The organism is Pseudoalteromonas sp. MT33b, from assembly GCF_014117385.1.
GTDB lineage: Bacteria > Pseudomonadota > Gammaproteobacteria > Enterobacterales > Alteromonadaceae > Pseudoalteromonas > Pseudoalteromonas lipolytica.
This window is the reverse complement of record NZ_CP059831.1, coordinates 173,014-288,356: the sequence shown is the minus strand read 5'-3', so window position 1 is coordinate 288,356 and position 115,343 is coordinate 173,014. Positions and strand designations below refer to the sequence as shown.

Annotated in this window: 117 protein-coding genes and 1 riboswitch (2 of these 118 only partly in view); of the genes, 42 read left to right on the top strand and 75 right to left on the bottom strand. The window is 42.6% G+C overall.

What is annotated here, in order from left to right:
• From rplQ to H3302_RS01325, 18 genes are all read right to left on the bottom strand, one after another.
• On the bottom strand, positions 1–108 hold the start of the coding sequence (rplQ, locus tag H3302_RS01410; RefSeq protein WP_004589197.1) for a 50S ribosomal protein L17. Its footprint begins 294 nt before the window's first position; only the first 108 of its 402 coding nucleotides appear in the window; the start codon lies at positions 106–108; its stop codon lies off the left edge, out of view.
• Positions 109–147: 39 nt separating this feature from the next.
• The gene (locus tag H3302_RS01405; protein ID WP_004589198.1) at positions 148–1,134 is read right to left on the bottom strand and encodes a DNA-directed RNA polymerase subunit alpha; all 987 of its coding nucleotides are present in this window, start codon (positions 1,132–1,134) and stop codon (positions 148–150) included.
• A 24-nt stretch (positions 1,135–1,158) separates the two neighbouring features.
• On the bottom strand, positions 1,159–1,779 hold the full coding sequence (rpsD, locus tag H3302_RS01400; RefSeq protein ID WP_036974007.1) for a 30S ribosomal protein S4: 621 nt from the start codon (positions 1,777–1,779) through the stop codon (positions 1,159–1,161).
• A gap of 21 nt (positions 1,780–1,800) precedes the next feature.
• Complete coding sequence (gene rpsK, locus H3302_RS01395) at positions 1,801–2,187, bottom strand: 30S ribosomal protein S11 (protein ID WP_036974009.1); 387 nt, start codon at positions 2,185–2,187, stop codon at positions 1,801–1,803.
• A 13-nt stretch (positions 2,188–2,200) separates the two neighbouring features.
• Positions 2,201–2,557, bottom strand: a complete 357-nt coding sequence (gene rpsM / locus H3302_RS01390) for a 30S ribosomal protein S13 (protein ID WP_036974011.1) — start codon at positions 2,555–2,557, stop codon at positions 2,201–2,203.
• Positions 2,558–2,685: 128 nt separating this feature from the next.
• A complete protein-coding gene (rpmJ, locus tag H3302_RS01385; RefSeq protein WP_002959476.1) occupies positions 2,686–2,799 on the bottom strand; it encodes a 50S ribosomal protein L36 in 114 nt (37 codons plus the stop codon).
• Positions 2,800–2,821: 22 nt separating this feature from the next.
• Positions 2,822–4,150, bottom strand: coding sequence for a preprotein translocase subunit SecY (gene secY, locus H3302_RS01380; RefSeq protein WP_036974013.1), 1,329 nt, complete (start codon positions 4,148–4,150; stop codon positions 2,822–2,824).
• 10 nt (positions 4,151–4,160) lie between these two features.
• On the bottom strand, positions 4,161–4,595 hold the full coding sequence (gene rplO / locus H3302_RS01375; RefSeq protein ID WP_036974015.1) for a 50S ribosomal protein L15: 435 nt from the start codon (positions 4,593–4,595) through the stop codon (positions 4,161–4,163).
• A gap of 4 nt (positions 4,596–4,599) precedes the next feature.
• Entirely contained in the window at positions 4,600–4,782 is a 183-nt protein-coding gene (gene rpmD, locus H3302_RS01370) for a 50S ribosomal protein L30 (RefSeq protein ID WP_016710201.1), read from the bottom strand.
• Between the two features lie 3 nt (positions 4,783–4,785).
• The gene (gene rpsE / locus H3302_RS01365; protein WP_036974018.1) at positions 4,786–5,292 is read right to left on the bottom strand and encodes a 30S ribosomal protein S5; all 507 of its coding nucleotides are present in this window, start codon (positions 5,290–5,292) and stop codon (positions 4,786–4,788) included.
• 9 nt (positions 5,293–5,301) lie between these two features.
• Entirely contained in the window at positions 5,302–5,652 is a 351-nt protein-coding gene (gene rplR, locus H3302_RS01360) for a 50S ribosomal protein L18 (RefSeq protein WP_036974021.1), read from the bottom strand.
• Positions 5,653–5,661: 9 nt separating this feature from the next.
• Entirely contained in the window at positions 5,662–6,195 is a 534-nt protein-coding gene (gene rplF / locus H3302_RS01355) for a 50S ribosomal protein L6 (protein WP_036974024.1), read from the bottom strand.
• Between the two features lie 13 nt (positions 6,196–6,208).
• On the bottom strand, positions 6,209–6,601 hold the full coding sequence (gene rpsH, locus H3302_RS01350; protein WP_036974026.1) for a 30S ribosomal protein S8: 393 nt from the start codon (positions 6,599–6,601) through the stop codon (positions 6,209–6,211).
• Between the two features lie 21 nt (positions 6,602–6,622).
• The gene (gene rpsN / locus H3302_RS01345; RefSeq protein ID WP_036974028.1) at positions 6,623–6,928 is read right to left on the bottom strand and encodes a 30S ribosomal protein S14; all 306 of its coding nucleotides are present in this window, start codon (positions 6,926–6,928) and stop codon (positions 6,623–6,625) included.
• Between the two features lie 10 nt (positions 6,929–6,938).
• On the bottom strand, positions 6,939–7,478 hold the full coding sequence (rplE, locus tag H3302_RS01340) for a 50S ribosomal protein L5 (RefSeq protein WP_036974030.1): 540 nt from the start codon (positions 7,476–7,478) through the stop codon (positions 6,939–6,941).
• Positions 7,479–7,494: 16 nt separating this feature from the next.
• On the bottom strand, positions 7,495–7,809 hold the full coding sequence (gene rplX, locus H3302_RS01335; protein ID WP_036974032.1) for a 50S ribosomal protein L24: 315 nt from the start codon (positions 7,807–7,809) through the stop codon (positions 7,495–7,497).
• 10 nt (positions 7,810–7,819) lie between these two features.
• The gene (gene rplN, locus H3302_RS01330; RefSeq protein ID WP_010378257.1) at positions 7,820–8,188 is read right to left on the bottom strand and encodes a 50S ribosomal protein L14; all 369 of its coding nucleotides are present in this window, start codon (positions 8,186–8,188) and stop codon (positions 7,820–7,822) included.
• A gap of 276 nt (positions 8,189–8,464) precedes the next feature.
• On the bottom strand, positions 8,465–10,408 hold the full coding sequence (locus tag H3302_RS01325; RefSeq protein WP_182396058.1) for an AsmA family protein: 1,944 nt from the start codon (positions 10,406–10,408) through the stop codon (positions 8,465–8,467).
• A 223-nt stretch (positions 10,409–10,631) separates the two neighbouring features.
• Between H3302_RS01325 and H3302_RS01320 the strand changes: the two genes are divergently transcribed.
• From H3302_RS01320 to H3302_RS01305, 4 genes are all read left to right on the top strand, one after another.
• The gene (locus tag H3302_RS01320) at positions 10,632–11,051 is read left to right on the top strand and encodes a hypothetical protein (RefSeq protein ID WP_036974036.1); all 420 of its coding nucleotides are present in this window, start codon (positions 10,632–10,634) and stop codon (positions 11,049–11,051) included.
• An 8-nt stretch (positions 11,052–11,059) separates the two neighbouring features.
• Positions 11,060–11,260, top strand: a complete 201-nt coding sequence (locus tag H3302_RS01315) for a helix-turn-helix transcriptional regulator (RefSeq protein WP_036974038.1) — start codon at positions 11,060–11,062, stop codon at positions 11,258–11,260.
• A 149-nt stretch (positions 11,261–11,409) separates the two neighbouring features.
• Complete coding sequence (locus H3302_RS01310; protein WP_074989829.1) at positions 11,410–12,576, top strand: hypothetical protein; 1,167 nt, start codon at positions 11,410–11,412, stop codon at positions 12,574–12,576.
• A 287-nt stretch (positions 12,577–12,863) separates the two neighbouring features.
• Positions 12,864–13,541: a TorF family putative porin gene (locus tag H3302_RS01305; RefSeq protein ID WP_036974042.1), complete on the top strand. Its 678-nt coding sequence runs from the start codon at positions 12,864–12,866 to the stop codon at positions 13,539–13,541.
• 70 nt (positions 13,542–13,611) lie between these two features.
• On the opposite strand, the gene H3302_RS01300 is transcribed toward H3302_RS01305, so the two are convergent.
• Positions 13,612–14,505: an aldo/keto reductase family oxidoreductase gene (locus tag H3302_RS01300; RefSeq protein WP_182396056.1), complete on the bottom strand. Its 894-nt coding sequence runs from the start codon at positions 14,503–14,505 to the stop codon at positions 13,612–13,614.
• Between the two features lie 169 nt (positions 14,506–14,674).
• On the opposite strand from H3302_RS01300, the gene H3302_RS01295 reads away from it, so the two are divergent.
• The 8 genes from H3302_RS01295 to H3302_RS01260 all read left to right on the top strand — a co-directional run bounded on the left by H3302_RS01295 (position 14,675) and on the right by H3302_RS01260 (position 21,744).
• Positions 14,675–15,385 carry a YIP1 family protein gene (locus tag H3302_RS01295; protein ID WP_074989828.1) on the top strand — a complete coding sequence of 237 codons (711 nt, stop codon included), beginning with the start codon at positions 14,675–14,677 and terminating at the stop codon, positions 15,383–15,385.
• 47 nt (positions 15,386–15,432) lie between these two features.
• Complete coding sequence (locus H3302_RS01290) at positions 15,433–16,599, top strand: efflux RND transporter periplasmic adaptor subunit (RefSeq protein WP_182396054.1); 1,167 nt, start codon at positions 15,433–15,435, stop codon at positions 16,597–16,599.
• Positions 16,599–17,306 carry an ABC transporter ATP-binding protein gene (locus H3302_RS01285; protein ID WP_036974050.1) on the top strand — a complete coding sequence of 236 codons (708 nt, stop codon included), beginning with the start codon at positions 16,599–16,601 and terminating at the stop codon, positions 17,304–17,306. Before H3302_RS01290 ends, H3302_RS01285 begins: the two co-directional genes overlap by 1 nt.
• The gene (locus H3302_RS01280) at positions 17,299–18,537 is read left to right on the top strand and encodes an ABC transporter permease (RefSeq protein ID WP_036974052.1); all 1,239 of its coding nucleotides are present in this window, start codon (positions 17,299–17,301) and stop codon (positions 18,535–18,537) included. Before H3302_RS01285 ends, H3302_RS01280 begins: the two co-directional genes overlap by 8 nt.
• A 120-nt stretch (positions 18,538–18,657) precedes the next feature.
• Positions 18,658–19,500 carry an endonuclease/exonuclease/phosphatase family protein gene (locus tag H3302_RS01275; RefSeq protein ID WP_182396051.1) on the top strand — a complete coding sequence of 281 codons (843 nt, stop codon included), beginning with the start codon at positions 18,658–18,660 and terminating at the stop codon, positions 19,498–19,500.
• On the top strand, positions 19,497–19,871 hold the full coding sequence (locus H3302_RS01270) for a DUF5329 domain-containing protein (protein WP_036974056.1): 375 nt from the start codon (positions 19,497–19,499) through the stop codon (positions 19,869–19,871). The genes H3302_RS01275 and H3302_RS01270 overlap by 4 nt, the downstream gene beginning before the upstream one ends.
• A 37-nt stretch (positions 19,872–19,908) precedes the next feature.
• Positions 19,909–20,586: a nitroreductase family protein gene (locus H3302_RS01265; RefSeq protein ID WP_182396049.1), complete on the top strand. Its 678-nt coding sequence runs from the start codon at positions 19,909–19,911 to the stop codon at positions 20,584–20,586.
• A 90-nt stretch (positions 20,587–20,676) separates the two neighbouring features.
• Positions 20,677–21,744, top strand: coding sequence for a hypothetical protein (locus tag H3302_RS01260; RefSeq protein WP_182396047.1), 1,068 nt, complete (start codon positions 20,677–20,679; stop codon positions 21,742–21,744).
• Positions 21,745–21,760: 16 nt separating this feature from the next.
• Here H3302_RS01260 and H3302_RS01255 read toward each other — a convergent pair whose 3' ends face one another.
• Genes H3302_RS01255 through H3302_RS01245 form a run of 3 tightly spaced genes read right to left on the bottom strand, consistent with a single transcriptional unit; the run spans position 21,761 to position 26,399 of the window.
• The gene (locus H3302_RS01255) at positions 21,761–22,813 is read right to left on the bottom strand and encodes an efflux RND transporter periplasmic adaptor subunit (RefSeq protein ID WP_182396044.1); all 1,053 of its coding nucleotides are present in this window, start codon (positions 22,811–22,813) and stop codon (positions 21,761–21,763) included.
• Positions 22,803–26,090: an efflux RND transporter permease subunit gene (locus tag H3302_RS01250; RefSeq protein WP_182396042.1), complete on the bottom strand. Its 3,288-nt coding sequence runs from the start codon at positions 26,088–26,090 to the stop codon at positions 22,803–22,805. Before H3302_RS01250 ends, H3302_RS01255 begins: the two co-directional genes overlap by 11 nt.
• A 3-nt stretch (positions 26,091–26,093) precedes the next feature.
• Positions 26,094–26,399 carry a metalloregulator ArsR/SmtB family transcription factor gene (locus tag H3302_RS01245; protein ID WP_036974065.1) on the bottom strand — a complete coding sequence of 102 codons (306 nt, stop codon included), beginning with the start codon at positions 26,397–26,399 and terminating at the stop codon, positions 26,094–26,096.
• Positions 26,400–26,533: 134 nt separating this feature from the next.
• On the opposite strand from H3302_RS01245, the gene H3302_RS01240 reads away from it, so the two are divergent.
• From H3302_RS01240 to H3302_RS01230, 3 genes are all read left to right on the top strand, one after another.
• Positions 26,534–26,722, top strand: a complete 189-nt coding sequence (locus H3302_RS01240; RefSeq protein WP_036974067.1) for a DUF2892 domain-containing protein — start codon at positions 26,534–26,536, stop codon at positions 26,720–26,722.
• Between the two features lies 1 nt (position 26,723).
• Complete coding sequence (locus H3302_RS01235) at positions 26,724–27,068, top strand: rhodanese-like domain-containing protein (RefSeq protein ID WP_036974070.1); 345 nt, start codon at positions 26,724–26,726, stop codon at positions 27,066–27,068.
• A 62-nt stretch (positions 27,069–27,130) separates the two neighbouring features.
• Entirely contained in the window at positions 27,131–28,915 is a 1,785-nt protein-coding gene (locus tag H3302_RS01230; RefSeq protein ID WP_182396040.1) for an alkaline phosphatase, read from the top strand.
• Here the strand turns inward: H3302_RS01230 and H3302_RS01225 are convergent.
• The 6 genes from H3302_RS01225 to H3302_RS01200 form a co-directional block, all read right to left on the bottom strand.
• Complete coding sequence (locus H3302_RS01225; RefSeq protein WP_036974075.1) at positions 28,912–29,451, bottom strand: PH domain-containing protein; 540 nt, start codon at positions 29,449–29,451, stop codon at positions 28,912–28,914. The genes H3302_RS01230 and H3302_RS01225 overlap by 4 nt on opposite strands.
• Before the next feature lie 108 nt (positions 29,452–29,559).
• Entirely contained in the window at positions 29,560–33,876 is a 4,317-nt protein-coding gene (locus H3302_RS01220; RefSeq protein WP_182396038.1) for an alpha-1,6-glucosidase domain-containing protein, read from the bottom strand.
• A 22-nt stretch (positions 33,877–33,898) separates the two neighbouring features.
• Positions 33,899–36,793, bottom strand: a complete 2,895-nt coding sequence (locus H3302_RS01215) for a TonB-dependent receptor (RefSeq protein WP_182396035.1) — start codon at positions 36,791–36,793, stop codon at positions 33,899–33,901.
• Between the two features lie 180 nt (positions 36,794–36,973).
• On the bottom strand, positions 36,974–37,591 hold the full coding sequence (locus H3302_RS01210) for a LysE family translocator (RefSeq protein WP_036974083.1): 618 nt from the start codon (positions 37,589–37,591) through the stop codon (positions 36,974–36,976).
• Positions 37,588–37,770 carry a hypothetical protein gene (locus H3302_RS01205; RefSeq protein ID WP_036974085.1) on the bottom strand — a complete coding sequence of 61 codons (183 nt, stop codon included), beginning with the start codon at positions 37,768–37,770 and terminating at the stop codon, positions 37,588–37,590. The genes H3302_RS01210 and H3302_RS01205 overlap by 4 nt, the downstream gene beginning before the upstream one ends.
• A 1-nt stretch (position 37,771) precedes the next feature.
• Positions 37,772–38,176: a DUF3224 domain-containing protein gene (locus H3302_RS01200; RefSeq protein ID WP_036974086.1), complete on the bottom strand. Its 405-nt coding sequence runs from the start codon at positions 38,174–38,176 to the stop codon at positions 37,772–37,774.
• A gap of 78 nt (positions 38,177–38,254) precedes the next feature.
• On the opposite strand from H3302_RS01200, the gene H3302_RS01195 reads away from it, so the two are divergent.
• On the top strand, positions 38,255–40,027 hold the full coding sequence (locus H3302_RS01195; RefSeq protein WP_182396033.1) for an ABC transporter transmembrane domain-containing protein: 1,773 nt from the start codon (positions 38,255–38,257) through the stop codon (positions 40,025–40,027).
• 69 nt (positions 40,028–40,096) lie between these two features.
• Here the strand turns inward: H3302_RS01195 and H3302_RS01190 are convergent, their stop codons facing one another.
• On the bottom strand, positions 40,097–40,729 hold the full coding sequence (locus tag H3302_RS01190; RefSeq protein WP_036974089.1) for an OmpA family protein: 633 nt from the start codon (positions 40,727–40,729) through the stop codon (positions 40,097–40,099).
• Between the two features lie 69 nt (positions 40,730–40,798).
• Positions 40,799–41,602 carry an ABC transporter substrate-binding protein gene (locus H3302_RS01185; protein ID WP_051501976.1) on the bottom strand — a complete coding sequence of 268 codons (804 nt, stop codon included), beginning with the start codon at positions 41,600–41,602 and terminating at the stop codon, positions 40,799–40,801.
• A gap of 98 nt (positions 41,603–41,700) precedes the next feature.
• On the opposite strand from H3302_RS01185, the gene chrA reads away from it, so the two are divergent.
• The gene (gene chrA / locus H3302_RS01180; RefSeq protein ID WP_036974289.1) at positions 41,701–42,840 is read left to right on the top strand and encodes a chromate efflux transporter; all 1,140 of its coding nucleotides are present in this window, start codon (positions 41,701–41,703) and stop codon (positions 42,838–42,840) included.
• On the opposite strand, the gene H3302_RS01175 is transcribed toward chrA, so the two are convergent.
• Genes H3302_RS01175 through speA form a run of 4 tightly spaced genes read right to left on the bottom strand, consistent with a single transcriptional unit; the run spans position 42,837 to position 47,820 of the window.
• Positions 42,837–44,090, bottom strand: a complete 1,254-nt coding sequence (locus H3302_RS01175) for a mechanosensitive ion channel family protein (protein WP_036974091.1) — start codon at positions 44,088–44,090, stop codon at positions 42,837–42,839. The genes chrA and H3302_RS01175 overlap by 4 nt on opposite strands.
• Entirely contained in the window at positions 44,087–45,010 is a 924-nt protein-coding gene (locus tag H3302_RS01170; protein WP_182396023.1) for an acyltransferase, read from the bottom strand. Before H3302_RS01170 ends, H3302_RS01175 begins: the two co-directional genes overlap by 4 nt.
• A gap of 29 nt (positions 45,011–45,039) precedes the next feature.
• The gene (locus H3302_RS01165; RefSeq protein WP_036974093.1) at positions 45,040–45,918 is read right to left on the bottom strand and encodes an acyltransferase; all 879 of its coding nucleotides are present in this window, start codon (positions 45,916–45,918) and stop codon (positions 45,040–45,042) included.
• 21 nt (positions 45,919–45,939) lie between these two features.
• Complete coding sequence (gene speA / locus H3302_RS01160) at positions 45,940–47,820, bottom strand: biosynthetic arginine decarboxylase (RefSeq protein WP_036974291.1); 1,881 nt, start codon at positions 47,818–47,820, stop codon at positions 45,940–45,942.
• A gap of 197 nt (positions 47,821–48,017) precedes the next feature.
• On the opposite strand from speA, the gene speE reads away from it, so the two are divergent.
• Positions 48,018–48,881, top strand: coding sequence for a polyamine aminopropyltransferase (gene speE / locus H3302_RS01155; RefSeq protein ID WP_065978382.1), 864 nt, complete (start codon positions 48,018–48,020; stop codon positions 48,879–48,881).
• Positions 48,882–48,959: 78 nt separating this feature from the next.
• Here speE and H3302_RS01150 read toward each other — a convergent pair whose 3' ends face one another.
• On the bottom strand, positions 48,960–50,561 hold the full coding sequence (locus H3302_RS01150) for a methyl-accepting chemotaxis protein (protein WP_182396021.1): 1,602 nt from the start codon (positions 50,559–50,561) through the stop codon (positions 48,960–48,962).
• Between the two features lie 237 nt (positions 50,562–50,798).
• On the opposite strand from H3302_RS01150, the gene H3302_RS01145 reads away from it, so the two are divergent.
• On the top strand, positions 50,799–52,841 hold the full coding sequence (locus tag H3302_RS01145) for a glycoside hydrolase family 97 protein (protein WP_182396019.1): 2,043 nt from the start codon (positions 50,799–50,801) through the stop codon (positions 52,839–52,841).
• A 57-nt stretch (positions 52,842–52,898) separates the two neighbouring features.
• Here the strand turns inward: H3302_RS01145 and H3302_RS01140 are convergent, their stop codons facing one another.
• From H3302_RS01140 to H3302_RS01110, 7 genes are all read right to left on the bottom strand, one after another.
• Positions 52,899–54,140, bottom strand: a complete 1,242-nt coding sequence (locus H3302_RS01140; protein ID WP_182396017.1) for a cysteine desulfurase-like protein — start codon at positions 54,138–54,140, stop codon at positions 52,899–52,901.
• Between the two features lie 10 nt (positions 54,141–54,150).
• Positions 54,151–54,783 (bottom strand): 2OG-Fe dioxygenase family protein, encoded by a 633-nt coding sequence (locus H3302_RS01135; RefSeq protein WP_180311307.1) that lies wholly within the window; start codon positions 54,781–54,783, stop codon positions 54,151–54,153.
• Positions 54,784–55,146: 363 nt separating this feature from the next.
• Positions 55,147–56,088 carry a hypothetical protein gene (locus H3302_RS01130; RefSeq protein ID WP_075594170.1) on the bottom strand — a complete coding sequence of 314 codons (942 nt, stop codon included), beginning with the start codon at positions 56,086–56,088 and terminating at the stop codon, positions 55,147–55,149.
• 217 nt (positions 56,089–56,305) lie between these two features.
• A complete protein-coding gene (gene acnB / locus H3302_RS01125) occupies positions 56,306–58,903 on the bottom strand; it encodes a bifunctional aconitate hydratase 2/2-methylisocitrate dehydratase (RefSeq protein ID WP_065978931.1) in 2,598 nt (865 codons plus the stop codon).
• 613 nt (positions 58,904–59,516) lie between these two features.
• A complete protein-coding gene (locus tag H3302_RS01120; RefSeq protein ID WP_075594171.1) occupies positions 59,517–60,587 on the bottom strand; it encodes an OmpA family protein in 1,071 nt (356 codons plus the stop codon).
• A 470-nt stretch (positions 60,588–61,057) separates the two neighbouring features.
• On the bottom strand, positions 61,058–62,470 hold the full coding sequence (locus H3302_RS01115) for a YdiU family protein (protein WP_182396015.1): 1,413 nt from the start codon (positions 62,468–62,470) through the stop codon (positions 61,058–61,060).
• A gap of 8 nt (positions 62,471–62,478) precedes the next feature.
• Positions 62,479–63,174 carry a DNA-3-methyladenine glycosylase I gene (locus H3302_RS01110; RefSeq protein WP_074989659.1) on the bottom strand — a complete coding sequence of 232 codons (696 nt, stop codon included), beginning with the start codon at positions 63,172–63,174 and terminating at the stop codon, positions 62,479–62,481.
• Between the two features lie 182 nt (positions 63,175–63,356).
• Positions 63,357–63,552: riboswitch (Lysine riboswitch) on the top strand.
• A 137-nt stretch (positions 63,553–63,689) separates the two neighbouring features.
• Here H3302_RS01110 and dapA point away from each other — a divergent pair.
• The 5 genes from dapA to H3302_RS01085 all read left to right on the top strand — a co-directional run bounded on the left by dapA (position 63,690) and on the right by H3302_RS01085 (position 68,981).
• On the top strand, positions 63,690–64,574 hold the full coding sequence (gene dapA, locus H3302_RS01105) for a 4-hydroxy-tetrahydrodipicolinate synthase (RefSeq protein ID WP_182396012.1): 885 nt from the start codon (positions 63,690–63,692) through the stop codon (positions 64,572–64,574).
• A gap of 14 nt (positions 64,575–64,588) precedes the next feature.
• Positions 64,589–65,329, top strand: coding sequence for a 2,3,4,5-tetrahydropyridine-2,6-dicarboxylate N-succinyltransferase (locus H3302_RS01100; protein ID WP_036974123.1), 741 nt, complete (start codon positions 64,589–64,591; stop codon positions 65,327–65,329).
• Entirely contained in the window at positions 65,329–66,534 is a 1,206-nt protein-coding gene (locus H3302_RS01095; RefSeq protein WP_075594173.1) for a PLP-dependent decarboxylase, read from the top strand. The genes H3302_RS01100 and H3302_RS01095 overlap by 1 nt, the downstream gene beginning before the upstream one ends.
• Before the next feature lie 5 nt (positions 66,535–66,539).
• Complete coding sequence (locus H3302_RS01090; protein ID WP_180311305.1) at positions 66,540–67,658, top strand: succinylglutamate desuccinylase/aspartoacylase family protein; 1,119 nt, start codon at positions 66,540–66,542, stop codon at positions 67,656–67,658.
• Between the two features lie 285 nt (positions 67,659–67,943).
• Positions 67,944–68,981, top strand: coding sequence for a phospholipase A (locus H3302_RS01085; protein ID WP_074989655.1), 1,038 nt, complete (start codon positions 67,944–67,946; stop codon positions 68,979–68,981).
• 64 nt (positions 68,982–69,045) lie between these two features.
• Here the strand turns inward: H3302_RS01085 and H3302_RS01080 are convergent, their stop codons facing one another.
• Complete coding sequence (locus tag H3302_RS01080) at positions 69,046–69,939, bottom strand: bifunctional GNAT family N-acetyltransferase/hotdog fold thioesterase (protein ID WP_036974132.1); 894 nt, start codon at positions 69,937–69,939, stop codon at positions 69,046–69,048.
• A gap of 229 nt (positions 69,940–70,168) precedes the next feature.
• On the opposite strand from H3302_RS01080, the gene H3302_RS01075 reads away from it, so the two are divergent.
• Complete coding sequence (locus H3302_RS01075) at positions 70,169–70,858, top strand: spermidine synthase (RefSeq protein WP_075594175.1); 690 nt, start codon at positions 70,169–70,171, stop codon at positions 70,856–70,858.
• Here the strand turns inward: H3302_RS01075 and dtd are convergent, their stop codons facing one another.
• The 3 genes from dtd to H3302_RS01060 are packed head-to-tail and all read right to left on the bottom strand — an operon-like array spanning position 70,859 to position 73,135.
• Positions 70,859–71,296, bottom strand: a complete 438-nt coding sequence (gene dtd, locus H3302_RS01070; protein ID WP_036974137.1) for a D-aminoacyl-tRNA deacylase — start codon at positions 71,294–71,296, stop codon at positions 70,859–70,861.
• Entirely contained in the window at positions 71,284–72,237 is a 954-nt protein-coding gene (locus tag H3302_RS01065) for an alpha/beta fold hydrolase (protein ID WP_036974139.1), read from the bottom strand. The genes dtd and H3302_RS01065 overlap by 13 nt, the downstream gene beginning before the upstream one ends.
• A 25-nt stretch (positions 72,238–72,262) precedes the next feature.
• Positions 72,263–73,135, bottom strand: coding sequence for a virulence factor BrkB family protein (locus tag H3302_RS01060; protein ID WP_036974141.1), 873 nt, complete (start codon positions 73,133–73,135; stop codon positions 72,263–72,265).
• 86 nt (positions 73,136–73,221) lie between these two features.
• Between H3302_RS01060 and H3302_RS01055 the strand changes: the two genes are divergently transcribed.
• Complete coding sequence (locus H3302_RS01055) at positions 73,222–73,878, top strand: DUF2959 domain-containing protein (protein ID WP_036974143.1); 657 nt, start codon at positions 73,222–73,224, stop codon at positions 73,876–73,878.
• A gap of 181 nt (positions 73,879–74,059) precedes the next feature.
• A complete protein-coding gene (locus tag H3302_RS01050) occupies positions 74,060–75,148 on the top strand; it encodes an MBL fold metallo-hydrolase (protein ID WP_182396010.1) in 1,089 nt (362 codons plus the stop codon).
• Between the two features lie 46 nt (positions 75,149–75,194).
• Here H3302_RS01050 and H3302_RS01045 read toward each other — a convergent pair whose 3' ends face one another.
• Both H3302_RS01045 and H3302_RS01040 read right to left on the bottom strand, forming a co-directional pair.
• The gene (locus H3302_RS01045) at positions 75,195–77,477 is read right to left on the bottom strand and encodes a nitric-oxide reductase large subunit (RefSeq protein ID WP_182396008.1); all 2,283 of its coding nucleotides are present in this window, start codon (positions 77,475–77,477) and stop codon (positions 75,195–75,197) included.
• A 2-nt stretch (positions 77,478–77,479) separates the two neighbouring features.
• Positions 77,480–78,142: a DUF542 domain-containing protein gene (locus H3302_RS01040; RefSeq protein ID WP_182396006.1), complete on the bottom strand. Its 663-nt coding sequence runs from the start codon at positions 78,140–78,142 to the stop codon at positions 77,480–77,482.
• Positions 78,143–78,248: 106 nt separating this feature from the next.
• On the opposite strand from H3302_RS01040, the gene H3302_RS01035 reads away from it, so the two are divergent.
• The gene (locus H3302_RS01035; protein WP_036974153.1) at positions 78,249–78,689 is read left to right on the top strand and encodes an Rrf2 family transcriptional regulator; all 441 of its coding nucleotides are present in this window, start codon (positions 78,249–78,251) and stop codon (positions 78,687–78,689) included.
• A gap of 69 nt (positions 78,690–78,758) precedes the next feature.
• Here the strand turns inward: H3302_RS01035 and H3302_RS01030 are convergent, their stop codons facing one another.
• Both H3302_RS01030 and typA read right to left on the bottom strand, forming a co-directional pair.
• On the bottom strand, positions 78,759–79,178 hold the full coding sequence (locus tag H3302_RS01030; protein ID WP_065978929.1) for a BLUF domain-containing protein: 420 nt from the start codon (positions 79,176–79,178) through the stop codon (positions 78,759–78,761).
• A gap of 279 nt (positions 79,179–79,457) precedes the next feature.
• On the bottom strand, positions 79,458–81,281 hold the full coding sequence (gene typA, locus H3302_RS01025) for a translational GTPase TypA (RefSeq protein ID WP_036974157.1): 1,824 nt from the start codon (positions 81,279–81,281) through the stop codon (positions 79,458–79,460).
• Between the two features lie 506 nt (positions 81,282–81,787).
• On the opposite strand from typA, the gene glnA reads away from it, so the two are divergent.
• From glnA to H3302_RS01000, 5 genes are all read left to right on the top strand, one after another.
• Complete coding sequence (gene glnA, locus H3302_RS01020; RefSeq protein ID WP_036974159.1) at positions 81,788–83,194, top strand: glutamate--ammonia ligase; 1,407 nt, start codon at positions 81,788–81,790, stop codon at positions 83,192–83,194.
• Between the two features lie 123 nt (positions 83,195–83,317).
• Positions 83,318–83,839, top strand: a complete 522-nt coding sequence (locus H3302_RS01015) for a DUF4124 domain-containing protein (RefSeq protein WP_371915645.1) — start codon at positions 83,318–83,320, stop codon at positions 83,837–83,839.
• 78 nt (positions 83,840–83,917) lie between these two features.
• Positions 83,918–84,988: a nitrogen regulation protein NR(II) gene (gene glnL / locus H3302_RS01010; protein WP_036974163.1), complete on the top strand. Its 1,071-nt coding sequence runs from the start codon at positions 83,918–83,920 to the stop codon at positions 84,986–84,988.
• 20 nt (positions 84,989–85,008) lie between these two features.
• Positions 85,009–86,394 (top strand): nitrogen regulation protein NR(I), encoded by a 1,386-nt coding sequence (gene ntrC, locus H3302_RS01005; protein WP_036974166.1) that lies wholly within the window; start codon positions 85,009–85,011, stop codon positions 86,392–86,394.
• Positions 86,395–86,419: 25 nt separating this feature from the next.
• A complete protein-coding gene (locus H3302_RS01000; protein ID WP_036974168.1) occupies positions 86,420–86,878 on the top strand; it encodes a cyclic nucleotide-binding domain-containing protein in 459 nt (152 codons plus the stop codon).
• On the opposite strand, the gene H3302_RS00995 is transcribed toward H3302_RS01000, so the two are convergent.
• The 3 genes from H3302_RS00995 to H3302_RS00985 all read right to left on the bottom strand — a co-directional run bounded on the left by H3302_RS00995 (position 86,867) and on the right by H3302_RS00985 (position 88,751).
• Positions 86,867–87,676, bottom strand: a complete 810-nt coding sequence (locus tag H3302_RS00995) for an arylamine N-acetyltransferase (RefSeq protein WP_065978928.1) — start codon at positions 87,674–87,676, stop codon at positions 86,867–86,869. The genes H3302_RS01000 and H3302_RS00995 overlap by 12 nt on opposite strands.
• Positions 87,677–87,743: 67 nt before the next feature.
• Positions 87,744–88,406 (bottom strand): hypothetical protein, encoded by a 663-nt coding sequence (locus H3302_RS00990; RefSeq protein ID WP_036974172.1) that lies wholly within the window; start codon positions 88,404–88,406, stop codon positions 87,744–87,746.
• Positions 88,407–88,463: 57 nt separating this feature from the next.
• Positions 88,464–88,751 carry a hypothetical protein gene (locus tag H3302_RS00985; RefSeq protein WP_036974174.1) on the bottom strand — a complete coding sequence of 96 codons (288 nt, stop codon included), beginning with the start codon at positions 88,749–88,751 and terminating at the stop codon, positions 88,464–88,466.
• A 236-nt stretch (positions 88,752–88,987) separates the two neighbouring features.
• On the opposite strand from H3302_RS00985, the gene H3302_RS00980 reads away from it, so the two are divergent.
• The 5 genes from H3302_RS00980 to H3302_RS00960 all read left to right on the top strand — a co-directional run bounded on the left by H3302_RS00980 (position 88,988) and on the right by H3302_RS00960 (position 94,215).
• A complete protein-coding gene (locus H3302_RS00980; protein WP_036974175.1) occupies positions 88,988–89,368 on the top strand; it encodes an RNA-binding S4 domain-containing protein in 381 nt (126 codons plus the stop codon).
• Positions 89,369–89,431: 63 nt separating this feature from the next.
• Entirely contained in the window at positions 89,432–89,851 is a 420-nt protein-coding gene (locus tag H3302_RS00975; RefSeq protein ID WP_036974178.1) for a hypothetical protein, read from the top strand.
• A gap of 208 nt (positions 89,852–90,059) precedes the next feature.
• Entirely contained in the window at positions 90,060–92,810 is a 2,751-nt protein-coding gene (acnA, locus tag H3302_RS00970; protein WP_036974180.1) for an aconitate hydratase AcnA, read from the top strand.
• 187 nt (positions 92,811–92,997) lie between these two features.
• Positions 92,998–93,885, top strand: a complete 888-nt coding sequence (locus tag H3302_RS00965; RefSeq protein ID WP_182396004.1) for a DUF4097 family beta strand repeat-containing protein — start codon at positions 92,998–93,000, stop codon at positions 93,883–93,885.
• A gap of 84 nt (positions 93,886–93,969) precedes the next feature.
• Positions 93,970–94,215, top strand: a complete 246-nt coding sequence (locus H3302_RS00960; protein ID WP_036974184.1) for a hypothetical protein — start codon at positions 93,970–93,972, stop codon at positions 94,213–94,215.
• Here the strand turns inward: H3302_RS00960 and H3302_RS00955 are convergent.
• The 5 genes from H3302_RS00955 to H3302_RS00935 form a co-directional block, all read right to left on the bottom strand.
• The gene (locus H3302_RS00955; protein ID WP_182396001.1) at positions 94,212–94,727 is read right to left on the bottom strand and encodes a DUF4124 domain-containing protein; all 516 of its coding nucleotides are present in this window, start codon (positions 94,725–94,727) and stop codon (positions 94,212–94,214) included. The two genes, H3302_RS00960 and H3302_RS00955, sit on opposite strands and share 4 nt — an antisense overlap.
• Before the next feature lie 15 nt (positions 94,728–94,742).
• Positions 94,743–95,465 (bottom strand): ABC transporter substrate-binding protein, encoded by a 723-nt coding sequence (locus H3302_RS00950; RefSeq protein WP_182395999.1) that lies wholly within the window; start codon positions 95,463–95,465, stop codon positions 94,743–94,745.
• 100 nt (positions 95,466–95,565) lie between these two features.
• Complete coding sequence (locus tag H3302_RS00945; RefSeq protein ID WP_341868784.1) at positions 95,566–96,255, bottom strand: phosphoadenylyl-sulfate reductase; 690 nt, start codon at positions 96,253–96,255, stop codon at positions 95,566–95,568.
• Positions 96,256–96,344: 89 nt separating this feature from the next.
• Positions 96,345–98,042, bottom strand: a complete 1,698-nt coding sequence (gene cysI, locus H3302_RS00940; protein WP_182395997.1) for an assimilatory sulfite reductase (NADPH) hemoprotein subunit — start codon at positions 98,040–98,042, stop codon at positions 96,345–96,347.
• A 48-nt stretch (positions 98,043–98,090) separates the two neighbouring features.
• Entirely contained in the window at positions 98,091–99,905 is a 1,815-nt protein-coding gene (locus H3302_RS00935; protein ID WP_036974194.1) for an assimilatory sulfite reductase (NADPH) flavoprotein subunit, read from the bottom strand.
• Positions 99,906–100,245: 340 nt separating this feature from the next.
• On the opposite strand from H3302_RS00935, the gene H3302_RS00930 reads away from it, so the two are divergent.
• Positions 100,246–101,886, top strand: coding sequence for an endonuclease (locus tag H3302_RS00930; RefSeq protein ID WP_182395987.1), 1,641 nt, complete (start codon positions 100,246–100,248; stop codon positions 101,884–101,886).
• Between the two features lie 42 nt (positions 101,887–101,928).
• On the opposite strand, the gene H3302_RS00925 is transcribed toward H3302_RS00930, so the two are convergent.
• The 14 genes from H3302_RS00925 to rpsJ all read right to left on the bottom strand — a co-directional run bounded on the left by H3302_RS00925 (position 101,929) and on the right by rpsJ (position 109,205).
• Positions 101,929–102,516: a hypothetical protein gene (locus H3302_RS00925; RefSeq protein WP_036974200.1), complete on the bottom strand. Its 588-nt coding sequence runs from the start codon at positions 102,514–102,516 to the stop codon at positions 101,929–101,931.
• 73 nt (positions 102,517–102,589) lie between these two features.
• Positions 102,590–102,886 (bottom strand): hypothetical protein, encoded by a 297-nt coding sequence (locus H3302_RS00920; RefSeq protein WP_036974202.1) that lies wholly within the window; start codon positions 102,884–102,886, stop codon positions 102,590–102,592.
• 64 nt (positions 102,887–102,950) lie between these two features.
• On the bottom strand, positions 102,951–103,706 hold the full coding sequence (locus H3302_RS00915) for a hypothetical protein (RefSeq protein WP_036974204.1): 756 nt from the start codon (positions 103,704–103,706) through the stop codon (positions 102,951–102,953).
• Positions 103,707–104,237: 531 nt separating this feature from the next.
• Positions 104,238–104,495, bottom strand: a complete 258-nt coding sequence (rpsQ, locus tag H3302_RS00910; protein ID WP_036974206.1) for a 30S ribosomal protein S17 — start codon at positions 104,493–104,495, stop codon at positions 104,238–104,240.
• Positions 104,495–104,686, bottom strand: a complete 192-nt coding sequence (rpmC, locus tag H3302_RS00905; protein WP_004588692.1) for a 50S ribosomal protein L29 — start codon at positions 104,684–104,686, stop codon at positions 104,495–104,497. Before rpmC ends, rpsQ begins: the two co-directional genes overlap by 1 nt.
• Positions 104,686–105,099, bottom strand: coding sequence for a 50S ribosomal protein L16 (rplP, locus tag H3302_RS00900; protein WP_036974208.1), 414 nt, complete (start codon positions 105,097–105,099; stop codon positions 104,686–104,688). Before rplP ends, rpmC begins: the two co-directional genes overlap by 1 nt.
• A 12-nt stretch (positions 105,100–105,111) precedes the next feature.
• Positions 105,112–105,813, bottom strand: coding sequence for a 30S ribosomal protein S3 (gene rpsC / locus H3302_RS00895; protein ID WP_036974210.1), 702 nt, complete (start codon positions 105,811–105,813; stop codon positions 105,112–105,114).
• Between the two features lie 11 nt (positions 105,814–105,824).
• Entirely contained in the window at positions 105,825–106,157 is a 333-nt protein-coding gene (gene rplV / locus H3302_RS00890) for a 50S ribosomal protein L22 (protein WP_004588690.1), read from the bottom strand.
• A 14-nt stretch (positions 106,158–106,171) separates the two neighbouring features.
• A complete protein-coding gene (rpsS, locus tag H3302_RS00885) occupies positions 106,172–106,450 on the bottom strand; it encodes a 30S ribosomal protein S19 (protein ID WP_010376377.1) in 279 nt (92 codons plus the stop codon).
• 16 nt (positions 106,451–106,466) lie between these two features.
• Entirely contained in the window at positions 106,467–107,291 is an 825-nt protein-coding gene (gene rplB, locus H3302_RS00880; RefSeq protein WP_036974212.1) for a 50S ribosomal protein L2, read from the bottom strand.
• 17 nt (positions 107,292–107,308) lie between these two features.
• The gene (gene rplW, locus H3302_RS00875; protein WP_036974214.1) at positions 107,309–107,611 is read right to left on the bottom strand and encodes a 50S ribosomal protein L23; all 303 of its coding nucleotides are present in this window, start codon (positions 107,609–107,611) and stop codon (positions 107,309–107,311) included.
• On the bottom strand, positions 107,608–108,213 hold the full coding sequence (gene rplD, locus H3302_RS00870; protein ID WP_036974217.1) for a 50S ribosomal protein L4: 606 nt from the start codon (positions 108,211–108,213) through the stop codon (positions 107,608–107,610). The genes rplW and rplD overlap by 4 nt, the downstream gene beginning before the upstream one ends.
• 17 nt (positions 108,214–108,230) lie before the next feature.
• Positions 108,231–108,866, bottom strand: a complete 636-nt coding sequence (gene rplC / locus H3302_RS00865; protein ID WP_036974218.1) for a 50S ribosomal protein L3 — start codon at positions 108,864–108,866, stop codon at positions 108,231–108,233.
• Between the two features lie 27 nt (positions 108,867–108,893).
• Entirely contained in the window at positions 108,894–109,205 is a 312-nt protein-coding gene (gene rpsJ / locus H3302_RS00860; RefSeq protein ID WP_002957900.1) for a 30S ribosomal protein S10, read from the bottom strand.
• A gap of 419 nt (positions 109,206–109,624) precedes the next feature.
• Here rpsJ and plsB point away from each other — a divergent pair, with 419 nt between their 5' ends.
• Complete coding sequence (gene plsB, locus H3302_RS00855) at positions 109,625–112,075, top strand: glycerol-3-phosphate 1-O-acyltransferase PlsB (protein ID WP_182395985.1); 2,451 nt, start codon at positions 109,625–109,627, stop codon at positions 112,073–112,075.
• Here the strand turns inward: plsB and tesB are convergent.
• Positions 112,072–112,929, bottom strand: a complete 858-nt coding sequence (tesB, locus tag H3302_RS00850; protein WP_036974222.1) for an acyl-CoA thioesterase II — start codon at positions 112,927–112,929, stop codon at positions 112,072–112,074. The two genes, plsB and tesB, sit on opposite strands and share 4 nt — an antisense overlap.
• Before the next feature lie 79 nt (positions 112,930–113,008).
• Here tesB and H3302_RS00845 point away from each other — a divergent pair, with 79 nt between their 5' ends.
• The gene (locus H3302_RS00845) at positions 113,009–113,470 is read left to right on the top strand and encodes an EVE domain-containing protein (protein WP_036974223.1); all 462 of its coding nucleotides are present in this window, start codon (positions 113,009–113,011) and stop codon (positions 113,468–113,470) included.
• Between the two features lie 85 nt (positions 113,471–113,555).
• Positions 113,556–114,587, top strand: coding sequence for a hypothetical protein (locus H3302_RS00840; RefSeq protein WP_036974225.1), 1,032 nt, complete (start codon positions 113,556–113,558; stop codon positions 114,585–114,587).
• Position 114,588: 1 nt separating this feature from the next.
• On the opposite strand, the gene H3302_RS00835 is transcribed toward H3302_RS00840, so the two are convergent.
• Positions 114,589–114,795, bottom strand: coding sequence for a PLDc N-terminal domain-containing protein (locus tag H3302_RS00835; protein WP_036974228.1), 207 nt, complete (start codon positions 114,793–114,795; stop codon positions 114,589–114,591).
• Positions 114,795–115,343, bottom strand: the 3' portion of a protein-coding gene (locus H3302_RS00830) for a potassium channel family protein (RefSeq protein ID WP_036974230.1). Its footprint extends 519 nt past the window's final position; only the last 549 of its 1,068 coding nucleotides appear in the window; the start codon falls outside the window, past its right edge; the stop codon is at positions 114,795–114,797. Before H3302_RS00830 ends, H3302_RS00835 begins: the two co-directional genes overlap by 1 nt.

Sequence of the window (115,343 nt, the reverse complement as noted above, 5' to 3'; positions counted from 1 at the left end):
TGTTTTGATGATTTCATGTTTCACCAAAGAACCAGCCATGTTGCTGAACATCGCTTTGCGATGGCTGCTGTTACGGTTTAATTGACGACCACTCTTACGATGGCGCATGACCCTATCCTTCTAACTAAACTAATATAGTGATTTAGATTATTCAGCTAGGCTTGCAGGCGGCCAATTTTCTAGGCGCATACCTAGAGATAGACCACGTGAAGCTAGCACGTCTTTAATTTCAGTTAGAGACTTCTTACCTAAGTTAGGCGTTTTAAGAAGCTCAACTTCAGTGCGCTGAACTAAATCACCGATATATTGAATTTGCTCGGCTTTCAAACAGTTTGCTGAACGTACTGTTAGTTCAAGATCATCAACTGGACGAAGTAGAATAGGATCGAATTCTGGCTTCTCTTCTTTCTCTTCTGGCTCAGTTACATCACGTAAATCTACGAATGCATCTAATTGCTCAGCTAAGATAGTAGACGCACGGCGGATCGCTTCTTCAGGATCTAAAGTGCCGTTCGTTTCCATATCAATGATTAACTTGTCTAAGTCTGTACGTTGCTCAACACGGGCTGATTCAACCGAGTACGCAATACGTTCAACTGGGCTGAATGATGCATCAAGCAGCAATCGACCAATTGGACGCTCATCGTCATCAGAGGATAAACGACTAGATGCCGGCACATAACCGCGACCGCGCTCAACACGAATACGCATGCTGATCTCGCTGCTATCTGTCGTTAGGTGACAGATAACGTGATCTGGGTTGGCGATAGTTACATCACCATCGTGCTGAATATCAGCCGCAGTCACAGGGCCTACACCAGATTTAGTCAGGGTCAGAAAAACTTCATCTTTGCCTTCTAAAGTTACTGCTAGACCTTTAAGGTTTAACAGAATTTCAATGATGTCTTCTTGTACGCCCTCTTTCGCGCTGTACTCATGCAATACACCGTCGATTTCTACTTCAGTTACTGCACATCCAGGCATAGATGATAACAGTATACGGCGTAAGGCATTACCCAGAGTATGACCGAAGCCACGCTCTAATGGTTCTAAAACTACTTTAGAACGCGTTGGGTTGATAGCGTCGATATCGACTAACCTTGGTTTTAGGAATTCGGTAACAGAACCCTGCATTTTATCCTCTCTTAACTCTTAACTTTACTTAGAGTAAAGTTCGACGATTAGTTGTTCGTTAATGTCCGCAGACAGATCTGAACGCTCAGGTAGGCGCTTGAAGCTACCTTCCATTTTCTTACCGTCAACTTCAACCCAAGTCGGCTTTTCACGTTGCTCAGCCAACTCTAGAGCAGCGATGATACGTGCTTGTGTTTTAGACTTCTCACGAATTACAACAGTATCTTCTGGTGTAATTACGTATGAAGGAATATTCACAACACGACCATTAACTAAGATCGCTTTGTGGCTAACTAACTGACGTGCTTCTGCACGTGTGCTAGCAAAACCCATGCGATATACAACATTGTCTAAACGTTGCTCTAAAAGCTGTAACAAGTTTTCACCTGTATTACCTTTAAGGCGAGCAGCTTCTTTGTAGTAGTTACGGAATTGCTTTTCTAATACACCGTAGATACGACGTACTTTTTGCTTTTCACGTAACTGTAAACCGTAATCAGATAAGCGACCTTTACGAGCGCCGTGCTGACCAGGTGCAGTCTCAAGTTTACACTTAGAGTCGATAGCTCTTACGCCGCTCTTAAGGAACAGGTCAGTACCTTCACGACGACTCAGCTTGAGCTTAGGGCCCAAATATCTTGCCATGTTATTTCTCCTAACCTATTGTTAAACGCGACGTTTCTTCGGTGGACGACAACCATTATGAGGGATTGGCGTCACGTCAGTGATGTTGGTGATACGGTAACCAGCAGCATTCAAAGCACGTACAGCAGATTCACGACCTGGACCTGGACCTTTAATGAAAACTTCTAGATTTTTTAAACCGTATTCTTGAGCAGCAGTACCTGCACGCTCTGCAGCAACCTGAGCAGCAAATGGAGTAGATTTACGTGAACCACGGAAACCTGAACCACCGGCAGTAGCCCATGATAGTGCATTACCTTGACGGTCGGTAATTGTTACAATAGTGTTGTTGAAAGAAGCATGAACATGAGCCATACCATCAGCAACTTGCTTTTTAACCTTCTTACGACGAATTGGTGCTTTAGCCATAATCTACCCCACCTTATTTCTTGATAGGCTTGCGAGGACCCTTACGAGTACGCGCGTTAGTCTTAGTACGTTGACCACGTAGTGGTAACGAACGACGGTGACGTAGGCCACGGAAACAACCAAGGTCCATAAGGCGCTTGATATTTAATGTAACTTCACGACGAAGGTCACCTTCTACAGTGTACTTGCCAACTGCTTCACGCAATACGTCAAGTGTTTCGTCTGAAAGCTCACCGATTTTTGTGGTCTCGGCGATACCAGTCGCTGCTAAGATAGCCTTAGAGCGAGTCTTACCTATGCCATAAATAGCAGTTAAACCGATAACTGCATGTTTATGATCAGGGACGTTAATGCCAGCGATACGGGCCACTAACACATCTCCTATATTTGAATTTGGTTATCATCTGTTTGAAAAGCCCGTAAGGATACTCAAACGAAGACCAAATCACAACTAAAAACACAGGCCGAGTAAATAACTCAGCCTGCACGACTGTTTAATTAGCCTTGCCTTTGCTTATGCTTAGGCTCACTGCAAATTACGCGTACTACACCAGCACGTTTAATAACTTTACAGTTACGGCATATTTTCTTAACGGAAGCACGTACTTTCATTGCTCAACTCCGTAAACTGACCTTATCGGCCGTAGCCTTTAAGGTTTGCTTTTTTCAGCACAGAATCATACTGATGTGACATCAGATGCGTCTGTACTTGTGCCATAAAGTCCATGATTACAACAACGATAATCAAAATTGATGTACCGCCGAAATAGAATGGCGTTTGCCATGCCATAGTCATGAATTCGGGCACCAGACAGATAAAGGTTATATACAAAGCACCTGCCAATGTCAGGCGTGTCATCACTTTATCAATGTATTTAGATGTCTGCTCACCTGGACGAATACCTGGGATAAATGCGCCAGATTTTTTCAGGTTATCTGCTGTTTCACGCGGGTTAAATACCAACGCGGTGTAGAAAAAGCAGAAGAAGATAATAGCCGCAGCTAAAACCATCGCATATAACGGTTGACCTGGAGTCAATGTTGTAGCGATTGCTTGTAGCACATCAGCGACCGGACCTTCACCCTGGCCGAACCAGCTTGCAATTGTACCAGGGAACAGAATTATACTGCTAGCAAAGATTGGTGGAATAACACCCGCCATGTTTACTTTCAGCGGTAAGTGCGTGCTTTGAGCAGCAAATACCTGACGACCTTGTTGACGCTTAGCATAGTTAACGACGATACGACGTTGACCACGCTCGAAGAATACAACGAGGTAAGTAACAGCGAATACGATTACAGCAATCAATAACAGTACAAGTACATTCAGATCACCTTGGCGCGCCATTTCGGCTGTCGAACCAATAGCAGACGGCAGGTTTGCTACGATACCAACAAAAATCAGAACTGAAATACCGTTACCGATACCGCGTTCTGTAATTTGCTCGCCCAACCACATAAGGAACATAGTACCGGTAACTAAACTCACTACAGCAGTGAAGTAGAAACCGATACCAGGGTTAACAACTAACCCGTCCATCATACCCGGTAAGCTTGTGGCAATACCGATTGATTGGATAGTAGCAAGCACAAGCGTGCCATAGCGTGTATACTGGCTGATTTTCTTACGCCCTTGCTCGCCTTCTTTCTTAAGCTCTATAAACGGCGGATACATATGCGTTAATAGTTGCGTAATAATCGAAGCCGAGATATACGGCATAATACCCAGTGCCAACACTGAAGCGCGCTCAAGCGCACCACCGCTGAACATGTTAAACATTTCAACAATGGTGCCCTTTTGTTGCTCGAAGAAATCGGCAAGTACAGCGGCGTCAATCCCAGGGATCGGCACGAATGAACCTAGACGGTAAATAATGATAGCACCCAATACAAATAGTAATCGACGCTTCAATTCCGAAAGCCCACTTTGTGCACTTTTCATATCTTGACCTGGTTTAGCCATTAGTACTTCCTTAGTCTTCTACCTTGCCTCCGGCAGCTTCGATAGCTTCGCGAGCACCTTTGGTCACTTTAAGACCTTTAACGGTAACTGCGCGTGAAACTTCGCCAGATTTTACTACTTTAACGAACTGGATGTTCTTTTTAACTAGACCAGCTGCTTGTAACGCGTTTACGTCTACTACATCGCCTTCAACTTTAGCGATTTCAAAAAGGTTTACTTCAGTAGATACTAATGATTTACGTGAAGTGAAACCAAATTTAGGTAGACGACGTTGCATAGGCATTTGACCGCCTTCGAAACCAACGCGTACTTTACCGCCAGAACGTGATTTTTGGCCTTTATGACCACGGCCACCAGTCTTACCAAGACCAGAACCAATACCACGACCTAGACGTTTCTTTTCAGTTTTTGCACCAGCAGCAGGTGAAAGTGTATTCAAACGCATCGAATTAACCCTCAACCTTTACCATGTAAGAAACTTGGTTAATCATACCACGCACACATGCTGTGTCTTCTAACTCAACAGTGTGATTGATACGACGTAAACCAAGACCGCGTAATGTAGCTTTATGCTTCGGTAAACGACCGATAGAGCTCTTTACTTGTGTTACTTTAACAGTTTTATTAGCCATGGTTTACCCCGTGATTTCGTCTACGCTAAGACCACGTTTAGCAGCGATTGACTCTGGAGAGTTCATGTTCTCTAGAGCTGCAATCGTTGCACGAACGATATTGATCGGGTTAGTTGAACCGTATGCTTTTGACAATACGTTCTGTACACCAGTTACTTCTAGTACTGCACGCATCGCACCACCGGCGATGATACCTGTACCTTCTGAAGCAGGCTGCATGTATACTTTAGAACCCGCGTGGCGACCCTTGATTGGGTGCTGTAGCGTGTTACCGTTTAGGTCTACACTGATCATGTTACGACGTGCTTTTTCCATTGCTTTTTGAATAGCAGCTGGAACTTCACGTGCTTTACCATAACCGAAACCTACTTTACCTGCGCCGTCACCAACTACAGTTAGTGCAGTGAAGCTAAAGATACGACCACCTTTAACCACTTTAGACACACGGTTTACCGCGATTAGCTTTTCAGCCAAATCAGGCTGTTGTTGCTTTGCTTCTACGTTAGCCATTGTCTACTCCTAGAATTGCAAACCGGCTTCACGCGCTGCATCAGCAAGCGCCTTCACACGGCCGTGATATTTAAAGCCACTGCGATCAAAAGCAATCTTTTCGATGCCTTTGTCAGCTGCACGTTCAGCAACCGCTTTACCAACTGCTTGAGCAGCTGCTACGTTACCTGTGCCTTTAACTGTTTCGCTAATTGCTTTTTCAACAGTAGAAGCAGCAGCCAGTACAGTACCCTCAGCAGTAACTACTTGAGCGTAAATGTGACGTGGCGTGCGGTGGATAACAAGACGCGTTGTGCCTTGTTCAATGTAATTTCTACGAGTGCGCTTAGCACGACGTAGACGAGCTGTTTTTTTATCCATCGTCTTACCTTACTTCTTCTTAGCCTCTTTACGGCGTACATTCTCGTCCGCGTAACGAACACCTTTACCTTTATAAGGCTCAGGTTTACGGTATGCACGGATGTTAGCAGCTGTTTGACCAACTAACTGCTTGTCTACGCCCTTAACTAGAACTTCTGTTTGGCTTGGTGTTTCAATCGTAATACCTTCAGGTACTTCGAAATTCACTGGGTGTGAGAAACCAAGAGTTAAGTCTAAAACTTTGCCCTTAGCCGCTGCACGGTAACCAACACCTACTAACTGAAGCTTCTTCTCGTAACCTTCATGCGTACCAACAATCATATTGTTGATTAGAGCGCGAGCAGTACCTGCTTGAGCCCATGCATTGACTACGCCTTCACGAGGTAAAGTTGTAATAACGTTGTCGTTAACTTGTACTTCAACAGCATCGTTGATAGTGCGAGTTAATTCACCGTTTTTGCCTTTAACTGTGATGTCCTGGCCTTTTAATGTAACTTCTACACCGGCAGGAACATTGATTGGTGCCTTTGCTATGCGAGACATAGTTCCCCTCCGATTAAGCTACAAAGCCAATGATCTCACCACCAACGCCGGCACTACGTGCTGCGCGGTCTGTCATTAGGCCTTTAGAAGTTGATACGATAGCGATACCAAGACCACCCATTACCTTAGGTAATTCGTCACGTTTCTTATAGATACGTAGACCAGGGCGGCTAACACGCTGGATATTTTCAATAACAGCTTTGCCTTCGAAATATTTTAATTCGATTGCTAGCTCAGGCTTCGCTTCACCGCTTACAGCGTAATCTGCGATATAACCTTCATCTTTTAATACTTTAGCTACTGCTACTTTCAGTTTTGAAGTTGGCATCGTTACTGATACTTTCTTCGCTGACTGACCGTTACGGATACGTGTAAACAAATCCGCAATAGGATCTTGCAAGCTCATAGTCTTACTCCCGTGATACTATTACCAGCTAGCCTTTTTAAGGCCAGGAATTTCACCGCGCATAGCTGCTTCGCGAACTTTAATACGGCTCATGCCGAATTTGCGAAGGTAACCATGTGGGCGGCCCGTAACGTTACAACGATTACGTTGACGTGAAGAGCTAGAATCACGTGGTAAAGCTTGTAGCTTTAATACCGCGTCCCAACGATCATCGTCAGATGTTTTCACATCACTGATGATAGCTTTTAGTGCAGCACGCTTTTCAGCATACTGAGCAACTAATTTAGTGCGCTTTGCTTCGCGCGCTTTCATAGAATTCTTTGCCATAACCCTACCCTTATTTCTTAAATGGGAAGTTAAACGCTTCTAACAACGCACGGCCTTCCTCATCTGTTTTCGCAGAAGTAGTGATAGTGATATCCATACCGCGTACACGGTCTACTTTATCATAATCAATTTCTGGGAAGATGATTTGCTCACGTACGCCCATGCTGTAGTTACCACGTCCATCAAAAGACTTAGCACTTACACCACGGAAGTCACGGATACGTGGGATAGCGATTGAAACCAAACGCTCAAAAAAGTCCCACATACGCTCGCCACGTAGGGTTACTTTACAACCAATTGGGTAACCTTCACGCACTTTGAAGCCAGCAACAGATTTGCGTGCTTTAGTGATTAGAGGTTTCTGACCAGAGATTGCTTCTAGATCTGCAACAGCATTATCTAGGATCTTCTTGTCAGCTAGAGCTTCGCCCACACCCATGTTTAATGTGATCTTTTCGATCTGAGGGACTTGCATGACAGAGCTGAAACCAAACTTCTCTTGAAGTTCAGCCACTACTTTGTCTTTATATACTTCATGCAGTTTCGCCATCATTCTACTCCAACTATTAGATAGTTTTACCAGTAGATTTAAAGATACGTAATTTCTTACCATCTTCAATCTTGAAACCTACACGATCTGCTTTACCCGTTTCCGAGTTGTAGATCGCAACGTTTGATACGTCGATAGACGCTTCTTTCTCAACAATACCGCCAGCTTGGTTCAACTGAGGAACAGGCTTTTGGTGCTTCTTGATTAAGTTGATGCCTTCGACAAATACTCGACCAGACTCAGTAACAACTGAAAGCACTTTACCGCGCTTACCTTTGTCTTTACCGGCTAGTACGATTACTTCGTCATCACGACGGATTTTTGCTGCCATGATAGACTCCTTATAGTACTTCTGGTGCTAGTGAAACGATTTTCATGAACTTTTCAGTACGAAGTTCACGAGTCACAGGGCCGAAGATACGAGTACCAATTGGCTGTAAGTTATCATTTAAGATAACAGCCGCATTGCTATCGAAACGGATCAAAGAACCGTCCGGACGACGAACGCCTTTTTTAGTACGCACAACTACTGCGTTTTTAACATCACCTTTCTTCACTTTACCGCGAGGAATCGCTTCTTTTACAGAAACTTTGATGATATCGCCAACCGCTGCATAGCGACGGTGCGAACCGCCAAGGACTTTAATACACTGCACTTTGCGAGCGCCGCTGTTATCAGCAACGTCCAGCTGAGTTTGCATTTGGATCATGTTAATGACCTCCGGTGTAGATATTACAACACGCCTTAATTTTGTTTAAAATCAAGACATTTCGGTTAAATTCCACTCAAAAAACACACGAGTTGTCTCTTAAGGGCGGGCAATTGTATCAGCAATAGCAATGAAGTGGTAGGTTATTTTTTAATTAATTTATAATAAAGGGTCGCTATATCAAGGTGGGCTTACAACCGTTTACTGGTTTGTTATTGATTATAAAACAAACAGGGCGCCGATGCGCCCTGCTTTGAGGATTAAATTAAATTTTTATTAATTTCCAAATAAGCCTTTAAGCTTATCTTTTATTTTATCTTTCGCTTTTTCTTTCACTTCTTCTTTGGCCGCATCACTCACATCGAGGCTATAACCCACATCATGGAATGGGCCTTTAATACGCAGTGGAATTTTAAAGCCTGTGCTGTCATCTGTGGTACCTTGCCCTTCAATTGAGTCAACGATGCCTGTCACGAGACGATAATCAACGTTGGTCATCGGTAAATCCACCTTACCAGCCCCCGAAATACGAATAAGCGGGCTTAATAATGACAAGTCACGGTTTTCACCCACCCCATTAGTGAAATTAAAGCTGCCTGTTAACGCTGAGAAATCTGTTTGCTCAGAGTTATCGAAGCCTGTATCGAGACCTTCTGATACGGCCCCTAAGTTACCTTTGATTAGCTCTTTTGCTTTACGGACCATTTCAGCAATGTTTGCGCCTTTAACTGCCCCATCTGCAAATTCAAATGCTAATTTACCATTCAACGCATTAATAAAGCTTTTCTGGCTTTGACCCGTTGTCGTTAAATTCCAGTTTAATGAACCTTTACCCATTAACTTATCAAAACCTGCTGCGTCAGTTAATAATGGCTGCGCATCGATTTTATCTAAAGCGAAGTTAGTTGAGATTGCATAAGGAGCTTGCTTTGCATTGAGTGTAATAACACCTTTACCATTGCCCTCATAAGCAACAAATTTGTCTAGGCTTACTTTCACTACAGCATTTTTAAGGTTTACAGTGAATTGGTTCTCACCGAGTGTGATCTTCTTGGCTTTTAGACCACTTGAGCGAACAACTACACTCGCATCCAAGGCATTTAAACCACTTAAATCAATTTTAGTATCATCCCATACGATAGGCTGAGCTGGTGCATCTTCTGCAGGTAAAGGTTGTGCCTCTTTTGCAACGCCTTCTGGAAGGTACGGATTTAAGTCGAGCATGCCTAAATCAATATCCGCATTGACCGCTAAGCGATTACCAAGGTTAATGTCGCTTTTACCTTTGATTTGTAATTCATCTAATGTTGCCAAAAGCTCTGTTAGTTTGAATTTGTCACCTTGTAGATGCATGGCCCCTTTAACATTAAAGGCATTAAAAGCATTGTCTTTGGCATTTAAGTCCACACCTTGCCAATTAGCAATATTTTTAACCGAATCACCGCTGATAGACAATTGACCTTGTACATCTTGACCCATTTCAGCAATCGCACCTTTAAAAGTCATATCTACCAAACGTGAATCAACCTCTGTACTGACATTAAAAGTCGCTCCTTCAATCACTTTCACGGGTGTATCAAGGGTTACATCAAGTTCAAAGCGCTCCCCCATATAGGTAATCCCGCCTTTAAGCTCTAATGTTTTACGCAGTGATGGGAGTAAAATAGCCAGCTCTAAGTCACTAATCTGTTGTTTTGCGCCCGTTTTACCATCTAGATACGTGAAGGTTCCGCCATAAATTGCCACTTCACCTAACTGAATATCAAAGTTATCAGGCAAATTTACAGCTCCTGAGCTCTTTTGTTGCTCAGTCTCTGGTTGTTCGGCTACGCCATCAAACAACTGCCAGTTAGCTTTGCCATTTTTATCAGTTTCTAACAAAATTGTTGGCTCGTTGATAACGAACTTATCAAGTTTAAACTCACCACCGAAAAGCGACATCCAGGGAATATGAATGGCCAACTGTTGCATGCTTGCCATGTCTTTTTGTGAACCCGTTTGCATATTAGCAAAATGCACATCATTCAGTTCAAGCTTCAACGAAGGGAAAACCGACAGTTTTTTATCACCGTTAATGGTGAGGCTTCGACCCGTCGTTTGTTCAACTTGCTGCGAGACTTTGTTAAAGATTGCATCAGTTGGGATAAGAAACGGTGCGGCGATTACTAAGGCAATTAGTAATACGAATATGACACCAATAATCTTTAGTAAGGTTTTCATAATCATCCTTAAAAATGGGCAAACATTGTTCATATCATAGCGGGTGTTAAGCCGAAAATCATTGCTAAACAAATAAAAAGGCTATTCAGCAAGCTTAGGTAGACAAATATGAATCGTCGCTGAAATATTTTGAAACCTTTAGGTTACATTAAATAGTTGACTAGATGATACCCAAAGGTACATTGATACCTAGAGGTTACAATTAAAATTAAAAGGAAGATTTATGTCAAAGCAAGATATCCAAACGGAAGAGAAGTTTATGAGCCAAAATGCATGGTTTTCAGTGTTTATGGGGATCACTCTACTCATTATCAGTGTTTACCCTGCGCTTAATCAAACATCGGCCCCCTTGTTGTTTTTAGGCAGTGCTGCTTTTCTGGGATCATTCTGTATGTTTGTGATAAGAGGTGGGTTTACATGGAAAATGAAATATCGCCTTACTTATAAAGATGAGTTTTTAAATACGATTGACACCATTGCCTATAAACATGTTGTACTTGGTTTACTCTTTAGTATGGGTGCGGTGTATTTATTGTCTGATGAGTTAGCTTTAGATGTTTCTCATAGCATGATGGCTACCTTTTACCTGGCTGAAATGAGTTTAATATATGGCATCTCAATTCTTTGGCAAAGTAGAGACTAGGAGCAATAGTGCAAAATCATATTGCAAAATATCGCAAAGCCGCAGGGCTTTCGCAACAAGAGCTAGCCGATGCTATCGCTGTTTCACGTAAAACAATTAGTACGGTCGAAACGTCTCGCTTTACGCCTTCAGTGATCATTGCATTAAAGATAGCCCGGCAGTTTAATACAACTGTCGAGCAATTATTTTCACTAGACGAAGCAGATTAACGCCTTTAAATGCAATCTTGTGCAGATTTAACTTATCAAGATTGCATCCCATGTATTCTTCGGTATGATGCACGCCCCTGTTGCTGTTAGCTTATTTAAGCTAAAATAAAGTGACTAAAAAATATATCAAACTGGAGAGTCTACAAGGCATGAAGAAACTGCTTATTTCACCGTCAAAAATGGCGCTTAGCGAGCAAGAAAGTCAAATTTATCAAAATATTCTCAAGCAATCTTCAGAGCTAAGCCTCAACCTAATGGCCGTGAAAGTAGACAACCACCCAGAAGACTTTTTAGGTTGGTGCTATGAGCTACTCAGTGCAAGCCGCGATCGTATTAACTATGATTTATTAGAAGATAAGCAGTTACCGACATTAAAAAAACTTCACGACTTACTGATCTCTGCCATTAGCTTCTTGCAATTGAAAACGCTGCGCGTTGCACCTTGGCCTGTCGTTACAGGCTTTATTGAGCAACATAGAGAGCTCATTGCGCTTGATGAGCAATTACGTTTAGCAAACTACATTGGCGCAATTAAATCACAAACTTTAAAAGAAATGATTCCAGAAGACCGCTTGGCTTTTGCAGGCAAACACACGGCTTCTCTTGACCCAAGTAGCTATAACTTTGATGTTGAATGGTTTGCTTCAACCAAAAGCGCCAAAGGGTTCCATCAAATGCTGAGCGACCTGCCTGCGGCTTTTGACGAAGCCCTAGCGCACATTCCCCTAGAAGGCGATGTGACACAAGAACACTATCAACATTTTATGGTTGCTTACTTTATGGCCTTTACAGGCAGCGAAGAGAAACCAACGCTTGCGCCTGCAACGCGCTTATTAGCAATGCGCCGCCCTGATGTATTTACGCCTATTACAAATAGTAAGCTTGATGCGCTTTGCGCTTCGTTGGGAGTTCCTAAATTAAACAACCGTGATTTTGAACGTTATTGGCAAGACGTGGTTACTGCAATTCATAGCATGCCTTGGTTCAAAATGGCCAGTGCAGCAAATGAGCTTGAGCAATCTTTAGTTGAAATCAAAGCCCTATTACCGAGCTTCTTCTATTATGCAGATAAGAGCACCGCAGATAACTCTAATTATATTAAGTTGTTAAACAAGCCTAAGAGTACAACGAGCTCAGCAGGTAAAAAGACGGTGCGTCGCGGCAAAGAGTCTGCTGAGATTTTAGTAGACCGCGCGCTTGCAAGTGACGATATCCCCGAGCATATAAAAACAAAACGAGACTCTATCGTCAGCGAAGTTGAAAAAGGACGTAGCGTTGAAGAAACAATCAGCCTAATGCGTGCCATTTTTGGCTAAGTCTCTATCAAACAAGAAAAACCTGGTTGCTTCGCGATTGTGCAACCGGGTTATTTTTTGCACCACAGGTGTGCGCATGAACAATTCAAATAAATCTAAACTTTAAAAAATAACACGCTTAAAAGGCTGTTTTTAAAGCAGTTAAACATAAAATATCCCTTTCAGAATTAACTTGGCACAACCAGTGCTACATCGTATCCAGACAACACATAAAAACTGTCCTCAAATAATAACCAGACTGCAATCTGAAATGGGGCAAATCAACATAACAACAGGATACGAGAAACATGCTAAAACTAAAAAAAACGGTCGTAGCAAGCGCCATTGCGCTATTAACTTTGAGCTCAACATATAGTTATGCAGAAGTAACAGCAAACGCTGCGGCTACTTCAAACTATTTATGGCGTGGTCAAGAGCAAACTGGGGGTGATGCTGCAATTCAGGGCGGTATTGATTACGCAAGTGAATCTGGCTTTTACGCAGGTACTTGGGTATCGAATGCCAGCTGGGCTGACGACATGACTTACGAGCTAGACCTTTATGCAGGTTTTGGCGGTGATATCAATGAAACATTTAGCTACGATGTTGGCTACATTTATTATGCTTACCCTGATGCAGCATCTTATACTGACGCTGACTTTTCAGAGATCTACGGTAGCATCAGCATGGGTAGTTTCACTTTTGGTGCTGCAATCCTTGCTACATCAGCAGCCAGCGGTGACGGTACAGATTTTGGAGATTCTTTATACTTAAATGCTGACTATAGCTTCCCAGTTGGCAGTACCGGTGCAGAAATGGCTCTTCATCTGGGTCATTACTCAGGCGATTTCATTGGTGATGATAATATCATTGACTACGGTGTTTCTGTGTCAAAAGACGGCTTTACATTTGGCGTGTCTGACACAGACATTGATGGCTCTGATGTAAAAGTGTATGTCGCTTACGCAGTTGACTTTACGCTTTAAAAAAGAATGTGTTACTTGCTGCAACACGAAGGGCCGAAAGGCCCTTTTCTCGTTAAAGCGCACTTTAAAATTATGGCACACTGTGGCCTGTAGAGCCTTGCCAAATACGATACCATTGCTCACGATTCATCGTGAATTCTTTCGCTGCGACGGCTGATTTAACCCGGGCAATGTTGCCTGTACCCAATACTACCGATGGCAAACTTGGGTGCATGAGTAACCAAGTATACACAACTTGATCGATAGAGCTGGCTCCAATTTCGTTGCCAACTTGCTCCAACACCGCACGCAAACGCACTGCTTTTTCATCGTCATTTGAAAATAAACGCCCGCCCGCTAAAGGTGACCAAAGCATGGGTTTAATATCAAGTAATTGGCATTGATCCAAAGTCTCATCATCAAGCACTTTCATCTCATAAGGCGAAAACTCTATTTGATTCGTGACTAAATCAAAGTCTAAACGGGACTGCAGTAAGCTGAGTTGTGACGGCGTGAAGTTTGAAACACCAAAGTCAATAACATCACCATTTGCTTTTAAAGTATTGAATGCTTCAGCTACTTCTTCTGCATTCATTAAATAATCAGGGCGATGGATCAGTAACACATCTAATCGGTCGGTATTAAAGTGTTTAAGCGATTGCTGAGCGGATGCGATGATATGGGCTGCACTCGAGTCATAATGATTCGCTTTGCCTTGCAAGCCTAAACTGGGAAATGCGGGTTTAATTCCACATTTAGTGATTATTTTTATTTCATCACGAATACTCGGCTTTAGTTGTAACGCTTTACCAAATTCAGCTTCGCAGCCGTATTCACCATAAATATCAGCATGGTCAGTGTGTGTAACCCCTACTTCAATGGCTTGCTCTAAAAAGCTTAAGCATTGCTGTGGTGATATTTGCCAATCTAGCAAGCGCCAAAATCCCAGTACTAATTCATCAATACAACGCACATTGTTATTCACTATATATACCTACTTAATCTTGATTATTACACCTATCTTACTCTTTAAAGAATAACACAATTTCCCTATTCACAACTGTTAATATATAGTTACAAATCAGACTTCTAATTAATAATAAATCAGGGTATTTTAGTACCTAAAAATAAATGTTACTTAACAAGGAATAATAATGAAATCGTCGAATGCAGTGACAGCACTAGTTGATATTTTTATCAGCCCAAGCAAAGCGTTTAATGGAGTGAAGGAGGCAAAAGGCTGGTCTTTTGTTGCTTTCATATTACTTGCAGGCATGCTCGCGGCAAGTATGCTCGCTTTTTATAACAAAGCAGATCCTCAGTTTTTAATCGATCAGCAAGTCGCTGCAGCCAGTGTTGATGCCACAATTGCTGAGCAAAAAATGATCCGTCAAAGCATGGAGCAAACGCTTGATATGCAGGTATGGTTTGCGCTCTTTGGTGGTATTATTGGCTTAGCTGTTATTAATGCATTGATGGCGGGTTACTACCTATTTGTATCAAAGCAAGATCCAGAGGCTAACTATAGCTACGGTGCGTGGTATGGGTTTGGCGTGTGGACCATGATGCCAATGGTTATTTCAAGCTTGGGTATATTGATCCTCGTTTTAACTGCCAGCAACAACCAGCTTTCACCAACCCTCTTTAATTATGCCTCAATCAATCAATTGCTCATCGGCCTTGAGGTCGGTCATCCTTTTTATACCATGCTTGAAAGCCTAAACATTTTCTCTATCTGGGGCATTGTACTAGCGGCAGTCGGTTTAAAGTGTTGGACTAACTTCAACTTTAATAAAGCACTCCTGTTTGCTGCCCTACCCAGTATCGCGATCTACGGTATTTGGACAGTTATTGCAATCATCTAGCTATCAAATGAGCGGCATTGCCGCTCTTACTCCCACAAGGAAGTAACATGAAAAAAGCCATCATTATTGGCCTTGCTATCACGGCATTTGCAGCATTACTCATATCTAAGCAAATAACAAACAGCAAAAAAGTGCCTGAAATGCATGTAGCAAACGTTGAACAAGGTAGTATTGCTGATTCAATTTTGGCCTCTGGTAATCTGGTATTTAACACCCAAGTACAGTTACGCTCAGAAGTCACTGGGCGGGTTGCGAAGGTATTTGTTGAAGAAGGTGAAAGTGTCACCGAAGGCGATATTTTAATGCGCCTTGATACCACTGCATTTGAATCTGAGGTGGCGCGAAACAAAGCGGTGTTGCGTGCAACCGAGATTGATATTAAACACAGCGAAACACGCCTGAAAAATATTGAGCGACAATTAAGTCGACAAAAAGAGCTCTATGAAGTCGGGCTTGCAGGCCAAGAAGTGTATGAAAACCTACAAAACGCGCGTGATTTAGCCGAAATTGATATTGAAGCGAAACGTGAAACCTATCATCAAGCACAAGCGTCGTTACTGATTGCCGAAGACCGTTTAAATAAAAGTGTGTTTCGCGCACCCATGAGTGGGCTACTCGCTTCGGTCAACATTAAAGAAGGTGAAACCGTGATAGCCGGTACGACAAACATTATTGGTTCAGACCTAATGCTAGTCGCCGACCCCAGTGCAATTTTAGCGGAGTTACGGGTTGATGAAACTGATATTGCTGGCATAAAGTTAAATCAACATGCCGACATTTATGCCGCAGCCTACCCTAATCAACCCTTTACAGGAAAAGTCATAAACATTGGCACTTCAGCAAAAAACCAACCAGGTTCGCAAGGGCTATCGTTTAAAGTCAAAGTGCTACTTGATGCCACTGAGCGTCAACTTTATGCTGGTATGAGTTGCCGAGCTGAAATTGCCACAAGCATTACCGAAAATGGTTTAAAACTCCCCATAGAAGCAATTCAAAAGGAAGGCGATACCTACTTTGTATGGAAGCTAAACGCCGATAACACCGTCACTAAATCGCCTGTTAAGGTGGGAATTTCATCAGATATAGAGCAAGCGATAACACAGGGTGTAACGGTGGGTGAACGCATTGTGATTGGTCCTGCAAGACCGCTTAGTTCATTAAAAGATGGCGATACCGTGGCAATTAAAGACAGCCTTGTAAAAGGGGCATCCTGATGTCTGTGGTAATCAAACTGACTAATATTAATAAACAGTACAAAATGGGCGAGCAAGTTTTCAAAGCCCTGGATGACATCAATATCGAAATTGCACAAAATGAGTATGTTGCCATCATCGGCCCATCGGGTTCAGGTAAATCAACCTTAATGAATTTGCTTGGCTGTTTAGATACCCCAACCAGTGGTGATTACTATTTAAAAGATAAGTTAGTTAAACAAATGAGTGAAACTGAGCTTGCTCATCAACGCAATGAAAGCGTGGGTTTCATATTTCAAAGTTTTAACTTATTACCCCGCGCTTCCGCACTGGAAAATGTTATGCAGCCGCTCGTTTATCGTTTTATCTCCGCGAAAGAACGCAAAAAAAAAGCGCTTGAGTCATTACAGCGTGTTGGCCTTGGCGATAAAGTGAACCATTTATCTAGCCAGCTATCTGGCGGTCAACGACAACGTGTAGCGATTGCCCGCGCGCTCGTAACCAAACCACACATTCTACTTGGTGATGAGCCAACCGGTAACTTAGATAGCAAAACGACCACCGAGATCATGGCCCTATTTGATGAATTACATAACGAAGGCCACACCATTATTTTAGTGACTCACGAGCAAGATATTGCCGACCATTGTCAACGCGTTATTCGACTCGTCGATGGGAAAGTGGTGAGCGACACTCGTAAAGGTGAAGGAGCAAGGCTGCATGTTTAGATCTGCTATTGCAATAATGGAAGGAAGTAAAGCGGCACTCATGGCAATAAAAGCCAATGCCATGCGCAGTGCCCTCACCTGTTTAGGGATCATCATCGGGGTCGCTGCGGTTGTCACTGTGGTGGCCGTTATGCAGGGTTTTACCAAACAAATTAATGACCAACTCGCTGATATGTCTCCAGATGTAACCAATATAAAGCCCTATACCAGTGTTGAAAAAGAAATGGTGGGACAGCAAGCCAAGCTAACTTATAGCGACTTCTTAACCTTAAAGGCGCGAATAAAAGAGGCTGAAACCTTCACTGCATTAATGTTTACATGGCGATTTTCTGGCGCTGCTGAGTATGGCAACAAAAGCCACTCGTCACGAGTGATGGGCACCGAACAAGATTATCAAAGAGCCTACCGTACCTACCCTGAATTAGGCCGATTTATTCGCGCAGAAGATGACGAAAAGCGCCGTCGCGTTGCTTTTATTGGTCCATCGATAATTGAAAAGCTTAACTTACCCGACAACCCCGTTGGCGAGTACATTAAACTGGGCGGTGAGTGGTTTCGCATTATTGGTGTAGCTGAAAAGCAAGGGAGCTTACTTGGCTTTGATCAAGACGATTATATTAATATTCCGATCAGCACCATGAGCGCCCTCGAAGGGGGTAGCGTTGATACGAATGTACAAATGATGTTCCGCTTAAAAGACGACGCTAACGAAGCACAAGTGTTGGCTAAAATTCGTCGAATTCTCAGACAGCTTCATAAATTAAAAGATGGTGATGAAGACGACTTTGAATTTGAGACCGCGGAAAAAGTCCGTGCTAATGTTGATAAATTTACAGGTAGCGCAACTGCCATTACCGCTGGAATTGTAGGTATAAGCCTAGTCGTCGGTGGAATTGGTGTGATGAATATCATGCTGGTTTCGGTAACGGAACGTACCCGCGTTATCGGCACCTTAAAAGCCTTAGGGGCAACACCTGGTTTTATCATGCTGCAATTTCTAGTTGAAGCTGTCGTGCTATCGCTGTTTGGCGGCTTAATTGGTTTAGCGATTGGTTATGGCGCTGCCGCACTGATTTCAATATTAGTGCCGAGCATGCCAGAAGCCTACATACCGGGTTGGGCGATTATGCTGTCGTTTGGCTTTACTTCATTGATTGGTATTGTGTTTGGTTTAGCGCCTGCTATTAAGGCTGCGCGTTTAAACCCAATTGATGCGCTGCGTTATGAGTAAAACATCGCAGTGTTTATATGTGATTGAGTACCAGAAAAGCATCTCTTTTTTAGCATGCTTACTTTGAACTAAACTTAAGTTGTCTTCAACTAACGGTTAGGTCAGCAATTTAGGGGCATTATGGCATCGTATCTGCACTTATTGTTTTTGAGTTTATTATCTTGGCACAGTCTTTCAAGTGAGCCACTTTCTGATGAACAACAAGGGATCACAAAAACAGCGGCTAATTTAGCTGGCTGCCAGCAACAATTAGCACAAAGCCGTCTGCAAACTTATGCGGGACACTATATATTGCCATATCAATTTGAACTGCTCAGTTGGAATATTTATAAAGCCCAAATTGACGGCTTACTCAACGACTTAAACACACTCAATGAGAGTGCAGATATTGTCTTATTACAAGAAGCCATTAAAGACTCAACCCTAACCAATCTAAAGCCTTATTGGCGTTTTGCCAAAGGCTATAAAAGTGGTAACGTGCAATCTGGTGTCATGACCTTAAGCCGCTGGCCAGCTACCGTACACTGTACATTAACGCATGTAGAACCGTGGCTGCGCAGCCCAAAAGCGACCAATATCGTTGAATATGCCTTACCAAATCAACAGTTATTACTCAGTGTTAACCTACACGCTATAAACTTTACTTTTGGCATTAGCGACTTAAAACAACAACTCGATGATGCCGCAGACATTATGCGCCATCACACCGGCCCCATTATATTTGCTGGCGACCTCAACACCTGGAGTGATGAAAGACAACAACTCGTCACACAGACACTCAAAAACCTTGGTTTACATGAAGCCATCTATTTAGACGATAAACGCACCAAAGCATTTGGATTAGCACTTGACCAAGTGTGGGTACGTGGTGTCAAAATAGAAACAACGGTTGTGCCTGAGCTTGAAAGTTCAGATCACAACCCCATAATTGCAACCCTCACGATAGAGCAAGAAGCACAATGAAAGTAATGATCAAAGGATATTGGCTACTGAGCCTGATGTTACTATCTGTTAGTCAATTAAGTTATGCCAACACTGCAGAGCAAGAGATTAATCATTTAATTGATTTTGTGGCGCAGAGCGATGCTATTTTTATTCGCAACGGGACCGAACATTCAAGTAAAGATGCCGCCGAGCACTTGGCGATGAAATACAGTAAAGCAACTCGTTACGCTAAAACCGCCGAAAAGTTTATAGAGAATCTCGCCAGTAAAAGTTCATGGAGCGGTAAGCCCTATAAAGTCAGACTTAGCAATGGCACGTTACTTACATCAAAAGACTGGTTAAGTAATGAGTTAGAAGACTACCGCCGAAACCTGCATACACAACTATAATGTGATGACATCATTAACAGATAAGAAGCGAAAAGCCATGCAAGAACACAAAAATAAGCCACTCAATGATTTTATTGAATACCCTCACGACGAAATGCTCAAGCGTGCAGAAGAATTTTTAGCCGTGAGTCAGCGACGACACAGTATTCGCAGTTTTAGTGACCGCCCAGTACCAAAAGAAATAATTGCAACCTGTATTAAAGCCGCAGGTACTGCACCGAGTCGCGCAAACCATCAACCTTGGCACTTTGTTGCGATACACAGTCATGACGTTAAAAAACAAATTCGTGATGCGGCAGAAAAACAGGAACGCTCCTTTTACGAAGGCCGTGCTGGCGAAGAATGGCTGAACGCTCTAAAACCACTTGGCACCGATGCCAGTAAACCCTACCTTGAGCATGCCCCTTGGCTTATTGCTGTATTCAGTCAAAAGAAAGGCGGTATTACATCCGATGACAAAAACACCAACTATTATGTGCATGAATCTGTCGGCCTTGCCACAGGCTTTTTGATTCAAGCCCTGCACAGAGCAGGACTTGCCACACTAACGCATACGCCAAAACCAATGAGCTTTTTAACCGAGATTTGTGGTCGAGATAAAGATAACGAACGCCCTTATATGCTCCTTATCGCAGGCTACCCGAGTGCTGATGCAACCCTGCCTGAGCATGCCTTAGTGAAAAAGCCACTGGACGAGATAGCAACCTTTATTTGATTGACAAGATAAAAGTGCGCTCACTTTTTTATAATAAAAACACACTCACAAAGTTAACATCATAAGATTAAATCAAAGCAAGGAGCTACGATGAAACTATTCTTTTTTTATTTTTTACTTTTGACTCTTATAAGTAACACTGTAAGTGCTATTGAAAAAGATATTACTCTGCATTTATGTGAAAACTGCAGTTATAACGAAGCTAAGTATTATGCAAATCAAGAGTCACCAAACATGCGTTGTGAGTCATCGAATCCAAAGCACGAAATGACTTTAGGAAATGAAGCGTGTTATGCCGACAGTAAAAAAGTAATTATTGCAGACACACAAAGCGATAACCACTTTGTTTTTTTGATTAGTTATAAAAACCAAGGCCTACCGGCTTTGAACCTTGAGAAATATAGTCAAAATATCTCACCAGCAAGTAATGATTTATCAGTTATAAACAAAGTCAAAATAACTGATAAAAACTTTTCTACTTTTATAAAAGAAGCTCAAGCGCAAATTAAGCAGCAACCTGTAAGCAGCTCTTCCGACACCACGAATAACTTCATGTCAATAAGCGAAACTAACTCTGAGACATGTCCTTCACACATAAAAAGCGCAGTTAATGCTGCATATGGCGGAAAAACAGCTTCAGAATTACAAACGAAGTTAAATCATAAAGTTTATCGAGATTTTAAAAACCCAGAATCTGCCTTCATGACAGATAAAATGGATTCAACGGGATTTTCGCTGTTTGCTTTAGGGTTTTCATATCAAGGTAGCTGGAAAAAAGTATCACGCAACTTCAATACCATAGTTGATTTACCTACCCACTCTGATGTACCTGACAGCACAGGTTATAAAGTGGTTTTTAATGTAAAGTGGATTAAAGAATTCAGGGGATTAGATGTCGAATTAAATCCATTATTTACGAAGTTCGAAGGATATACACTCTCTCTGCTAACTAAAGGGGGAGTGAAGGAGATCTCTTCTTGCCTGGAAGAAGCACTGGATCAAAATTTATCTCATTCATCTAAAACTCCCATAGGCAGTGGCAGCAGCCACTCACCTATTTTTGGAGGAAGTTCAGGAGGTTGGGATAATCATTTATGTGAAAAACACTATCATGACATTCAAGGCGAAAAAATAGCGACGGTTAAAGTCCCATGCTAAATATAAACTGGTTACATTAATAATAGACAGCCAGCACATCACCAGGGTTTAAGCCTGCAGCGATGTGCTGCTTATTACCCACCATTTCGCCTAAGCGTACGTAGCGACGCACAATATGACCGCCTTCTTTCACATACACCATACTTAATTGACCATATTGATGCACCCAGCTTGGGTCAATCAATACGCCTTTGGCAGTGACCAATGGTAAACGTAATTGCGCATACAATCCCGGCATTAACCCTATTTGAGCCTGCGTTTCTAAGCGGATTTCCATACTGCGGGCTGCGCTATCAGCTACGGGAACAATTTCGGTTACCGTTGCGCTCATAGATGTCGATAATGCTGGAAGCGTTACTGTTAATGTTTGCCCAACAGCCAACTTAATAGCTTGCTGCTCCCTGACATTAAACGCCAATTGCAATTGTTGTGGGTTATAAAGCGCAAGTAACGGTTTGCCCGGAGTAGCGGTATCACCCGGTTCAGCAAATCGCTCTACGACCACGCCTGAAATAGGCGCTTTAATTTTTGTAAAACTCAATGCCACTTGCGCTTGAGTTTGCTGCTGCTTAGCAATGGCTAGATTTGCGCTTAAATTATCAAACCTTGCTTTCGCATCATCATAATCACTGACTGACACTAAACCTTGTTTTAAAAGGTCATTAACTCGCTTGAGCTGCTTTTCAGCTTGGGTAAGCGAGGCATTAATAGCATTAATTTGTGCGTCACTTTGAGCAAGCTGTGCTTTAAAATCGTCTTGTTGTAAGGTAATTAATACATCACCTTGGCGCACAGTGTCACCAGCACGCACATTTAAACGTTCAACTTGCGCCATAACGCGCGATGATATTTGGGTATTTTGCTTAGCAATAACGGTCCCTGGCACAATTTCATCACGTGCAATATCAGCCAATGTCACAGTAAGTAACTGACCTGTGTACTCACTCGCCGCGGGATTTTTTATGCCTGGGGCTTGTTTATCAGAAAAGCTGCCAGCCATGTAAAGTACCGCAACAATAATGACCATTAACGCGATAATTGAACCAATAAGTTTCGATTTACCCTGCATGAGCGTGTTCCTCTTTGGCTGCATCCTTTGCAAACACTAAATAATAAACCAGTGGCACAACAAACAATGAGAACAGTGTTGATGCCACAATACCAAAAATAATCGCAATCGCTAGGCCACTGAACACAGGGTCTAAAGTGATTACCAAGTTACCTAATAAAGTGGTGCCTGCGGTCAGTAAAACAGGCCGCATACGCACAGTACCCGCTGCAATAAGTGCTTCTTTAATAGCCATACCTTGCCCGCGCGCTTGATTAATAAACTCAACTAAAATAAGTGAGTTACGCACAACTATCCCCGCAAGCGCAATCATGCCTATCATGGCCGTTGCAGTGAACAGCACAGGCTCAGGGGCGCCAGCAATACTGCGCTCACCAAATTGATTCAATAACCAAAAACCCGGCATGATACCAATGACCGTCAAGGGAATAGCCGACATAATAATCAGTGACAAACTGGCAGAGTGTGTTTGAATACGCAGAATGATAAAAATGGCCGTTAATGCAAACGCAAACGCAATCCCCATGTCACGGAATACATCAATCGTTATGCGCCATTCACCTTCACCACTGAAAGTGACCTCTGTCCCCGCAGGTAATTGCCATGACGCGGTGCCACCATTACTAAAAAAATGCCTGCTTTGCCAATCACTTTGCTTGAAGGCATTACTGCTAACAGCTAAATCTGCATTAACATCGGCAATTACCTCAGCGGGTGTCCGGCCATTGAGTTCAGCCATGACGTAAACCACATTTCGCTGATCTTTACGCATAATCGGTTTTGCAACATCGTGATATTTAAATGCCCCTAACTCAGATAATGCCACCAGCGGACGTGGCGCACTTTGCAGCCCAAACTCATCGCTGGTTTTTGCAAGCTCTCTGTCGCCACGAACTTGCAATGCGAGTAACTGAGCAAATTGGTTACGATCTTGATATGGTAGCTGCAATTTAATAGCGACAGGGTTAGTTTCCCCACTAACATAGAGCACACCGACATTTTCACCGTGCGAGGCAATCGCTAAAGCGTGTGCGATATCTTGGGTTGAAACAGCCGATAACGACGCTTTGGTTTTATCTGTTATGAAGCGTTGTAATGGCGCACTGGCAGCCATACTGGTATCAACTTCGACTACATGCAGTTCTTGTTTAAGTCTATTTGCAACAGCAGCTGCAGCCTGATGGTGCGTGTGTGTATCAACAAATGGATCACTGTATACTTCGGCCACCAAGGTGCTTAGGACAGGAGGCCCTGGCGGTACTTCAACCACTTTTAGCACAATACCCTCGGTTGCCAGAGGGGCTAATGCAGCACGTAAGCGCATAACCACACCATGAGATTGATGGTCACGCTCGGTTTTATCAAGTAGTAATACTCTAAGCTCAGCAAGGTTTGCGGCTTCTCTTCGGTAATACCCACGGACCATACCATTAAAGTCCATACTTGATGGCTGACCGACATACGCTGCGGCTTCGCTCACTTCATTTAATTGCCAAGTGACCGATTGCACTTTTCGAGTAAAAGCCGCTGTTTGCTCAAGGCTAGTGCCTTCTGGCATATCGATTAAGACTTGAAGCTCGTTTTTATTATCAAACGGCAGCAATTTTAAAGGGACAGCGCGCATTACTGGCAACATGGCACTGGCGATAAACAACCCTAAGGTGATCCATAGTACTAGTTTTGCACGGCCTTTAGATTCAAGTAATGGCGACAAAATACGCTCATATAAACTATGAGGGTTGGCCTCTAATTGCATGTTGTCATCAACGGGGGCTTTGAGTAATTTCATGGCCAGCCATGGCGTCACAAAAAACGCCACCATAGTTGAAACCATTACACTAACAGGCACATTGAATGCCATAGGTGCCATGTAAGGGCCCATCATGCCAGTGATAAACGCAAGCGGAATGAATGCCACCATAATGGTTAGAGTCGACATAAATAGAGCCACTCTAATTTCACTCATGGCATCAACAATATTTTGTTTTTTATCACCTTTTTTAGTAATAAAACGGCTGATATTGTCGATTCCTGTAATAGGATCATCAACAAGTAAGCCCAGAGATAAAATCAGTGCAAACAGGGTTACTCGGTTAATGGTATACCCAAATGCGAAATCGAGCGTTAAAGTAATACCGTAGCAAATAGGCACCGCAAGACCGACCACAATAGCGGGTCGCCAGCCTAAAAACACGCCAACAAAAATAACCACTGTAAATACTGCAAACACCAAACTAGAAGTGAGGTTATTCACTTTTTCATTGGCAGTTCGGCCATAGTCACGCAGTACCGTGTAGCCAACTTCATCAGGCAATAATGTCACCGATAGCTGGTTCATCACATCATGCACTTGATTCGCAACAGCCACCGCATTTGTGCCTGCTTGCTTGGCAACACTAATCGTCACTAATGGCAGTTGCTGCTCAGTATCTGATTGAGCAAGCCATTGATAACTTTGGGCTTCGCTGGGGCCATCGGCGACAGTCGCCACATCATTCAAATAAACACTTTTACCATTTACTACGTTAACAACGAGGTGTTCAATTGCCGACTGAGTACGTAATACATCCCCCACTTGCAAAGCAATGTGCTGTTTACCATCTACAACACTGCCAACATTAACCAGCTGGTTAGACACCTTGAGGGCATAATATACGTCGTTTAAAGTGGTTTGGTGTGCCGCTAATGCGCTGGCATCAAGGTCGATAGTGAGCTGCCGAGTTCGACCTGCTATCACTTTGACTTCGCTGGTATTTTCAATGCGCTGTAAGCTTGTGGCAATTTCATTCGCAAAACGCGTTAACTGATAGTCATCATAGAGTTTTGGGTCTTTGCTGAATAACCCAAGCATCACAATTGGCACATCATTCACCTCAACGGGGCGAATTTGCCACGATGTAATCACTGACGCCATAGTGTGCTGATAACTATAAAGCTTGGCATACGTATCGAGTATCGCTTTTTCGCGATCATGGCCCACTTCAAAGCGCAATGTAACCACAGCATTATTACTGTGTGTCGTCGAGTAGATGTGTTCAACACCGGTTAATTGCGCTAATAGCTTTTCTAATGGTTCTGTCACTAACCGAGCGACTTCTGGGGCTTCAACATTCGGGGCAGCAACATAAATATCGAGCATGGGCACCACTATTTGTGGTTCCTCTTCGCGTGGTGTTTGCTTTAGCGCCATGAGACCAAGCAGTATCGCCATTATAAAAATAATGACTGGAATTCGCCCACTTAAGCTATTTTTTACGGCATTATCGATAGCATTCATCCCTTAACTACCTTTACAAAATAAACCATGAAGTGTTTCTAAAATAGCCATCACACTTTTATCAACGACACGATAGTAAATTGTTTGGCTTTCACGACGAGTCGCCACAATTTCAGCTTTTCTCAGTGCAGCTAAATGCTGAGACAAAGCAGACTGTGCCAGAGGAACCGCTTCATTAAGCTCACTGACACTCAGTTCTCCCTCTTGCAATGAGCATAGAATCATCAAGCGATTTTTATTCGCTAAGATCTTTAATATTTGCTCTGCTTGTTCAACATTGTCGGCCATTGCCGCAAAATCGATGTTCATAATCACACCACTCTATATTCTTAAATACCCGTAAAGTATAGATAGATATATTAGAAAAGTCTAATATTAGAATTTACTAATGTAGATTTTTCTAATATATTAATTACATCACCCTTTGTTATTGAGGTTTAATTATGAAACTAAATGACGCGCTCCGCCTTATTGCTGGTGTAATGATCTGTATTTCATTGTTGCTCCAACAGTTTCACAATCCTATGTGGATTTGGTTTACGGTATTTATTGCTCTAAACTTAATTCAATCGGCATTCACTAAGTGGTGTCCTATGATCACCCTATTACGCAAACTTGGCATGGAGGATTAGTATGCTAACCCCAATTCCTGACCTAATGAAAATTGTTGCCCCTAATCAGCGCCGCATTAGTGCAGAGCAAGCAAAACAAGAATTAAGCGAAAATCATGGTTTATTAATTGATGTACGTGAGCCCGCGGAACATGCCACAAAAGCCGCAACAGGTGCGATTAATATCCCGCGCGGTGTGCTTGAAATGAAACTAATGGAAATTGAAAAAGACCCTGCTCGGCCAATCTATTTGCACTGTGCAAGTAGCGCTCGTGCCACACTCAGTGCTGAAGCGCTAACCCGCGTAGGTTACGAGAATGTCACAGTAATTACGTGTAATGCTGAACAAATCTGCCACGTTTTTTAGCTTCACAGAACAGTAACACTGGTCGGATAAGCTCTTACTTTTCTATTAACAGGTACAGAGCAATGACATTTACACGAAGACATTTTTTAAAAGCATCGGCGGCCGGATTTGGGGTCGCCGTTTTATCTTTAGGCTTAACGGGCTGCACTTTAGACGACGATGAAGATGTCAGCACCCATGTCAGTTTTGACCATGGCGTTGCAAGTGGTGACCCACTGGCCGATAGCCTTATAATTTGGACCCGCGTTACGCCTCTTGATACCGCAACCTCCAGTATTAAAGTCAAGTGGCAAGCATCTACCGATGCTAATTTTGACACGATTAGCCACGATGGCGAGACCGACGTAACAGCGGCAACTGATTTCACCTTAAAAGTTGATCTACAAGGATTAACTGCAAACACCACCTATTATTTCCGCTTTATAAGTAATGGCAAAACATCACCTATTGGGAAAGGTAAAACACTCCCTACGGGCACCATTGAGCAAGTAAAATTTGCAGTTGTGTCATGTGCCAACTACCCCGCAGGCTTTTTCCATGTGTATGGTGAAATAGCTAAGCAAACCGATTTAGATGCGGTACTGCATTTGGGTGATTACATTTACGAATACGGTAATAACGGCTATGCCACAGAGGATGCAGCCTTACTTGGACGCTTACTGCCCGATGATAACAGTGAAGAAATTATTTCGCTTACTGATTACCGCAAACGCTATGCCCATTATCGTACAGATAAAGACTTACAAGCCGCACACGGTAATTGCGCATTTATAACGGTGTGGGACGACCACGAAATTACCAACGACACGTGGAAAAATGGTGCTGAAAACCATAACGAAGGAGAAGGCGATTTTACCGAACGTAAGCTGCACGCCTTACAAGCCTATTTTGAATGGATGCCAATACGCAATGTCGCCGATAAAGAACGAATTTATCGCCGTTTTGAATTTGGTAATTTAGTGTCATTGCACATGCTCGATACGCGTGTTTTAGCCCGTGATGAACAACTAAACTATGCCGACTTTGATTTAACAAGTGCACAAGGACAAAGCGATTTTGCCGCTGCAATCAGTTCACCATCGAGAGCCCTTTTAGGAAACGAGCAACTCACTTGGCTTACCGACGGGTTAAGTACGGCAACCACACAATGGCAAGTACTGGGTCAGCAAGTATTAATGACTAAAATGCACTTACCTTTTGAAATACTGCAACTGTTAATGTCAATTCAAATAGCACAAGCCGGAGGCAATGATCCCAGTGAGTTACTTGCAAAAGCCAATGTATTATTCAGCGAACTTGCGCAAATTAAAGGACGCATTTTAGCGGGGGATCCAAGTGTGACAGCACAAGAACGAGCACGGGTAGAAACAACAGCACCTTATAACCTAGATGCATGGGATGGTTATGCTTACGAGAGAGAAGTGATACTTGGCACGGCAATCACTGCAGAGAAGAACCTCGTGGTCCTCGCTGGCGACACTCACAATGCATGGGCAGGCCAACTCGTTACCGATGCGAGTAATCCGTTTGCAGCGTCACACACTGCCGGCGTTGAGTTTGCAACGTCTTCTGTATCATCACCTGGCCTTGAAAACTATTTGGCACTCAACAGCCAATCAGCCGAAACAGTTACACAGATGGAACAAGTGATCGCATTACTGGTTAATGACTTGGCCTATAATAACTTAGTTGAACGCGGTTATTTAACAGTCACTTTCACCGAACAGCAAGCGCATGCAGAATGGCAATTTGTAAGCAGTATTAAAACGGCCAGTTACACCATGCTCAATGATCGCAAAAAAGCCTTTACGCTAAAAGCTGGAAGCACAACGTTGCAATCTGTTTAACGCTTTTCATCTAATAGCGTAACTAACATTTGCTCAATGTTTTTTACGCTATAGGTCAGTGAACGCAAAAGCGCTAACTGGCTATCCTCAGATTGTGGCTCAGCCTTAGCGCTTGTTTGGCTTATTTCATCCTTTTGCTTTAGGATGGCTTCACGAAATTCAGCAGCATCAATCACGCCGAGTAAAGACACCAAAGCCCCCTGCCCAGATTGCCCAGCCGTTTCGAAGCTGAGTCGGTACAAACCAAACTGGCGCATTAAAGGCCCTTGGCTTAATGCCACATCAGTGATTTTTTCAAGCGGTATTGATTTTTCTTCTTTGAAGAACACACCTCGTTTAACCACCAGTTTTCGCGTTAATAGCTGTGCCGACATAGCGGCTAGAATACGCCCTGCCACCAGCCAAATAATAAGAGCAACAATAGGGATAAAAGGAATACCTATCATACTAATCACACAGGTAAACATACCCAGTAATAACCAATACTGTTTTACTTTAGGATTAAAGCGGGCGCTCAATATACTTGTTTCTGACATCACAGGCTCCTTTATAGGTGATTTATCACCATAAACAATCTTCAGCTCTGCTTCAATAAAAATAAAAAAAGCCGAGCAAAGCCCGGCTTAAGGGTACTGCAGGGAAAGCTATTCCACAGCTTCAACCATTACTGTTAGTTTATTCAGATCAGGTCCTTGCACTGTAAAACGATAGTTACCCGCCTGTGTAATACTCAATGAGATATTGGCACCGACAGCTTCTAACGAGGCCGCTTCGCCAAGAACAGCGAGTGGCGATTCACCACTACCACCTAAATTCACTGTGTTCCAGTCACTAGACGCAACTTTGAATTCATAATCGTCAACATCGAGTGCTATTGTCGTACTATATATAGCATCGCCTGCATAGGTTAATAGGTTAACTGGATCCCAATTGTTCATACTTCCACGCAGATAGACAGGGGTTTCACCAAACATTTCTGCGTTAAACACGGTCATGAGTGGCTCTTCAAGGTTGCTAGCATCAAATACAAACTGATATTGGCCATCCCTTGCAATGTCGATAGTCATGTTTGTACCTTTCACTGCAAGCAGTTTCTCAGTTCCTACGGTAACAACCGCACTGCTTTCACCTGAACCATAATCCACCGTTTTCCAATCTCCAGAGGCTACTTTGAACTCATAGCTGCCAGCTATTAATTGCTTAGTGAAGGTGTAAACGCCTTTACCTTGATACATCAATTCGTCACTGGTACTCCAATCATTTAAATTACCACGTACATAGATTGAAGTACCCACAAATGGCTCCTCGTTATACACTTTAAGCACTGGGTTCTCGATGTCGGTTGCATCAAATGAGAACACATAGATAGCGTCCATTGCTGCAGTAAAGGTCATATTGGCCCCACTGCGTGCAAGTGGCTCGTCTTCACCTTCAATCACTTCAGCAACATCTGCAGAAAGCGCACCAAAATCAACCGTAGACCAATCTTCAGATGCCACTTTAAACTCATAGCTACCTGCTGTAAGTGGGATGGCAATTTTATATTCGCCATTACCTACATAGTCAAAGCCGTTTGCCGTACCCCAATCGTTTAATGAGCCACGAACATAAACGGTTGTACTACCGAATGGCACGATATCTGGTGCACCCGCAGTAGCATTAGCACTTAGACCTTCACCTTGCGTAACACCTTGTGGTTTCACAAACACAGCAATCGTGTAAGCAGGAACTGTAAAAGTCCCCTCCCCCTCACCTGTCATAAAGCTTGCTGCTGACATACTTGAATCAACACTCGCTTTTAAAACAGGATGTAACTCAAAACCGTAGGCAGTAGATACCGTATGCGATAAGCTTTGCTCGGTTCCATTCATAATCACTACAATCGCATCATACTGGCTATCAAGGTCCGTCAAACCAACGCCATCATCAATGCTCATAACCACTAAACCTTGCTGTTGACGTTTTCCAATATTATGGAAACCTACGCGGTCTAATATGTCTTGTTCCGTGGTTAGGCTAAATAGCGGGCTACTACTGCGAATTGATAAGAACTCAGTAAATACATTACTTGCATATTCAATGTCGCTTGCCATCGCTTGCGCATTGGTATTTGCTGAAATTGGTGCGATTTCGCCCCATTTAGCTTGGTTATCTTGTGCCGGTGGTAAACCGACATTCCAGTTATTAGTTTCTTTACTGAAATCAACAAAATTGAACCAATCGCCAGAATCATAGCTATTACGATCCATTGATTTAGAACGCAACATATCCGCACCCATTTGCATAAATGGAATACCTTGGCTCATTAATGGCATCGCTAGAGCCATATTGTGAATACGCACACGCTCTTCAATATTAAGGTTATTGCCGTGTTTATATTGCAGCTGATCCCACAATGTTTCGTTATCATGCTTAGAGACATAGTTAATACTATCAGCAGGGTCCAGTGCATAGGCTGCAGGCTGCGTATTCCAACTAAAGCTACTGCCTTTTGCTGAATTGCCTTTAAAGTCTTTAAGAATGTAGTTTTGTAAGTTACCGGCAAGCGATAAGCGAAGCGTATCTTGCTCGGCTAAGTTGCCATCTGTCGCACTATTACTAAAGAAAGCACCACCACGAATTGCTTCACGAATTCGGTCATTAAAGGTGCCGACTTCTGTGCCAGCCATATCTATTTGCTTAGCTTGCACAAACAATCGATTATCAGCTACTTCCTCAAAGTTCCAACCTTCACCGTAGAAATAGGTATCAGGATCAACCACTTGCACTGCACTAAGAGCCGTCATAATTGACGCTTTTGGCATATGCCCCATCACATCAAAGCGGAAGCTATCGTAACCAAAATCACGAGCTAGAATCACCATAGAGTCAGCAACAAACTTATCCATCATGACATGTTCTGTTGCTGTATTTTCACAACAAGTTGAGCGTTCGATATCACCGGATATTTCGTTATATCTGTGGTAATAACCTGGTACCAGTTTATCGAAGACTGATTTATCCCAGACACCTGATGACGTGGTGTGGTTATAAACAACATCAAGCACGACACGTAAACCAATTTCTTGTAAAGACTGAATCATCGCACGCGTTTCTTTAACTCGTGCTATACCTTCAGGCGATGAAGCGTAAGAGCCTTCTGGGGCAATAAAGTGATGCGGATCATAACCCCAGTTAAAACTATCAACACCACGCATTGCATTGGCAAGTGCTTGTGCATCATCAGACCCCGGTAGGTATGAAGCCATTAGGTCAATAATCAATGCGCTCTTATCTTCGGTTTTACATGCATCGGCATCATCGTTAATGCGTGTACATAAATCACCTAACGTTGCTGTAATATCTACACGTTGGCTCGCATCTTCGTCAATAGTGCCAATATCTGTCAGTGGCAGTAAGTGGAAATGTGTTAAGCCATTATCAGCTAGCTTTTTAAGATGTCGCATTGGCGCACTATCAAGCTCAGTAAACGCAAGATACTTACCACGGTTTGCTTCACTTACCGTTTCATCGCGAACACTAAAGTCACGTACATGGCCTTCGTAAATCACCGCTTGTTCGGGGTAATCAATGGTTGGTACAACACGATCATCCCAGCCACTCGGTTTAGTATCGTCATCATCAAGATTAATTAGTTGGCTGTATAAACCATTAGTTGAAACATTTAAAGAGTAAGGATCTGTGCTCCATAAACGTTCAATTTGCTTGGTAGTAGGATGATAAACATCAAACATAAAACGGTAGTAATGGCGATCGTGACTGATATCGACATTACTAGACCAAATACCCGTTGTGCTATCAAAGGTCATAGCAAGTTGTTCAAGCTCAGTTTTATTAGCATCGTAAAGCGCTAATTTCATATTGCTTGCAGTAGGCGCCCATACCGAGATATCAATGCCATTATTGGCGTAATGCACACCTAGTTGTGCTTCATTGGCATCACTTTCACCGCTGGTGTACAAGTCATCGAGAGCTTTAGCAGTTTGCACATAAGTTGCTTCAATTAGCTTGCCATCAGCATCATAGCCTGCCACAACTAACTGGTGTTTAATCAGCTCTTTTGCAGCGGCTGCATCCCAGCTACCTTGGTAAGCATTCCATGCAGCAAGGTGTGGCACTTTAGCTACTTGCTCATCGTTCAAAGACGTCGATGTTAGTTCAACCACTTGACCATTTAACTCACCAGTATCTTCATCGACAGCTAAATCTGCACTGCTTGAAGCGTGCAATTTAATAATACTCGTAAGCTCATTGCTTGGTTTATAAATCACCGTTGAAAGATCAATCCAATGCGCAGACGCACCAGAAATACTCACCGGACGCTCACCTAAGCTAACAATTGGGTATTCAAATACTGATGGTTCACCATGAATGGTAAAGTTCATACGTTGGAACTTTTCATCGTCTTGCATCAATGGCATTTTTAAATCGACATCACCAAACGCTTTGCCTGAACCTTCAGTACCAATATGTACAATGAAGTTGGCACACTCGTTGTAGCCGTCTTTGAGTTTTACAATCCAGTACGCGCCATAGTTCGGATCGATACCATCGTATTCATGACCATTTGCCCAATCCGTCGCATCAAACGGTGCTGCATATGCATCACACACATCATTATTCCACGTGTGCAAACGATACCCTTCATAAGCATCATCACTGGTACGGTTATAGAACAAAATGGCTTCGTCATCCGCTGGAAAAACCACAGGATCAGGCAGTGTTGGATCAGCCCCAACTACACAGCTCTCATTATTTTCATCAGGCACAGTTGGGGCCGGACAATTAATCGGGGGTGGATCAACACATTCAGTACCCGCTGCATTGGGGATCTGCGGTACGCTACAGGTCAATAAAACTTGCCCTGAATCAATATCATTACTAGCTCCACCACCACATGCAGCTAGCAACGCTATGCTACAGGTAATGAGTAAGCGGTTAAAATCAGCTATTATTTTCATATTATTATCTCCAGCTTACTGATCAATGGTTATAGGTAAAACCTAAGTAAAATTGGCGACCAAAGAATTGCGTGGTCCCTGTTTTACTGGTTGTACCGAAGTAGCTTTGTGTAGGCTCATCAGTCAGGTTATTCACTTGTAATAACATGCCAAATGAATCTGTGAACTGATACGATGTTTGGAAATCGATAACGGTTTCCGCATCAAAGTTCACCACTTGCTCATTGACAGCAACTTGCTCAGAGACAAAATCATCGCGATAGCGCACATTTAAGCGTGTTTCAAAGTTTTCGTAGCTGTAAAAAAGTGTCCCGTTAAAGACGTTGTTTGAGAGACCCGGTAAGTCTTGCGAAACAGAATCACCACCTAAATCGGTGATTGATTGCACTTCACTCTCGGTATACGAATAACTGGCATTAATCCCTAGCCCTTCAAACGGTGATGGCAAGAAAGAGAAAACTTGCGTATAAGCAAGCTCAATCCCGCGAATATACCCCCCTTTAGCATTGTTAACCGCAGTTGTGTACACACCATTCGTCGTTTCGATTTGCTCACCGCTTACAGGGTCGACAATGTACTCAGGGACGTTGAAGCCATTCCCTTTAAAATCAAAGTTTTCAATAGCTATCGTATCTATGAATGAATCAATATTCTTATAGAACGCCGCCACGACTAAGGCACCATCCGTATCTTCAAAGTATTGCTCATAAGAAATATCGTATTGATTCGCATAGAAAGGTTTTAAGAATGGGTTATTCGTACTTGAACCATTAATTTCGCCATCATTATTAACCGATGCACTGGCGTCACCCGCTAAACGGTTAATCGGAGCACGTGCCATCACTTTTGCTGCAGCAAAACGAATTTGCGTTGCATCACTGATTTTAAAGTTAAGGTTTAATGAAGGTAGGTAGTCTGTGTATTTAATGCCTAATATGTTTGGTGCATAAAGGTCGTTAACAATGCCGTTATCATCGACAATGTATTGCGCACCGAGTTGAGGATCACTCCCAACGTTTTCAAGCACCGTCGCTGATTGGTCCGTATCAACACGACGAATACCAATGTTACCTGTGACAGGCAGTTTGCCAATTTCGGTATCAATATTGAGCATGAGATACGCTGATACCACTTCTTCATACACTGAACCACTTTGTAGCATGGTCCATGAGTAGTTAGTGGTATAACCTTGTGTATCTGGCTCACCATCACCATCTAAATCAACAACCCCCTCAGCGTTACCCCAAGTTTGAACAGGTTGTGGGATGCCATTAGGGAACCACGCGTTTAGTGCTTTATCCAAATCTATCGCTAAGTATGATGGGAAATAACTAAACTCACCCTGCCAATCAACCACGGTGGTCATGTCATCAGTCAAACGAAGTGGAGGTTGAGTGGCTGAGAATGCGCCGTCATTACCGTATTCAAACACTGACCGGTTATTGCTGTACTCACGGTCTGAGTAACGCGCACCAAATTCAATTGAGCTAAACCAGTTACTCTCTAACTCATATTTAAAATCGAGTCGGAACGCTTTGACTTCATCTTCATTTTCATACGGGTAAATGCCGTATTTACTAAGCATAACGCGATCAATATCGCTGAATGCATCAGCTTGATTAAAACCAATATCAGGTAAATCAAGACCGTTTAATTGATAATTTAGTGACACATTGGTATCAAATACCGGATTATCAATTGTAGCGTCTTCCGCTACCAGTGCCCAAAGTAAGCCATTGCGGAAATTACTCTTCGCGCGTGATAACGACACATCAGCATTGACATTCAAGCGCTCGGTTACTTGCCAATCAGCGTTAATTCCATAGCTATCAACTTCATCAAAATCTTGATTATCATCATTGACTATTTCAACACGGGTAAAGCTATTTGATGTGCGGTTGATTGCCCCACCGATTACCGCATTGCCGTCAAGTAAGGGGTTCGCATAGACAGCTGACGGGCCACCAAATTTAACCCGAAAACCACGGGCAAATGATTCGCTATCAAAACGAGATAAAAACGCATCACCTTTCAGTTTAAAGTTATCGGTTGGTGCCCATTCAATCGATGTTAAATAACCATTACGCGTTTCTTCACCACCTAAATGCTGAAGCTCGAAACCTTCACTGATATATTCATTAGCGGGGTTATCTGCAGGGCCATCGATGTCATTTGCAAGTCCGTCAACATCTTTATTACCGTTATATGCTAGACCGATAAACTGGGTGGCAACACTAGGTTGGAATAAGCGAGCATAACCTAGCGCGACACCGAGGGTATCATCAAAGAACTTGCCCTGATAAGAAAAGCTAATACGGTCGCCATATTCAGTGGCATCAAAAACCTCTGAAGCACGATCGTTATACATACCGCGTACATTAGCGGTAAATTTGTGTTGCTGGTCATTATCCAGTGGGCTGGCTGTTTGTAACTCAACAGTACCGGCAACGCCCCCTTCGATTAATGATGCTTTGGGTGACTTATACACAGCTGCCGAACTAATTAACTCAGACGGATACTGATCAAACTCAATACTACGGCTACCACTGGTCGATACTTGTTCTCGACCATTGAGAGTCGAAAACACGAATCCACCAGATAAACCTCGAATATTAATTTCGGCAGCTTGGCCACCTGTTCGTACCGCCGAAATACCCGGTAGTCGTGTTAATGCATCTGCCATAGATACATCGGGAAGTGCACCTAAGTCATCAGCAGATAACTGCTCTGATACGGTGTCACTAAAACGTTTTTGGTTTAATGATTGAATTAAACTGCGACTAAAGCCGCGCACTTCGATTACTTCAAGCTCAGGATCAAGTTCCTTTGCAGATGTGCGTTCTGCTTCGTTCGCTGCCATAGCACTGTTTGCTGCAACCATTGCCAGCATTAATGCACTTAGCTTAAATTTCCCCATTGGATTCCCACTCTGTTGTCATTGGAGGCGTTATGTTTATTCTTGTTGTCAAAAAACAACCAACAAAGTGTAACCAAAAGGTAAATATTGTGTGATGAATACGTATGCACTATACGTTTCCTGGGGATAAGCAGGAGCTCCTCTCACGTTTTACTATTGAGAGAGGAGCAATAGAGAGCTTTAAAGTGTTATCACGACACGCACTGCAAGTGCGATAAAGATCATGCCGAGTAGTTTTTCAAAAAGTGGATTCGCTTTAGTAAAACCAAAGCGCTTTTTTGATATTTCTGTGAGTAAGGCAACCAACAAATACCAGCCAGTATCCAGTACAAATACAGTTAAGCACATGATCAAGCCAACCTGTAACGTGAGATTTTCTGGGTCAATAAACTGTGAGAAGAGCGCTAAAAAGAACACCGCAAGTTTGGGGTTCAAAAACGCAATAGCAAAACCATCTTGTAACGCAGCGCGTTGACTAGGTATGGCTTGTTCAACTTTCACGGCTTGCGAACTGGGTTTTGCCAGTAATATACGTATACCTAAATAAGCAAGGTAGGCGGCACCACCATACACGAGTACGTTATAAAGTGTAGGTAACTTGGTCATCAGTGCACCTAATCCAAGCAAAGAGGCGCTCGCATAAAACCCCACTCCCACACCATGACTCACGGCCGCCAGCATGCCGTTTTTCATACCACCGTGAAGGCTATGCTTTAACACAACCGCTAAACTTGGCCCTGGCGACATAGCACCCATGATACAAATTAACACTAAACTCAACCACTCTGTGAGTGTCATAATTCATTATTCTCTACTAACAATAAAACGGCCGTTATTTGACCATAAAAACCGGTGGCTGTGGTGATTGTTTTAACCTGCCAGCCAGATTGGCCTAACTCGTACACTTTCTGATTTAACGCAGTGATATCAAGTCCACCCAGAAAACGTTTCTTTTTAAATTCAATAATTTTTTGCATATTAGCTTGTTAACTCATACTCAAAATCATAGTAATGAATTCCCGCCTCAATGCGGATTGCCATTTTACCCGTAAGCCCCACCAATTCACCAGCGCCTGAATCTGGCACGACTTCTAAAATTAACCTGTCTGTGCCTTTATCCATGGTGCCAAAATGTTGTAATACAAAGCTACCTTGTTTGCCATTCAGACTACCAACCACTTGTTCAATAGCAACATATCCTGCACTGCCTTGGGTTGCCGTCATTGCGCTCAGCATCTCTCCTTGGCTAGTTGCTTCCAGAGCGCCTGTAAACGTTTTATCTATCGACATACGGCCAAGATTCACGCCATCTTGACCTGTCGCATACCCCCCAATTGGGTTTAATTTCACGTTAAATTGACCGCTTATCACTGTTGATTCCATACTAATCCCTTATTTTACTGTTGATTTTTAAAGCGATGATAACCATATCTATACCCTATTCACAAATAAGAATCTAGCATGGCAATTAACAAAGAAAAGGCCGCGTTCAGTAGCCTGTTACCCGTTTTAGCGTTTATTAAGCCCTACAAATGGGTGGTATTTGCAGCCCTTGGGGCATTATTACTCACCGCAGGCGTTAACTTGTCACTCGGCCAAGGAGTGAAGTTTGTTATTGATCATGGCTTTATTGCAGGCTCTCAAGAACAACTTCAACAAGCAGTGATGGTTCTTATTGGCCTTATCAGCCTATTAGCAATCGGCACATTTTGTCGTTTTTATTTAATGTCGTGGATAGGTGAACGAGTCAGTAATGATATTCGTAACGCGATTTTCGAGCGAATTGTAACGTTACACCCAAGCTACTTTGAAGAAAACCGTAGCGGCGAGCTGATGTCACGACTCACCACCGACACCACATTGCTGCAATCGATTATTGGCTCATCATTTTCTATGGCGCTTCGTAGCAGCTTAATGTTAGTGGGTGGCCTTGCTATGCTGCTAATTACTAATTTAAAACTAACCTTAGTGGTCGTTGCCTGTGTACCTATGGTGTTAGTTCCTATGCTAATTTTTGGTCGTAAAGTGCGTAAACTAGCAAGTTCGAGCCAAGATGCCATTGCCGATATCAGTACTTATGCAGGCGAAATTATTCAAAATATTAAGGTCGTACAAAGTTTTAGTCATGAAGCGCGCGAAAAAGCGGCTTTTGCTGAAGAAACGAATAAAGCATTTTTAGTCGCAAAAAGTCGTATTAAACAACGCTCACTTTTAATTGCTGCAGTGATCTTTCTAACCTTTAGTGCCATCAGCGTGATGCTTTGGGTAGGCGGCAGTGATGTGCTCGCGGGTACCATGACGGGCGGCGAGCTAGGTGCCTTTGTATTCTATGCCATTATGGTGGCTATGTCGGTTGCAACAGTTGCCGAAGTGTACGGTGAGTTACAACGCGCAGCAGGTGCGGCAGCAAGACTGTTAGAGCTGCTCGCTGTTGAAAGTATGATTCAAAACCCCGCACACAATAAAGATGATCAGCTCGAATTAAATAAAGCTGACCATCCTGCTATTCGTTTTGACAATGTATCATTTAACTATCCATCTAGACCCGATAAAGCAGCACTTAGTACACTTAATTTGGAAGTAAAACAGGGCCAAACAGTCGCCATTGTTGGTCCCTCTGGTGCAGGCAAAACAACATTATTTGAATTATTGCAACGATTTTACGATCCGAGCGCAGGGAGTATTTCATTAGCTGGCATTAATATTAAAGAATTATCCCTTCACTGTTTACGCCAACAAATGGGCATGGTGGCACAAAACCCCATTTTGTTTAGCTGCGATGTTATGCATAACATTCGCTATGGCAATCCCCATGCGAGTGACGAGCAGGTATTCACGGCAGCCAAATATGCACACGCCGATGAATTTATCACGCAGCTACCGCAGGGCTATCACAGCTTTTTAGGTGAACAAGGGGTACGTCTTTCTGGTGGGCAAAAGCAGCGGATTGTGCTTGCTCGCGCTATTTTAAAGGACCCAGCTATTTTATTACTCGATGAAGCAACCAGCGCACTTGATGCACAAAGCGAGTCTCATGTGCAAGCGGCACTCGAGCACTTAATGAAAGACAGAACAACACTCATTATTACCCACCGCTTAGCCACCGTAAAACATGCAGACGTCATCGTGGTAATGGACAAGGGTGAAATTATAGCGACAGGTACACACCAGCAGCTATTGACCAGTAACCCACTGTATAAGCAGCTTTGCGAATTGCAATTTAATCGAGATTAATATTCAAGGAAGGATGTCAGGTTTGAAAGGGCATATCAAACCTGACCACAAATCTAGACTACATTAAGCCTAACCTTGTGTGTTTGGTACGATTTGAATCTCTACACGGCGGTTTAAAGCACGACCATTGGCTGTATCATTACTCGCTACAGGGCGTGTTTCGCCATAGCCACGTGTGCTAATACGTGCCGACATAATTTGATGATTAACTAAATAATCTTTAACACTTTGCGCACGTTGCTGCGACAGTGTCATGTTATAGCTGTCTTTACCTGTGCTATCAGTGTGACCTTCAACACTTAAGTAGGTTTTTTCGTATTTGTTCATCACTTGTGCAATGGCATCAAGGGTGCTGTGAAAGCCTGATGAGATATAAGATTGATCTGTCGCAAAAGTGATGTTTGATGGCATAACTAAGCGAATATTATCGCCTTCACGTACCACTTCAACACCCGAGCCTGCTAGCTCGTCACGGAATGCTTCTTCTTGCTTATCCATGTAGTCACCGACAGCAGCACCCGCTAACGCACCAATGGCCGCACCAATAAAGATACGCTTATCATCATGATCGCCTGTTGCTTTACCTAATACCGCACCTGTTGCGGCACCGATTGCAGCACCTTTACCTGTGTTAGTTGTTTCACACCCCGTTAATAAAACGGCTAAAACACCCACTGTTAAAATCGACTTGCTGAAACTCATGTGTCTCTCCATGGCATTTAGTAATTTTGATCTATTAACAATTATGAACACTAAATCATGAACATTAGGTTAATAGTTCTCTTTAATAAGTGTAACAGCTGGTAGGTTATACGCTTTAACTAATTCTGTTAAACGTCCATTACGTACAAGAGCGTGTAACTGAGATTGAATTTCCTTTGCTAACGAGGTGTCGGCAAACTGTTTACTAACAGCCATATGGCCGTAAATAATGTCTTTATAGCGATAAGGCATTTTGACGATCTGCTGTGAAGGGAGTTGTAAATAACCCGAGGCATGATCCGCGGTATCTTCAACTGAAATAACGAGTTCGACGCGATCTTTAAGCAGCATTTCAAACGCATTACCTTCACTCAAAGCCTCCACTTTAGTGAGTGAGCTGTCATTATCAAAACGCGAAAAATAAGCGGCTCCTCGCATGACCGCGATGCGCTTTCCTAGCAAGTCTTGGTAACGATTTATAACGATGTCACGGTCTGCTCTTGCATAGAACCCAAAAGAAGAAGACAACATCATGTACGGAGGAGACATAAACTGCATTTTTTGCTCACGCTCGCTGGTACGAATTAACCCGCCCATCACATCCACTTCATTTTGTTCGAGCATTTTTAAACAGCGAGAAAATGGGCAAGCGACAAATTCTAATTTCATCGGTATGGTACGTTGCAGCTCACGCATAATATCGACCACCGCGCCACTCACATGCCCTTTTTCAGACACAACACCGTAGGGAGGAGAATGATCAACCGCAACAATAACCCTCTGCACAGGTTCTGCATACAAGGAGCTTGATATAAGTACTAATAATAGGCTTACGATACTCAGTCTCATAGGGTTACTCGTTACTACGTTCATACCTTACTATATATCCTAGCGATGTGTATGTCATAAAAACCACAAAAATGTCATAGAAATTTGTCATAATTAGGTGATTAGATTCGATGGCGAAAACAATGTTACTAGTTATATTTAAGCAATTTTTTTTATTAGGCTGCATGAGTTTCGGTGGCCCCGCAGCGCACTTAGGCTATTTTAAACGTCACTTTGTCGATAACTTAAAATGGTTAAATAGCGAGCGCTACGCACAACTAATAAGCTTAAGCCAAGCATTACCGGGTCCTGGGTCAAGCCAAGTAAGCTTTGCGATTGGGGTTGAGAAAGGCGGTCTATTGGGCGGTTTGTGTGCCTTTATTGGGTTTACTCTACCGTCTTTTTTAATTATGTTTTTTTTGGCACTGAGTGCCCACCAATTTGGTAACATTTATTTTGCTGTTATTGCGGGACTTAAATTATTTGCCATCGTTATTGTCGCTGATGCAACTTACAGTATGGCGGTGAGCTTTTGTAAAACACATTTACTTAAACTTATCGCGGTATTAAGCACGTTATCGTTGATTATTTTTTCACAGTTTTCCAGCCAAATTTTTGTGTTAATTATAGCTGCGATTATTGGCTGGCTTTATCCACAACATAAACTCCCTCAGCATGAGAATGTAAGTAAACCCGTTAAAGTATCGTGGTTACCTTTTATCATTTTTGCAGTATTGCTTATCGCGAGCTTTTTACCCTTTGGCGAGTGGTCCTCACTATTTGCTCCATTTTATCAAACAGGAGCGATGGTGTTTGGTGGGGGGCACGTTGTGCTACCTATTTTGCAAGCAAGCATACCAAGCCTTGAAACCGAGCAGTTTTTGTCAGCCTATGCCAGTGCACAAGCAATTCCTGGCCCTATGTTTACAATAGCGACCTACTTAGGGGCTGAACTGACACCTCATTCTCCCCTATTGGGAGCACTTATTGCGACGCTATTGATTTTTTTACCGGGCTTTTTATTGATGCTTGCATTTTTAAAAAGCTGGCTACAATTGGCTGATAAACCACGCTTTGCTGGCAGTATTGCCGCTCTCAATGCTGCGGTAGTCGGTTTTTTAGCGGCAGCACTCTACTCGCCGATTTGGCTCAGCACAATCAACAACATATGGCAGATTGTATTAGTGGTTACAGCCTTCACATGGTTAAGGGTCGCTAAGCCCCCTATTTGGTGGTTATTACTTGGCTTTATTGGTATCGCTTTGGCAGTGCAGTCGCTCTAGTCTTTACTTTTAGGCGCCGCGTTAACCACTTTAATACTTGGTTTATCTACGACATGCTGCTCATTAGCCGAAAATTGCCCCGTCACACTCTGATATGGGCGCAATCCAAAAATAGGCAATACTGCAAGCAGGTGATCCATGATCTCTGCTTGTAGATGTTCGTACGATATCCAACGTTTGTCTTCGCTAAAGCAATAAAACTCAATTGGTAAGCCATGATTAAATGGCTGAAGTTCTCGCACCATGAGGGTCAAATCACGGTTAATTCTTTCATGCTGTTTCAAGTATCCTTCAGCATAACGACGAAATAAACCTAAATTTGTAACAGGATCAGGTAACGTTGTCACACGAATGTAGTCGTGCAGAGGTATCGCGCTATTTATTTGCGTATGGAAAGCCTCATCAACTAAACGAATGCTGTTCATATCTATATTTAAAGAGCGTTTAATTCGACGACCACCCGACTCCTGCATACCCCGCCAATTTTTAAATGAACCGGCCACCAACATGTAGGTAGGAATGGTGGTAATCGTGTTATCCCAGTTACGCACTTTTACCGTGTTCAAACCAAGGTCGATAACCTCACCATCAGCGCCATAGCTATCAACTTGAATCCAATCACCATAAGTAACTAAGCGATTAGCAGCAATTTGAATACTGGCAACAAACCCCAAAATAGTGTCCTTAAACACTAACAAGGTCACCGCTGCAATGGCACCAAAACCAGATAAAATATAGGTGGGCGACTTTTCAAGTAATATACTGACGATCAAAATAGCGCAGATCATGAAGGTGATCAGTTTCACAACTTGAATCAAACCTTGTATGGGCACTTCTCGGGCAAACTCCAGCTGGTTATAAATGCCCCCAGCAATACTGACAATGCTGCTGATGATAAAACCGCCATAAATAATCAGAACAATTTGACCAATGGTTTTTAAAACTAACGCTGCCACCTCTGTGACAGGGTAAACATTGTCGAATGTTGCTAAATACAACACGCAACATAAGGTTCCTGCAAAACGTCTATTAAGTTTAGTTAGCATGGGTGCTAATGCACCAATGCGTTCTGGCGAAAGGCGCGTTACAACACTTTGTATTCCAGGAAGCATTAAGCGCCGAGTAAAGACATACACCAGCAATAAAGCAATCACACCAATTGCGGTGGCTGTCAGCGCACTGAAAAGCTCCGCATCTGGCATTGCTTCAAACCAAGGCATAACCAATTGTTGCAGGTGAGTTTGCTTCATGGTGCTTCAACTTCCTTACTGATATTTGCTACCAGACTACCTTGTTTGGCCTGATAATAATTAAATAATTGCGCGTCTTTTTGAAGCCAAATTTCATTGATTCGTTGCTGAAATGCGGTTCTAAATTCACGGTCATGTTGATAATCACCAATCATCTCAGCACTGATAGCCTGCACATGTATATCTACTTTAATGAGCGTTAATCGGCCACGCATTAAGTTGCGACAAATATGACTGCCCTCACCTTGGTAAATAATAGAAGTATTAAGTAACGCATCAAACTGTTCACCCAGCACTTCCAGCGCAAACGCAATCCCTCCCGCTTTCGGCTTGAGTAAATAACCAAATGGACTGTTCTGTTTTGTATGCTTTTGCGGGGTAAAACGTGTCCCCTCAACAAAATTAATAATGGTGGTTGGGTGATTACGAAAATCACGACAGCTTCGCTTGGTACGTTCAACATCAAGGCCTTTAAGCTTTGGGTTTTTAGCCAGCTGCGACTTACTGACACGCTTCATAAAAGGCATTCCCATCGCCCACGCACCCGTGCCAATAAAAGGCACGTACTTTAGCTCATCTTTTAGAAAAAACTTTGGCGCCGGTAATACATCAATCGCACTAAGCACCACAATATCTAACCAACTCATATGGTTAGAAATAAGTAAGTACCAGCTATCGCGATTAACATTGCCTTTAATATTAATTTCAATATTCGGGCAACCTAGCCACAGAGCAAAACGATTCCCTTTGCACCATCCCCGATAAGCACCATGCAAAATGTGACTAATGATGTTGAATGGTAAAATAAGTTTCAACACACCAAACAGCAACACAAGGGTTCCCCAAAGAATGACATTGGCAAACAGCACAATACTGACAAACAATCCGGTTAACCAATTAGGTAAAAATTTCTTTAACATATGTGTGCTCTCAGCTGTGCCAGCAGCATCTACTCAGCTTGCGATTCAAACTGGGCAAGCTGCTGGTTTTTCTCTTCCCAAATACGATTTAACTCCGCTTGAAAATTCACTCTAAAGTCTGCATCACCAGTGTAATCACCTATTAAATTAGGACTGACATCCATCACTTCAACGCGAACATCGATTTGCTTCACTCGGCCACTGGCAAAATCCACAAAACTTGGAATACCACCCGGGTAGTGAATGGTGACATTTACAACTTTTGAGATCTGCTCACCCATAGCTTGCATAACAAACGCCACACCACCCGCTTTCGGTTTTAATAAGTACTGAAAAGGGCTCTTTTGACGCGCATGTTTTTCAGCGGTGAAGCGCGTGCCTTCCACAAAATTTACGATGCTTACTGGCATTTCTTTAAATTTTTCACAGGCTTTACGCGTTGTTTCTAAATCTTTTCCGCGCAACTTTGGATTTTTCTTAAGCTGTGACTTGCTAGTACGCGTCATAAACGGAAAGTCTAACGCCCACCATGCAAGCCCTAGAAAAGGAACGTATATCAATTCCTTTTTCAAGAAAAAGTTTAAAAACGGGATACGGCGATTAAAAATACGCTGCATGACTAAAATATCAACCCAGCTTTGATGATTAGCAATCACTAAGTACCAGTCTTTTGAACGAAGTTGCTCAAGGCCCGTTACATTCAGTTGATAAGAAGCAAATACATTTTGGTTTATACCATTGCACGTAACCCACACTGTGGCACATTGCTTAGCAATCCAACTCATCAACTTTTGTAATGGTTTAATTGGAATGAGTTTAACCAAACCACACAAAAAAATAGGCACGAACCAAAACAGCGTATTTAGGGTGTAAAATAAAATACTCAATACACAACGAATAACGGACATTACTACTTATTCCTTTAACCTTTAATCTTCAAAATACGTATAGCCAGCAAGGCCCGCATTTAATTCAGACAAATATTGTGCCTTAGATTGCGCATCAATTTCCAGCTCATCCACACGTTTTGCGAAGTTGGCAGCCAGAATATCGCTATCATAATCAACGAACTTTAATACGTCCTTAACACTGTCGCCTTTAATCGCATTGGTTAATTGGTAGCCAGCCTCTGTCAGCTCTACGTGCACTGAATCGGTATCACCAAATAAATTATGTAAGTCGCCTAAGATTTCTTGATAAGCCCCGACTAAAAACATGGCAATGTGGTACTGCTGACCTGATTTATACTCAGGGATAGGTAAGCTACTTTCAATACCGGTTCCCTCAACATAATTGCGAATTTGACCGTCTGAATCGCAGGTAATATCTTGAATGATCGCGCGTTGAGTGAGTGGTTTATGTAAATTTTCAACAGGCATTACAGGGAATAATTGCTGGATCCCCCACACATCTGGCAACGACTGAAACAGTGAAAAGTTAACAAACAACTTATCGGCAAGCTTCTCATTTAAATCGTCGAGCACTTCACGGTGTGCACGCGCATTGTCGCTCAGTGAAGCGCGAACGCGATGTAAAATAGTAAAATAAAGTTGCTCAAGCTTCGCCCATTCCAGCATCGTCAGAAGACCATGGACATATTGATCATGTGCTTCGCTAAATAAATGCATTGCATCATGATAAATCTCCAGCGCCATGCGAGGTGTTAAGCGCTGTAAGCATTGCCACATTTCATCTAGCACTAAAACATTGTTTGACTCTGGCGGAGTTGGATTTACATGATTTGGCGCACGCTCGACATCAATCACATCGGTAATCAATACCGCGTGATGCGCCGTTAGCGCACGCCCTGATTCGGTGATTATTGCAGGCTGCTTTAAGTCATGTTGTTGGCACACTTCTGCAAATGCATTCACAACATTACGCGCATACTCATCAACACTGTAGTTCATAGAACACGCACTACGTGAACCAGACCCTTCGTAGTCAACGCCTAGACCCCCACCTACATCAACGGTATTAAGTGGTACACCTAACTGGGTTAGTTCGGCAAAATGACGTGCACATTCACGAAGTGCGCGATGAATGTCACGAATATTGGCAATTTGAGAACCGATATGAAAATGCACCAATTGCATTAAATGTAATTTGTTTCGCGACTGAAGTAATTCAACCGCAGACAGCACCTGCCCAGCAGTTAAACCAAACTTACCTTTTTCACCCCCCGTGTTCTGCCACTTGCCTTTGCCCACAGAGTTTAAACGAATACGAATACCAATCGATGGTTCAATGCCCAAGTCATCAATTTCAGCTAATAAGGTGCTAAGTTCTGACAGTTTTTCTACCACAATATGCACTTTGTGACCTAAACCTTGACCGATGCACGCTAAACGTAAAAATTCACTGTCTTTGTAGCCATTACAAACAATGGTAATCGGTTCTTTGGCAACACCTAAAATTGCCATTAATTCAGGTTTAGAACCCGCTTCAAGACCCACTAAACCACTTGGGTGAGCAAGTAGCTTTGTTACGACCGATCGTTGCTGGTTCACTTTAATTGGGTAAACACACGTATAAGTGCCTTGGTAGTCGCGAGCTTGACGAGCTTTAGTAAAAGCGCTTGTCAGCGTATCAACACGATTTTGCAAGATATCAGTAAAGCGAACTAAAACAGGTAAGGTAAGACCTTGTTTCTTAAATTGCTCGGTGAGTTCAGATAAAGAAATTGCAGATTTAGTTTGATCACCGTCAGGGTAAGCGACCAGCTCACCTTGTGCGTTAATATCAAAATAACCGTCACTCCAATGAGCAACATTATACGTTTCGCGTGCTTTGTCTAAACCCCAAGTCATGGCCATGTCTTCTGTAAATTCGTTAAATATAAACGCGCATTTTAATACGCTCGCGCCTACCACGCTAACAAAAATTGCCCTATATGCCAAAGTGATAAAAAATATTCGCTATACTGATTAAAATTTGATTGAGCAATTGGCCAAGCACTGGCAGAATTGCCCCCTTTTTTACCATTAACTAAAAGTGTATAAGCAAGATGGCTAATTTAGATCAAAACAACTGGTTCACTGAAATTAGTGACCGTGATGGTAGCGCCTTTTCACTGCGTATAAACAAAAAGCTTGATGAACAGCAATCGCCGTTTCAAAAAGTAGAGATGTATGAAACAACTGACTTCGGTAATCTTATGATTATTGACGGTTGTACAATGGTAAGTAGCCGTGAGAACTTCTTTTATCACGAAATGATCAGCCATCCTGCTCTTCTTGCGCACCCTAATCCTAAAAATGTAGTGATTATCGGTGGCGGTGACTGCGGCACATTGCGTGAAGTATTAAAGCACCCTGGTGTTGAAAGCGTCACGCAAATTGATATTGATGAAGTTGTAACGCAAATGTCGCTTAAATACTTCCCTGAATTATGTGAGTCAAACCAAGACCCGCGTGCCACAGTGATGTTTGATGATGGCATTAAATACATGCGTGAAGCTGCGCCAGAATCAATTGACGTGGTTATTGTTGATGGCACCGATCCGGTGGGCCCAGGTGAAGGGTTATTCAACCATGCTTTTTATACAAGTTGTCTAACAGCACTTCGTCCTGGCGGCATACTCATTCAACAAAGTGAATCACCGCTTATGCACATGCCTTTATTAGTTGAGATGCGTGACGCGATGAAAGACGTGGGCTTTAATGACCTACAAACGCTGCCATTTCCACAACCAATTTACCCAAGCGGTTTATGGTCAGTTACTCTTGCACGTAAATCACAGGCATTTGATGGCTTTCGTGAAGACGACGCGAATACACTATCTGAAGGAACTGAATACTACAACGCTGGTATTCACTACGGCGCACTAGCAACACCTAACTACATGAAGCGCGCTTTTGAGAAAAAGTAAGGTAAGGTTGTTTATTGATTAAAAAGGGCTCGCTGAGCCCTTTTTTAATTCCTTTAGAATAGTCTACGCAGAGGGGCATTACACCTTAAAACGGTTCACTAAATGATTTAGCTCATTGGTGAGCTGATTCATTCGGTTTGCCACTTCTTGTGTTGAACTTGCCAAGCCGCCTCCTTGTTGGGTTTGATCATTTAAATCAGATAAATTCTGGCTAATTTCATCTGCAACAGCCGTTTGCTCTTCAGTGGCTTGTGCTGTTTGCATTGCCATATCATTCACTTTTACCGATGAGGCTTGCATCGCATTAAGCACGTCATTCGTTTGTGTGAATGATTCAACAGCTTCATCGGCAAAACGCTTACCACTGTTTATAGCCTGCAAAGATTGCTCAACGCTTGAAGCAAATTGTTCAACCATGGTTTGAATATCGTTCGTGCTTTCTTGAGTACGCGTTGCCAATGTTCTTACTTCATCGGCAACCACTGCAAAGCCCCGACCTTGCTCACCGGCACGCGCAGCTTCGATTGCCGCATTTAGTGCCAGTAAGTTAGTTTGCTCTGCGATTGCACGGATCACTTCCAGTACCTTCGCTATATTATCTGAGCTTTGTTGTAACTCGGTAGAGCGCTGCGTTGCGTGATCCATATTCTCAGACAAAGCAACGATTTTCTTACTGGAATTATCAACCGCTGATAACCCCTTCTTAGCCAATTGCTGAGAATTATCTGCTTCATGAGAAGACTGTTGCGCCACATTTGCGACTTCACGGCTTGCAACACTCATTTCGTGTACTGCACTCACAATTGACTCGGATGCCTGACTAAGCTTTTGATTAACTTCATGGTTCTGATTTGAAAACGAATCTAGATCATGACCGAGACTTTGTAATTCTTTGGCTTGTTCGAGTATGTCTTTTATCAATTGCTGTAAATTATCCAAGAAGCGATTAAACGCGGTTGCTAAATCTGCAAACTCATCTTGGGTTTTAACATTAATACGCCCAGTTAAATCACCATCACCAGACGCTATTTCATTTATTCGTTCAGTAACATAATTCATTTGGGTCGTTAACTGTCGTGGAATGACATAACTAAACCAACCCGCAACCACTAATACCACGGCAATCATTATCATTAGTAATGCTTTAAAACCTGTGATTTTATCCATTAGCTTTTCAGTTTCGGACTGCGAGGTTTGTTCTGCCACCTCACCCGCTTTATCTAAAATGTCACGAAGCGCCGAAAAGGACTGTTCTGCCATTTGATTTTGAGACGCACTGGTTGCGCTATTAATATAGGCTGTCGATGCCGAATACCATGCATCAAAAGCACTATTAAAATTACGAAACTGTGCTAACACTTCTGGATAAGGTGACATGTAAGATAAATATTGTTCAAAGCGTTCTTGCACTTGGTCAGCATTTTCTTGATGTTCCGCTAGAAAAGACTGATCACCTTTATCCATTGTCACTAAATGCAGCTCTGCCACTTTCGCTTGATACAAATCTCGATCTGCATTCACGATAACTGATACCGCATTTAAAAATCGCTCCGATTGCGTATCTATGGCTTCTTTTTGTAAGTTAATTAAATAACTGTAGCCAGCTATTAATATAATAATAGCGACCCCAAGCAACACAATGGGCAGTGAACTTTTGACACGAATACTCTGTAACTTCATACGTTTTCCTAATTCAAATTCGAAACCAGTTCATTCCTTAAGATCTTAGTAGAAAAATAGTAAAAGTGTGCGAAATTAAAAATACAAAATGAGGCGATTTAATTAAGGCGGCTATTACAACCTGAAAATTGAATACGTATGCAGATCACTCGTATTAGCAGGCAAGTCAATTTATGCTTAAAGCTTATAGGAACATATACGACAACAATCCATATTCTGCATCGCCAAGGAATAATAATGAAATATACAGCCTTACTACTCGCAGCCTTCTCAGGGACGTGTTTAGCACACACTACCACGGTCAGTTCGCCTGATGGGCAAATTAAAGTCACGATTTCTGATGAACAACACACCCCTAGCTATGAAATCAGCTTTGCGGGAAAGCAAGTTATTGCACACTCTGCTTTAGGACTTGTTTTTAAACAACAACCTGCAATGAGTGAAGGCTATAAAATTAGCAGCCAAACGACTAATTCTGTAAAAAGCAGCTGGGAACAACCTTGGGGTGAACGCCAAACGGTAGTTGATAACCACAACGAAGTTGCTGTCACCTTTAAAAAGCCACAACCCCAAGGTGGCACCTTTACCGTGCGTTTTCGTGCCTTTAATGATGGGGTCGGTTTTCGCTACGAACTACCGAATCAATCAGGTTTTGAAGATGTAGAGATCACCAAAGAGCTCACTGAATTTGCAATCACCGATTCAGCCAATGCAACTGCATGGTGGATACCTGCTCGCGGTTGGAATCGATACGAATATGTTTATAACACCACGCCTGTTCACAAAGCCCCTTTAGTACACACTCCGTTTACTATTAAAAACAAAGAAGGTGTTCATATCAGCATCCACGAAGCTGCGCTGGTCGATTACGCGGGTATGGTATTAAACCAACGCCGTGATGGTACTTTCCAAGCTGACTTAACACCGTGGTCCGATGGGGTTGCCGTTAAGAAACATGGCGCATTCAACACGCCGTGGCGTACTATTCAAATTGGGGATGAAGCGGTTGATTTAATTAACTCTGACATCATTCTCAACCTTAATGAACCAAATAAACTCGGTGATGTATCTTGGGTTAAGCCCGGTAAATATGTGGGTATTTGGTGGGGTATGCATATTAATGAAAATACGTGGGGAAGTGGAAAAATTCACGGCGCAACGACCGCAAACACCAAATACTATATGGACTTTGCCGCACAATATGGTTTTGATGGTGTACTTGTCGAGGGGTGGAACATTGGTTGGGATGGCGACTGGTTCTATAACGGTGATGTATTCAGTTTTACCAAACCCTATGACGACTTTGATATTGCAGAGCTTACTCGCTACTCCAAAGAGAAAGGTGTACAGCTAATTGGTCATCACGAAACCTCGGGGAATGTCACTAATTATCGTAACCAAATGGAAGATGCCTTTGCCCTGTATGAAAAATCAAACGTAAGCCAAGTAAAAACGGGCTATGTTGCAGACGGTGGCAATATTAAACGTGTTGATGAAAATGGCGTAGTGCGTAAAGAGTGGCACGATGGTCAATTCATGGTGAATGAATACCTTTATAACGTGAAGCTTGCAGCAAAGCACAAAATCAGCATCAACACTCACGAACCCATTAAAGATACTGGCTTACGCCGCACTTATCCAAACTGGATTGCACGTGAAGGCGCGCGAGGCCAAGAGTTTAATGCTTGGGGCACACCGCCTAATCCACCGGAGCATATTCCAATGCTTGCCTTCACACGTATGTTAGCGGGACCAATGGATTTCACCCCTGGTATTTTTGATATGGGGTTCAATGGGTTGGGTGCTGATAGTAATCGTCCACAAACAACACTTGCAAAGCAACTGGCGTTATACGTAGTACTGTACAGCCCTATTCAAATGGCTGCTGACTTACCACGCAATTACTTAGCAAAACCGGATGCGTTCCAATTTATTCAAGATGTGCCTACAGATTGGCAACACAGTATTGCGCTGCAAGGTGAAGTAGGTGATTACGTTGTCTTTGCACGCAAAGAGCGTAAACGCGATCACTATTCAGGCAATGACTGGTACCTAGGTGCAGTCACTGATGAAAATGCACGTACACTGCGAGTTAAACTCGACTTTTTAGAGAAAGGTAAACGCTTTGAGGCGCAAATTTACCGTGATGGCGATAAAGCTGAATGGGTTAACAATCCCTACGACTTAAAAGTAGAGAAACGCATTGTGTCTGCAAGCGATAAACTCACTTTAAAACTTGCCACAAGTGGTGGTGTCGCGATTCGTTTTAAAGCGCTGTAAAAGAAAGTCACAAGAAAATGATGCTACAACCACGTTGTAGCATCATGTTTAAAGGTATTAATTTATTTTTAATAACTGATCAAACAAATCGAACACCTGATCAAGCTCTTCAATTGTGTTGTAATGCATACAACCAATACGCACTACACCCCCCGTGTCTAATACACCTAATTGCTTGCATAAACCTTGTGCATAAAAGTTGCCATCCCATACACAAATGTGATGTTTACCTAAAAATTCAGATACAACACGCGGTTCAATGCCTTCAAAGATTAATGCAAAGGTTGGAGTACGCATTGATAAGCGCGTAACGTCATTAATACCAAACAATTTAATACGTGAGTAATCGGCTAAGCGAGTTAAGAAATGCTTACTGAGCGTCATTTCATGTTGTTTAGTAATAGCAAAAGCAGCCGCTAATTTTTCTCGGCGCGAATGACTATCATCCAACTCGCTAATAGCAGCAATGTAATCAACGGCAGCAATTAAGCCTGCTAAAGCTTCAAAGCTTTGTGTCCCCGTCTCCCAACGGCCTGGGATGACGTCTTTCGCGGGCTCTACTTTATACGGGGTGAAACCATCTAAATGCTCACGTTTACCGTATACAAGACCCAAATGAGGACCAAAAAACTTGTAGGCAGAGCATGCTAAAAAGTCACAATCAAGTGCTTGAACATCAATCAGCTCATGCGGTGCAAAGTGAACTGCATCCACGTATACAAGAGCACCAACAGTATGGGCAAGCTCGACAACACGTTTAATATCGTTAATTGAACCAGTGGTGTTTGATGCATATGTCACGGCAACGAGTTTTGTCTTACTTGATAATAAACTCTCAAAATGAGCCATATCTAAGCTACAATCGGCTTCGTTAATTAAAGCCGTTTTAACTAATGTGCCTTTATCTTCAGCTGCTTGCTGCCAAGAGGATACATTTGAGTAGTGATCTGCGTTAGTGACAATAATTTCATCATCAGCAGTCCAATCTCGAGAAATCGCACGGCTCAAGCTAAACGTGAGGCTTGTCATGTTAGCACCAAACACGATTTGCTCTTTAGAAGGCGCATTCAGTAAGTCTGCCGCTGCTTGGCGAGCATCCGCCATTAGCTCAACAGTTTTATCACTTGAGAAAAAAGCACCGCCTAGGTTTGAGTTGAAATAACCTAAATACGCACTCATGGCACTTAAAACAGACTGCGGTACTTGTGAGCCACCGGGACCATCTAAGAAAACTGGCGATGTACCAGCCACATTTTGCATTAATGCCGGAAATTGACGACGTAATTGCGTTAAGTTCATCGTATTTTCCTTACGCAGTAAGCACGAAGCAATCAAGGTAACCCTCTTTGCTTGCATCTAATTTATTCATTGGTGTTGCGTTGTGCCACACTTCACGGTCATTAATGAGTGCGAACATGCCGTCTTTAATTTCCATTTTAAAGCAAGGATCAGCTTGTTGATTCTCGTAAACAAGTAGCTCACCGCCTTCGAGATTTTCATGTGATACACCACAGACACATACATGGTCGAAACCATCTTGGTGAACTCCTTCAGGTGCAGCAGGTGTGTCACTGTCGATCGCAAGCATTCTAAATTGATGAATTTCAATATCACGGTCAGCACTGATGCCGGTCATTTCACGGAATTGATTAACAATTTGCTTCATGCCATTACTGGCTAATAAGCTGTCTTCAAGATTCTCATAGGTACGCTCTACATTCCCTTGAAACGTATTGATTGAATCATCTTGAACAAATGCTTTTGTTGGTTGTAATTTTAATTCACCATCAACCACTTTAATTACCGAATAGCGACGTTTACGAAATGCGCCATCTGCGTATGGGTTAGCGGGTAAATTAGCAAAAGAAGGCTTTACTGCGTCAATATGTGATTGGCTTACAAAACGAAGTTGTAAAAGATTCTGGTTGTTTAATGTAGTCATAAAGATCTCGCCTTAATACGTTGAGAATATTGACGAGGATTTTAATGCAATTGATGAGGAAATTTTGCGTTTTTATGTAAACACAACCGGTCTATTGTTTAATTTTAAGATCGTTTTCATTCTTATTTTAGAAGTTTAATCTAAAAAAATAAAAAGTGCTGAAATACACCGTTTAAGCTTAGGGTACCTATTTCAAACCGCTAAATAACAAGACAATGTGAAGTTGATAAAAAGCCACAGCGAACCGTGGCTTTTAGTTTACTCAATAAGTTATGGTCGTCGTATCTGAGACACTTACAAATTCACTCGCGTAATCTGCTTATCGGAATGTACAGTCTCATTAAAAAAGTGAATCACCGAGTATTAATAGCTCCATTGTAAGCCTAATGCAAACGATACATTACTGTATTCAACTTCAGGTACACGAAGGCGTTGACCGTTTTCTAGATTCTTGGTCACAATATCACGTGACTTATACTGAGCATCGATTCCACCAATCAATGCGATATGAGACAGTACTTGATATCGCATTCCTACCCGCCCCATAACACCCCAACCATTAAAGCTATCGGTGAGTGTCGAGGTTTCAAATTGCGTATTCTGAATCTCAGAATACATAGGTGTACTTAATTCAGTTTCAATATACCAACTATATTTATTAAAACTCTTTTGCAAGCGACTATCGTAACGCGCTCCTATGGTCAGCAAGATCCCCATTTGATCTTCAGAAACCGAAATAACCGGACGTAACTGCGAAGCATAATCCTGCTGCTCTCCTGTATTATTACCTGAATTCATACCGGGTAATGTAAATCGCGCGGGATTATTTGGATCATCTGATAATGCGATTAATGCTTCGTCGAATGCTGTTGCACCGGGTTGTACAAATGCAAAATTCGAACGCGTGAAACTAGAAGTAAAAAACTTTGTCCCTAGTGTAAATTGCACTGTTTGAGAAAAATTATACGCCCCCTTAAAACCTATTTCATTCGCTTTCGTTTTAAATGCATTTTCTTGAATAGCACCAAAGTCATCCATGTACCACGTCTCAGTTTCAATTTCTGTGGATATTGTTGCAGCACTTTCAATATAAAAGCCCCAGTTATCATCGATACCTGTGTATGAAATTTGCCGTACGGCAGGGTTTGTTACATCAATAGATTGATTAAGTTTCCCAAAGCCTGCAACATCATTTAAAGTTTCGCTGTAGCTAATTGTTTCGAAACCTACTCTAACTTCACTAAAAGAGGGGTTAACTGCCAATACAGAACTACTAAATGGGAGTAGAAAAAGGAGTGCTTTCATTATTCAGTTCCTTGAAATACAGAGTCTGCGTCGCCAAGAAATAGATGCAGCCCTTCCTTGGTTACACTTTTAAACATTAAGTTACACTAATTAACTTTTTACATTAATCAGTGTAGACAAACGTATTAGTATTTCAAATAAAACTGAACAAAAAGTTAATAAAAAAGCCCGCATATATAATGCGGGCCTTTTACAGTAAAACTCAATTAGTTACTTATTACACAGCTTGCTGAACAATTACTTGATCTGCCTTTTTAGTGTATTGAGGCATACGGTGGAAGTTCAGGTAGCGATAAGTATCAGCTGCTGTTGCGTTGATCTTATCTGCGTACTCTTGATATTCAGCCGGTGTAGGCAGCTTACCTAGAATTGCAGCAACCGCTGCAAGCTCTGCTGATGCTAAGAATACGTTTGCGCCAGTACCAAGACGGTTAGGGAAGTTACGAGTAGACGTAGACACAACTGTCGCCTTATCAGCAACGCGTGCTTGGTTACCCATACATAATGAACACCCTGGAGTTTCAATACGCGCACCTACACGACCAAAGATACCGTAGTAACCTTCGTCAGTAAGCTGATCTTTATCCATCTTCGTTGGAGGAGCAACCCATAACTGAGTTGGAATACGACCGCTGAAGCCATCAAGAAGTTTACCCGCAGCACGGAAGTGACCAATGTTAGTCATACAAGAACCGATGAATACTTCGTCGATTTTCTCGCCTGTAACGTCAGATAGTAAACGTGCGTCATCTGGGTCATTTGGCGCACAAAGAATAGGTTCTTTGATTTCAGCTAGGTCGATTTCAAGTACGTGTTTGTACTCTGCATCGGCATCCGCTTCCATAAGCTCTGGGTTCGCTAACCACTCTTGCATTGCATTAATACGACGTTCGATAGTACGAACATCACCGTAACCTTCAGAGATCATCCACTTAAGCATGACAATGTTTGACTCAAGGTATTCAGCGATAGATTCTTTAGAAAGTTTAACGGTACAACCTGCCGCTGAACGCTCAGCTGACGCATCAGAAAGCTCAAATGCTTGCTCAACTGTTAAGTGCTCAACACCTTCGATTTCTAGTACACGACCAGAGAATTCGTTGATTTTACCTTTCTTCTCAACAGTTAGAAGACCTTCTTTAATACCGTAGTAAGGGATAGCATGTACTAGGTCACGTAACGTGATACCTGGCTGCATTTCACCTTTGAAACGTACTAAGATTGACTCAGGCATATCAAGTGGCATTACACCTGTTGCAGCTGCGAATGCTACCGCACCCGAACCTGCTGGGAATGAAATACCTAGAGGGAAACGCGTATGCGAGTCACCACCCGTACCTACGGTGTCTGGTAATAACATACGGTTTAACCATGAGTGGATTACACCGTCGCCTGGACGAAGTGATACACCGCCACGGTTCATGATGAAATCAGGAAGCGTATGATGAGTGTTTACATCGATTGGCTTAGGATATGCTGATGTATGACAGAAAGACTGCATTGTTAAGTCTGCCGAGAAACCTAAACATGCTAGATCTTTAAGTTCGTCACGTGTCATAGGACCTGTTGTATCTTGCGAACCAACGGTAGTCATTTTCGGCTCACAGTATTGACCAGGACGTACGCCAGGCATGTTACATGCTTTACCAACCATTTTCTGTGCAAGCGTAAAGCCTTTGCCAGAGTCAGTAACAAGAGCAGGTTTGCGGAAGATATCTTCTGCTTCTAGACCTAGAGATGCACGCGCTTTGTCTGTTAGACCACGACCGATAATAAGTGGAATACGGCCACCAGCACGCACTTCGTCAAGAATTACGTCTGATTTTAAAGAGAACGTTGAGATAACTTCATCAGTACCGTGACGCTTAACCACACCTTCGTAAGGGAAGATATCGATTTGGTCACCCATGTTTAGTTCATCAACAGGTAATTCGATTGGTAATGCACCAGAATCTTCCATCGTGTTGAAGAAAATAGGCGCGATTTTACCGCCTAGACATACACCACCAACACGCTTGTTAGGTACGTGAGGGATATCATCACCCATGAACCAAAGCACTGAGTTAGTTGCAGATTTACGCGATGAACCCGTACCAACTACATCACCAACATACGCGAGCGGTAACCCTTTCGTTTTAAGCTCTTCTAGTTGTGAAATTGGACCAACTTCACCAGGCTTGTCTGGGTTGATACCGTCACGCTCGTTTTTAAGCATAGCTAAAGCGTGCAGTGGGATATCTGGACGAGACCATGCATCAGGTGCAGGTGAAAGATCATCAGTGTTTGTCTCACCCGTTACTTTGAAAACAGTAACAGAGATTTTTTCAGCAACGGCTGGTTTATTTACAAACCATTCTGCATTTGCCCAAGACTCGATAACTTGTTTCGCGAATTCGTTACCAGCCTTCGCTTTTTCTTCTACGTCGTAGAAAGCATCGAACATTAATAATGTGTTTGATAAACCTTTAACGATAATTGGCGCTAACGCTTCGTCGTCTAAAAGTTCAATCATAGGTGCGATGTTGTAACCACCTAACATGGTTCCTAATAGCTCAGCCGCTTTTTCTTTTGATACTAATGGTGAGCTTGTTTCACCTTTTGCTACTGCCGCTAAAAAGCCAGCTTTGATGTATGCAGCATCGTCTACGCCTGGTGGTACACGATTAACAAGAAGATCAACGATAAACTCTTCTTCACCTGCAGGTGGGTTTTTAATTAGTTCAATAAGATCAGCCGTTTGCTGAGCATCTAGTGGCGCTGGTACGATACCTAACGCGGCACGTTCTTCTACGTGTTTACGATATTCTTGTAGCACAATATTGCCCTCTTGGTGACGTGAGAGTACTCGGTAGTATTAAACTAAATACAATCATTACCCAGTACTTATAGTATTCTGACGGTTAATTATAAAGCTTTTAAGTATAGATGAAAATCCATGCTGCGGTTAGGCACTTTATATTCACTATAAATAACATGAATAGTGGTAGAAAAAAAAGCTATTCAAATGAATATTTATTAACTAAGAATCATTCCTATCTGCTTTAGCGGTCATTAACAGTGCGTTTAACCCTATTCGCTTTATTAAGCGCATTATTTAAAGGCAAGAAAATCTCGATAATAACAAGACAAAATTTTGTCTTTTAGCTGCTTTTAGCAATTGCTCCTGCATCGCTCTACCAGCTCAATCAATACAGTCGTAAATCAGACATTTTTAACGCAGGTAGCGACTGGTTTAATCACTCAAAATGATTGGTATTAACGCAGCTAGCGACAAATTTAGCACCTCACAATAGTTAAGCGTTATTGTGAACTGGGGTAGGTATTTTTGCAGATTGGCTTAACGACTTATCCTTATGAGCACACTATTTTAACCATAAAAAAACCCAGCACTTGGCTGGGTTTTTAAAATTAGTCGCAAAGGTTAATTATTAACGCTCTACTTTTACACGCTCAATAACGCTTACGTGTGCTTCTACACGACGGTTTTCAGCATGTGCTTCAGCTGTATTAGCTGGGTTTTTAAGGCGCTCTTCACCTAAACCAACAGTCGTTAGACGCTCTGCATCGATACCATCTTCAATAAGTTTCTTAGCAACGGCATCAGCACGTTTCTTAGATAACCACTTGTTGTAGTCAGCTTTACCTACAGATGAAGTGTGACCTTCAAGTAGTACTTTAGTGCCTGGGTGCTCTTTTAAGAAAGCAGCAGCTTTAGCGATGTCATCTAAGTACTGTTGAGACACTTTAGATGTGTTGTTAGGGAACGTGATTAGTAAGCTCTTCGTTACTTCACGGTCTTCATATAATGTACAACCCGTGCCGTCAACTGCATCAGTCATCGGTGTGTTAGCACATTGGTCGTCAGCATCAGGGATGTTATCACCATCGCTGTCTACAGGCTCAACAGCAACAGGAACAACTGTTGGAGCTGGCTCAACTGGCTCAGCTGAAGATTCTTGAGCACCAAAAATGTAGCTTAAGCCTAATTTAGCGCCTACATCTGTATAACCACGGTCAAGACCTTGGTATAGAGACGTTTCAGCGTTAAATGCGAAATTGTCAGTGAAGTAATGTTGGTAACCAGCACCTAGGTTAGCGAACATTAGGTCTTCGTCAACTGCATCAAGGTTTTTCAAACCGAAGATACCGTAGAATGGGCCACCACCGAAGTGATATAAACCATCGATACCGTAACGCTTACCGCTTTCTGAACCGCTCATAGTCGTGCCGTCGTTCAGAGCTACGCTGTAATCAAAATCCATATCAGCATACTCAAGACGAGCGCTCCAATAATCGCTGAAGCGATAACCTAGCTCTAAACCCCAACCTGTAGAGTCATCAACATCTAGGCCACCTGGCGCGAAATCGCGAACATTTTCCCAAGACGCATCATAGTAGTCGCCAAATGCACCGATATAAAAACCTTGTTTTTCGGCTGCGAAGCTTGATGCACTAGTTGCAGCTAATGCTAAAGCAATAGTAAGTGATTTTAATTTCATTGTTTCCTTCCCATTTTCACAATTAAAATTGTAGCTAAGTCATCCCAGCTCAATCAGTTTAAACAGAGTAGTCGACTAATAGTTAATCAAAACTTAACACACTCGGTACAGAACAAATATCTTGCCGAGTAATTTCAGTCAATTACCCATAATAATAGGTTATCTAAATAACTTTGCATAACAATGCCTTTAGATCGCTTTGTTAAAATCAGACAAAAGCTGCTTTTTCCGCCTAATTTACTGACCTCAAAACCGATTAAAGTCCATTCCCAATTACACTATTATATTGGTTATTTTTAAATCAACAAGTTGAAAGCAACTTTATTTGTAAATATTCGTTAAAAAGCAAAACTTTAGTGCTATTTTATTGATATAAATCATATCACTGGCAGCTACCTTGCTCAATCGGCGAACACTTAGATTTTAAAAAATGAGCATTTACAGCTGCAATATATTGTTCAACATCGCCCTTAAGTACCACAAAAAGTCTGGTAATGACTATCCCCATCATGAGGGGGCTGGTACCACGCTGCTAATCGCTCTTCATAGCTATACGGGTTTTCTAAGACTTTCAACAACTCACCTATCGATGAACTCGTGCCCGTTTGCTCATATTCAGTCAAGATCATTTCAATATTATGATTACGTGGAATGACTGCAGGATTAACAGCGCGCATCACTCCGCAACTTTCACCCGAAATTCTTAACCGCCATTTACAAAGCCATTCTTTTAAACTACCCGGGAGCGGGAAATCTGTTCGTAATGACTCTGTCAGCGCATTAAATGTGTTCGTGTAATCAAGTTTATGTTGTTTCATCAAAGTGAGTAACTCTGAAACTAATGCTTGATCGCCTGCCTGCTCGCCATCTAAACCTAACTTTAGTCGCCACATGGTATCAAATGCCGTGTTAAACTTAGCAGCAAAGCCATTTATAATCGCTGATAATTCACTGAGCGCACGTTCCTCATCTTTAAAAAGCGGTAATAAGCTTTCTGCAAGACGCGCGCAATTCCAATTTGCAATAGTTGGTTGATTACCAAAAGCATAACGTCCTTGGTGGTCAATAGAGCTAAAAACTGTTTCTAAATCAAACTGATTCATCATTGCACACGGGCCATAATCAATGGTTTCACCACTAATTAATGTGTTATCTGTGTTCATCACACCATGAATAAACCCAATTCGCATCCAGCCCACAACAAGCTCAATCTGCTTATCGATTACCGCCGCTAAAAAGTCTGTAATACGCTGCTCACCTTCACTTTTAATATCAGGAAAATGACAACTAATTGCGTATTCAACTAACTTTTCAAGTCCTTCAATATCACCCTGAGTTGCTAAATATTGAAATGAACCAACACGGATATGGCTATTCGCGACACGCGTTACAACGGCACCGGGTCGTGGGGGTTGTCGGTAAACAGTTTCTCCAGTCGTTACAACAGCAAGGCAACGGGTAGTTGCAATATCTAAGGCCGCCAAGGCTTCACTCATGATATATTCACGTATGGCAGGGCCTAGTGCACAACGACCATCTCCCCCACGCGAAAAAACCGTTGCACCTGCACCTTTTAATTGCAAATCCCATAATGCGCCATGTTTATCTTCAATGGCACCAAGCAAGTGCGCACGACCATCCCCCAAACGCGGCGAAAAATGACCGAATTGATGACCCGAATAGCCAAGCGCCACAGGCTTTACAGCGTTATCTACCTCTGAGCCACTTAAACGTTTTGCTAAAAACTCAGGGTCAGTGCTAATGTCAAACTCGCGGGCTAAATTAGCATTAAATAGCAATAAGTTCGGGTCAGAAACCGCTGTTGGGGTGTCTTCAATTGCTAACAGATCACTAATGTCTGTATATCGGGTGTGCAGTTTCATATTATTCCTTAGGGTGTTGCAATGCCTACTCGGTTATCACCCACTCCATAAGCAACTAATTGACTCAGTGCTTGCAGGCTATAACCACTTTGCTGCTGTAGTTCATTGAAAAAGTTCTGCGCCGCTTGCTGTGATTTTTTGGTCTGCAATCCCCCATCAATGAGCTGATGAGCACGAAGATAACTTTCCACATCTCGCGAGAGCAAAAAGGTATCTTTTCCCATCGCGCGCAACGCATAAGGGCCGGTGTTCCCGCCTAAGCGTGCGCCATGCTTCTTCAAGTAAGCCCATAAACCAATAATGTTGTCGCTGGGCCACTGTGCAATAAATTGGCTAAAGCTTGCATTTTTTTCAGCGACTTCATGGATCATGTAAGCATTTTCAGGAATTGTTTGCACTTTTTTGAAATTGCGAATAATTCGCTCATCCATCGCTTTTTGTTCGAGCATATCAGGTGGCATCATCAATAGTTTTTCGACGCTAAAGTCCCAAAATACTTCACGAAACCCCGCCCATTTATTATTGATTACAGACCAATAGAATCCACTTTGAAATACCTTACGAGTGAACTCCTCCAACCATAAATCATCCGCTATGTTAGCAATATCAGCATCATCGAGCGGGTTTGATAACAGTGCATGCAGCATTTCTTCACTGCCTTTTCTTTTAACGGCTCGTTGATAAATGTCGGTAAACTTTTCCATCATTCTTCCAATTCGTCTGCTTCGTTCTAAGTGTACGTAAAAACGAAGTTATACGTAACCCGATTGCTTAATTGGTCAATAAAAAACAAATCCACCGCCTTGACACCTAGAAGGCTAAAATGCTTTAATCAGCGCCAATACCCTATTTCATTATGTTGGCTTTAACGTTAAAGCGAGCATAAAGGGCTGGAAGAGGTGCGTTATTCAGGTAGCGTATGGGAAGAGCACAGACTCTGTTGATCATACGTGAGGGGAAATTAACGCCGAGAAGTAACACCGTTTGTGAGGTGCTTATTTCGGGCGACTGGGCTGAATCCCAGCGACTGTCACCAACAATAGCAATGCTATTGATAAGTTTGGTGGAGAGCTTCTGGTCTTAGTATAATAAGGCCGTCGCGTCTTTATTATTTTAAGCCCATTCGCTCTTCGAATTATACCTTGTTCGAATGACGACATGCGGCTCCATTCAATTGTTTCCGCACTGACTCTTCGAATACCTTATAAGTTCGTGAGAGATGATCAACAATTTTGATTTAAACGACTATCCATTATGGACAGCGCTAATCACGCCATTTTCTGAATCTGGCGAGGTAGACTACATCGCCCTTGAACAGCTTGTGGCTGAACAACAAGCTGCCAACAATGGTATTTTATTGCTGGGCAGTACCGGTGAAGGGCTTGCTCTTTCACTCAAAGAACAACAAGCCATTGTTGAACACGTATGCCAGCTAACCCCTAGCGTACCGCTTATGGTTGCCGTTGGTGGTATGAACCTTAAGCAGCAAGTTGCGTGGGTCGAGTACTGTAATCAACTGCCTATTCATGGCTACTTGTTAGGTTCGCCACTGTATGCAAAGCCTGGCGTTATTGGCCAAACTCATTGGTTTGAAAGCTTACTAAATGCGAGTAAACACCCATGTATGCTATACAACGTACCTGGACGCAGTGCTGTTGAGATTTCACCTACCGCCATTAAAAACCTCGCCGATCATAAAAACCTGTGGGCACTTAAAGAAGCCAGTGGTGACATCGGCAAGTTTGAAGGCTTTAGAACGGCCTCACCTAAGCTCGCCATTTTTAGTGGTGACGATGCACTGATGCCATATTTTGCGCAAGCGGGTGCTAAAGGCTTAGTGTCAGTGGCGGCGAATGCATGGCCAAGTCAAACTCATGAGTTTGTTAAACGAAGTTTAAGCGGTCAACATCCCAATTTATTCACCGATTGGTCTAGCGCAATTCAAAGCTTATTTGCTGTCGCAAACCCAATTCCCGTAAAAGTACTGATGCACCTGCAAGGTAGAATAAACACCCCGCAATTACGTCCACCGCTGACTCATTTAGAGCTTGAGCATACAGACAGCATCACCCACGCAAACAATACAATTTTATCTTGGAACTAAAAACAGGTTTTATCATGAGCTGGTTAGCATTATTAAATAACTTAGAATCGGGCACAGTACGTGCCGCAACACAAGACGAGAATGGCAACTGGCATGCCAATATTGAAGTAAAACAAGGCATTTTAGAGGCCTTTAAAAATGGCACAAACACGGAGTTTCCTGGTGGATTTGTTGATAAACACAATTTAGCCCCTCAAGGCTTTGCCGCAGATGCAGGTGTGCGTATGGTCCCTGGCGGTAGCAGTGTTCGCCGAGGTGCGCACGTTGCTAAAGGCACGATCATTATGCCACCCGCGTATGTAAACATCGGAGCATTTATTGATGAAGGGACTATGGTCGATAGCCACGCTTTAGTAGGGTCATGTGCACAAGTGGGTAAAAATGTTCACCTGAGCGCAGCGGTTCAGTTAGGTGGCGTACTTGAACCAATTGGTGCCAGTCCTGTGGTTATTGAAGATGATGCATTTATCGGCGCAGGTTGTGTGATTGTAGAGGGCGTTGTCGTTAAAAAAGGCGCAGTGCTTGCACCGGGAGTCCGCTTATCTGCGACCATTCCAGTCTATGATTGCGTGAACGAGCGCCAATTAGAAAAAGGCGAACCAATCCCTGAGTACGCTATTGTGATCCCAGGTTCTCGCCCTGCTTCCAATGCATGGGCTCGCGAGCAAGGCCTCAGCATGTCATGTGCGCTCATCGTAAAATACCGTGACGAACAAAGTGACGCGTCATTGTTATTAGAAGAGGTTTTACGTTAATGAGCTTTTTGAGCACGCCCATCAAGCAAGCAGTTGAACAAGTTTCAGCGCACCTTGATACGCCATTTTTTATCTATGACCTTGATAAATTAACGACACATTTAAAACAACTCACAGCCCAAACCGATGTGAAACTGTGGTATGCCGTTAAGGCTAATCCCCTGTCTCGCATTATTCAGTGTTTAGACAGTGCGGGGTTTAATTTTGATGTGGCGAGTAAAGGTGAACTTGAGCAAGTACTTGCTCAAGGCATCAATAGCGAGCGCGTGCTCAACACAGGGCCAGCAAAGAGCCCTGCACAAATTAGTCATTTTATTGCGCGAGGTGTGCGTATTTTCGTCGCCGAGAGCATTAACCAAGTCCGTTGGCTAAACGAGCAAGCCACAAAAGCTAACTGCCAACTGCAAGTATTATTGCGTGTACAACTTCGCTGGCCAGACAGCGAAAAGAACCCGCTTGGTGGCGATAGCCTCACTCCTTTTGGCCTTGGTTGTGAAGAGTGGCACGCGCTTAATGTCAATGACTACCCAGCACTTAAGGTTGATGGTTTGCATATTTTTCAGTGGGGCAACATGCTCAGCACTGACAAACTGGCAGCGCTTTGGCGCGCTATGATCCAGCCATTACAGCAACTAGCACGTGCATTACGCATTGAACTTAACATACTCGATTTAGGGGGCGGCTTAGGCATCCCTTATACTCAAGATGCCAGCCGATTAGACTGGTCAGCACTTATCGAGACCCTTGCCAGCATTAAAGCTCAAGCCGGTGTAGCAGAACTTTGGATGGAATTAGGCCGTTATGCCGTAGGTGAATGTGGTCATTACGCAACACCTGTGGTTGAGCGAAAAGAAAACTATGGTCAACAGCAAGTGATTTTATCGGGCGGGATTAATCACCTGCTTCGTCCTGCGGTCACAAACCAAGACTTCCCAGTTACAGTATTGCGTGAATCACAGGCTTCACTGACAACAATGACACTCTATGGCCCACTTTGTACCGCGCTTGATTGTTTAGGTGAACATACATTAGCGAATGACGTAGATGAACATGACTGGCTCATATTCAGTCAATGTGGTGCTTATGGTTTCACAGAGAGTATGCCGTACTTTTTATGCCATGAACTTGCTGCCGAATACGTCATTGAGCAAGGCAACATTGAATGTATCCGCAGCGCTGAAGATGCCAGCTATTATTTAAGGTAATCACCATGAGTAAAGAGTTAATTAGCCAAGAAAACATTGTCGTCGGCGAAATTGCGAATGGCTTACCATTGACCATCCCAGTCTATCGCTTAAAAGGCGATGGAAGTGGCCCAAGCGTTTACATTCAGGCCAACATGCATGGTGCAGAAGTACAAGGTAATGCCGTTATTTACCAGCTACTTGAACAATTAAAAACGCTTAAACTGCGCGGTGATATCACACTTGTCCCTTATGCAAACCCGATTGGCTGTAACCAAAAGTCGGGGGAATTTACATTAGGTCGTTTTGATCCCATCACAGGGACCAACTGGAACCGTATGTATCGCTTTAACAACGCGTTACCTGCCCAGATTGCAGAGCAGCATGCATCAAGCAATGAAGACACGATCAGAAGTGCTCTTAAAGACGCGTTAGTCGCAGATATCAATGCACAACTAAACGGCCCAGATTACAGCTTAACAACGGGTAAACGTATCGCGCTCAACTTACAAAAGTTGGCACATCAAGCCGACATCGTATTAGACCTTCACACAGGCCCAATCTCAAGCCAGCACCTATATTGTCCAGAGTATGCCAAAAACAGCGCACAATACTTCAATATTGAACATGTATTGCTCATACCTAATGACTTTGGGGGTGCGATGGATGAAGCAAGCTTTTGCCCGTGGTGGTCTTTATCTGAAGAGCTTGCTAAATACGGACGCGAACTTTCAGTACAGGTCGAGGCTTTTACTGTTGAGCTTGGCAGCCAAGAAAAAATTGATTTGAGTGCCGCCCTTGAAGATGCACACAGTATTTTAAGCTACTTGACTCATAAAGGTGTATTTGTTGATGCAGCGTATCAGCCTAAAGCGATGACTCGTTACGGTTGTATGCTCGATGACTACATTGCTTACTACGCCCCGATGGGCGGTATGGTCGAGTACTTAGCACCGTTAGGCGGTCATATCAAAGCAGGTGAGCCGATAGCCCATATTTTACGTATGGAGCGCTACTTATGTGAACAACCACTGCAAACACTCAGTTTTGATAAAGACGCGATTGCAATATTGCATTTCGCATCAGCGAGCGTAAACCAAGGTACTGAGCTTTATAAGTTCTTTACCAATGTCTTTGAGCTGTGATTAAACCCAGAGCTCATTCCTTCTCATTGCGTGAGAGTCAACGGCCAACAGGATTCTATCCAAAGGCCGTTATATTAGAGCCCCAAGCCTAGCTTGGGGCTCTCTATTTACAATAGCGTTTAACAAGTCCTCGCCTCTGTCAATTCCACCTTACCTAAACTGTGTTTAAACTCGCCGATTAAGGGGTAGAGATAACATTTGTCCACAATTCAGTACAAGTTCACGGCGAGTTATGTAAAAATCACTATACTGATCACACTTCTACATCTATTTAAAGGAATCGCAATGGGATGGCGTATTTGGCTAGTTGCCGCGAGTTTATTTTCTGTACCTGTTTTAGCCCAAACCGAAGAGCAAAATACGAATGAGCAAGATGATGCGCTCGAATTAGTTAAGCAATGTATATTAAATGAAGCGATTGGCGGAGATGGTCAGCAAACTCTCGAACAGCTGCGCAAGAAATGCTCCGATCTAGACGAAAGCAAAAAGCTGACCGCTCTGGATAAGCGTAAAGCGCGTGAAGAAGTGAGTAAAAAGAACCGCAATGTCATCACCCCCCATAAACGTAATTACATTTTACCACTTTCTTATGTGTCTGATCCGAATGTTCGCCCGTTTGATGGTTTAAAAGAGTTGGCTGATGACGCCGATGGCGAGCCACTTGATAACCTAGAAGTTAAATATCAATTATCAATAAAAGTGCCTATTTTTGAGGGTTTTTCTGATAAAGACCAAGGCGTATTTTTTGCTTTTACCATGCAATCATTTTGGCAGTTTTATAACAAAGATATTTCATCACCCTTTCGCGAGACCAACTACGAGCCTGAAATATTCTGGATAAACTACCTTGATCCTGAGCATGTACTTTGGGGTGATGAAATGGCGATAGCCATTGGTGCATCGCATCAGTCTAATGGCCGCAGCCAGCCAAACTCACGTTCATGGAATCGCATATACGCTGACTTTTTATGGGAAAAAAACGGCTTTGTATTTAGCTTTAAACCTTGGTACCGCATTCCTGAAGACAAAAAAGATAACGAGTTAAAAGCTCGCGGCGATGATAACCCCGATATCTACAAATACATGGGCTACTTTGAATTCTCTGGGGCGTATCGCTACAACGAACATGAATTTAGCTTTATGTCGCGTAATAACTTAAATTCTGATAATCGCGGTGCAATCCAACTTGATTGGTCTTTCCCGCTGTGGGGACGGTTACGTGGTTACGCACAATATTTCAACGGTTATGGTGAGAGCCTAATTGACTACAATGCCGATATAGAGCGTTTTGGTGTGGGTATTCTTTTAACAGACTTACTGTAAGCAACGCATTATGAGCCTTTAACAGCGAGCAACTTAGCGCCCGCTGTTAAAGGCTAAAACTATGCTATTTTTTTACGATAAAGTGCCCTTCAAACTCAGCAACTAACACATCGCCATCGTACACATTCACTGGGACATGGTAACTTGCTTTACCATTTGATTCTAAATCAGCTAACTTCCCTTTGCAGCCTTGCAACTCAACACGGCCTCGGGGATCGTTATTGAGAGGTTTTAGGTATTTAATGTTCGCATCAGCTAACACAATATTTCCCTCAAGACCGGCTTCTTTTAATGCAAGATAGGTTGCTCCCCACCCTGTTAATGTCGCTAAACTGTATATGGAACCGGCAAACATCGTGTTATGTAAGTTTAAATTGGCATCTAAATCAGCACGGGTCGTAAACTGCCAGTCAGTATAACTTTCAACTTTAATCCCCATTGCATCACTGATTGGAATTGATTCACGCCACGTATTTTGTAGCACTTGTGTCCAATTAGGGTGACGGAACCAACCTGGCTCAGACGGCTTTTGTTTCACCATTTTCCAATGCTGTACATCATTGTAAGCCAAATGTGCTTTTTCTTTTACTTCATAACCGTGGCGTTTATAGAAGTCGAGCGCCCGTTCACGCGCAAATAAGACTAATTCATCGGCATCTTGTGTCCATGCTATTTTTTCGAGTTCATGCAACAAACGACTACCAATATGCTGATTACGATTACCCTCAGCCACAGCCATATAACGCACTTGTGCTTGTTGATGATTATTGAAGTGCAGACGCGCTACCCCCAATACCTCGCCATCATTATTTTTGATAAAGCGGTGCTCTGCGTCTTGCTCTAAGTCATCTTGCTCAGATCCACGCGGCTCGCCCCAAGGTGCTCTTAAAACTTGCCAACGCAATGAATAATACGCTTGCCAATCTTCGCTACTTTGTGGGGTGGTCACTTTAAACATAAATACTCCTGTGATAGTTAAGCCACTGTCTGTTGTTATTTTAACGTGGCCTGACGAATGCAAATTACGATACGCGATCTTCACTCAAGTTGGAATAATACTTTGGTGACCCAACCTAAATTATTATTTAAGGCTGTAAAAACTACTGCACAATTGGCACTTTAAGTGTGCTGGTCTATGCTGAAATAATTGTATTATTTTTGTAATTCAACCGCTAAAGGCCCGAAATATGGAACATTTTTTAGAACCCAGTGGCGCAGTGAAACACAGTTTTATTGAGGAATGCCACCGACTCGGGCAGCTTATCTACTGGCATAAACAAGGTAATGACTGTATTCAAGTAAGGCAACTAAATCAGCTACGTTGGTTATTAATTAATGAAACCTTGCAATCTGTTATTGAAAAACGCCGGCCAGCTCGATTATTTTTCCCACATTTACAATACCTTGCAAAACGTTGGCAAGAACTCGAAGCACCTAAAAAAGTGCTGGAACTTGGCTTAGGGGGTGGTGCAATTCGTAATTATCTACAACACACTTACCCTCAAAGCCAACTCACTTCGGTAGACAAAAACCCTGATATTATTCATTGCTATAAACGCTATTTTGGCGGAAACCATGCCAATAACCTGCGCTGTTTTGATGCCCAACAGGTGTTAGAACAAGGCAATGAATACAATTGGATTATCTTAGATTTATTTAGTGAGGTAGAAGCGCCACTGTTTTTATACAAACACGCATTTTACGCAAAACTTCGGGCTGCAATGGCTAAAAATGGCCGCTTGTTTATTAATTTTTTATCGAATCATCCATCACAATTAAAACAACTTGAGCATTTACTGATCACCGAATTTGGTAAACGCCCAAGTATTGAAAAAATACCCAACTACGTTAATCATATCGTTATGATCAGAAAGTAATCACACAGATAAGTTAAAAGTAACGGGCCCATCATTACACAAGCTTACCTGCATATCAGCAGCAAACTGCCCTGTGGCAACTCGTAAATCGACCGCTTTGGCTTTTTCTACAAAATATTCGTACAACGCATTGGCTTGCGCTGGGGTAGCTGCACTTGAAAAGCTTGGCCGCATCCCCTTTTTGGTATCAGCAGCCAACGTAAACTGCGACACAACTAATAGCTCACCTTGGATGTCTTGCAAGCTTAAATTCATTTTTCCTTGCTGATCAGTAAAAATACGGTAATTACTCACCTTGTGCAAAAGCTTTTCTGCCGATTGCTCTGTGTCATGTTTTTCAACCCCTAATAACAACAGAATACCTTTTGATATTTCACCAACAACTTCCCCATCTACCTCAACTTTAGCCTGGGTTACTCTTTGAATTAAGCCTTGCATTGATCCCTCGATAACTTGATATACATTAAATCTGCGGCACGTCGCATGGCCGCCAAATATACCTGATTATCACTGCTGTGCCCAACCCCATCTAAAATAAGTAATTGCGCATTAAGCTGCTCTGCTAACTGTTGTACCGCACTGTACCTGCACACTAAATCAGCACGGCCATGAATAAACCAAATAGGTAAATGAGCAAGTTCTTTGCAGTTTTCTGCTATAAATTTTTCTTCGATAAAGCAATGATGTCGAAAATAATGCACCATGAGCGTAGCTTGGTTTAGGCCAACATGAGGTTCATGTAAACTCCAGTTTATTAATGGTTCACCATGACAAAGTACCTGCTCCCATTGACACCAACGCTTAGCATACTTACTGGCCTTGATTTGATCATCACAGGTTAACTGCGCATGGTAAAAATCAAGTAATTCATGCCAGTTAGAATACTGATGAGCAAACACTTTAAAACATTCGGGATAAAAGTGAGCACCAGCTCCACGCGTCGTGTAAAGCCACTCAAAGTCACTGTCACAGGCTAAAAAGCTGGCACGCAAGATGAGTCCTGCCACGTGTTCACGGTGATGAATCGCGTACACTAAGGCAAGCGTCGCCCCCCACGATTCGCCACACACAAGCCATTTGTTAATACCTAATTGGGAACGCAAAAACTCCAGATCGGCGACTAAGTCCAAGGTGGTATTTGCCTTAGTTGCGTGCGGCGTTGAGTGACCACAGCCGCGTTGGCTAAACATGATCACCCGATAACGTGCGGGATCGAAAAATCGGCAATTTTCAGGCCGAAGACCCGCCCCCGGCCCCCCATGACATAACACAACCACCATGCCTTGAGGATCACCGTATTCTTGAACATGTATTTGATGTCCATCACCCACGCTTAAGTGATAGTCACGACTTGCATTGTACTGTGGATATAACTGCACCTCGCTCTCCTTAGGTGCAGTGTATTTAAATGTCTATATCAGGAGTGTCTTCTATTTTCTCAGGGCTGATACAGACCGTAAATTCTGCACCGAGTAATACGACAATCCACGACAAATAAACCCATACAAATAAAATAGGAATTGTCGCAAGGGCCCCATAAATCACTTCATAAGATGGGAAATGGCTGATATACAGCGCAAAGCCTTTTTTTGTCAGCTCAAATAACATAGCTGCAAACAGCGCCCCTGGAATTGCCGCTCTAAATGGAACTCGTGTGTTAGGAACTAAAGTATAGAGCATAATAAAGCCCACCATGGAAATAATGTAAGGTAAAAGCTTTAACAAAAATCCACTGAAGCCAGGTATCCCCTGATCGGCAAACGACACCAAAGAAACAATATAAGACGTCACACCAATACTTGCTCCTAACAAGACTGGCCCCAAACTTAATACCATCCAATACACTGCAAATGAGATCATCATCGGGCGTTTTTTCTTAATTCGCCAAATGCGATTCAGGGTGGCATCAACATTGCGGATCAATAAAAGCGACACCGCAGCCAAAAAGCCAACCCCCACGGCGGTCATTTTATTCGCATTCCCCGCAAACGCACTGATATGCTCTTTAATGACATCAGAGGAAGTGGGCACAAGATTAGTGAACAAAAAGTTTTCAATGGTAATGAGAGTACTTTCAAAGCCAGGAAATGCAGAGAATATCGCGACCCCCACAGCCACTAACGGTACAATGGATAATAAGGTGACATAAGCAAGGTAACCCGCATTAACCGTGATCTGATCATCAATACAGCGGGTCAAATACTGCATCCACCAACCCGGTTGCTGCTTTAAGAAAATACTTATTTGCAACTTATAACGACTGAGTTTCTCATCCATAGAACCAACTTTCTGCTAAAATGTTTTGATAATCATAGCAATCCACCACATAATTTGAAACGACAGGCATCTAAAAAGGGAACTCAATGAAAAAACTGACACTTTTAAGCGCACCACTCTTTGCAGTTACTATGGCATTATCAGGCTGTCAGTCAGCTTATTACTCAGCCATGGAATCAGTCGGAGTGCATAAACGCGATATTTTAGTAGACCGTGTTGAAGAAACGAAAGAATCACAGCAAGAGTCGCAAGAAGAGTTTCAATCTGCACTAGACAGGTTAACGACCTTAATTAACTTTGATGGCGGTGAACTCGAAGAAGCTTATACTCAACTTAATAATGATTATGAATCGAGCCTTGCGGCAGCGAACGATGTCACCAGTAATATCAACAAAGTTGAAGATGTAGCCGAAGCACTTTTTGAAGAGTGGGCTGACGAACTAGAACAGTACAAAAGCGCTTCTCTCAAGCGTGAAAGCAGCAAAAAGCTAAATTCAACGAAGCGCCAGTTTGACCAATTGCTTCGTTCAATGCGCAGCGCCGAAAGTAAAATGGAACCCGTCCTGTCGTCATTGCATGACAATGTTTTATATCTAAAACATAACTTGAATGCTCAAGCTGTGACAGCAATAAAAGGTGAATTCACTAATTTAAAACGCGATATCAAAATCTTAATGGACGATATGAACAAGTCGATTGAAGATTCAAATAAATTCATTGAACAAATGAATAAAGCGGGCTAAAAATTTGAGTAAACACAGTGAGCAGTTAGATGCTCTCGGCACCGACATTTTTTAAATAAATTAAATCACTAAGCCTACAATATCGTAGGCTTTTTTATTGTTACGTCTTGTTACCTTTCGATGATTTACCCGGTATGTTAATTTGCTACACTGTGCGCAAAGTTTAAAAGTTAGTCACCTTATGCAGAACCACCTTAAAGTTATAATTGCTGCGGCGCTACTCAGTGCCTGCAGTAGTCCAAACACAGTTAATGTTATAGCAGGGCAAGAGTCTGTTATACCTTTGCACAATGAAGGTGAGCGAGCTGGTCGCTATCACAACCTGTATCCCGGTGATAAACACTACCCAACAACCTGTACTGATGATTGCTATCCCGAGACTGAGTTACTTCAATGTAATGACACTCCTTCACACTGTTTATATCAAGGTCAGCAGAATCCAGCGTCGATTAACACCGGTTTTACTGTACGTTGGCTTGGGCATGCCAGCTTTATGATTGAGACACCTAACGGCGAGCACCTGCTATTTGACCCCGTCAAAGAGCAGTTTGATTCACCGGTCGATTTAGCCTTTAAGCTGGCTGGCGGCATGTATCGCAACCCCGGATTTTGGCCCACAAAAAATGAGCTAAATCAGATTGATGCTGTCATGTATTCACACATCCACTACGACCACTTCAATAAAGCCGACATCGAAGAAATTGGCAATCAGCCTCGCTATTTAGTGCCCCTAGGCGTCGCTGATAACTTTCCAACAGGTGGTTTTAATATTAGTGAGATGGCGTGGTATGCCAGCACCCCAATTAATGATTTAACAATACATGCTGTGCCAGCGCACCATTTTAGCAGTCGTGTGTTAGTGCCATTTATCTACGAAGATAACAACAAAGATTTATGGAATGGTTGGTTACTTGAGCAAAATGGGAACACACTATTTTTTGCAGGGGATACCGGCTACTCACAGCATTTTAGCGATATTAAGCAAAAGTATGGTGAAATAGATGTGTGCTTAATGCCAATCGCATCTTACTATCACGAAGAAAATGGTAAATGGTATCGCTATGTGCATACCACACCCGAAGATGCCTTGAATGCAGCACGTGAATTAAGTTGTAAAGTAATGATCCCATGGGGTTATGGTAATGCAAGTTGGCAAATGGGCGACCATTCAAGTCACTCAGCATTACTGCGTTTACTACACATGTCTCATAACATGAATGAACCTGTCCCCCTGTATATTTTAAATGAAGGTGAGCAGGTTCGTTTATAACATTCCAAAATGGGGGTGAGTTATTACCTCACCCTCATTTTATTTATTACAGTGAGTGTGTATCTTGCGCTTCAAGCACTTTGGTTGCAGGTTTGCTTTGCTTTGCAAAGACCCCTTTAACGACTTGCCAACTAACGGCAAATGCGCCAACAATAAACACCACATCACCAACCGTTCTTACCCATCTTAGTATCACCAAGGTGTCACTTTGTAGTAGCGCTTCAGAGCGTGCATACCACAACCCTTTAGAAGCACTTGCAAAGAACTGAATGATTCCAATAGGTAATAAACTGGTAAATAGCATTAACGCTAAACCGATATTCATCCACCAAAAAGCAGTTTTCATTAAAGTGTCATCAAATTGAAGATGAGGACGAATATAACGCAGTACTAACAAGGTAAAGCCAAGAGCTAAAAAGCCATACACACCAAATAATGCGGCATGAGCATGGGTAGCCGTCGTATTAAGACCTTGTACATAATAAAGTGAAATAGGCGGATTAATTGAGAACCCTAATACGCCGGCCCCTAACATATTCCAAAATGCGACAGCGACAAAAAACATTAATGGCCACTTTATTTTTAGCATCCATGGAGTACGGTTTTTTAATTTATAATGCTCCCACGCTTCATGACCAAGCACAATTAACGGCACCACTTCCAGCGCACTAAAGGTTGCTCCCACCGCCATTACAGGGGTCGTTGTACCAGAGAAATATAAGTGATGGAATGTGCCTGGCACACCGCCTAATAAAAACAGCGATGCAGACGCCAATGACGCAATTGTTGCCGAACGTTTAGAGACTAAACCCATATTATAGAAAATAAAAGCCAGCGCAGCGGTTGCAAAAACCTCAAAGAAACCTTCTACCCATAGGTGCACAATCCACCAACGCCAGTATTCCATTACCGAAATATGCGTTCGTTCACCATAGAAAAACCCAGCAGCGTAAAACAGCCCGATTGCCACCACTGAAGCCGTAAATAATGCCAGTAAGTTTTTATCTCCTTCTTGTTTAAATACCGGAACAATTGCACGTAACATTAGCAGCAGCCAAAATGCGACGCCTGTAAATTTACCAATCTGCCAAAGTCGGCCTAAATCAACAAACTCGTACCCTTGATGTCCCAACCAAAAGCTTAACTCGGGAGGCATAATTTGCGCGATGGCTAAAAAGTTGCCTATAAATGACCCAACCACGACGATAATTAGCGCCCAGAAAAGAATATCAACACCTATTTTTTGAAACTTAGGATCTTTACCGCCGTTAATAATCGGCGCTAAAAATAAACCTGCAGCTAAAAATCCTGTCGCAATCCAAAATAATGCCGATTGAATATGCCATGTTCTTACTAGGCTATAAGGAAACCATTCTGAGGTATTGATGCCATAAAATCCCTGCCCTTCAACAGTATAGTGCGCAGTAAATCCACCTAATAAGACCTGGAACGTAAAGAGAGCAACAATTAAAAATAAATACTTACCTAATGCTTTTTGAGAAGGCGTTAAATTAAAGCTCGCTATTGGATCGTCTTTTGGAGCCTCAGGGGGAGCCTCGTCTTTATGTAAAAATGACCATGCCCAAATCAATCCACCGACACCTGCAATTAGTATCACAACACTAACAATTGACCAGACAATGTTTTCAGCGGTCGGTTTATTATCAATCAGTGGCTCATGCGGCCAGTTATTAGTGTAGGTTGCATCCCCATCAGGGCGCTCTGTCGATGCGGACCATGCCGTCCAAAAAAAGAACTCAGTTAGACGCTGACGACGCTCAGGATCAGGAAGTGTCACCTCTTTCATTGCATAGTTTTTACGTGTTTGCTGTAATGCCTCTGCCCCTCCAAACAAATCGTTGTAGTACTGCGCTGTTTGCTTAATTGCCGCTATCCGACGCGTCGATAAAGTAACCGTGTCAGATTGTTTATCATACGTATTAGTGCGGTACTCTCTCTTTACTTCCCACAGCAATGGTTGCTTTTGCTGCTCAGTTAACTCATCAAAAAGCACACCATATTGCGCTTGTGCAGCAATATCTAACCAATTAATAATCTCACGGTGAAGCCAATCAGCAGTCCAGTCAGGCGCTTGATAAGCACCATGCCCCCAAATTGAGCCTAGTTGCATTCCCCCTACTGATTGCCATGCAGTTTGACCATCTAAAATCGCCTCTTTACCTGTGTACAGCTCCCCCGATGTGGTGACATATTTTGCAGCTATAGGAGGGGCAACTCGGTATACCTCTTTACCAAAGTAACCCAAAATAGCAAATGTAACAGCAAGAACAGCAAACAAGGTCCACCATAACTTTTTGTATTCTCTCATTTCTATCGTCCCTCAACCCGTGCGAACAAAATAGCGTTCTCAATATGAATATGCATATTCAAATCGCTAATAAATGCCTGCAACCCTAAATACAAAGCCGTCCATGTATTACATGCTCCCGCATGCAAAGTGACATCATTTGTTAATTGGTAGATTTTCTCTATTTCTGCGATATGGGCTTCATGATCCGCCATCATTACGCTAATTGGTCCACTGACCATGTCAGGGATTGTATCGGCTTGCAGCATTGGAAAGAGGAAAAGCTCTTCTTTTTGCATATGATCTTCTAACTCTACGTACATATTCTTCAAATGATTCGCTAAACCATTAGGACAATTAGGCTTATCAAAATGCACCTCTTCAACACGCTCACTTAAACGTATCAACTCTTCAAGCTGTACTCGGTGAACACGGTGATAGCGAGTCAGAATATGCTCAACCAATTCCTTATTACTCAGGTTGTGGTAATCAATAGCGGTTTGCCTGCTTAGCAAAACCTCTATGTCTGAAATGATTTCTTCGCGATCAATATTTCGTTTTTCGATAACGTCTGACAACACCAGATGCCCCTGACAACAAAAGTTTATTCGGTGCGCAAAAAAGAGTGCTGTTGCACCGGGAATTTCTGTCGCAATTTTACTGATAGGCCAATTTAAGTAATTCATATAACACCCCTATTTAAACATGCATTTGAAATGAATCTTTAAGAAGTTTACACACGTTTATTAAAGATGTAAAATAGATGCATATTTAAAATTTTAGAGTCTCACTATGAATGTCACTCGTTTTACAGATTATTCACTGCGTGTTTTGATTTTTACTGCCTTACATAATGGTGAGCTTGTGACCATTAAAGAGATCGCTGAAAAATACGAAATCTCAAAAAATCACCTCATGAAAGTAGTGCAAGAGCTAAGTAATAGAGGCTATTTAATTGCGACGAGAGGAAAGAATGGCGGTATCCGCTTAAGCAAAGATCCCACCGAGATTAACATTGGTGAGTTAGTGCGCTTACAAGAGCAAGGGTCTACGTTGGTGGAATGCTTTGGTAATGACAATCAATGTGTTATCACCCCCGCCTGTCAACTTAAACAAATATTTGCACAAGCAATGGAGGCTTTTTTCCTTCATTTAGATAACTATACACTCGCAGATCTGATCACCCCAAAACACGCAAATCAGCTCTCTCAACTGCTAAAAATAGAAAACTAAACTCACATTTTGGCGCACTCAAAGGTGTAAGTATTCCTGGAGTGTCATGGCAGTGACACTCCATTTGGGTTATTGGTTTACTAATGTATCCCTCAGTGCCATCATGAGTTTATGTGCACTGCCTCCTGACATTGCTAACGGATCGAATTCGCTGGTGCCTGAGTATTTTAAATTAAGCGGTGTGGTTATTTTTGAATACGGAATATAACCCATTGACCAGTTTTCGAACTCCCTTTCGTAAATTTCGCAGTAATTCAGCATAATAATATTTCGATGCCGATTATCATTTAAGATCTTATGGTAGGTTGCATTTACCGCCTGTCGAGATCCCTCTAGGCACTGTAAAAAGTGCGAACTATTAAAACACAGCAACCCTGTTACATTCGACGCATGATTATTTTTCTGTGCTTTTTCAATGATATCCTCAATATCACTCGGCCCAAATCCTTCACAAACTTCACTCGTATAAATAAGCCTGACTAAATACATCCTGATCTCCTTCAAGGTAGATTTAAAAAGATAGTACAGATAGAGGCTTTAGCAAAAAAGTGGCAACTTGAGGTTAGAGGTTAGAGGTTAGAGGTTAGAGGTTAGTAGACAAGTAATTAATTTATCAATAGAAATAAAATACGCCACCCCTTAGTAACAACAAGAACGAACATTTGTGAGTGTTACGGCTGACAGCAAAAAACAAGTCTCCTTAAACAAAAAAGCCGCCGTATTTTGCAATACGACGGCGTGTTATTTTGCGTGAGCTAAAAGCGTAAATTAGCCTTTAGAAGCACGGCTCGCACGTTTACGATCACTTTCAGTTAAGTGACGCTTACGAATACGAATATTTTCAGGTGTTACTTCTACTAACTCGTCATCATCGATAAACTCAAGCGCTTGCTCAAGTGTGTAGTTCAATGGTGGTGTTAATGTTTGCGCTTCATCAGTACCTGATGCACGAACGTTCGTTAGCTGCTTACCTTTAAGTGCGTTTACAGTTAGGTCGTTATCACGGCTATGAATACCGATAACCATACCTTCGTAAACTTCTACACCGTGACCGATGAATAGCTTACCGCGCTCTTGAAGGTTGAATAATGCGTTAGTTAACGCTTTACCTGTTGCGTTAGCGATCATTACACCATTTTTACGTAGACCGATGTTACCGCCTTTATGAGGACCGTAATGATCAAACGTGTGGTACATAAGACCTGAACCTGATGTAAGCGTCATGAAATCAGTTTGGAAACCGATTAAACCACGGCTCGGCATCATAAAGTCCATACGCATACGGCCTTTACCATCTGGCGCCATGTCAGTTAGTTCACCTTTACGCAGACCAATTTGTTCCATGATAGAACCTTGGTGCTCTTCTTGACAGTCAATCGTTACTGTTTCGTACGGTTCTTCTAATACACCATCTACAGTGCGTAAGATTACTTCTGGACGAGAAACAGCAAGCTCGTAGCCTTCACGACGCATGTTTTCGATTAAGATACCTAAGTGAAGTTCACCACGGCCTGATACACGGAAGCTATCTGGGTTGTCAGTTTCTTCAACACGTAATGCAACGTTGTGAACAAGCTCAGCTTGTAAACGCTCAAGGATATTACGTGATGTTACGAACTTACCTTCTTTACCCGCAAATGGCGACGTGTTTACAGAGAACGTCATTGTTACTGTCGGCTCATCAACTGATAGCGGAGGTAACGCTTCAACGTTAGAAGGCGCACACACTGTATCAGAGATTTTTAATTCGCCGATACCTGTCACAGTTACGATATTACCCGCATAACCACGGTCTGTATCAATTCGCTCAAGACCTAAGTAGCTTTGAACCGCACCAATTTTACCATTACGTTTTGTGCCATCAGCACTGATAATAGTTACTTGTTGGTTAGGCGCTACAGAACCACGCTTGATTCGGCCGATACCGATTACACCTACGTATGAGTTGTAATCAAGTTGAGAAATCTGCATTTGGAAGTCACCTTCAGGATCTGCATCCGGTGGTGATACTTCGTCAACGATCATCTTGAACATAGGTTCCATGTTGTCAGATGGTTCGTCTAAATCTAATGTTGCCCAGCCGTTGATAGCTGATGCGTAGATAACTTTAAAGTCTAACTGTTCGTCAGTTGCACCAAGGTTATCGAATAAATCAAAGATTTGATCCATAACCCAATCAGGGCGTGCACCCGGCTTATCAATTTTATTGATAACAACGATTGGCTTCAAACCTTGCGCGAACGCTTTTTGCGTTACGAAGCGCGTTTGTGGCATTGGACCTTCTTGAGCATCAACAAGTAACAATACTGAGTCAGCCATCGAAAGTACGCGTTCAACTTCACCACCGAAGTCGGCGTGTCCTGGGGTGTCTACGATATTGATGTGGTAATCATTCCAAGAGATGGCTGTGTTTTTAGCCAAAATGGTAATACCACGTTCTTTCTCAATGTCGTTTGAGTCCATCACGCGCTCTTCATTACCGCCGCGTGTTTCTAATGTGCCTGATTGCTCAAGCAGTTTATCAACCAAAGTTGTTTTACCGTGGTCAACGTGGGCGATAATCGCTATATTTCTTAACTTTTCGATGCTCATATTTTTTCTCAGAGAAATTGAATCTCATTGATCCTGCAAGATCTACGCACTCACCTGCATTTTCAACAGATGTCTAAGCATAGGATTTAAAAGGGCGCATATTATCCCTTAATAATGGCATGGATGAAAGTTTATCCAATACAATTTTATAAACTTTCTTCAGGCTTTTTATAAGTATCTGTTTTATAAATGACAATTTTATTAATTTTATCTTTAATCGAACATCAAAACTGGTAAAAAATCACCTTTTTAGCAATATTTTGGCACTAATGCACATTTCGTTTATGCTATCTAGGGTGGCTAATCGTTGTGCAAATACAACCAGTAAGCATAACGCACCACAATGAACATTTTACGCACCAAAATAGTGCAAAAATAATTAACAAAATGCGCTTTATTTTATTTTTATAAGCCTAAACAAGGCGTTAAAAATTTGGCATGAAACCAGCTTACATAGAACAAAAGCAATAATGCAGCAAAAATAAAACCCAACAATTGGAGGACACATGTCACAATCGGTTTTAGATTTTATCAAAGAAAATGACGTTAAGTTCATTGATTTACGCTTTACTGATACCAAAGGTAAAGAACAGCATGTTTCTATTCCTCATCATCAGGTTGATGAAGACTTCTTTGAAGACGGCAAAATGTTTGACGGTTCTTCAATTGCTGGTTGGAAAGGTATCAACGAATCAGACATGGTATTAATGCCTGTTCCTGAGTCTGCAAAAATGGACCCATTTTCTGAAGAAGCAACTTTAATCGTACGTTGTGACGTTGTTGAGCCTTCAACACTTCAAGGTTACGAGCGTGACCCTCGCTCTGTTGCTAAACGTGCAGAAGAGTACATGCGTTCAACTGGTATCGCAGACACAGTATTATTTGGCCCAGAGCCAGAGTTCTTCCTATTTGATGACGTTAAATACAAATCAGACATGTCTGGTTCTATGTATAAAATCGACGACATCGAAGCGGCTTGGAACTCAGATAAAGATTACGAAGGTGGCAATAAAGGTCATCGTCCAGGTGTTAAAGGTGGTTACTTCCCATGTTCACCAATCGACTCATCTCACGACTGGCGTTCAGCAACGTGTTTAGTTCTTGAAGAGCTAGGCCAAGTTGTTGAAGCACACCACCACGAAGTAGCAACTGCGGGTCAAAACGAAATCGCAACACGCTTCAATACAATGGTATTAAAAGCTGACGAAATCCAAGAGATGAAATATGTTATCCATAACATGGCTCACCTTTATGGTAAAACAGCGACATTCATGCCTAAGCCTCTTGTAGGTGATAACGGTTCTGGTATGCACTGTCACCAATCTTTAGGTAAAGATGGCGTGAACATCTTCGCTGGTGACAAATACGCAGGTCTTTCTGAAGAAGCGCTTTACTACATCGGTGGTATCATCAAGCACGCTAAAGCAATCAACGCATTCGCTAACGCGTCAACTAACTCGTACAAACGTCTTGTACCAGGTTTCGAAGCGCCAGTAATGCTTGCATACTCTGCACGTAACCGCTCTGCTTCAATCCGTATCCCTGTAGTACCATCTGCAAAAGGACGTCGTATCGAAGTACGCTTCCCTGATCCAACAGCAAACCCATACTTAGCATTCTCTGCAATGCTTATGGCTGGCCTTGACGGTATTCAAAACAAGATCCACCCTGGCGATGCAATGGATAAAGACTTATACGATCTACCTGCTGAAGAAGCAGCTGAGATCCCACAAGTTGCCTCTTCACTAAGCGAAGCACTTGCTGCTTTAGATGCTGACCGTGAGTTCTTAAAAGCAGGTGGTGTATTCACTGACGACCTAATTGATGCATACATCTCACTTAAGAACAAAGAAGTTGAAAAACTTAACATGACAACTCACCCAGTTGAGTTCGAAATGTACTACAGCGTTTAATACGTCGTAGACAGTAAATAATTAATGTGTGTTCTCAAGCCCGCTTTGGCGGGCTTTTTTAATGGTAATTAGGCGTGTTCTCCTCTACAGTTTTAATTACATAAAAAAATGCAGGGTCGCAGGGTGAAAAGAACAACTTTATTGGTATTTTTGTTACTATCAGTAAGCTTTTTTAGTTATGGAACAACAAAAAAAGTGTATTCGTGGAAAGATAAAAATGGTGTTCTGGTATTTTCTGATACGCCACGCCCCGGTGCTACCGAAGTAAAGCTTAATACCCCTAACTTGACCATGCCTGCTACCGACACCAGTATTCTTGATAACACAGCCAGTGCAACACCCGTAAACTTTAAAATCGCTATTTCCTCACCTGAAGACCAAGCAACAGTCAGAGAAAACTCCGGTTCTGTTTATGTTACAACCCGTGTCATTCCTCGCTTTGCAACGGGTTTTAAAGTACAACTTTTTGTAAATGGTGCCCCCCATGGCGAACCAAGTAATAGTTCTACTTTTGCACTACGAGGCGTAAATCGAGGCGAGCACACATTACAAGCCAAACTATTTAATGCGAACAATAAACTCGTTTCGGTCAGTCCAGTTAGCACATTCTACATGCACAGAGCGTCTGTTTTTGGTGGGAATTAATTTTTTCAAACGCGCCTCGCAATGCAAAAGGATTATGCTAAGCTGCACTTAATCGTAACGCACTAAAATGGTGCAACCATGCTCAGTGATACACAATTTAACTCAGAATTGCTCGACAGCATTTGGAAAAATTTAAGTACAGCGGTTATTTTACTTAACCGTGATTTTAAACTTGTTTATGCCAATGATAGTGCCAGTGAGCTACTTGGTTTAGGGCCAAAGCGCATTCTCAACCAACCGTTTGATAACCTGTTTAACTACCACTCTATCGATCTTAAACGCATTGCTCAGTATTCACTCTTTGATGGTGTTGATTGCCACCAGCATAGAGCTGACGTGGTGTTCATCGATTCTCGCCATGCCAAACTCACAATTAGTACACGCCGAATTACCAATAAAGATGACAATTATATCTTGTTTGAATGCCGCCAGATGGACGATGAAATTCGCCACGATCAGGCCTCAAATCAAATGCATCAGTATCAAGCTGCACGTAATTTAATTCGTGGTTTAGCCCACGAAATAAAAAATCCTTTGGGGGGTATACGCGGAGCGGCGCAATTATTGCAGTATGAGGTTGATCAGCAAGAACGAGATCAATGTGCAGAACTCATTATTGAACAAGCAGACCGCTTACGTGAATTAGTCGACCGTTTACTTGGCCCGAATCAACTGCCACATAAGTCGTATGGCAATATTCACCAAGCGCTTGAGTCTGTCGTTAAATTAAGCATGCTTGATAACAATGCAAATATCACGTTAGTGAAAGACTATGACCCGAGCATACCCAGCGTATATATCGATCAGAGTAAAATTCAACAAGTGGTATTAAACATTATTCGTAATGCACAACAGGCGCTCGTTGATGGGGGAGAAATTAGAATAAAAACCCGTATCAACCATCAACATAGACGCCCTGGTAAAGCACCGAAAAAAACCTTGCTGATCCAAATTTCGGATAACGGTCCAGGCATAGACAAGAGTTTAAAAGAAACCTTGTTTTACCCGATGATTACCAATAAAGAAAATGGGTCGGGTCTTGGCTTATCCATCGCGCAAACATTGGTTGACCAACATGATGGACACATAGAGTGTGACAGTTGGCCAGGCCATACAGAATTTAATATCTATTTGCCTTTTACGGATTAATGGTTTTTTTTGGAGTAGTCATGAAAACAGTGTGGTTAGTTGATGATGATGCCTCAATACGCTTTGTATTAGAAAAAGCGCTGGCACGAGCAGGATTTGAAACTCAAAGCTATGCCAATGCGCAAGAAGTGCTGAATGCTTTAAAGTTTAGCCAGCCTACCGTGCTGGTGTCTGATGTGCGTATGCCAGGTATGGATGGTATGGCGTTACTAGAAACAATCGCTGAGCAAAACCCTGGGTTACCTGTCATTATCATGACTGCCCACTCGGATTTAGATTCGGCGGTTAATGCGTTTCAAAAAGGGGCGTTTGAATACCTCGCAAAACCGTTTGATTTAGAAGAAGCCGTTTCTTTAGTTGAAAGTGCTTGCCGTGCAAACTCCACAAAGAAAACCAGACGCAAACAAGCACCGCAAACCAATGCCCATATCATTGGTGAAGCCCCTGCTATGCAGGAAGTGTTTCGTGCAATAGGTAAATTATCTGCATCAAGCATGAGTGTTTTAATCAATGGCGAATCAGGCACTGGTAAAGAGCTTGTCGCCAGTGCATTGCATAACCATAGCCCACGAAAAGAAAACCAGTTTATTGCTCTTAATATGGCTGCCATCCCTAAAGAACTGGTTGAATCAGAATTATTCGGCCATGAAAAAGGCGCGTTTACAGGGGCCGACAGTATTCGTAAAGGCCGCTTTGAACAAGCGAATGGCGGCACGCTATTTTTAGATGAAATTGGTGACATGCCACTGGATGTACAAACCCGTTTATTACGTGTTTTAGCCGATGGTGAGTTTTACCGTGTTGGCGGGCATCAAAGTATTAAAGTAGATGTTCGAATTATTGCCGCCACCCACCAGAACTTAGAAGACTTGGTAAAACAAGGTAAGTTTCGTGATGACCTATTCCACCGCTTAAATGTGGTGCGTCTTCGCTTACCGGCTCTTCGTGAACGTACAGAGGATATTGAGCGTTTAGCACAACACTTTCTCCATAAAAGCGCCAAAGAGCTGCAAGTCGAAAGCAAAATTTTAAGCCCAAAAGCGACCGAGCAATTGCGATTATTTAACTGGCCGGGTAACGTGCGTCAGCTCGAAAATACCTGTCGTTGGTTAACCGTAATGGCACCTGGAGAGCTTATCAGTGAGCAAGATTTACCACCGGAAATTATCGCGGCAGAACCTGTAGAGCAAGAAGGTGATTGGCTTGAAGCTTTCCAACAATGGTTAAACCTCGAGCTTAAACAAGGGAAAGAAAATATTTGGCCCGCGATTCAAGCTCAACTGGAAACTCGTTTAATTAAAACCGCACTGGCAAATTGTGCAGGCCACAAACAAGAGGCTGCGGTTAAAATTGGTTGGGGGCGCAATACATTGACCCGCAAGTTAAAAGAGCGCAATATTAGCTAATTTTGCGTTATAAACGATGTAAGTAATGAAGTTAATCGAACATATTCCGCTTATTAAGCAGATGGAAATTATTAACCGATTGGCGTTCTTTCGGGAGTTTACCCTGAGTGAACGACAGGTGTTATTAGAATCTTTCAGCCATTTGTATTTAGTACAACAAGGTCGAGCTGTATTTAAACAGTTTGATAATGACAAGCGACTCTATATTGTTTTGAGTGGTTCATTAATCATCTTTAAGCAAAGCCATTTGCTTGAGCTCGGCACCATTGAACCGGGTGAGTTTATTGGTGAAGGCGCATTTATCAATAATCGCGAACGCAGTACTAGCGCCCGCGCTAAAGTGGATACTATTTTACTGGCAATCACACCGGAAGCCCTCACCCGTTTGCCTAACGTGATCCGCGAAAAAATTAAAGATCGCATCATCGAAGGCATGAGTGAGCGTATTATTAAACTGAGTAACTTCCTCGAATCACGCGGCTAATACATAGCGCTCCATTAACCATGCAGACGTTGCTTTGCTTACATTTAAAAGAAATGTGTCTGTAAGTAATGTATGTAATTGCTCACGTGATTGAATAACCTGTTGCGTATGAACTGCTGATGTTTCGTGCCAATAATGCAGTAGATTATTACGAATAAGCCAGCGTTCACCCTTTTCAATACGTGATACAACAAGGTTGTTAACAAATGCAGCGTCTGGATGGTGATGACTATAGAAATGAGCGATTTCGCAATCACTCTCATAGAATTGAGCCAGTTCAACGCGGTATAAATGCTGAGTATTTGGTAAAACTTGCCTCACATCAATTAGCCTGTCACGTCGGCTAATTTCATATAAGTTCACACCTTCACTGACTCGTGACGACTGATCAATTGGCAATGCGATTACCGGTGTACTTACCCCAAAGCCAACATCGAGCAAATAGTGTTTACCCTCGAGTGTCAATTTTGTTAATCGGTGCGAGCGAGGGTTTTCTTCACGGCCGTTAAGCATCACCCGCGCTATGAGTATTTCAACGTCAAAACCGAGTGCGACCAACGCAAGAAAGAAGATCTTGTTATGTTCAAAGCAATAACCTCCTTCTTGTAAATTAATTAAACGTGAAAACACTTTATCGTCATCAAGGCTCAGTGATTTAGCCTGTAATGCATTGACACTGCTGAAACTATAGCGAGCTAAATGCGCCGCTTGTAAACGCTCAATCAATGCAAGATTTCTGTCTTCATTAATGTAATCAATAGCCAAAGAATTTAGATAATGTTTAATGTAGTTTTGCATGGCATGTCCTTATAAGTAATGATGACAGCCATGCTAAAACCTCAAGTTCAGTTGAGGTAAAGATTTTTTAGTCCATATAGACTATTTGCAACGAGCAATTTAACCAACTAGGCTGATTAACCCTAATAGTATATCGATAGGTATCTGTTGGCTTTTCACCAAAAGGTGTACTTACATAGGGTGTTGAATGGCTGTAGGTCTGTGAATAGTTTTTATAATAAATAACCAGATAACCGTACAGATAATCCCACTTAAGTGATACTGGGGTCCCGCCAGGAAGCACAAACTCGGCGTGCTTCTCGGTAAATGTCACCATCAGTCCATTAAACTTATCCTCATCGCAGTGTGTTGTGAAAACACGATTAGGCAGAGAAATTTCATCCTCCTCACTCGGTGCTTTTAAGTAAAAGCCAATATTGCCATGATTGTAAAAGTGATTTGCGGCGGTGGTGTATTTGATCTCAGGCTGATAACCCAGTCGCTGCATGATGCCAGCTAAGATCTCAGTCTGTTCAGTCAAAATTTTATCTTCGGATAACATCAAAGTCGCGTCGCCAAACTCTCGCGGCACACTCAGTTGCGTGTATTTATAAGGTAAACGCTGAGCACTTAAGGCTAAATCGAGCTGAGCTTGCTGCTGTGCGTCTAAGTTTTCTGTATAAACATAAACAGTTGGCTGTTGGCAACCAACTAACAATAGCAGCACACACCAAATATACATCCTGTTCATACTATTCCCTCCAATAGATTACAAATGTAGTCTATTAGAGGAAAGCTGATTAATCAACTAATTTAAATGGTGACTTAGCCATTTATCAACACTGCGTCGAGTGTAAAGAATATCTTTAAATAAGCGGTGAACCTGATACTCAAGTAACTCTTCTTTACTCTTCTCTCCATAGGCAAGCTGGCTATGGTTATCATTAAAACGCGAAATTAATGCAAAGCCTTGTTCTGATTTATCAGGCTGCGCTTTCATTGTTTGGGTTAATAATGCACGCACATCATCTGCTGCAAGTAACGATGTATCGTCTAACCCCATTAGTTCTTTTTTCAGTACTGACCTAACGCCCATGACTACTTCTCCTGAACGAATAATAAATAAAACGACGTTGCATTTAGCAAGTAGCGCACCATATCAAGACGCGCGCAGTGTACTTATGAAATACTGCAGTTTTCTTACGACTCTGCAAAATACGTCATTATTTTTTATGCTCATTTTTTAAGTATGTGAAGCGCTTAAAAATTTAACCTTGGTTCAATCCAGTGCTAGGCTTTATAATGGCTGCGATTAAATTATGAGAGACCAACATGAACGAAGATTTCATCGAAATTGAGCTTGAAGAAGAGCCAATAGAGTTATGTAACTTACTTAAAGTGCTCGATTTAGTTGAGACAGGTGGCCAAGCAAAGACCTTAATCGGTGAAGGTTATGTTGGAGTTAACTATGAAATTTGTACAATAAAACGGAAAAAATTATACAGTGGCGACGTACTTTCGTTTGATGGTGAGCAATTTCAATTAACCTTAAGTGAAGATGCAATACCGAACCCTCGCCCAGAAAAACAACCTGAGCAACAACGACAGAACGCCCCGCAAGAGAGCAGCGCATCAACAGCCAAAAAACGTAAGCGCACTAAAAAGCCTAAAGTAGACGAAAAAACAGGTCGTCGCCCTATTTCTTTTGGTTAGCCTTGCTTAGTTAATATTTATCCCCTTTAATTGTGCTTGATAATAACAATATAAAGGTGATTTATGACTTCTCCCGCTTGGCTCAAACCACTTGCATGGGCCGCATTAGTTTGGAATCTACTCGGGGTAATTGCACTTATTATGCAGCTACTCATTACCCCAGAGATGATTGACCAATTACCACTCGATCAACAAGCCGCATACCGTGATATCCCGCTGTGGTCAACGCTTGCCTTTGCGATAGCGGTGTTTTCAGCCAGCTTAGCAAGCATTTTATTACTTGCTAAAAAAGCCCTCGCGAGAGAGTTGTTTCTTATTTCGTTTGTCGCTGTATTAGTCCAGCAGTATTACAACTTTATCGTAATCGATAGCCTCGCCCTCTTTGGTTTTAGTGCTTTGGCAATGCCATTTTGCGTGATTGTAATTGGCTTATTATTGTTGCTTGTTAGCCATCACGCAAAACAGCAGCATTGGCTAACTTAACGTCAGTCTATGTTATGAGCTGCTGTCTAATTACTGCTCTTTTATTGCTCTCTCCCCTTGAAATAAGTTGCATCGGCATCAACTATAATTAGATAGCATATTTTTTCATCAGCACGGTGAATTTTAATAGCTGGTATTAAGTTTGCAGATATCTCGTAAAGGAAACATAAAAAGCGAGCATTGCTTGCGTAAACCACAGGGGCAAATAATGAATAACAGTTTTGATACCCAAAAACAGCTTACGATTAATGGTGAGCAATATCATATCCACTCTTTACAAGGTCTTGGTGACAAAGCCAAACGCCTGCCTTTCTCATTAAAAATATTGTTAGAAAATCTATTACGCAACGAAGATGGCGTAAACATTAAAAAGCAAGATATAGACGCACTTCTAAACTGGGATCCACAAGCAAAACCCTCCGCCGAAGTTGCCTTTACGCCTGCGCGCGTGGTGATGCAAGACTTTACAGGTGTCCCTGCGATTGTTGATTTAGCCGCAATGCGCGACGCCATGGAAAAACTTGGCGGAGACCCCGCTAAAATTAATCCACTGTCACCTGCGGAACTCGTAATAGACCACTCTGTACAAGTTGATGGTTATGGCGAAGATGGCTCGTTCGACTTAAACGCCAAGCTCGAATATGAACGAAATAAAGAACGTTACGAATTTTTACGTTGGGGACAAACAGCCTTTGATAACCTTAAAGTGGTGCCACCCGCAACCGGTATCGTACACCAAGTTAATTTAGAGTATTTGGCCCGTGTGGTGTTTAACGATCAAAAAAATGGTCAATCCCTCGCTTATCCAGATACCCTAGTCGGCACAGATTCGCATACCACAATGATTAACGGCTTAGGCGTACTTGGTTGGGGTGTCGGTGGCATAGAAGCCGAAGCGGCCATGCTTGGTCAGCCCATCAGCTTGCTAATTCCACAAGTGGTTGGTTTTAAGCTCAATGGTCGCTTGCCCGAAGGCACAACTGCCACAGATTTAGTGCTCACAGTAACCGAAATACTGCGTAAACATGGTGTCGTGGGTAAATTTGTTGAGTTTTATGGGGATGGCCTTGCTGACTTACCACTTGCAGACCGCGCTACCATCGCAAACATGGCACCTGAGTATGGTGCAACATGTGGTATTTTCCCGATTGATGATGAAACGATTAATTACCTGCGTTTAACAAATCGCGATGAAAAACAACTGAAGCTAATCGAAGACTACGCCAAACACCAAGGACTGTGGCGAAACCCAGGCGACGAAGCACATTACACCGACACATTAGAGCTGTCTTTAGATGATGTAGTGCCTAGCCTTGCTGGTCCCAAACGTCCGCAAGACCGTATTGCCCTTGATAAAGCAGGCGAGGTGATTGGGGAACACTTAAAAGCTTTCCAAAATGAGCGCATGCAACAGCGTGATAAAAGTGATACTCAAGAAGCACGTATCGAAGATGAAGGTCCGACAACAAATCCGGATGATCCTGTTAACGAAGCGCAATATATGGGCGCAGCCAAAGTTAACTTTAAAGGTGAAGAGTTTGAGTTAAAAGACGGTGCGTGTGTCATTGCAGCAATAACAAGCTGTACAAACACGTCAAATCCGAGCGTTATTCTGGCGGCGGGTTTAGTTGCTAAAAAAGCCAAACAGCTAGGGTTGAAAGTAAAACCGTGGGTTAAAACATCACTCGCGCCAGGCTCTCAAGTGGTCACTGATTACTTGAAAAAAGCGAATTTAATGGATGATTTAGACGCGCTTGGGTTTAACCTTGTGGGCTATGGCTGTACCACGTGCATTGGTAATTCAGGCCCGCTCGCTGATGAAATAAGTGAAGCAATTCAGAAGCACAAACTTGTTGTAAGCTCTATTTTATCGGGCAATCGAAACTTTGAAGGCCGTATCCACCAAGATGTAAAAATGAACTTTTTAGCATCACCTCCGCTTGTTGTGGCCTACGCTATCGCGGGACGCACCGACATTGATGTATACAATGAACCCTTGGCACAAGACCCCAATGGTAACGACATTTATCTAAAGAACATTTGGCCAAGTGTGAGTGAGGTGAGTGAGTTAGTGCGTGATACCGTCACCAAAGAGATGTTTGCATCGAGCTACGGTAATGTTTATCAAGGTGATGATCGCTGGCAAAAAATCCAAATCCCTGAAGGTAAGCTTTATGACTGGGATGACGCATCAACCTACATTAAAAAAGCGCCATTCTTTGATGGCATGGAAATAGAACCGCCCGGTATCCCCACGATCAGTGGAGCACGTTGTTTAGCAAAACTTGGAGACTCAGTCACCACCGACCATATATCACCTGCGGGGGCGATTAAAGCCGATGCTCCTGCTGGCTTGTACTTACAAGAACATGGTGTAGAAAAAGCACAATTTAACTCGTATGGCTCTCGTCGAGGCAATCATGAAGTCATGATGCGCGGCACCTTCGCAAATGTACGATTAAGAAACTTACTTGCTGCTGGCACTGAAGGGGGTGTCACACGCATACAACCAACAGATGAACTTGCCAGCATTTTTGATGCGGCCATGCAGTATCAACAAGACGGTACCCCATTGATTATTTTGGCTGGTGCAGAGTATGGGACCGGTTCATCACGTGACTGGGCTGCAAAAGGCTCTTTATTACTGGGTGTAAAAGCAGTCATAGCGCAAAGCTATGAGCGTATTCACCGCTCTAACCTGATTGGTATGGGTGTATTACCGCTTCAATTTAAAGAGGGTGAAAGTTATGAATCGCTTGGTTTGACTGGTCAAGAATCCTTTGATTTTGAAGGCTTATACGACAAAACCAATGAAGTCAGCGTAATTGCAACTAACAGCGAAGGTAAGCAAGTTAGCTTTAGTGTTGATGTGCGAATTGATACACCCAAAGAGTGGGATTACTACAAACACGGCGGCATTTTACAGTATGTACTTCGTAATATGCTGGCTGAGCAGTAATCACTTTTAAGTTAACTAAGGGGCTGAAATTTCAGCCCCTTTTTTGTTTAAAACACCAATAAATTGCAGTTTAGACCAGTACACTTAGTTACAAAAAATGAAAAGAACATAAAAATCAGCATGTTAAACTTGGATCATAATTTGCAAATGCTAACCAGATAAAAATCACAATAATTTTGGAATCCATATGACTATTGCATCATTCAAACGCGCGATGTGCGCAACTGCCATCTCATCGAGCTTATTATTAGCCGGCTGTGTTATTCATGTATCTGCGGATCAGTTTGCTGAACAAAAACAACAAGACTTACGCGTTTCGGCTGCAAATGTAAGCCAGTTAAAAATCGATGCCGAAGCAGGCTCACTGATCATCAAAGGCGATAGCAATGCCACAGCTATCACAGTGAATGCCAATATCTATGCGGCTAAAGGCGATGAAACCTATACGCTAACACTTGAAAAACACGGCGACACAGTTGAGCTTATCAGTAAGCTCAATAATGGTAGCGTGTCGTTTTACAGTGGCTCATCACCTCATATCGATTTAATCGTATCTGTGCCAGCACAGCTTAAACTTGATATTGATGATGATTCAGGTGATATCGTCATACGTGCTATGCAAAACGATATCAATATTGATGATGACTCAGGATCCATTGTGATTGAAGGAGGTCGCAATATTCGTCTTGATGATGACTCTGGCGACATTCACATTCGTAATGTAAGCGGCAATATCAACATAGAAGACGATTCTGGCTCAATTATAATAGACCAAGGCCAAGGCCGTATTGATATTGAAGATGACTCTGGAGATATTCGCATTGAGAATAGCCAAGGCCCAGCACGTATCATTGATGAATCAGGCAGTATTAGCGTTAAAACATTAGGTGGTGCGCTCACTATCGAAGACGGCTCTGGTGATATAGATGTAAGACACATAAAAGGGCTCGTTACCATCACCGATGGCTCTGGTAGTATTTATGTCAATGATACCCTTGGACTCGCTATCATTGAGGCTGGTTCTGGCGACTTAAGTATTGACAATATTAACGGCCCAGTAAAGCTTAATAAGTAACCAATCATTACTTGATTTAAAACAAACCGTCTAAGTCAGATAGCACCTACACTTTAATTACGCCTTTAAATGTTGGTGCTTAAAATGACCGAAAAAAATATTATAAGAACCCTTAAGGTGTTTATTATATTAGGTATTTGCTTAATTATTTTAGGCCACTCGCTGTTAGCAAGTAACTATTTAGATGAAAGCCTAGGTGTTCACGGCATTATGATCAGTGCGGCTTGTATCGCGGTAGGCGTATTATTTTCATTACCGACAAAGATTTATTTAACCATTCTTTTAATGAAGCTTGAAAGCGAATTAACCACAAAAAACACGCACGTTTAGAGTTCTAATTGCTTATTACGTTGCTCAATTTGCTGCTTTACTTGCTCAGCATCTTGTATGAGTTGTTGTATTTTTTTAGGGTCGTATAAATTCGAATCTGCAGCTGATTTAACCTGTGTATCAGTTAACTTGCTTTCGGGGTCTGCTTGAAAACTCTCTGCGGGTAGCACCGTGATTTCTCGCGAGTCTAACGTCACCAACGTACTCGCATATTGTGGGTGAGGTGTATCTGCAAAATGCCACTGTCCCTGTTCATCTTGCCATTTATAAACCACAACAGCTGCATGATCATTATCAGGCTCGCTAAATTGCTTTAAAAGCTGCTCGGCTTTAACACCCCACGACTCAACATTTTGTGACGCGCTTTGAGTGACATCATGACTTACTTGTTGTGAATAACGTTGCAATATGCTGAGCGATAAGTAAGGCTGACCATCGGGCTTTTTTATATAAAATAGCAGCACAATACTGGTCAGTAATAGCATTACTGCAAGATAGCAAAATCGCTTCATGATCCAATTTATCCGTTATTGGTAGTTATTCATTATCTTAGCAAACTCTCCTGATGATTTGAGATTTTTCAGAAAGTCATTAAATTGTTTGCTGGTCTCTTTACCACGTTCATCAAACGCAAACTGTAACTGTAATGGCGCTTTGCCTACAGAGTAATCACTCACAGTGAACTTTTTAAAATCATTATTGCGAGCAACATACCACGTTAAGGCATCCCGAGAAATCACTGCGACGCGTTGGTTATGCTCCCAATCCATTAAGGCAAGTAGCATTTCAAATTCTGAGTAAAAATTCTCTCTGTGCATATCACCCGATTGAAATAAGTGTTCAAACTGGGGATAGGTGTAGCCATAACGCGCCATAAGCACATACCCGGCAAGCTGTTCAATCATAGGAATATGGCAGCCACTTGGCATGACCAATACATCTTCTACCATCGCGAGCGCATCACTCCAATAGTATTGATTCTGTCCAACATACCACTCTACAGACTCGATTCGACCATCAAGTAACCCTTCATCAAGCATTTTTTGTGAACGTTTCTCTGGCACGTAAAAGTAATCAATACTCACTCCATATTGTTTTGCAAAACGGTTCAGTAAATCGCTCACAATGCCCTCTTCTTTACCGGCCATAAAATGATAAGGAGGATAATCGCTATCAGGCAATCCTATACGAAGCGTATCGGCTAAACACAATGGACTAAACAACAAGAATAATATAACTAAACGGCTCATGATTTTCTCTCACTCGATTGAGCCATGGACTATACATTTTTGGTATAAAAAAAGCGCAACCGATGTCGCGCTTTATGAATTTTCTGATAGGAAATTAGGACTAAATACCGTCACCATCAATGTGTAAACCACACTCACGGTTTAACCCAAAGAAACGAGTCTCTTCTTCAGTCATACCGGGTTCGAGTTTACGTGTTGTATGCACATCACCCATTGACACATAGCCTTGCTCCCAAAGCGGATGGTACGGCAAATCATGTTTCGTTAGGTACTGATAGATATCGCGATTATTCCACTCTATCAGTGGATACACTTTCACTGTACCACGGCTAATTTCAACTATTTGTTTATCAGCACGCGACGATGATTGATCTCGACGAAGGCCACTGAACCATGTACCCGCATTAAGCTCATTCAATGCGCGGGTCATTGGCTCAACTTTATTAAGCTGATTGTACTGCTTAATACCCGCCTCTCCTTGCTCCCAAAGCTTACCAAACTTCGCTTCCTGCCACGCAGGGCTAAGCTCAGCTTTATAAACTTTAAGATTAAGCGAAAGTCGTTCGGTCATTTGCTCAATAAACTGATATGTCTCTGGGAACAAATAACCAGTATCAGTCAGTACCACAGGAATATCTGGCTGCTGCGATGTCACAAGGTGTAGCATCACAGCGGCTTGTATACCAAAGCTAGACGATAAAAAGTGTGTACTTGGTAAGTTTTCAAGTGCCCACGCAACACGCTCCTCAGCGCTTTTTTCAGCAAGAAGACCGTTAATATCAGCCAGCATGGCTGTTTGGTCTTCTTTGCTCATCGTTAAGATGTTTTTAAATTCACTCATGGTTAATTCCAAACCTTAAAGCGGTATCGCTTTTAAAATTATGCGTGAAAATCGGTTACTGAAACTTTGACTTCAGCAACAATGCCTTTGCGAATAACAAAATCACCAAAACATTCACCGTCATTACGCTCACTCGCCCATTGGCCTATGAGCTTATCGAATGCATCTAGGTAGACATCTTCGCCAACATTTTCTAAATACAATTTAGGAATACGCGTGCCTTCACGGTTACCACCTAAGTACACGTTGTATTTACCCGGGCCTTTACCAACAAGCCCTGCTTCTGCCAACATCGCGCGGCCACAGCCATTCGGGCAACCCACAACACGCATAATAATGTTGTCATCACCCATACCGTGTTTCGCTAAGAGCGCTTCTGTTTTCTCAATTAAGCTTGGTAAGTAACGCTCAGCTTCTGCCATCGCTAACGGACACGTTGGTAATGCCACACACGCCATTGAGTTTTTACGTTGCTCAGTATGGCTGTCATCAATTAAACCATGATTACGAGCAATCTCTTCGATAACGGCTTTTTGATCAGCGGGTACGCCAGCAATGATCAGGTTTTGGTTTGCCGTCATACGGAAATCACCTTGGTGAATTTCAGCAATTTTACGACATCCCGTTTTGAGTGGTTTATCTGGGTAATCTAAAATACGGCCACTTTGAATAAACAGCGTTAAATGGTGCTTACCATCAATGCCTTCTACCCAGCCAATACGGTCACCACGATGCGTAAACTCGTACGGACGACTATCTTCGAATTTAACACCAGCACGCTTTTCAACTTCCGCTTTAAATACATCAGTACCTACACGGTCTAATGTGTATTTGGTTTTTGCATTTTTACGGTTTGAACGGTTACCCCAATCACGTTGCACAGACACCACGTGCTCAGCAATTTTCAATGTGTGTTCAAGTGGAATAAAACCAAAGTCATCTGCTTTACGTGGATACGTAGCTGTATCACCGTGAGTCATCGCAAGACCACCCCCCACTAACACGTTAAAGCCAACTAATTTGCCGTTTTCTGCAATTGCCACAAAGTTTAAATCATTGGCGTGTACATCCACTTCGTTATTCGGTGGAATCGTTACCGTCGTTTTAAACTTACGTGGTAAGTACGTTGAGCCTAAAATGGGCTCTTCGGTGGTTTCGCTCTTTTCACCATCTAACCAAATCTCAGCATAAGCCTTGGTTTTTGGTAATAAATGCTCAGAAATCTTCGCGGCCCACTCGTACGCTTCTTGATGAAGCTCTGACTCAACTGGGTTCGTCGTACACAGTACGTTTCGGTTCACATCGCCCGCGGTCGCAATTGAGTCAATGCCCACGCTATTAAGCATTTGGTGCATGCCTTTAATATTGGGCTTAAGCACGCCATGGAACTGGAACGTTTGACGCGTGGTTAAACGAATACTGCCATAGCTGGTTTTCTCGTCGGCGAATTTATCAATCGCTAACCATTGTTCAGGCTTGATGATACCGCCTGGCATACGCGCACGTAACATAACATTATGTAACGGCTCTAGCTTTTGTTTAGCACGTTCAGCGCGAATATCGCGGTCATCCTGCTGATACATACCGTGGAAACGGATCAACTGGAAGTTATCAGCGGTAAAACCACCGGTGATCTCGTCTTTTAAATCTTGTGCAATGGTGCCACGTAAAAAGTTACTTTCTCTTTTCAAACGCTCGTTATCAGAAAGCTTTACGTTTTTGTCTTGTTCGCTCATGGTATTTCCTAAATTTGTTACGGTGACGGCTGTTAGCTTTAAACGTGATTAATACACGTCTTTCTGATAGCGATTGGCGCTACGTAAATCTTTTAAGTATTGCTCAGCTTGCTCATCATCTTTGCCGCTGTTTTCTTTGATGATGTCAACCAGTGCGTGGTGCACATCTTTCGCCATACGATTAGCATCACCACAAATATAGATGTGTGCTCCGGCTTCTAACCACGCAAACACCTCTTTGCTGTTTTTACGTAGTTTGTCTTGAACATAAACTTTTTCTGCTTGATCACGGCTAAATGCCACATCCACTTTAGTGAGTAAGCCTGACTTTAAGTAGCCTTGAATTTCTACTTGATACAAGAAGTCTTGCGTAAAGTGTGGGTTACCAAAGAATAGCCAGTTTTTACCACTTGCTTCACGGGCGTCTCGTTCTTGTAAAAACGCACGGAATGGCGCAATACCGGTACCCGGTCCCACCATAATAATGGGCGTTTCGTCGCTTACTGGTAAGCGGAAGTTGTCGTTATGCTCACTGAATACTTTTACCTTACAGCCTTCTTCAGCTCGACGCGCTAAATAACCAGAACAGCCCCCTAAGTGCTCGCTGCCAAATGCGTCAAACTCAACCAGACCAACCGTTAAGTGCACTTCTTCTTCAACTTCGGCTTGGCTCGATGCAATCGAATATAAACGCGCTTGTAGTTTGCGTAAGCAATCTACTAACGTTTGTGCGTCAAGCTTTGCTGGGTTTTGACGAATAATATCGAAGATTTGGCGAGGTTCAATGTACTCACGCATAGCCGCTTTATCTTCAACAAGCTTTAATAATTCAGGGTTACCCGTTGCTGTTGCGTATTTTTCAACAAAGCCAGGGTAAGACTGCGTTAATTCTAACTTTTCAATCAGTGCATCACGTACGCTTAGCGTTTCGTCGCCTAGTTTAACCGTGCTCGAAGCATCGATTTGTGTAAGCGCAAGTACTTCATCAACAAGCGCTTCGTCATTTAAGAAGTACACACCCAACGAATCACCCGGTGTATAGGTAATATCAGAACCTTCTAGAGAAATCTCAACATGACGTACATCTTTCGTTGAATCACGGCCTGTGATCTTTTGTACCACACTAAGCTCAGCGGCAAACGGGTTTTGTTTGGTGTATTGACTTGCTGCTGGTGCCGCTGCACCAAATGGCATTGCCACCACTTGACCACCGCTTGTTTGTTGCTGTGCTTTTAGGTCGGGTTCAAATGCATCAAGCGCACCGTCTATCCATTTTGCAGCTTCGTCATCGTAATCAACGTCTAAGTCTGCGCGTTGGAAAATAGTTTCTGCACCTAGTTTATTGAAGCGCTCTTCAAAATCTTTTGCTGTTTGGCAGAAGAATTCGTAGCTTGAATCACCTAAACCAATTACTGCTACCTTTACACCATCTAATTTAGGTGCTTTTTTGGTGGTTAAGAATTCATGTAAGCTTTCTGCATCTTCAGGTGGCTCACCTTCACCGTATGTTGATACCACAACAGTGATAAATTTTTCTTTTTTCAGGGCTGTAGGCTTGTAGTCAGCCATATTGACTAGTTTTACTGCTAATCCACGTGACTCAGCTTGCTCTTTTAATTTGCTTGCAACACCTTTGGCGTTGCCTGTTTGTGAGCCGTATAAAATAGTGAGTGGAGCAGCATCGCCTGCAGCAGGAGCCGCAGCAACGCCCCCTGTTAGTGCCCCCGCATTGGCACTCGCAGCTAAGTAACCACTTACCCACGCTTGCTGAATTGGATTAAGTTCAGCCACTAAGCCTTGCAGCTTTTGTACTTGCTCTTGCGATAGCGGGCTCGCCGCTGCATTTAGTTGACTCAACAACATGAATTTATTCCTCGTAACCCTGAAAGTTAACTGCGAAACCCCTTGCTACTGGCATTTCACTAACAATTTTTTCGACTTTAAAAGAGCTCAAACGATGCTTTTTAAAAGTTTATCTGAGCGTGAAGAATAACGAGGTCTCGCGCGATTAAAAAAGAATAGAATCTGCTTTGATATTCCATTTAGTTATTAATTTTCATATTTACTATAAAAAACAGATTAAATGCTTACTTAGTCGAATAAATACTTTGCCAATTAACATTATTGCAACATACCGTGTTTAGCCTATACTCGCTGTGTTCATTTTAAGAACAGACAATATAACAATGAAAAGGAAACAATAATGTCACACGGGACATGTAATAAAATAATGCTAGCCAGCAGTTTGCTGTGTTTAGCAAGTTCAGCAATGGCGAATATCAACAATGCTGATTTCGAAACTTGGTCAGCAGGTGCCCCCTCAGGTTGGAGCACAATTGACAGTGGTATAAATCTCAGCAGCAACAGTAATGTGGTTTACTCGGGTAACTACTCAGCTCGCGTTACAGTGAATACAGGTACGCAAAGTAATACTGATTTATTACAAATGGTTGATGTCGTTGCGGGTGAAAGCTATGAGTTTTCGGCGTGGGTTTATCATACCGAAGGGGGGGTGAAGGCACGCCTTGTCGTTGATGGCTACCAAGGTTATTCAAACTCAGCATTAACAAATCAATGGCAACAGATCAGCTATCAATATACCGCATCAGTAACAACCTCTATCGATGTAGGATTACGTTTTTACGACGTAACGGGCTTTGATGGCAGCGAAGTTGTTTATGTCGATAACTTTGCGCCAAACACTGGCACACCGCCTCCACCTGCGGGGGGCTGTACAGATAACCAAGTCGCTCTTACCCTCACCACCGACAACTATGGTGAAGAGAGCAGTTGGCAAATTACCAATGCTCAAGGCAGCACAGTAGCATCAGGCGGCAGCTACGCTGCTAATACGAACTATAACGAGCAAGCCTGTCTAATTGATGGTGACTACACATTCACTATTTTTGATAGTTACGGTGATGGCATGTGCTGCTCATTCGGTAATGGCAGCTACAGTCTTTCTTTAGGTCAAACTGTGCTTGCCAGTGGCGCAAGCTTCCAAAGCTCAGAGGCTACACCGTTTAGTTTAGGTGATAACACTGGCGGCGGGAATGGCGGCGGTACCACACCAACAGAACCGACAGGTTATTATGTAACGACTCAAGGTCTTACGGGCTATGCTTTAAAAACGGAACTGTACAACATAATTAAGGATCATAACTCACAAGGTTATTCGGCTATTTGGGGATTTTACGACCTCGCATCGCGTGATAAATACTTTGAGAATGATAACTCAATTTTAGACCGTTATTCAGAGAATCCAGCAGGCCAAGACAGCTATAACTATGTTGCTGTGAGCGACCAGTGCGGTACCTACAACAGTGAAGCTGATTGCTATAACCGCGAGCATTCGTTCCCAAAAAGCTGGTTTGGTGGCACTGTTGAGCCCATGAATTCAGATGTACATCATATCTTTGCCACTGATGGCTATGTAAATTCAAAACGCAGTAACTACCCTTTCGGCGAAGTCGCTAGTGCAAGCTACACCTCTAGTAATGGAAGCAAATTAGGCAGTGCCGCTAGCTCATTAAATTACTCAGGTACGGTATTCGAACCGATTGATGAGTTTAAAGGTGATTTTGCACGGGCTTATTTTTACATGGCAACACGCTATGAAAATGTGATTGCTAACTGGCAAAACAACACAACGTATAGCAATGCTGTGCTTAATGGCTCATCAAGTCAGGTGTTCGAGAACTGGGTCATTGCGATGCTATTAAAATGGCATAACGACGACCCTGTTAGTCAGCTTGAACTTGATAGAAACCAAGCCGCATTTGAATTCCAAGGAAATCGTAACCCATTTGTTGATCACCCTGAATTTGCAGAAATGATTTGGTAACTTCGTTAAGGCAAGACACTTAACGTCAGTTAAGTGTCTTTTTTAATCAAGTAAAACCACTTTATTTGCCGCAATTAACCCGTCTACATAGCGCTTTTCTAAATGCCACGGATGACGCTTCCATCCTCGAAAAGCGAATCCAGCAATATGTATTTTATCAAACTGCGATAAATAGAAAGCGATAGCTAGAGTGCCAGAGCTTGGGCAATAAGGTCGATGTATTACAGGTCCTAAAGTAAGCAAGTGAGCGAGTAATGATTGTCGAAACTGAGCGCTTAAACGTTCACATTTACAGTGCAGACCATACATCTTAAATAACTGATTAGCGTAGTCTATCTTGCCTTTTCGATGAATTAATTTAAAAAAGCAGTGCAACAACGGATGAGGGTTAGGATCGGTGATCATAACCTGTGAAAGCCCTTCGAGTGGTATTGTAAGCGGTCTCTCTAGTAAGCCATGCGCCTGATAGCCTCGCCCAACTAGCCATAGATCGGTACAACGCTTACCTAAATGGGCTGGCATGTCTGCACAACGATTAAACCTAACCACGCGTGGGCAGCGATTAACGCTCGCTGCGATATGCGCACCCACAGGGCCATTACCTAAAATAATAATGTTTGGTTGTTGCATGACCCAAGGCACTCCATGTTATTCCTTAAAACAGTGTTATTTCACGCCAGCAACATGACCAGTTAATGACAGCTCACGCTAAATGTAATGTATATGCTAAACGTGTGTGTTCAATAAACAGTACATCATGTCGTTGCCGCTCAACACGGATACGGTAACCAAGATGATGTAACACCTGTTTTAATAAAGCTTGATGCTGCTGCGGTGTTGAATAATGAGAAATATCGAGTGCAACTAACAATGCCTCAGCGTAATGAGATCCTGATAAAAGAGACCGAAAAATACGGTTCTGTACGTCGATGATTTGTGTGACTGAGGTGTTGTAGCAATTAATTTGCAGACTTAACAGGTAGTTTTCGAGTGCATTCATAGCAACGTCCTTCTAAAAAACGCCACTTTAAAAGCTCAACTTTAGTTAAGGTAAAGAACTTTATTTATTTTTTGCTCCACTTATTCATAATCTCCTTGAACAACGCCGCTTCTTTATCTTCACAGGGTCTGGGTGAACCACTCGGTACGCCTGATTTACCGAACACTGAATTAAAGTCAATGCCATAACACTGTCCATTCAGCATCTCGATGCGTCGACTACCATCACCATTTTCCCATAATACCGTGGCTTCGCTTGAAATTGAGTACTCTTTAGGGCTCGTTATTCGTACTCCACTCGCATTGTTTGTTGCTGAGTGTAAATTTCCTGTCGCGTGCGCGGTCGACTGGTTGTACTCAACATCCATGTTAGGTAATGGCGCATAAGGATTAAGCTTTTTAAATGGCCTTGGTGATACCTCTGATGCAACGATTTCAGGCTCTTTTGTTGGCGTAGCGACTGTTGACGCATTGGTCATTGTCCTTCCTCTGGAATTTGTTTGAGCAGCCAGACTTAAAGTACTTTCATTCATAGCTGCGTAACTCGGCTGTTCAGCAACTTCTGAAGCAGTGTCCTCTGATTTTGGTTCTGTCGCAGAACCTAATTGGCTACTCTTAGCTTTTTCTTCGGGCGTTTTTTCTACATCTATATTTAAACGAGGTAAGGTCGTGAGATCAACGGTAACATAGGCTTGCATCACACCTTTAGGTTCAAGCCAAGGCGCAACAATGACACGCTGAGCATGTTTAGCAAATATAAGCAGTATGAGAACATGAAGTGTAATCGAAAACACCCATGCTTTATAACGTCCCTTTAACACCAACACTCCTTGTTTTTTATTCTAAGAGTATTTAATAACCCAATAAGTTCATTGTTAACTCGTAAGGGGTTAGCACACAGTAAATCCCGTTTAACTGGTCGCAATTCGCTTAATTAAGTGGTCTATGTTGAGGTGCAAAACGTGTCGGTGGCAAGGCACTAATTTGGTTATTGAATTGTGCTAAATGAACAAAGTATAACGCTGTGAACGTCAGGTTTAGTGTTTTAAATGAGTAATACCATTCCTTGATAACAAGGCAAAAATTTAGTTATTTAGTTGTTCTCGACAATTGATCCTGCATTTCCCTACCTCCATGCAATCGTAAATCAGACATTTATAACGTAAGTAGCAACAGGTTTAATCACTCAAAATGATTAAGTATTATTGCGGGTTGGTATCAGTGTTATTTCAGGTGGGTATACCCCCTACTCACTGAGCTAACGACTCACGTCACAAAGCAGTGAAGGTTATTATAAATACAAAAAACCCCAGCAAAGCCGGGGTTTTTTAGTAAGTAAACTTAATTAAAAATTAAGCTTGCTTTGGACGCTCAACAACGTCTACTAAAGTCCAAGACTTAGTCTTAGAAATAGGAGCACACTCACGGATAGTAACTACGTCACCAGCTTGAGCTGTATTGTTTTCGTCATGTACGTGTAACTTAGTCGTACGTTTGATGAATTTCCCATAGATTGGGTGCTTCACGTAACGTGCGATAGCAACAGTGAAAGATTTATCCATCTTGTCGCTGATTACACGGCCTTGAAGAGTACGGATTTTATCGCTCATTATTGACCTGCCTTCTGGTTAATAATTGTTTTTACACGCGCGATATCGCGACGTACTGTTCTTAGCGTGTGTGTTTGAGCTAACTGACCAGTGCTTGCTTGCATGCGCAGGTTGAACTGCTCACGAAGAAGTCCTAGAAGTTCAGCATTTAGCTCTTCTACGCTTTTGTCTTTTAGTTCGCTAGCTTTCATTACATCACCGTCCGAGTTACGAAAGTTGTTGTGAATGGTAATTTACGTGCTGCAAGGTTGAACGCTTCACGAGCAAGCTCTTCAGAAACACCTTCCATTTCGTAAAGTACTTTACCAGGTTGAATTTCAGCAACCCAATACTCAACAGAACCTTTACCTTTACCCATACGAACTTCTAATGGCTTGTTCGTAATTGGCTTATCTGGGAATACACGAATCCAGATTTTACCTTGACGCTTTACGTGACGTGTCATAGCACGACGAGCTGCTTCGATTTGACGAGCAGTCATACGGCCACGACCAGTAGCTTTCAAACCGAAAGTACCGAAGCTTACTTTGTTACCGTTTTGCGCTAAACCACGGTTGCGGCCTTTGTGCATTTTACGGAATTTTGTACGTTTTGGCTGTAACATTACTCGCTACCTCTACTTAGCACTTTTTTTGGCTTTCTTTGGCGCGCGTTTAGCTGGCTTCTCTTGCTCTTGTACTAGTGGTAAACCACCAATAACTTCGCCTTTGAAGATCCAAACTTTAACACCAATGATACCATAAGTGGTTAAGGCTTCAGAAGTTGCGTAGTCGATATCAGCACGAAGAGTATGTAGAGGTACACGACCTTCACGATACCATTCTGAACGTGCGATCTCAGCACCGCCAAGACGACCGCTAACTTCAACTTTGATACCTTTTGCACCAATACGCATTGCGTTTTGTACCGAACGCTTCATAGCGCGACGGAACATAACACGACGCTCTAGTTGTGACGCAATACCGTCAGCTACTAGTTGTGCATCAAGTTCAGGCTTACGAACTTCAGAAATATTGATCTGAGCCGGAACACCTGCAATCTTAGTTACTGCTTGACGTAGTTTTTCAACGTCTTCGCCTTTTTTACCGATAACAACACCAGGACGAGCTGTGTGAATTGTTACACGGATAGATTTTGCTGGACGCTCAATAACGATTTTAGACACAGAAGCCGCTTTTAATTCCTTAGTAAGGAATGTACGTACTTTGTGATCGCCAAAAAGCTGATCAGAGAAATCTTTTGAATTCGCGTACCAGGTAGAAACCCAAGGTTTAGAGATACCTAGGCGAATACCAGTAGGATGAACTTTTTGTCCCATTACTTATACTCCTAGCTATCTGAAACCACAACAGTGATGTGGCTTGTACGCTTAAGGATGCGGTCTGCGCGTCCTTTAGCACGTGGCATAATACGCTTCATTGTTGGACCATCGTCCACAAAGATCGTAGTTACACGAAGCTCATCAATGTCAGCACCTTCGTTATGCTCTGCGTTAGCAATAGCAGACTCAAGTACTTTCTTAACTAATACAGCCGCTTTTTTAGGGCTGTACGCCAGGATTTCTAGAGCGCGATCAACCGGAAGTCCGCGGATCTGATCTGCAACTAGACGTGCTTTTTGCGCCGAACCAGAGGCGAATTTATGTTTAGCTAATGCTTGCATTTATCATTCTCCTCTTAACGTTTCTTCGCTTTCTTATCCGCAGCGTGACCGCGGTAAGTGCGAGTTGGTGCAAATTCACCTAGTTTGTGACCGATCATTTCGTCTGTGATAAACACAGGAACGTGCTGACGACCATTATGGACAGCGATGGTCAATCCGATCATGTTAGGTATGATCATTGAACGACGGCTCCAAGTTTTAATTGGCTTCTTGTCACCGCTTTCCAACGCTTTCTCTACCTTCTTCAGCAAGTGTAGGTCAATAAAAGGACCTTTCTTGAGAGAACGTGGCATGGCTATTCCTCAACTATTATTTAGTACGACGACGTACGATAAATTTATCAGTACGCTTGTTCTTACGTGTCTTAGCACCTTTAGTCGGTTTACCCCATGGAGACACAGGATGACGACCACCAGATGTACGACCTTCACCACCACCGTGCGGGTGATCTACCGGGTTCATGGCAACACCACGAACTGTCGGACGGATACCACGCCAGCGATTTGCACCAGCTTTACCTAGTGAACGAAGCATATGCTCAGCATTGCCTACTTCACCAAGTGTTGCGCGACAGTCAGCTGGAACTTTACGAACTTCGCCAGAACGAAGACGTAGAGTAACGTATTGACCTTCACGTGCAAGGATTTGAACGTATGCACCAGCAGAACGTGCGATTTGAGCACCTTTACCTGGTTTTAATTCTACGTTGTGAACAGTCGAACCTACAGGCATGTTACGCATTGGTAATGTGTTACCAGCTTTGATTGGTGCATCAACACCAGACTGGATTGAATCACCAGCTTTTAAGCCTTTAGGTGCAATAATGTAACGACGCTCACCGTCTGCATATAATACAAGAGCGATGTTTGCGCTACGGTTTGGATCATACTCTAGACGCTCAACAACAGCTGGAATGCCATCTTTAGTGCGTTTAAAGTCGATTACACGGTAATGATGCTTATGACCACCACCGATGTGACGAACCGTGATACGACCTTTGTTATTACGACCACCAGACTTAGAGTTTTTCTCTAGTAGTGGTGCGTAAGGTTTACCCTTATGAAGATCAGGGTTAACCACTTTAACCAGGTGACGACGACCCGCAGAAGTTGGTTTACACTTTTGAAGTGCCATAATTCTAACTCCCCTTATTACTCGGCGCCGCCGACAAAGTCTAGCTCGCTACCTTCTTTAAGAGTAACGTAAGCTTTCTTCCAGTCTGAACGACGACCGAAACGCATGCCAGTACGTTTTGTTTTACCCTTAACGTTTAGTGTGCGAACACCAGTTACTTCTACTTCAAAAAGCTTCTCAACTGCAGCTTGAACTTCAGCTTTAGTTGCATCTTTAGCTACTTTGAAAACAATCGTGTTGTTTTCTTCAGCAGCGATAGTGCTTTTTTCAGAGATATGTGGAGCAAGGATCACTTTTAAAAGACGTTCTTCACGGATCATGCTAGCGCCTCCTCAAGTTGCTTAACAGCAGCAGCTGTAATAAGTACCTTATCGAAAGCGATTAGGCTTACAGGATCGATACCAGCTACATCACGCGTGTCAACCTTGTACAGGTTACGTGCCGATAAGAATAGATTCTCATCTACTTCTTCAGTCACGATAAGAACATCTTTAAGCTCAAGTTCTTTAAGCTTAGCAACTAGTTCTTTAGTTTTTGGTGCTTCAAGACCAAACTGCTCAACAACGATTAAACGCTCTTGACGAACTAATTCAGATAAGATGCTTTTGATCGCACCGCGGTACATTTTACGGTTTACTTTTTGGCTATGATCTTGTGGTTTAGCTGCGAAGCTAACGCCACCTGAACGCCAAATTGGGCTACGGATTGTACCAGCACGTGCACGGCCAGTACCTTTTTGAGCCCATGGTTTTTTACCACCACCGCTTACTTCAGAACGTGTCTTCTGAGCACGAGTACCTTGACGAGCACCTGCTGCGTAAGCAACAACTACTTGGTGTACTAATGCTTCGTTAAACTCACGTCCAAAAGTAGCTTCAGAAACTTCAAGAGCGCCAGAAGCGTCTTTAATTGCTAATTCCATCACTAAATCTCCAGGACTTATGCTTTAACAGCTGGTTTAACGATAACGTCACCGCCGATAGCGCCAGGTACTGCACCTTTAACTAAAAGCAAGTTACGCTCAGCGTCAACGCGAACTAGTTCTAAGTTTTGAGTCGTTACACGCTCAGCACCCATGTGACCGGCCATTTTCTTACCTTTAAACACCTTACCAGGTGATTGGTTTTGACCGATTGAACCAGGAGCACGGTGAGATAGAGAGTTACCGTGAGTCGCGTCTTGCATGCTGAAATTCCAGCGCTTAACACCACCTTGGAAACCTTTACCTTTAGAAGTACCGGTTACGTCAACTTTGTTGATTTCGTTGAATAATTCAACAGTAAGCTCAGCGCCTACTTCAAAATCGCCTTCACCACCATTTAGGCGGAATTCCCACAGACCGCGACCCGCTTCAACACCTGCTTTAGCGAAGTGACCCGCTGCAGCTTTGTTTACACGGCTTGCTTTTTTAGTGCCTGCGGTTACTTGAAGCGCGTTATAACCGTCTGTTGCTTCAGATTTGATCTGAGCAATACGGTTAGGAGTCGCTTCGATAACTGTCACAGGGATAGATACACCATCTTCAGTGAAGATACGTGTCATACCCACTTTACGACCGACTAGACCTAATGCCATTTTCCTAAAACCTCTCTAATCTTCCGATTAACCCAGGCTGATTTGAACATCAACACCAGCAGCAAGATCTAAACGCATAAGCGCGTCAACAGTCTTGTCAGTTGGTTCTACGATGTCGATCAGACGTTTATGGGTGCGGATTTCGTACTGATCACGCGCGTCTTTGTTAACGTGCGGTGAAGTTAGTACAGTAAAACGTTCAAAGCGTGTAGGTAGTGGGATTGGACCACGTACTTGTGCGCCAGTGCGTTTCGCAGTTTCCACGATTTCCGCCGTTGATTGGTCAATCAAACGGTGGTCAAAAGCTTTTAGGCGAATACGAATGCGTTGATTTGACATTCTTAAACCTCAATATAAAGAGCATTTAAAAAGAGCATAAAAAAACGACCGAAACAATCTTACTAACTAAGATGTCGGCTGTTCTCTTATATCTACGTTGAACTCCAAATCGGAGTTCCTGTTTTATTAGCTTGAAATCCAAGCTTAATGTTCCTTCCAAGTTCCCGAGGGAATTTTGAAAGCCTGCGTATTATAGTGAGATTGGTGATAAATGCAACAACTTTTTAGGATTAAAACGAATAAAGTCTGCTTTGTATAATATTTCAGTTAAATTCAGTTAAGCTATGTCTTTGCTTTACTATAGTTAATTTGAATAAACCCAAAAGCCACACTATGGCAATGGTCAGTCCAGTTAATAATTGCTATTCTATGGCGCTTTTTTTGTTTCTATTATTACTCTTAATTACTTTGGTGAGTTAATGCGTATCATTAATCGTTGTTTAAATATCATTTCTGCCGGTATGAACCGCTTATTTGTTAAAAGTAAGGTCTTGCCAGAAAACCCGATTGAGCAATATAACCTAAACCCCGCCAACCCGACCTTTTATATTGTTAGACTCAATGCGCGCTCTGATTTAGCGGCACTCGCGCGCGTGTGTAAAAAATACGGCTTACCAAGTCCAACAGAAGAGCAGCTTTTGGGTAATAAAGAGCTTGATCGTTTTATTGGTATTCAAAACCCGCCGCCTCTGTTTGGTAATAAAAGTAAACCCAGTAATGCACTTCACCAAGGCAAACACATTATTGACCACCTAATGCACTCAGGTGAGAAAAACGTACAGGTTATCCCGGTTACTATTTTATGGGGTCGTAACCCAGGTAAAGAAAAGCCAGGTTTAGGTACATTGGTATCACACTCACTTACGCCAAGCTGGTTTCGTAAGTTCTTTGTCATTTTGTTTTCAGGTCGTGACAACTTTATTCGCTTTAGCCAACCGCTCGACTTATCGCTCTTGGTAAACGAAAAAGCCGATGTTGATGAACTGCCACATAAATTGCTACGTGTTGCTCGCGTGCACTTCCGTCGTCAAAAACTGGCAGCTACCGGGCCAAAAATGCCCTCACGTGAGCAGTTGTTTAATTCGCTGCTTGCCTCGCCAACCATCAAAAAAGCCATTCAAGTAGAGGCAAAAGAAAAAAACATTAGCCAAAATGAAGCGCGTCAAAATGCGCTTAAATTATTAGACGAGATCGCTGCTAACTACAGTGACGCGACTATTCGTGTTGCCGATCGTATTTTGACGTGGCTGTGGAATAAGTTGTATAACGGCATCGATATTAAATTTTCTGAGCAAGTCCATGAGCTAACCGACAAAGGCCACGAGATTATCTATATGCCTTGTCACCGCTCGCATATGGATTACTTATTACTGACCTATTCGATTTACCATTTAGGCTTAGTACCGCCGCACATTGCAGCGGGCATCAACTTAAACTTTTTCCCTGCAGGTGGCGTATTCCGCCGCAGTGGTGCATTTTTCATTCGTCGCTCATTCGCGGGCAATAAATTGTACTCCTCTGTATTTAAAGAGTACCTAAGCCAGTTATTCATTAAAGGCTACTCAGTAAAGTTTTATACCGAAGGTGGCCGCAGTCGTACAGGTCGTTTATTACCACCTAAAACGGGTATGTTAGCAATGACATTGCAAGCGATGCTGCGCGGCATCGATCGCCCTATTTCGATTGTGCCCGTTTACATTGGTTATGAGCACGTAATGGAGATTAATACGTATTTAAAAGAGCTGGCAGGTAACGACAAAAAAGGCGAATCCGTATTAGGGATTTTTAAGGCCATTAAAAACCTTAAAAACTATGGCCGTGGCTACTTAAACTTTGGCGACCCCATTTCGATAAACCAATACCTTAATGAGCAGCAACCTGATTGGCGTGAATCGATTCACCCAACAGATGTACAAAAACCACAATGGTTGGGCCCACAAGTCGCTAATCTTGCAGACAAAGTGATGGTTAATATCAATAGCGCTGCGGCGCTTAATGCGGTGAATTTGTTAGCGATGATCTTACTGGTTAACGATAAACATGCGCTGAGTAAACCCAAACTGATTGCCCAACTTGAGTTCTACTTGCACCTGCAACGTAGTGCAAGCTATAGCGACAAAGTGACCACCCCCAATGAAACCGCAGAGCAGCTGTTAGAGCATGCATTAAAACTGAATAAATTTGATGTGATCAGCGACGAATTTGGCGAAATCATTGCAATTAATGATAAAGAAAAAACGCTGTTTAACTATTATCGTAATAATGTGTTGCACTTGTTCGCTGTTCCCAGCTTACTGGCACTGCATTTATTTAAAACACACAAAACGACTCTGGCTGATTGCCAAGCCGTGATTACACGCTTTTACCCGCTATTTGCCAAAGAGTGGTTCTTACATGAGTTAGATGAAAACTACATTACTCGTGTTCTTGCCAGCTTTGTTGATCAAGACTTAATTGAAATCGATGGCAATAATATCAAAGTGACAAATAGCAACGACTGCTTAGCAAAACTCGAAATGCTAGGGCGAGCCTTGAGCTTAACCTTGCAGCGTTATGCAATCGTGGTTGGCTTTATTCAAACCAGCAAGGGGATTGAGCGAGAAGAGCTTGAGCACGAAAGCCAAGTATTAGCAGAGCGTTTAGGCACGCTGCATGGCATTAAAACCCCTGAGTTTTTTGATAAAAAAGTACTTATCGGGTTTATTTCAAGCTTACGTGAGCAAAAGTTAATTACCGAAACAGAGCACGGTTTTACCGGTAGTAATGCACTTTGTGAAGTATATATGTATCTAAAAGCATTGCTGCCAGCACGTGTCTGGCAGTCAATTGATGACATAGTGCAAAGCCAAGCTACGCACTCAAAGGATTAGCGCTGGCGCATCACCCCTTCTTGGATCGTTGAGGCAACTAAGTTGCCTTGACGGTCAAAGAACTGCCCTCTCACCAAACCCCTTCCCGAGCTCGCACTTGGGCTATCAATCGAATATAAAATCCAATCATCAAGCCTAAACGGACGATGAAACCACATCGCATGGTCAATTGTCGCCACTTGCATATTAGGTTGCATAAACGACACACCGTGCGGTTGTAAAGCCGTAGGTAAAAACTCAAAGTCCGATGCATACGCCAATAAATAATTATGAATGCGTTGGTCATCTGGCATCTCGCCATTGGCTTTAAACCAAATGTGCTTAACAGGTTCCATTACCTGAGGTTTAAATGGGTTATGAAACGTGACTGGGCGCATTTCAATCGGCACCTCACGAATAAATTTATTGCGGATCACCTCGGGTATATGCTCAGCATTCGCTTGGTAAAATTCAAGCGATGACTTAAGTTCTTCAGGCTGGGGTACATCTGGCATATGAGCTTGATGCGACAGCCCCTCTTCTTCCCCTTGAAATGACGCTGTCATATAAAAAATTGGTTTGCCATATTGAATCGCTTTCACGCGACGCGTACTAAAACTTTTACCATCACGAATATTTTCGACGTCATAAATGATTGGTTTTTCGGCATCACCAGGGCGTAAAAAATAGGAATGCAAAGAATGGACAATGCGCCCTTCTGGTAACGTTTCTTTGGCAGCCGACAAAGCTTGCCCCATAACTTGACCACCGAATACAGCACGAAACCCTAAATCTTGGCTTTGCCCTCGATACAAGCCTTGCTCAATTTCTTCTAACGATAGCAACGACAGTAAATCATCTAATACTTGGCTCATTTATTTATCCTCAATCCCGACAAGCGTTTAATGATACTATAGACTAATTGGAAGTAAATCTTTGTAAGGGCACCTAATTATGGCTTATTGGCTTTTTAAAACCGAACCTGATGCGTTTTCAATCAATGATTTAAAAAACGCGCCAAAGCAAACCTCAATGTGGGATGGTGTACGTAATTATCAAGCCCGTAACTTTATGCGTGATGGCATAAAAGCAGGGGATTTAGTGATGATTTATCACTCAAGCTGTAAACATGTAGGCGTTGCGGGCATTGGCGAAATAACACGTGAAGCCTATGCCGATCCAACGCAATTTGATTTAAGCAGTGACTACTATGATGCGAAGGCCACAGCAGAAAACCCACGTTGGTTTGTCGTTGATGTTACTTATAAAGCGCACCTTAACAAACTAGTGAGCTTACAAGCGATAAAAGCAAATGACGCCATCACTGACATAGCCCTAAAAAAAGGCGGGCGTTTATCAGTCATGCCCGTCACGGAGCATGATTGGCAACAAATAATCGCCATGAGTGAAAGCTAACATATTAAAGTCGCAGCCATTTTTATTAAATGGCTATTTTTGCTATAATGTGTCCCCTTTATTTTAGAGGTACCGTGGGGGATGTATGAAATTATTGTATTGGCTAGATGAATGGACCCAGCTCCCCCATGCAGAACAGCAAAAACAAGTGCCGTTCACAGGCGGTGACTTACTCGGTGATGTGTATGTGAAATATCATATCATCGACGCCAGCAAACCTCTGCTATTTACCTTTTCTCCTGCGGGGACAAATTATCAAGAACATGACCTTACTGATGATTTCTCACCATGGGCCTACAAGCTTGCAAAAAAGCAAGATGTTAATATCATTGCCTTTCAACATTTAGGTATCAGTAACTGGTTTAGACACCGTAATTTATTATTTTTTATTGAGCAGTTAGCCCCCCTTATTGGCGGCTTTAAAGAACGCTTAGGCTATGGTTTAAGCCGAGGTGGCTTTGCAGTAGGTGCATTTGCTAATTTGTTGAAGCTCGATAAGGTGCTGCTATTTCACCCTGTCAGTACAAAAAATAAAGAAAAAGCGCCATGGGATGACCGTTCAAGTACTGATATCGCACAAAAATTTGATTGGGCAGGTGATTACCACGACGTAGATTTAGGGCAGGCTAAAGGTTACATTATTTATGACCCGACCAATCGAATTGACCGCGCTCATGCTAAACGGTATTCACAATTAACCCATTTACGGGTGTTTGGCATGGGTCACAGTGTTCATGCAACCTATTTAAATAAGTTTGGTTTTTATAAGGATGTGGCGGTGGATTTTATTCGCCATCAACAGGTTGATATTGCCCAGTTTCGCCAACAAACAAAAACCTTGCGCTTTAAAGAAGATTACTACCGACGCTTAAATAAAGCGAATAAAGGCTCTGCACACCGTTTAGCCTTGCTCAGTACCGCACATAATATTTTGATTGATGAAAAGGCTGAGCATCTCCAAGAGCAAAAGGAAGCTGTTGATGTACAGCCTCTGATTGATATAGCCATTAAGCACCAAGAGGCGCACCCTAAAGACGCGATAAAGTTACTCGAAGTCGCTCAGCAACTGTCGCCAGATGATCCATTGATTGAACATAAATTAAAGCAACTCAAGTAATCTAGCTTTTACCTTTACGGTGCTTTTTGACGTGCCCATGCTTGGGCACAATGGTCAGATACATAATCAAACCAAGCCACGAGAAAAAGATGATACCGATCAACCAGGCATTCTTTTCGTGACCTTGCGTGCGCTTACTATTGAGTACAATGACCACAGGTAAAATGTAGGCACTGAGAACAATAATTAAAAACGCGACTTCATTCATTATTTCACCAAGGCCGGCCAATCAACTTCGTTGCTTAACACACGCTCAACAGCAATATAATGTAAAATATCGCCTTCACTAACGACATAGTCAAGCGGCGGATTTAAATCCATATCTTGCGCACTAAGATTATGGGCAACGCCCAATAAAATAGCGTCATGACTTTGCTTAAAATGATGAAATAAATTACCAAATGTCATTGCTTGCACTCCCTTAGGAATTGGCAAACTGAACTGTGTATCACCATGTAAGGTTGATAATAGCTCTTCCTGAACACGGCTTGAGCCAGGATCTTGCATAGAGCGTACAAGTATTTCAGCCGATTTTGCACTGCTGCACTCGACATTATGGCAATGCTCTAGCAACATTTCGATTTTTGTTTCATCATCAAAATGCGCGCTGATATGGCAGTGTTCATTCACTAATTTGCTGATACGTAACGCTGTAGTAAACGTTTGGTCGTCATCTTGACCATCTATAATAATTTTATCTGCGCGTTCAATCGCCACTCGTTTTAGCTCGTCAATGTCGGTAAAGCTGCTTAAACG

Excerpts from the sequence above, each read along its gene's own strand:
- H3302_RS01405 (WP_004589198.1), bottom strand. The coding sequence starts at position 1,134 with ATGCAGGGTTCTGTTACCGAATTCCTAAAACCAAGGTTAGTCGATATC.
- rpsD (WP_036974007.1), bottom strand. The coding sequence starts at position 1,779 with ATGGCAAGATATTTGGGCCCTAAGCTCAAGCTGAGTCGTCGTGAAGGT.
- rpsK (WP_036974009.1), bottom strand. The coding sequence starts at position 2,187 with ATGGCTAAAGCACCAATTCGTCGTAAGAAGGTTAAAAAGCAAGTTGCT.
- rpmJ (WP_002959476.1), bottom strand. The coding sequence starts at position 2,799 with ATGAAAGTACGTGCTTCCGTTAAGAAAATATGCCGTAACTGTAAAGTT.
- secY (WP_036974013.1), bottom strand. The coding sequence starts at position 4,150 with ATGGCTAAACCAGGTCAAGATATGAAAAGTGCACAAAGTGGGCTTTCG.
- rplO (WP_036974015.1), bottom strand. The coding sequence starts at position 4,595 with ATGCGTTTGAATACACTTTCACCTGCTGCTGGTGCAAAAACTGAAAAG.
- rpmD (WP_016710201.1), bottom strand. The coding sequence starts at position 4,782 with ATGGCTAATAAAACTGTTAAAGTAACACAAGTAAAGAGCTCTATCGGT.
- rpsE (WP_036974018.1), bottom strand. The coding sequence starts at position 5,292 with ATGGCTAACGTAGAAGCAAAGCAACAACAGCCTGATTTGGCTGAAAAG.
- rplR (WP_036974021.1), bottom strand. The coding sequence starts at position 5,652 with ATGGATAAAAAAACAGCTCGTCTACGTCGTGCTAAGCGCACTCGTAGA.
- rplF (WP_036974024.1), bottom strand. The coding sequence starts at position 6,195 with ATGTCTCGCATAGCAAAGGCACCAATCAATGTTCCTGCCGGTGTAGAA.
- rpsH (WP_036974026.1), bottom strand. The coding sequence starts at position 6,601 with ATGAGCTTGCAAGATCCTATTGCGGATTTGTTTACACGTATCCGTAAC.
- rpsN (WP_036974028.1), bottom strand. The coding sequence starts at position 6,928 with ATGGCAAAGAATTCTATGAAAGCGCGCGAAGCAAAGCGCACTAAATTA.
- rplE (WP_036974030.1), bottom strand. The coding sequence starts at position 7,478 with ATGGCGAAACTGCATGAAGTATATAAAGACAAAGTAGTGGCTGAACTT.
- rplX (WP_036974032.1), bottom strand. The coding sequence starts at position 7,809 with ATGGCAGCAAAAATCCGTCGTGATGACGAAGTAATCGTACTAGCCGGT.
- rplN (WP_010378257.1), bottom strand. The coding sequence starts at position 8,188 with ATGATCCAAATGCAAACTCAGCTGGACGTTGCTGATAACAGCGGCGCT.
- H3302_RS01325 (WP_182396058.1), bottom strand. The coding sequence starts at position 10,408 with ATGAAAACCTTACTAAAGATTATTGGTGTCATATTCGTATTACTAATT.
- H3302_RS01320 (WP_036974036.1), top strand. The coding sequence starts at position 10,632 with ATGTCAAAGCAAGATATCCAAACGGAAGAGAAGTTTATGAGCCAAAAT.
- H3302_RS01310 (WP_074989829.1), top strand. The coding sequence starts at position 11,410 with ATGAAGAAACTGCTTATTTCACCGTCAAAAATGGCGCTTAGCGAGCAA.
- H3302_RS01305 (WP_036974042.1), top strand. The coding sequence starts at position 12,864 with ATGCTAAAACTAAAAAAAACGGTCGTAGCAAGCGCCATTGCGCTATTA.
- H3302_RS01295 (WP_074989828.1), top strand. The coding sequence starts at position 14,675 with ATGAAATCGTCGAATGCAGTGACAGCACTAGTTGATATTTTTATCAGC.
- H3302_RS01290 (WP_182396054.1), top strand. The coding sequence starts at position 15,433 with ATGAAAAAAGCCATCATTATTGGCCTTGCTATCACGGCATTTGCAGCA.
- H3302_RS01285 (WP_036974050.1), top strand. The coding sequence starts at position 16,599 with ATGTCTGTGGTAATCAAACTGACTAATATTAATAAACAGTACAAAATG.
- H3302_RS01280 (WP_036974052.1), top strand. The coding sequence starts at position 17,299 with ATGTTTAGATCTGCTATTGCAATAATGGAAGGAAGTAAAGCGGCACTC.
- H3302_RS01275 (WP_182396051.1), top strand. The coding sequence starts at position 18,658 with ATGGCATCGTATCTGCACTTATTGTTTTTGAGTTTATTATCTTGGCAC.
- H3302_RS01270 (WP_036974056.1), top strand. The coding sequence starts at position 19,497 with ATGAAAGTAATGATCAAAGGATATTGGCTACTGAGCCTGATGTTACTA.
- H3302_RS01265 (WP_182396049.1), top strand. The coding sequence starts at position 19,909 with ATGCAAGAACACAAAAATAAGCCACTCAATGATTTTATTGAATACCCT.
- H3302_RS01260 (WP_182396047.1), top strand. The coding sequence starts at position 20,677 with ATGAAACTATTCTTTTTTTATTTTTTACTTTTGACTCTTATAAGTAAC.
- H3302_RS01255 (WP_182396044.1), bottom strand. The coding sequence starts at position 22,813 with ATGCAGGGTAAATCGAAACTTATTGGTTCAATTATCGCGTTAATGGTC.
- H3302_RS01250 (WP_182396042.1), bottom strand. The coding sequence starts at position 26,090 with ATGAATGCTATCGATAATGCCGTAAAAAATAGCTTAAGTGGGCGAATT.
- H3302_RS01245 (WP_036974065.1), bottom strand. The coding sequence starts at position 26,399 with ATGAACATCGATTTTGCGGCAATGGCCGACAATGTTGAACAAGCAGAG.
- H3302_RS01240 (WP_036974067.1), top strand. The coding sequence starts at position 26,534 with ATGAAACTAAATGACGCGCTCCGCCTTATTGCTGGTGTAATGATCTGT.
- H3302_RS01235 (WP_036974070.1), top strand. The coding sequence starts at position 26,724 with ATGCTAACCCCAATTCCTGACCTAATGAAAATTGTTGCCCCTAATCAG.
- H3302_RS01230 (WP_182396040.1), top strand. The coding sequence starts at position 27,131 with ATGACATTTACACGAAGACATTTTTTAAAAGCATCGGCGGCCGGATTT.
- H3302_RS01225 (WP_036974075.1), bottom strand. The coding sequence starts at position 29,451 with ATGTCAGAAACAAGTATATTGAGCGCCCGCTTTAATCCTAAAGTAAAA.
- H3302_RS01220 (WP_182396038.1), bottom strand. The coding sequence starts at position 33,876 with ATGAAAATAATAGCTGATTTTAACCGCTTACTCATTACCTGTAGCATA.
- H3302_RS01215 (WP_182396035.1), bottom strand. The coding sequence starts at position 36,793 with ATGGGGAAATTTAAGCTAAGTGCATTAATGCTGGCAATGGTTGCAGCA.
- H3302_RS01210 (WP_036974083.1), bottom strand. The coding sequence starts at position 37,591 with ATGACACTCACAGAGTGGTTGAGTTTAGTGTTAATTTGTATCATGGGT.
- H3302_RS01205 (WP_036974085.1), bottom strand. The coding sequence starts at position 37,770 with ATGCAAAAAATTATTGAATTTAAAAAGAAACGTTTTCTGGGTGGACTT.
- H3302_RS01200 (WP_036974086.1), bottom strand. The coding sequence starts at position 38,176 with ATGGAATCAACAGTGATAAGCGGTCAATTTAACGTGAAATTAAACCCA.
- H3302_RS01195 (WP_182396033.1), top strand. The coding sequence starts at position 38,255 with ATGGCAATTAACAAAGAAAAGGCCGCGTTCAGTAGCCTGTTACCCGTT.
- H3302_RS01190 (WP_036974089.1), bottom strand. The coding sequence starts at position 40,729 with ATGAGTTTCAGCAAGTCGATTTTAACAGTGGGTGTTTTAGCCGTTTTA.
- H3302_RS01185 (WP_051501976.1), bottom strand. The coding sequence starts at position 41,602 with ATGAACGTAGTAACGAGTAACCCTATGAGACTGAGTATCGTAAGCCTA.
- chrA (WP_036974289.1), top strand. The coding sequence starts at position 41,701 with ATGTTACTAGTTATATTTAAGCAATTTTTTTTATTAGGCTGCATGAGT.
- H3302_RS01175 (WP_036974091.1), bottom strand. The coding sequence starts at position 44,090 with ATGAAGCAAACTCACCTGCAACAATTGGTTATGCCTTGGTTTGAAGCA.
- H3302_RS01170 (WP_182396023.1), bottom strand. The coding sequence starts at position 45,010 with ATGTTAAAGAAATTTTTACCTAATTGGTTAACCGGATTGTTTGTCAGT.
- H3302_RS01165 (WP_036974093.1), bottom strand. The coding sequence starts at position 45,918 with ATGTCCGTTATTCGTTGTGTATTGAGTATTTTATTTTACACCCTAAAT.
- speA (WP_036974291.1), bottom strand. The coding sequence starts at position 47,820 with ATGACTTGGGGTTTAGACAAAGCACGCGAAACGTATAATGTTGCTCAT.
- speE (WP_065978382.1), top strand. The coding sequence starts at position 48,018 with ATGGCTAATTTAGATCAAAACAACTGGTTCACTGAAATTAGTGACCGT.
- H3302_RS01150 (WP_182396021.1), bottom strand. The coding sequence starts at position 50,561 with ATGAAGTTACAGAGTATTCGTGTCAAAAGTTCACTGCCCATTGTGTTG.
- H3302_RS01145 (WP_182396019.1), top strand. The coding sequence starts at position 50,799 with ATGAAATATACAGCCTTACTACTCGCAGCCTTCTCAGGGACGTGTTTA.
- H3302_RS01140 (WP_182396017.1), bottom strand. The coding sequence starts at position 54,140 with ATGAACTTAACGCAATTACGTCGTCAATTTCCGGCATTAATGCAAAAT.
- H3302_RS01135 (WP_180311307.1), bottom strand. The coding sequence starts at position 54,783 with ATGACTACATTAAACAACCAGAATCTTTTACAACTTCGTTTTGTAAGC.
- H3302_RS01130 (WP_075594170.1), bottom strand. The coding sequence starts at position 56,088 with ATGAAAGCACTCCTTTTTCTACTCCCATTTAGTAGTTCTGTATTGGCA.
- H3302_RS01120 (WP_075594171.1), bottom strand. The coding sequence starts at position 60,587 with ATGAAATTAAAATCACTTACTATTGCTTTAGCATTAGCTGCAACTAGT.
- H3302_RS01115 (WP_182396015.1), bottom strand. The coding sequence starts at position 62,470 with ATGAAACTGCACACCCGATATACAGACATTAGTGATCTGTTAGCAATT.
- H3302_RS01110 (WP_074989659.1), bottom strand. The coding sequence starts at position 63,174 with ATGGAAAAGTTTACCGACATTTATCAACGAGCCGTTAAAAGAAAAGGC.
- dapA (WP_182396012.1), top strand. The coding sequence starts at position 63,690 with ATGATCAACAATTTTGATTTAAACGACTATCCATTATGGACAGCGCTA.
- H3302_RS01100 (WP_036974123.1), top strand. The coding sequence starts at position 64,589 with ATGAGCTGGTTAGCATTATTAAATAACTTAGAATCGGGCACAGTACGT.
- H3302_RS01095 (WP_075594173.1), top strand. The coding sequence starts at position 65,329 with ATGAGCTTTTTGAGCACGCCCATCAAGCAAGCAGTTGAACAAGTTTCA.
- H3302_RS01090 (WP_180311305.1), top strand. The coding sequence starts at position 66,540 with ATGAGTAAAGAGTTAATTAGCCAAGAAAACATTGTCGTCGGCGAAATT.
- H3302_RS01085 (WP_074989655.1), top strand. The coding sequence starts at position 67,944 with ATGGGATGGCGTATTTGGCTAGTTGCCGCGAGTTTATTTTCTGTACCT.
- H3302_RS01080 (WP_036974132.1), bottom strand. The coding sequence starts at position 69,939 with ATGTTTAAAGTGACCACCCCACAAAGTAGCGAAGATTGGCAAGCGTAT.
- H3302_RS01075 (WP_075594175.1), top strand. The coding sequence starts at position 70,169 with ATGGAACATTTTTTAGAACCCAGTGGCGCAGTGAAACACAGTTTTATT.
- dtd (WP_036974137.1), bottom strand. The coding sequence starts at position 71,296 with ATGCAAGGCTTAATTCAAAGAGTAACCCAGGCTAAAGTTGAGGTAGAT.
- H3302_RS01060 (WP_036974141.1), bottom strand. The coding sequence starts at position 73,135 with ATGGATGAGAAACTCAGTCGTTATAAGTTGCAAATAAGTATTTTCTTA.
- H3302_RS01055 (WP_036974143.1), top strand. The coding sequence starts at position 73,222 with ATGAAAAAACTGACACTTTTAAGCGCACCACTCTTTGCAGTTACTATG.
- H3302_RS01050 (WP_182396010.1), top strand. The coding sequence starts at position 74,060 with ATGCAGAACCACCTTAAAGTTATAATTGCTGCGGCGCTACTCAGTGCC.
- H3302_RS01045 (WP_182396008.1), bottom strand. The coding sequence starts at position 77,477 with ATGAGAGAATACAAAAAGTTATGGTGGACCTTGTTTGCTGTTCTTGCT.
- H3302_RS01040 (WP_182396006.1), bottom strand. The coding sequence starts at position 78,142 with ATGAATTACTTAAATTGGCCTATCAGTAAAATTGCGACAGAAATTCCC.
- H3302_RS01035 (WP_036974153.1), top strand. The coding sequence starts at position 78,249 with ATGAATGTCACTCGTTTTACAGATTATTCACTGCGTGTTTTGATTTTT.
- H3302_RS01030 (WP_065978929.1), bottom strand. The coding sequence starts at position 79,178 with ATGTATTTAGTCAGGCTTATTTATACGAGTGAAGTTTGTGAAGGATTT.
- typA (WP_036974157.1), bottom strand. The coding sequence starts at position 81,281 with ATGAGCATCGAAAAGTTAAGAAATATAGCGATTATCGCCCACGTTGAC.
- glnA (WP_036974159.1), top strand. The coding sequence starts at position 81,788 with ATGTCACAATCGGTTTTAGATTTTATCAAAGAAAATGACGTTAAGTTC.
- glnL (WP_036974163.1), top strand. The coding sequence starts at position 83,918 with ATGCTCAGTGATACACAATTTAACTCAGAATTGCTCGACAGCATTTGG.
- ntrC (WP_036974166.1), top strand. The coding sequence starts at position 85,009 with ATGAAAACAGTGTGGTTAGTTGATGATGATGCCTCAATACGCTTTGTA.
- H3302_RS01000 (WP_036974168.1), top strand. The coding sequence starts at position 86,420 with ATGAAGTTAATCGAACATATTCCGCTTATTAAGCAGATGGAAATTATT.
- H3302_RS00995 (WP_065978928.1), bottom strand. The coding sequence starts at position 87,676 with ATGCAAAACTACATTAAACATTATCTAAATTCTTTGGCTATTGATTAC.
- H3302_RS00990 (WP_036974172.1), bottom strand. The coding sequence starts at position 88,406 with ATGAACAGGATGTATATTTGGTGTGTGCTGCTATTGTTAGTTGGTTGC.
- H3302_RS00985 (WP_036974174.1), bottom strand. The coding sequence starts at position 88,751 with ATGGGCGTTAGGTCAGTACTGAAAAAAGAACTAATGGGGTTAGACGAT.
- H3302_RS00980 (WP_036974175.1), top strand. The coding sequence starts at position 88,988 with ATGAACGAAGATTTCATCGAAATTGAGCTTGAAGAAGAGCCAATAGAG.
- H3302_RS00975 (WP_036974178.1), top strand. The coding sequence starts at position 89,432 with ATGACTTCTCCCGCTTGGCTCAAACCACTTGCATGGGCCGCATTAGTT.
- acnA (WP_036974180.1), top strand. The coding sequence starts at position 90,060 with ATGAATAACAGTTTTGATACCCAAAAACAGCTTACGATTAATGGTGAG.
- H3302_RS00965 (WP_182396004.1), top strand. The coding sequence starts at position 92,998 with ATGACTATTGCATCATTCAAACGCGCGATGTGCGCAACTGCCATCTCA.
- H3302_RS00960 (WP_036974184.1), top strand. The coding sequence starts at position 93,970 with ATGACCGAAAAAAATATTATAAGAACCCTTAAGGTGTTTATTATATTA.
- H3302_RS00955 (WP_182396001.1), bottom strand. The coding sequence starts at position 94,727 with ATGAAGCGATTTTGCTATCTTGCAGTAATGCTATTACTGACCAGTATT.
- H3302_RS00950 (WP_182395999.1), bottom strand. The coding sequence starts at position 95,465 with ATGAGCCGTTTAGTTATATTATTCTTGTTGTTTAGTCCATTGTGTTTA.
- H3302_RS00945 (WP_341868784.1), bottom strand. The coding sequence starts at position 96,255 with ATGCTGGCTGATATTAACGGTCTTCTTGCTGAAAAAAGCGCTGAGGAG.
- cysI (WP_182395997.1), bottom strand. The coding sequence starts at position 98,042 with ATGAGCGAACAAGACAAAAACGTAAAGCTTTCTGATAACGAGCGTTTG.
- H3302_RS00935 (WP_036974194.1), bottom strand. The coding sequence starts at position 99,905 with ATGTTGTTGAGTCAACTAAATGCAGCGGCGAGCCCGCTATCGCAAGAG.
- H3302_RS00930 (WP_182395987.1), top strand. The coding sequence starts at position 100,246 with ATGTCACACGGGACATGTAATAAAATAATGCTAGCCAGCAGTTTGCTG.
- H3302_RS00925 (WP_036974200.1), bottom strand. The coding sequence starts at position 102,516 with ATGCAACAACCAAACATTATTATTTTAGGTAATGGCCCTGTGGGTGCG.
- H3302_RS00920 (WP_036974202.1), bottom strand. The coding sequence starts at position 102,886 with ATGAATGCACTCGAAAACTACCTGTTAAGTCTGCAAATTAATTGCTAC.
- rpsQ (WP_036974206.1), bottom strand. The coding sequence starts at position 104,495 with ATGAGCGATAAAATCCGTACTCTTCAAGGCCGTGTAATCAGCGACAAG.
- rpmC (WP_004588692.1), bottom strand. The coding sequence starts at position 104,686 with ATGAAAGCTAGCGAACTAAAAGACAAAAGCGTAGAAGAGCTAAATGCT.
- rplP (WP_036974208.1), bottom strand. The coding sequence starts at position 105,099 with ATGTTACAGCCAAAACGTACAAAATTCCGTAAAATGCACAAAGGCCGC.
- rpsC (WP_036974210.1), bottom strand. The coding sequence starts at position 105,813 with ATGGGACAAAAAGTTCATCCTACTGGTATTCGCCTAGGTATCTCTAAA.
- rplV (WP_004588690.1), bottom strand. The coding sequence starts at position 106,157 with ATGCAAGCATTAGCTAAACATAAATTCGCCTCTGGTTCGGCGCAAAAA.
- rpsS (WP_010376377.1), bottom strand. The coding sequence starts at position 106,450 with ATGCCACGTTCTCTCAAGAAAGGTCCTTTTATTGACCTACACTTGCTG.
- rplB (WP_036974212.1), bottom strand. The coding sequence starts at position 107,291 with ATGGCACTTCAAAAGTGTAAACCAACTTCTGCGGGTCGTCGTCACCTG.
- rplW (WP_036974214.1), bottom strand. The coding sequence starts at position 107,611 with ATGATCCGTGAAGAACGTCTTTTAAAAGTGATCCTTGCTCCACATATC.
- rplD (WP_036974217.1), bottom strand. The coding sequence starts at position 108,213 with ATGGAATTAGCAATTAAAGACGCTTCTGGCGCTCTTGAAGTTTCTGAA.
- rplC (WP_036974218.1), bottom strand. The coding sequence starts at position 108,866 with ATGGCATTAGGTCTAGTCGGTCGTAAAGTGGGTATGACACGTATCTTC.
- rpsJ (WP_002957900.1), bottom strand. The coding sequence starts at position 109,205 with ATGTCAAATCAACGCATTCGTATTCGCCTAAAAGCTTTTGACCACCGT.
- plsB (WP_182395985.1), top strand. The coding sequence starts at position 109,625 with ATGCGTATCATTAATCGTTGTTTAAATATCATTTCTGCCGGTATGAAC.
- tesB (WP_036974222.1), bottom strand. The coding sequence starts at position 112,929 with ATGAGCCAAGTATTAGATGATTTACTGTCGTTGCTATCGTTAGAAGAA.
- H3302_RS00845 (WP_036974223.1), top strand. The coding sequence starts at position 113,009 with ATGGCTTATTGGCTTTTTAAAACCGAACCTGATGCGTTTTCAATCAAT.
- H3302_RS00840 (WP_036974225.1), top strand. The coding sequence starts at position 113,556 with ATGAAATTATTGTATTGGCTAGATGAATGGACCCAGCTCCCCCATGCA.
- H3302_RS00835 (WP_036974228.1), bottom strand. The coding sequence starts at position 114,795 with ATGAATGAAGTCGCGTTTTTAATTATTGTTCTCAGTGCCTACATTTTA.